The following is a 111601-nucleotide window of genomic DNA, read 5'->3' on the forward strand; positions in this document are numbered from 1 at the left end:
ACACGCAGCCGACGGGCGGCAAGTACGACGGCGTGCTGGGCGTCTTGGGTGCGCTCGAGGCGGTGCGCACGATGAACGACCTCGGCATCAAGACGAAACACCCGATCGTGGTCACCAACTGGGCCAACGAGGAGGGCGCGCGCTTTGCCCCCGCCATGCTGGCCTCGGGCGTCTTTGCCGGGGTGCATGACCTGGAATACGCCTACGGGCGCAAGGATCTCGAGGGCAAGAGCTACGGCGACGAGCTGAAGCGTATCGGCTGGAAGGGTGAGGAAGAGGTCGGCGCGCGCAAGATGCACGCCTATTACGAGCTGCACATCGAGCAGGGCCCGATCCTCGAGGCCGAGGGCAAGGACATCGGCGTGGTCACCCATTGCCAGGGGCTCTGGTGGCTCGAGTTCACCCTGACCGGCCGCGCCGCGCACACCGGCTCGACCCCGATGAACATGCGGGTGAACGCGGGTCTCGCCATGAGCCGGATCTTCGAGATGGTGCAGGAGGTGGCCATGGCCGCCCAGCCCGGTGCCGTCGGCGGCGTGGGGCAGGTGACCTTCTCGCCCAACTCGCGCAACGTGCTGCCGGGCAGCGTGGTCTTCACCGTCGACATCCGCTCACCCGACCAGTCCAAGCTCGACGCGATGCGCGCCGAGATCGAGCGCCGCGCGCCTCAGATCTGCGCCGAGCTCGGTGTCGGCTGCGCGGTCGAGCCGGTGGGCCATTTCGACCCGGTCACCTTCGCCCCCGAGCTGGTCGAGAACGTGCGCAAGGCCGCCGAGCGGCTGGGGTATTCGCTCCTCGACATCATCTCGGGCGCGGGCCACGACGCGTGCTGGGCCGCCAAGGTGGCGCCTGCGACCATGGTCATGTGCCCCTGCGTGAACGGCATCTCGCACAACGAGGACGAGGAGATCTCGAAGGAGTGGGCCGCCGCAGGCACCGACGTGCTCTTCCATGCGGTGCTCGAGACCGCGGAGATCGTCGCCTGAGGCGAGGACCAGATAAGGGGCCTTGCCCCGCCCGCGGCCCCCGGGCCGCGGACCTGCCGGGACGTTTTCTCGCAGAAGAAACCCCGGGCACAGAGTTCCAAGGGAGGAAACCATGTCCACAGTGATCAAGGGCGGCACCATCGTCACCGCCGATCTGAGCTACGAGGCCGACGTGCTGATCGAGGGCGGCCGCATCGTGGAGATCGGCCAGAACCTCAAGGGCGACGAGGTGCTGGATGCCTCGGGCTGCTACGTGATGCCGGGCGGGATCGACCCGCACACCCACCTCGAGATGCCCTTCATGGGCACCTATTCGGCCGACGACTTCGACAGCGGCACCCGCGCGGCGCTGGCCGGGGGCACCACCATGGTGGTCGACTTCGCGCTGCCCTCGCCGGGGCAGGGGCTGCTCGACGCGCTGCAGATGTGGGACAACAAGTCGACCCGCGCGCATTGCGACTACTCCTTCCACATGGCGGTGACCTGGTGGAGCGAGCAGGTGTTCAACGAGATGAAGGAGGTGGTGGACCGCGGCATCACCACCTTCAAGCACTTCATGGCCTACAAGGGCGCGCTGATGGTGAACGACGACGAGCTCTTCGCCTCGTTCCAGCGCTGCGCCGAGCTGGGGGCGATCCCGCTGGTCCATGCCGAGAACGGCGACGTGGTGGCCGAGCTCTCGGCGCGGCTGCTCGCCGCCGGCAACAACGGCCCCGAGGCGCATGCCTATTCGCGCCCGCCGCAGGTCGAGGGCGAGGCCACCAACCGCGCCATCATGATCGCCGACATGGCGGGCGTGCCGCTCTACGTGGTCCACGTCAGCTGCGAGGAAAGCCACGAGGCGATCCGCCGCGCGCGGCAGGCGGGCAAGCGGGTCTGGGGCGAGCCGCTGATCCAGCACCTGACGCTGGACGAGAGCGAATACGCCAACGCCGACTGGGATCACGCCGCGCGCCGGGTGATGTCGCCACCCTTCCGCAACAAGACGCACCAGGACAGCCTCTGGGCCGGGCTCGCCTCGGGCTCGCTCTCCTGCGTGGCGACGGATCACTGCGCTTTCACCACCGCGCAGAAGCGCTTCGGCGTCGGCGATTTCACCAAGATCCCCAATGGCACCGGCGGGCTGGAGGACCGGCTGCCGATGCTCTGGACGCAGGGCGTCGTCACCGGCCGGCTGACCCCGCAGGAATTCGTCGCGGTGACCTCGACCAACATCGCCAAGATCCTCAACATCTACCCGCGCAAGGGGGCGATCCTCGTCGGCGCCGATGCCGACATCGTCGTGCTCGATCCCAAGCGCGAGAAGGTGATCTCGGCCAAGGCGCAGCAGTCGGCCATCGACTACAACGTCTTCGAGGGCATGACGGTGAAGGGCCTGCCGCGCTTCGTGCTGAGCCGGGGCAAGGTCTCGGTGACCGAGGGCGCGATGAGCTCGCAGGAGGGCCACGGCCAGTTCGTCGCCCGCCCGCCCGCCGGGCCGGTGAGCCGCGCGCTCAGCTCGTGGAAGGAACTGACCGCGCCGCGGAAGGTCGAGCGCACGGGCATCCCGGCCTCCGGGGTGTGATATAGACATTGCACGACCGGGGCAGGGGGCCAGAAGACGCCCCCGCCCCGCACAGGGAAGACGAAGATGATGACACAGAAAGCGGTCGCCCCGGCGGCGGGTGCCATGCCGGCACAGACGGTGATCTCGGCCGAGGGGCTGAACCTCGTCTACGAGACGAACGACGGCCCGGTACAGGCGCTGAAGGACGTGGACCTGAAGATCGGCAAGGGCGACTTCGTCTCCTTCATCGGTCCCTCGGGCTGCGGCAAGACCACCTTCCTGCGGGTGATGGCCGACCTCGAGACGCCGACCTCCGGCACGGTGCTGGTCAACGGCGTGAGCCCCGAGGCGGCGCGCAAGGCACGCGCCTATGGCTACGTCTTCCAGGCGGCTGGCCTCTACCCCTGGCGCACCATCGGCGGCAACATCCGCCTGCCGCTCGAGATCATGGGCTATCCCAAGGCCGAGCAGGCCGAGCGGGTGAAGCGCGTGCTCGATATGGTCGAGCTTTCGGGCTTCGAGAAGAAATACCCCTGGCAGCTCTCGGGCGGCATGCAGCAGCGCGCCTCGATCGCTCGCGCGCTGGCCTTCGACGCCGACATCCTGCTGATGGACGAGCCCTTCGGGGCGCTCGACGAGATCGTGCGCGACCACCTCAACCAGCAGCTGCTCGAGCTCTGGGCGCGGACCGAGAAGACCATCTGCTTCGTCACCCACTCGATCCCCGAGGCGGTGTATCTCTCGACCCGGATCGTGGTCATGTCGCCGCGCCCGGGCCGGATCACCGACATCATCGAAAGCCCGCTGCCGAGGGAGCGCCCGCTGGAGATCCGCGACACGCCGGAATTCCTCGAGATCGCCCACCGCGTGCGCGAGGGGCTGCGGGCGGGGCACGCCTATGACTGACTATTGGGAGCGGAGCGCGCAATGAACCTTGTGAGAAGTGATCTGGTGGCCATTGTTGAAGCGGTGCTTAAGCACTTGGGTGGACAAGGCACAGTACCAGAGGTTGCCAAAGAGATTTGGTCCAGACACGAACAGCAGCTGAGGGCTTCGGGCGACCTCTTTTATACTTGGCAATACGACATGCGCTGGGCGGCGCAGCGGCTAGCTCACCGAGGAAAATTGACCAAGGTCGATCCAAGGGGCATTTGGCGCCTGCTATGACTTATGGCGAACGAACAGTGAGGCGCGCCACCGAGGCCGACATTCCCGCCTGCGCGGCGGTGGTGAACGGCTGGATCGACGCCACGGCGTGGTTCCCGCGCGTGCACAGCGCCGAGGAGGTCGAGGGCTTCCTGCGCGAGGCCTTCCCCGAGCGCGAGATCTGGGTGATCGGCGATCCGGTCGAAGGGTATCTTTCGGTCGACCCCGGGGCGGGCAAGGTCGGGGCGCTCTACTGCGCGCGCAGCGGCGCGGGGCTGGGCAAGGCGCTGATGGACAAGGCAAAGGAAGGGCGCGACCGGCTCTTCCTGCACACGCATGTGGCCAACGAGGCGGCGCGGCGCTTCTACGCGCGCGAGGGCTTCGTCGAGGCGGGCGCGGTCGATCCCGAGCCGCCGCATGAGTCGCCCGAGCTGCGGATGGAGTGGGCGCGATGAGGAAGGTCCTTCCCGTCCTGACCGTCGTGCTGGCCATCCTGGTGATCTGGTACGGCGCCGCGGTGATGCTCAACCGGCAATGGGTGCTCGACCAGGCGGCGCGGCAGGACCGCGTGCTGACCACCTCTGAGCTGATCGCCGAGACCTGGGCGCAGGACAAGCCCAAGCTGCCCGCGCCGCACCAGGTGGCGGCCGAGCTCTGGGACACGGTGGTGATGAAGAAGCCCACTTCGAAACGCAGCCTCGTCTACCACGCCTGGGTGACGATGAGCGCGACGGTGCTAGGCTTCGGCCTCGGCACGCTGCTCGGCTTCGCGCTGGCGGTGGGCATCGTCTACAACCGGGTGATGGACCGCTCGGTGATGCCTTGGGTGATCGCCAGCCAGACCATCCCGATCCTTGCCATCGCGCCGATGATCATCGTGGTGCTGAACGCCATGGGCATCTCGGGCCTGCTGCCGAAGGCGATGATCTCGATGTACCTGTCGTTCTTCCCGGTGGTCGTCGGCATGGTGAAGGGGCTGCGCAGCCCGGACGCCATGCAGCTCGACCAGATGCGCACCTGGAGCGCCACGCGCGCGCAGGAGTTCCGGCGGCTGCGGCTGCCGGCCTCGATGCCCTATCTCTTCGCCTCGATGAAGATCGCCATGGCGGCGAGCCTCGTCGGTGCCATCGTCGGCGAGCTGCCGACCGGCGCAGTGGCCGGGCTCGGCGCGCGGCTTCTCGCGGGCAGCTACTACGGCCAGACCATCCAGATCTGGTCGGCGCTGCTGATGGCGGCGGCGCTGGCGGCGGCGCTGGTGGGGCTGATCGGGCTCATCCAGCGCATCACCCTCAAGCGGATGGGCATGGCATGAGCTGGATACTCGCAGGGCTGGCCGTCTGGGCGCTGGGGCTCGCGGCGAACATCCGGCTGTCGAAGAGCAGGAGCCGCGCCGCGGCGCTGGCGGTGCCGGTGATCTTCGGCCTGACGCTGGTCTTCGTCTGGGAGGCGGTGGTGCGCGGCTTCGGCATCTCGCCGGTGCTGCTGCCCGCGCCCTCGGTGATCGCGGCGCGTTTCGCCCAGTCGGGCGCGGTGCTCTGGCAGGACTTCGTGCAGACCGTGCTGAAGGGCGCGCTCACCGGCTACGTGCTCGGCTGCGGCGCGGCGCTGCTGACCGCGGTCGTGGTGGACCGCTTCGACTTCCTCCGCCGCGGCCTCTTGCCGGTGGGCAACTTCGTCGCGGCGCTGCCGATCATCGGCATCGCGCCGATCCTCGTCATGTGGTTCGGTTTCGACTGGCAGTCGAAGGCGGCGGTCGTGGTGGTGATGGTGTTCTTCCCGGTGCTGGTCAACGCGGTCGAGGGGCTGGGGGACACCAGCGCCATGCAGCGCGACCTCATGCGCACCTATGCCGCGGGCTACTGGACGAGCCTGTGGAAGCTGCGCCTGCCGGCGGCGCTGCCCTTCATCTTCAACGGGCTGAAGATCGCCTCCACCCTCGCGCTGATCGGCGCCATCGTGGCCGAGTTCTTCGGCTCGCCGATCACCGGCATGGGCTTTCGGATTTCCACCAGCGTCGGGCTCCTGCAGCTCGACCTCGTGTGGGCAGAGATCGTGGTGGCCGCGCTTGCGGGCTCGGCCTTCTACGGCGGCGTGGCGCTGATCGAACGCGCCGCGACCTTCTGGCACCCGTCGCAGCGGGGCCGGTGAAACAGCAACCTGCGGTGCAAAGACAAAGAAACGCGCAATGCAACAGGAGAGACTGATGACCAAGTTTACCGGATGGGGGATCGCCTCGGCGATGCTGCTCGCGGCGGGCGGTGCCCAGGCGGCGGACGAGCTGACGCTGCAGCTCAAGTGGGTGACCCAGGCCCAGTTCGCCGGCTACTACGTGGCCGCCGAGAAGGGCTTCTACGAGGAAGAGAACCTCGACGTGACGATCAAGCCGGGCGGGCCGGACATCGCCCCGGTGCAGGTGCTGCTGGGCGGCGGCGCCGACGTGATGGTCGACTGGCTGCCCTCGGCCCTCGCCGCCCGCGAGAACGGCGCGCCGATCGTCAACATCGCGCAGCCCTTCAAGTCCTCGGGGCTGATGCTGACCTGCCTCAAGGAGCACGGCATCGAGAGCCCGGCCGACTTCCCCGGCCACACGCTCGGCACCTGGTTCTTCGGCAACGAGCTGCCGCTCTATTCCTGGATGTCCAAGCTCGGCTACAAGACCGACGGCTCCGAGGGCGGCGTGACCATCCAGAAGATCAACTTCAACGTCGATCCGCTGCTGCAGAAGCAGGTCGAATGCGCCACCACCATGACCTACAACGAGTACTGGCAGGTGATCGACGCGGGGCTGAAGCCCGAGGACCTCGTGGTCTTCAAGTACCAGGACGAGGGCATCGCGACGCTCGAGGACGGGCTCTACACCACCGAGGCGAACCTTGCCGACCCGGCGATGACCGACAAGCTGGTGCGTTTCGTGCGCGCCTCGATGAAGGGCTGGAAATACGCCGAGGAGAACCCGGACGAGGCGGCCGACATCGTGCTCGAGAACGACGAGACCGGAGCGCAGACCGAAGAGCACCAGAAACGCATGATGGGCGAGATCGCCAAGCTGACCGCCGGCTCGAACGGCGCGCTGGACCCGGCCGATTTCACCCGCACCGTCGAGGTGCTGCTGAGCGCCGGCGCGGACCCGGTGATCACCAAGGACCCGGGCGAGGCCGCCTGGACCCATGCGATCACCGACGAGGCGCTGAAGTAAGCGCGACCCGAGGTCTTGAAACAAATAAGGGGTGGCGCCAGCGCCACCCCTTTCTTCATGAAAACACTTGTCGTTCTGACCGGGGGGAAAACGGGGAAAACCCGCAAGGCAACCGCGGTACTCGTCAAGGACACCCGAGTCCTAGTGTTCCCATGTGACGGGCCCATGACAGGGCCCGCGTCCTGGTGCCGGGGGTCAGGCCGGGCGCGCGCGGCTCAGCGTGCGCAAGAGCTCGGCGCTGTTGAACGGGCGCTGCAGCACCTCGTAGGCGCAATGCTCGCCCTGCTGTTCCGCAGCGTCCCCGGCCAGCGCGATCCGGGTGCCCGCGGCGTGCAGGAGCTGGCCGAGCGGGCTGCGCGGAACCTCGTCCGGCGCCATCTGCAGCAGCGCGACGCCGATATGCCCCTCGGACTGGACGAGCAGCAGCGCCGCCTCCGCGGACTGCGCGCAGACCACGCGCGCGCTCGGGTCATGTTCGGAGATGCTGCGCGCCACGTCCTCGGCGACGAAGGGGTCATTGAGCAGCACGAGAAAACCCGGCGGGGTCCCGGGCAGGTCATCGGGAATCATTCGCGGTCTCCTCTCGAAGCGTCCAATCTGGAACCAATCGGCCGGGGGCGCATTAATCTGCGACATAGGAGGCCGAGATGCGTCAGATTTCCTGCAAGAGCTGCCCGCTGCGTCGCAAGGCGCTGTTCCGGTCCTTCGAGGAGGACGAGCTGGCCTTCATGGAAAGGTTCAAGGTCGGGGAACTGAGCGTCGATCCGGGCACGCACCTGCTGATCGAGGGGGCGAACTCGCCGCAGATCTACACCGTGCTCGAGGGCATGGGGCTACGTTACAAGACGCTCGAGAACGGCCGCAGGCAGGTGATCAACTTCCTGCTGCCGGGCGATCTGACCGGGCTGCAGGCGGGCTTGCTGGGCGAGATGAAACACTCGGTGCAGGCGACGAGCGCGATGCGGCTCTGCGTGTTCAACCGGGCCGATCTCTGGACCCTCTACCGCAAGCAGCCGTCGCTCGCCTACGACGTGACCTGGATCGCCGCGTCCGAGGAGCATTTCCTAGGCGAGACGCTTGCCTCCGTCGGCCAGCGCGACGCGGCGGAGCGGGTGGCCTGGGCGCTGCTCAAGATCTACCGGCGGCTGACGGAGCTGGGGATCGGGCAGGGGGAGCGGGTGCCGCTGCCCTACCGCCAGCAGGATCTGGCGGACGCGCTCGGCCTGTCGCTGGTGCACACCAACAAGACGCTGGCGCGGCTGCGGAAGCGGGGCCTCGCCGAATGGACCGAGGGCGAGCTGCATGTCAGCGACGCCGAGGGCATGGCAGAGCTTGCCATGGCCGATGTCGAGGAACCCGCGCTGCGCCCCCTGCTCTGAGCGTCAGCGGCGCAGCGTGTCGCCGTAGGCGATCTTGGGGGTCAGCTCGACGATGCGCTCGTACTCGGCATCGGGGTTCTCGACGCGCGAGGCGATGATCTCGGCGGCCTTGCGTCCGATCTCGGCCCGGTGCGCATCCATGGTCGCCAGCTGTTTCGGAAGGCCCTGCAGCAGCTCGACGCCGTTGAACCCGGCGAGCCCGATCTCGGCGGGAATCTTGCGCCCCTGCTCCATCAGGTAGAGCAGCCCGCCAGCACCGATCATGTCATTGGAATAGTAGAGGAAATCAATCTCCGGCTCGCGCTCGAGGATGGCCTGCGTCATCTCGCGGCCCTTCTTCAGCGCGGAGCCGCCCGAGTAGAACTCCTGGTCCACCACCTCGACGCCGCTCTTCGCCAGCGCCTCGGTGAAGCCTTCGAAGCGTTTCCGCGCGCGGTGGTCGAGCGGCATCTTGGTGCCGAGGAAGCCGATCTTCTGGTAGCCGGCGCGCAGGATCGCCTTGGCCATCTCGCGCCCGGCGCGGCGGTGCGAGATGCCGACGGCGCAATCCACCGGCGTGCCGTCGATGTCCATGATCTCGACCACGGGAATGCCGCTGGCCTTCAGCATCGCCTTGGCCGCCTCGGTGTGCTCGAGCCCGGCGATGATCACCCCGGAGGGCCGCCACGACAGCATCTCGTAGAGCACGCGCTCTTCCTTCTCGGGAAGGTAGTCGGTGATGCCGACGACCGGCTGCAGCTCGGTGTCCTCGAGCACCGAGGCGATGCCGGCCATCACCTCGGGGAAGACCATGTTGCGCATCGAGGGGATGATAACCGCGACGAGGTTCACCCGCTGGCTGGCGAGCGCGCCCGCGATCTTGTTGGGCACGTAGCCGAGCGCCTTGGCCGCCTCGAGCACCTTGGCCCGGGTTGCCTCGGACACGTCCCCGCGGTTGCGCAGCACCCGGCTCACGGTCATCTCGGACACACCGGAGGCTTCGGAGACGTCTCTGAGGGTGAGGGGACGGGGATCGGTATCGGCCACGGGCGGCTCCTCCAAAGCTCTAAATGCCTGAATGTTAGCCTTTCTGCCGGGGCTTACAAGCACAAGCCGCGACGCGGAGGAATTTCCGCTTGGTGGGTGACAACGCCGTACTCCCGCGCTAATGGAGGGCGGACGGTCCCGTGGCTCAACTGGATAGAGCAGCCCCCTCCTAAGGGGCAGGTTACAGGTTCGAATCCTGTCGGGATCACCACCCTTCCGCGAATTTGTCCCGCCGGTGCCGCGCTGTCGTTGCGCGTGAAAGCACGATAGGTGATCCTGATCGAAATCAGACATCTCGATCGGTCCGCATGATTGCCAAGCTTGAAATGTTCATCGCGCTCGCCCGGGAAAAGCACTTCGGCCGGGCTGCGCTCAGCCTCGGCATCACCCAGCCGACCCTGTCCACGGGCATCCGCCAGCTCGAGGAACAGCTCGGGGTCAAGCTGGTGCAGCGGGGCTCGCGCTTTGGCGGGCTGACCCCCGAAGGACAGCGCGCGCTGGTCTGGGCGCGGCAGATTGTCGGCGACACGCGCCGCCTGCGCGACGAGATGCGCGCCTCGCGCGAGGGGCTGGCGGGGCACCTGCGGCTGGCGGTGATCCCCACCGCGCTGACCTGGGCCTCGACGCTGGCTGCGCGGTTCAACGAGCGCCACCCGCGGGTGACCTTCACCGTGCTCTCGCGCGCCTCGGCCGACATCCTCGCGATGCTCGACGACCTCGAGATCGACGCCGGCATCTCCTATCTCGACAACGAGCCGCTGGGCCGGGTCACGACGCGCCCGCTCTACCGCGAGGCCTATCACCTCGTCTGCCGCGAGGATCACCCGCTGGCCCGGCGCAAGGCGCTCGACTGGCGGGAGCTGGACGGGCTGAAGCTGTGCCTGCTGACCCCGGAGATGCAGAACCGCCGGATCATCAACCGCCAGTTCATGGAGGCCGGGGTCGAGCCGGTCTCGCCGATCGAGTCGAACTCCACCGTGGTGCTCGTGAGCAACGTGCTGACCGGCGACTGGGTGACGATCCTGCCGACCGACCTCGCGCGCTTCCTCGCCGAGGGCAAGCCGCTGTCGCTGGTGCCGCTGGCCGCCGACAGCCGGGCGCACGAGGTCGGGCTGATCGCGCCGTGGCAGGAGCCCTACACGCCGGTGCTGCAGGCGCTGCTCGACGAGGCGAAGGCGCTGGCGCGGCCCGGCTGAGGGCGAAGCATTTGATCCGGCTCAAGACAACGGGCGCGGACCTGCCCTAGGGTGGCGGCAGAGGAGGGCCGCGCGTGCCGAAGCAGCTGCCGATCTACCGGGCCGAGGGGCTGACCCGCGTCTATGGCGAGGGCGCGTCCGCCGTACATGCGCTGCGCGGCGTCGACCTCGAGCTGCCGCCGGGCGAGATCACCGTGCTGCTCGGCCCCTCGGGCAGCGGCAAGTCGACGCTGCTCAACATCCTCGGCGGGCTCGACCGCCCCAGCGCGGGCAGGGCGTGGTTCCGCGGCGAGGAGCTGACCGCCATGCCGGACCGGGCGCTCACCCGCTACCGGCGCGACCACCTGGGCTTCGTCTTCCAGTTCTACAACCTCATGCCCTCGCTCACCGCCGCGGAGAACGTGGCGCTGGTGACCGAGATCGCGCGCGATCCGATGACGCCGGAGGAGGCGCTGACGCTGGTCGGGCTCGGCACGCGCAAGGACCATTTTCCGAGCCAGCTTTCGGGCGGCGAGCAGCAGCGCGTCGCCATCGCCCGCGCGGTCGCCAAGCGGCCGGAGGTGCTGCTCTGCGACGAGCCGACCGGGGCGCTCGACAGCGCGACGGGGCGTGAGGTGCTGGCGGTGCTGCAGCTGCTCAACCGCAGCCTCGGCACCACGGTGATGATCGTCACCCATGCCGCCGCCACCGCCGGGATGGCCCACCGGGTGATCCGCTTCGCCGACGGGGCGATCCGCTCGGTCGAGCGCAACGACGCGCCGCGCGCCGCGGCCGAGATCGAGTGGTGAGGCGATGAGCACGCTCGACCGCAAGCTCTCGCGCGACCTCTGGCGGATGAAGGGGCAGGCGACGGCGATCGCGGTGGTCATGGCGCTCGGCGTGATGATGCAGGTGATGATGGCGGGGCTGGTGGTCACGCTCGACGAGACCCGCCGCGGCTATTACGAGCGCTACCGCTTCGCCGAGGTCTTCGCGCCGGTGACCCGCGCGCCCGCCCACGTCCTGCATCAGGTCGCGGCGATCCCCGGCGTGGCGCGGGCCGAGGGCCGCGTCCCTGGCATGGCGCGGGTCGAACTGCCGGGCAGGGCGGTGCCGGTGTCGGCGCGGGCGCTGTCGCTGCCCGATCACGCGGAGCCGGCGCTCAACGCCATCCGCCTGCAGCAGGGGCGGCTCTTCGAGCCCGGCGCGCCCGAAGAGGTGGTGCTGCTCGACACCTTCGCGGCGGCGCATGGGCTGAGGCCGGGGGACCGGCTGCAGGTGGTGATGAACGGCGTGCGCCGCGGGCTCAGGATCACCGGGCTCGCCCGGTCGCCCGAATTCCTCTACGCCGCCGCGCCGGGAGAGATGGTGCCGGATGACGCGCGCTTCGCCGTGCTGTGGATGTCGCAGACCTCGCTCGCCGCCGCCTTCGACATGAAGGGCGCCTATTCCGAGTTCCTCGTCACGCTCACCCGGGGCACCGAGCCGCGCGGGGTGATCGCGGCGCTCGACCGGGTGCTGAAGCCCTGGGGCGCGGCGGGGGCCTACGACCGCGAGGACCAGTTCTCGCACCGCTTCGTGTCGGAGGAGATCAGCGGGCTGCGCGACACGGCGGCGGCGATCCCGCCTGTCTTCCTCGGCATCGCGGCCTTCCTGCTCAACATCGTCATCGCCCGCATGGTGCAGGCCGAACGCGAGGAGATCGGGCTGCTGAAGGCCTTCGGCTACCGCGGGACCGAGATCGGCGCGCATTACCTCAAGCTGGTGCTGGCGATCGCGGTCGCCGGGGCGCTGCTGGGGGCGCTGCTGGGCATCCTCGGCGGGCGGGCAATGGTGCAGCTCTACCTGCATTTCTACAAGTTCCCCTTCCTCGTCTTCCGGCTCGATCCCGGCGCGCTGGCGCTGGGGTTGGTGGTAAGCGTGCTGGCCGCCGCGGCGGGCGGCGCGGTGGTGCTGCGCCGCATCTTCGCGCTGCAGCCGGCCGAGGCGATGCGCCCTCCGACCCCCGCCGACTATCGCCGCGCCGGAAGGTGGGCGCGGGCGGTCAGCCGGCTCGACCAGCCGACGCGCATGGTGCTGCGCCGCTTCACCCGGACCCCGTTCCGCATGCTGGGGGCGGTGGTCGGGATCACCTTCGGCATGGGGCTCTCGGTCGGGATGCTGACCATCCACGCGGGCTTCAACCAGGCGGTGGCGCTCAGCTTCGACGTGCTCGACCGGTCGGAGGCGAGCGTGACCTTCACCCATGCCGTGTCGCAGAAGACCCTGCTGGAGCTCGCGCGGCATCCGGGCGTGCTGCGCGTCGAGGGCACGCGCTCGGTGCCGGTGGTGCTGCGCAATGGCCGCCTGACCCATCGCGGCGCGATCACCGGACTGCCGCCCGAGCCCGAGCTTGTCCGCGCGCTGACGCCGGACTTTGCGCCGATCGCGCTGGACGGGCCGGGGCTGGTGCTGAGCTCGGCTCTGGCGCGGAAGCTGAAGGCACGGGCGGGGGACGTGCTGACGGTGGAGGTGCGCGAGGGCGCGCAGCCGGTGCTGCGCCTGCCGGTCACCGGCGTCTCGGAGACAGTGCTCGGCGCGCCCGCCTACATGGCGCTCGAGGCGCTGGACCGCGCCCTGTTCGAGCCGGGCCGCATCTCGACCGCCGCGCTGCGTCTCGACCCGGCGCAAGCCGAGGCAGTGCAGGCGTGGCTGCGCGACCTGCCGGTGGTGGCCGGGGTGAGCCTCAAGTCCGAGGCGCGCGAGGCCTTTGAGCGGGTGATGAACCAGGGCACCGGGGCGACGCGCTTCGTCATGGCGGCGGTGGCCTTCACCATCACCTTCGGCATCATCTACAACGCCGCCCGCATCGCGCTGGCCGAGCGGGCGCATGACCTCGCCAGCCTGCGGGTGATCGGCTTTTCCAGAGGCGAGGCGGCCTACGTGCTGCTGGGCGAGCTCGGGCTGGTGACGCTGCTCGCGCTGCCCTGCGGCGCGCTTCTCGGCTGGGGCATCGCGCACATGCTCGCCGCCGCCTATTCCTCGGACCTCTACACCATCTCGGTGGTCTTCCGGCCCGCCGCCTTCGGATTCGCCGCGCTGGTGGTGATCTCGGGCGCGGTGCTGTCGGGGCTGCTGGTGAAACGCGACGTGGACCGCGCCGACCTCGTCGCGGCACTCAAGGCACGGGACTGACCTCATGGCATCGAACCGCCCCCGCAACCGAACGCGCCTGTTCCTCGGCCTCGGCCTTGCGCTTCTGCTCGGGCTGGCGTTGGCCGCCGCCTTCTGGCCGCGCCCCGAGCTGGTGGACATCGGCAGGGTCACGCGCGGCCCGCTGGTGGTGACCATCGACGAGGAGGGCAAGACCGAGGTGCGCGACGTCTACGTGGTGACGACCCCGGTCGCCGGGCGGCTGCTGCGGGTGCAGGGAGTGGACGGCGACGCGGTGAAGCAGGGTGACGTCGTGGCGCACATGCGGCCCGCCGCGCCCTCGGTGCTGGACCTGCGCACCCGCGAGCAGGCGCGGGCGGCAGTGGCCGCGGCGCAGGCGGCGCTGCTGCAGGCCAAGGCCGAGGTGAACGCGGCGCAGGCGGACGTGGAGCTGTCGGTCTCGGACCACGACCGGGCCAAGGCGCTGGCGGCGCGCGGCACGATCTCGACCGCGGCGCTCGATCAGGCGCGCACCGCGGCGCTGGCGGCGCAGGCGCGGCTCGAGACCTCGCGCGCCGCGGTGGCGATGCGCGAGGCGGAACTGGCCAACGCGCAGGCGCAGCTCATCGGCTTCGACGACCAAGGGCTGGCCGAGGCGCTGGTCGAGGTTGGATCCTCGGACATTCCGCTGCGCGCGCCGGTCGATGGCCGCATCCTGCGCGTCGTCGAGGAATCCGAGACCACGCTCGGGGCCGGCGCGCCGGTGCTCGAGATCGGCAATATCGAAGAGGACCTGCAGGTCGCGGTGGACCTCCTGTCGTCGGACGCGGTGCAGGTGGTGCCCGGCGCGCGGGTGATGCTCGACGACTGGGGCGGGCTGGGCACGCTCGACGCCGTGGTCGAGCGCATCGCGCCGTTGGGAAGCACCGAGGTCTCGGCGCTGGGGGTCGAGGAGCAGCGCGTGCGGGTGATCCTGCGCTTCACCGCCCCGCCCGAGACGCGCGCGGCGCTGGGGCACGGCTACCGGGTGCTGGCGCGGATCGTCACATGGGAGGCGCAGGACACGCTGCAGATTCCCCAAAGCGCCGCCTTCCGCGAGGGCGGGGAGTGGGCGGTGTTCCGGGTCGAGGGCGGGCGCGCCGAGCAGGTGCCGGTCACGCTCGGGCAGGGCAACGGCGCGCAGGTGCAGGTGCTGGACGGGCTGGGGGAGGGGGACGAGATCGTGCTCTACCCGCCGGCGGATCTGGCGGATGGCGATCTCGTGGCGCAGCGGCAGGCGGGGTGAGCCGCGCGGGCTGCGACCCGGGGCAAAGCGCCCCGGGGCAAAGATTCAGACAGGGCGGGCTGCCCGGCGCGGGTCAGGCCTGACCCTTCTCCAGCGCGTCGAGCCGCGCCTTGAGTGCCTCGTTCTCCTCGCGGGCCTTCTGCGCCATGGCGCGGACCGCGTCGAACTCCTCGCGGGTCACGAAGTCGCGATCCGCCAGCCAGCGGTCGATCACCGACTTCACGGCCGTTTCTGCCTCTTCCTTCGCGCCCTGTGCCACGCCCATCGCGTTGGTCATGAGCTGCGAGAGATCCTCGAATACCTTGTTGCGCGTCTGCATTGGGCTCTCCGTCATATGCTTGCCCTCTATATGGGCCGGGAACCCCGCCGTCACAAGGTTGACTTCCCGCGGAAACTCCCGGCACACATCGCGCATGAGAGCCGCCATTCCCTTTCCGCCCCTGTCCTCCGAGGTCTTCTCGATCTCGGTCTTCGGCATGGAATTCGCCCTGCGCTGGTACGCGCTTGCCTATATCGCGGGCATCATCATCGGCTGGCGCATCGCCGTCGCCGCGGTGAAACGCGTCCGGCTCTGGCCGGGCGACACGCCCCCCATGACCCCCGCGCAGGTCGAGCAGCTGCTGACCTGGGTGATTCTGGGCATCATCCTCGGCGGGCGGCTCGGCTTCGTGCTGTTCTACCAGCCCGCCTACTACCTGACCCACCCGGCCGAGATCCTGATGGTCTGGCACGGCGGCATGTCCTTCCACGGCGGCTTCCTCGGCGTGCTGATCGGTTTCCTCGGCTTCTGCCTGAAGAACCGCATCCCGCTTGGCTCCACCGCCGACATGCTGGCGATTTCCGTGCCGCCGGGCCTGCTGCTGGGGCGCATCGCCAACTTCGTCAACGCCGAACTCTGGGGCCGCCCGACCGAGCTGCCCTGGGGGGTGATCTTCCCCGGCGAGGCGGCGCAGTCCTGCGGGCAGGCGCTCGGCGAGATGTGCGCGCGGCATCCCTCGCAGATCTACGAGGCGCTGCTGGAGGGCGTGCTGCTCGGCGGGCTGCTGCTCTGGCTGGCGCTGCGCAAAGGCGGGCTGAAGACGCCGTGGCAGCTGGCCGGGGTCTTCCTCGCGGGCTACGGCATCGCGCGCTTCCTCGTCGAGTTCGTGCGCCAGCCCGATGCGCAGTTCGTCTCGCCCGGCAACCCGCTCGGCCTTGCGTGGCACGTCGGCGGCTACGGGCTGACCATGGGCCAGATGCTGTCGCTGCCGATGCTCCTCGTGGGCGTCGGCCTCATCCTCTGGGCGCGGCGGCGCGCATGAGCGCGCTGCTGCCGCTGCTTCAGGCGCGGATCGCGGCCGAGGGGCCGATGACCGTCGCCGAATACATGACCTGGTGCCTGCTGCACCCGCTGCACGGCTATTACACCACCCGCGATCCGCTGGGCGCGCAGGGCGATTTCACCACCGCCCCCGAGATCAGCCAGATGTTCGGCGAGCTGCTCGGCCTCGCGCTGGCGCAGAGCTGGATGGACCAGCGCTGCCCCTCTCGGATCATCCTCGCCGAGCTGGGGCCGGGGCGCGGCACGCTGATGGCCGATGCACTGCGCGCCATGCGGGCGGTGCCGGGGCTGATCGAGGCGGCGGAGCTGCACCTCGTCGAGGCCTCGCCGACGCTGCGCGCCGAGCAGGCCAAGCGGCTCGGAGGCTTTGCGCCGCGCTGGCACGACAGCCTTGCCGACCTGCCCGAGGGGCCGCTCTTCCTGATTGCCAACGAATTCTTCGACGCCCTGCCGATCCGTCAGTTCCTGCGCGACGGCGATGGCTGGCGCGAGCGCGTGGTGGGCTGGCACGAGGGGCGCCTGTCCTTCGGCCTCACCGACATCGCGCCGCAAGCCATGCTCGAGCACCGGCTGGCGGACACCCGGCAGGGCGATCTGGTCGAGACCTGCGCCCCGGCCGAGGCCATCGTGCAGGAGGTCGGGCGGCGGGTTGCGGGTCATGGCGGGGTTGCGCTCATCGTCGACTACGGTGACTGGGGCAGCCTTGGCGATACGCTGCAGGCGGTGCGGGCGCACCGCAAGACCGATCCGCTCGACGCGCCCGGCGAGGCGGACCTGACCGCCCACGTGGATTTCCGGGCGCTTGCAGGGGCCGCGGACCCGGCCTGCCATGCGCCGCTGACCGCGCAGGGCGTGGTCCTCGAGCGGCTCGGCATCACCGAGCGGGCGCGTGCGCTTGCCACACGGCTCTCCGGCGCTGCGCTCGACAGCCACGTCAGCGCACATCGCCGGTTGACGCACCCCGGTGAAATGGGAAGTTTGTTCAAGGTTCTGGCGCTGCATGCGCCGGACGCACCGACGCCGCCCGGATTGGATACATGACGCTCGAAATCATCACCGCAGACTCGCTCGCGCCGCTCAGACACGGGTTCTTCACCCGCAAGGGAGGTGCGTCCTCCGGGGTGTTCGCCGGGCTCAACTGCGGACCGGGCTCGTCCGACCAGCGCGAGATCGTGGCGATCAACCGATCCCGCGTGGCGCAGGCCATGGAGGTGCCGGTCGAGGCGCTGGTGACCGTGAGCCAGGTGCATTCGCCGCGGGTGGTTACCGTGACCGGCCCGCTGGCCGAGCCGCGCCCCGAGGCCGACGGGCTGGTGACCAACCAGCCGGGCATCGCGCTTGCCGTGCTCACCGCCGACTGCCAGCCGGTGCTCTTTGCCGATGCCGAGGCCGGGGTGATCGGCGCCGCCCACGCGGGCTGGCGCGGGGCGCAGGCCGGAGTTCTGGAAGAGACGGTCGATGCGATGATCGCCCTCGGCGCGACGCGCGACGGCATCCGTGCGGTGATTGGGCCGACGATCAGCCAGCGCGCCTACGAGGTCGGGCCCGAGTTCTTCGACGAGTTCATGCTCGAGGATCCGCAGAACGGACGGTTCTTCGCGGGCGGGAAGGGGGATCGCGTGTTGTTCGACCTTCCGGCCTATGGCCTGCACCGGCTGCGCGCCGCCGGGGTCGAGGCGGAATGGACCCGCCACTGCACCTATACCGACGCCGAGCGCTTCTTCTCGTTCCGCCGGGCGACGCATCTGCGCGAGGCCGATTACGGCCGGCTGATCTCTGCTATCCGCCTCTGAGGCGCGGGCGGCTCCGGTCCGTCCCGGATCCTTTGCCACGATTCGTCCGGGCCTCCGGCGAATTGTGGCGGCGAGGTTCTCGATTTCCCTACAATCGCATTCCCGCTGCGGCATTGGCTCCTGCAGACCGATGAAATTCCACTAAATTTTGACAGAAATGCCAGAATGCGGCCTGATCAAGGCCAGTCGATTAGACGTCCTTCTGTCGTTGTTGGTGGGGGCCAGCACGGATGTGACAGCCTCTGCCAAGGGATGTTGATATGACCAGTGTTCATCACGCGGCCCGGCGCCGCGAAGATGATTTTTCGCCAGTTTCTCGCAATCCGGTTTCTCTCCGGACCGGGCGGCCTCGTCGCGCAGGCTCTCTCATGCGCAAGTACGAGGTCGCCGCCTTGCTGCCCGACCTGTCGCTCTCGATGAAGCAGCAGGTGGCCCCGGCGCTGCCGCTCTTCGAAGACGCCTGCTCGGCCTTTGCCCGCGGAACGCTGATCCAGACAGTGCGCGGCCCCGTCGCCATCGAGGACCTGCTTCCGGGCGACTATATCGAAACCAGCCGCGGGGTGCAGTCGATCACCTGGATCGGCTCGACCACCTACGTGCCCGGCGTGGCGAGCGAGGACAGCGGCCTCGACTCGCTCACGCGGATCACCGCAGAGGCCTTCGGGCTCGGCCGTCCCGGCGTCGACCTGCTGCTGGGCCCGGCCGCGCGGATGGTGGTGAGCCGCCCGCGGTTCAAGGCGCTGCTTGGCCAGGACAGCGTGCTGGTGCCCGTCGCCGGCGAGGCGGACTGGGACCGCATCGTGCCGGTGACCCCCGTCGGGGGCGTGCAGCTCTATCACCTGATGGTGCAGCGCCATGCGACGATCCGGGTCGGCGGGCTCGAGATGGAGACCTACCATCCGGGCACGGCGCTTCACGGCATGACCAGCCAGAACCTGCGCGCCCTTTTCCTGTCGATGTTCGACAACCTGCACGAGGTCCAGGATTTCGGCGAGCTGTCGATGACCCGCTCCTCGCGCGAGGCGGTCGACCGTCTGCTGGCGAGCTGATCCGAACTTTCCGGGAGATTTGGGGCCGGTCCGCCGTCAGGCGGTCCGGCTCAGCCGTTCCTCGAGCACGTCGAAGGGCACGCCCGGCTCGTCCTTGGCGCCGCGGATGACCAGCGAGGTCTTGACCGAGGCGACGTTCGGCGCGGTCAGCAGCTTCTCGGTCAGGAAGGCCTGGAAGGTGGAAAGATCCGGCGCCACGCATTTCAGGATGAAATCCACCTCGCCGTTCAGCATGTGGCACTCACGCACGAGCGGCCAACTGCGGCAGCGGTCCTCGAAGGCGCGCAGGTCGGCCTCGGCCTGGCTCTGCAACCCGACGCTGGCGAACACCTGCACCTCGAAGCCGAGTTCGCGGGAATCGACCTCGGCGTGGTAGCCCCTGATGAACCCCTGCTCCTCGAGCGTGCGCACGCGGCGCAGGCAGGGCGGCGCCGAAATGCCGACCCGTCGGGCAAGTTCGACGTTGGTCATGCGGCCATCGGCCTGCAGTTCTGCCAGAATCTTCCGGTCGATGGGATCAAGCCTGTGGGCGGGCATGCGTCTTCCTTGAGCTTTTCGCGAATATTATACCAGATGGGATATCGCCGCAATAATCTTTCATAATCTTGAAAGATTCTTAACGAGACGACATTCCGGGGGAGAAGCGGGGCGCGCGGGGTTTGCGTCGCCGCCGCGCGTGGCTATATGCAATTCCCAAACCGAATGCCATAGCTCGCGAGAGGCTCCCCATGTCCGACACCCGCCACACACGGCTCCTCATCATCGGCTCCGGCCCGGCCGGCTATACCGCCGGCGTCTATGCGTCGCGCGCGATGCTGTCGCCGCTGCTGGTGCAGGGTCTGGAACCCGGTGGCCAGCTGACCACCACCACCGAGGTCGAGAACTGGCCCGGCGAGACCGAGATCCAGGGCCCCGACCTGATGGTGAAGATGGAGGCGCATGCGCGTGCCATGGGCTGCGAGATCATCGGCGACATCATCAGCTCGCTCGACCTCGGCCAGCGTCCCTTCGTGGCGCAGAGCGACAGCGGCACCACCTACACCGCCGACGCGGTGATCCTCGCCACCGGCGCGCGGGCGAAATGGCTGGGCCTGCCGACCGAGGACGCGTTCAAGGGCTTCGGCGTCTCGGCCTGCGCCACCTGTGACGGCTTCTTCTACCGCGGGCAGGAGATCGTGGTGATCGGCGGCGGCAACACCGCCGTGGAAGAGGCGCTGTTCCTCACCAACTTCGCCAGCAAGGTCACGCTGGTGCACCGCCGCGACGAGCTGCGCGCCGAGAAGATCCTGCAGGAGCGCCTGTTCAACCACCCCAAGATCGAGACGCTCTGGCATCACCAGCTCGAGGAAGTGGTTGGCGACGACATGCCCAAGGGTGTGACCGGCGTGAAGGTGAAACACGTGAAGACCGGCGAGATCAGGGAGATCCCCGCCAAGGGCGTGTTCATCGCCATCGGCCACGCGCCGGCGTCGGAACTGGTGAAGGACCAGCTCGAGACGCACATGGGCGGTTACGTGGTGACCAAGCCCGGCACCACCGAGACCTCGATCCCCGGCGTCTTCGCCGCGGGCGACCTGACCGACCACAAGTACCGGCAGGCCGTGACCTCGGCGGGCATGGGCTGCATGGCCGCGCTCGAGGCCGAGCGCTGGCTGGCCGAGCAGGGGCTCGATGCGGGCAAGGACACCACCGAGCCGCTCGGCTACGGCGCGCCGGTGGAGCAGGCCTCCTGAGCCATCGCGACGGCTGACAGGATCAGGGGCGCGGCGCCGCGGGACGGTGCCGCGCCCTTTGCATTTCCGCGCGCCATATGGATGCGACGCGCGACTGTCTTGCGAATGTCGCGAGAGGGAATTCGATGTGGTGCGATTGGCGCACCTTTCGGAATTCCTTGAAATTCCATTGATCTAATTTCTTGCCGTCGTTTGACAGATTTTTAAGTATCCCGCCTGTATTGCTTTGCGATCGAAAAGGGGGGCTGTTCGAAAATGAATGAGGTTGGCTCCCCGAGTGAAATGGGGAGAGGATAAATGGTGAATGTCAGGAATTTCGGGTCTACCGCTTCGGGCCGTCAATCGGAGAGCGAGTCGCATCCGGGGCATGCCAACGGGATGAATTTCAACCAGTTCGCGAACCTGTTGCCGAGGATCGGCGATGGCGCGCACCATGGCCGGGGGCCCTTCTGGAGTGACTGGCTCGACGGGCTGGATCCGCACCGCTTCCAGTTGAATCTGCGGGGGATCGATTTCGTCGATGCGGATGCGGAGGGTGCCGAGACGACGCGCAATATCGACGCATTCCTGCAAAAGGCGCTGGAGCAGACCGACGCCGGCACGCTTGCCTCCCTCCTGACGGTCGACGGATCGAAGGAAAAGGCATTCCTCGTGATCTGGGAATATCTCGACGACGGTTATGTCGGCGAGGGGTATTACGCGCCGGTGAACGAGAATTTCATCCGCCTCGGCGTCGAATATGCCTCCTACCTCGCGGAGGGCGGCGCTTCGCTCACTGACGCGATCGCCAAATTCACGCCGGACGATGGGGATGCAAATGACACGCCCGAGCGCCTGCAATCGGTGCATGACAACCTGCTCGGGAACCTGTCGCTCTCGGCGATTGAGTCGCGTTTCGGTGCCGGCACCGCCGAGGCGATCGCGCTGATCGCGCTGGTCGAGGAGGTGAACCCGGACCTGCTGGAGCGGCCCTACTATTCCGGCAACGAGGGAGCGGGGGCTGCCCATGACGCCGTGCGCGCCTTCGACTACGATCAGGGCTACGCGCGCAGCGACTACATCGAGACGCATTTCGGCGCGGTGGATGCCCGCGCCACCGAGGGCGGTCTCGGCACCGAGATGATCTTCGGCGATGGCAACTCGGCGGATGGCTACGCGGTCACCCGCCACGAGGGGGCGGGGGTCGAGCTTGCGCTGAAGGTGAAGCTGCGCGGCGTCGGGGACTACGACGACAGCCACGTGTCCTATGCCGAGGATGGCAGCGCCACCTTCACCGTCGAGGCCGGGCCCGCCTCGACCGACCGCATGGCCTGGAACGTCGACTGGGCCGCGACGGTCACCGAGGCCGGTGATGACGACAGCTTCGAGTTCCGGTTGCTGCTCGACGTGGACGGGAGCGAGGCGGAGCAGTTCGTCGATCTCGCCGCCGCGACGGGCAACGAATACGGCACCGCGCCGAGCCTGCAGAACTCGTGGAACTACGGGTTCTTCGACGACGCGCTCTTCGACACCACCGAGGCGGAAGGCCACTACACGGTCCGCCTCGAGGCCTGGGACGACGGCGCGCTGATCGCCTCGCAGACCATCTACATCGACGCGGTCTGACGCGTCGAATGGGGGCGGCGGGCAGGGTCCGCCGCCCCACGCTGCCGCCCGCGGCGCAAGCCCTGCGGTAACGCTGCGTCTCTCTCGCAGAATTGAGCCTCCCGACAACCCAAGGGGGTTTGATGGACCGGCGCGCGGCGCATAGGTTTTCAGGAAACAAACCACGAGGTTCGACACCTTCGCCCCGGCGCCGCTACGCGGCGGTTCCCGGTCCCGACACTGACGCCCTGAGCGATGTCTCCCTGACCCCTCTTTGCGGAGGTAGCCATGAAGACCGCACGCCTGATGCGCATGTTCGCGCTCCTGTCCTGTCTGCTGCCCGCGGCCGTGCCGCTGGCAGCGGACGAGCTGCGCTCGGCCTATCGCAGCAGCGTGGCGACCACGCTCAGCGCCTCGGTCGGGGCCTTCGACAGCGTGCTTGGGCAGGCGCTGAGCGGCTACGGCAAGGTGCGGCTCAACGGCAAGGGCGTGTTCCTGGCGACCAAGGCCTCGGCGGGGGCGCCGCGCATGTGGTGGGCGCTCGAGGCGCGCGAGTACCACGGCAGCGTCGAGGGCCGGAAATTCGACATGCTGCTCGGCATCGAGCGGCCCCTGGGCGAGCGATCGCGGCTCGGCTTCGCCACCGGCTACGGGGTTGCGGACCTCGACACCGGGCGGGACATCCGCACGCAGACCTTCAGCTTCGCCCCCTACATGGAGACCCCGCTGACCGAGAATATCGGGCTCAAGGCCTGGGCGGCGCTGGCGCGGCCGGACTACCGGCTCGGCGACTCGCCGCGTTCGGCCTGGCGCACGGCGGCGGGGCTCAATGCCAGCGGCGCCTACGAGCTGCGCAGGATGAATCTCTCGGGGGCGGCGGGGCTCTCGATGTCGCAGCAGACCAGCAGCGGCGTCGGCGATCTGTCGAGCTGGCAGGTGGGCAAGCTCACAGCGACGCTGCGCACCCGCGCGACGCTCCGGCTCGAGCGCAATTTCCGGCCCTATTTCGAGCTCGGCTACAGCTACGGCGCCTGGGTCAACGCAGGAAGTTCCGGCGATTACGAGACGCCGAGCCTGAAGACCGGGCTCAGCTGGACGCACAAGAAGCGCAGCTTCACCCTCTCGCTCAACGGCACGCAGGTGTTCGACCCGGTGCAGCCGCTGGTGCTCAGCACCAATTACAGCATCCGTTTCTGAGCGATGGCCGCAGGGGGCTCAGAGCAGGATGTCGCCCGAGATCAGCACATGCGCCTGGCCCGCGACGCGTACGCCGGTGATCGCCTCGGGCGGGCCGAGGACCTCGACCTGCGCCTGCCCGGGGCGGCCCATGCCGTGGCCCTGCTCGGCGGTGAAGGCGGGGCGGTCGATCAGCCCCTTCGACCAGAGGTAGGCGGCCATGGCACCCGTGGCCGAGCCGGTGAAGGGATCCTCGGGCGGGTTCGGCGGCGGCAGCAGGAGGCGGGCAAAGGTGTCGCCCGCGGCGGTCGCGCCCTCGAGCGTGACGAGGAAGGGCTCGGCCAGCATCGCATCGCCCTTGCCGAGCGCGGCGTGCAGGCGGCTCAGCGCCTCGGGGTCGAGCTGGGCGCGCTCCAGCGCCGCCCGGTCCTTCAGCACGGTGACGCAGCAGGGCAGGCCGGTCGAGACGAGCTGCGGCTGGCCAAGAATGTCGGAGGGCGCGAGCGAGACCGCATCGGCCACCAGCGCCTTGTCCGGGCAGGTGCCGAACTCGGGGGCCTTCTGCGTCATCACGATGCGCGGCGGGCTCACCGAGCGGTCGATCTCGATGGGAACGATCCCGGCCAGCGTCTCCAGCGTCAGGTGATCCCCGCTGACCAGCCCGCGGTGCAGCAGGGCGGCGACGGTGGCGACGGTGGGGTGTCCGGCAAAGGGGATCTCGCGGCTGGCGAGGAAGTAGCGCACCCGCAGGTCGGCGACCTCGGAGGGGCCGGTGAAGGTGCATTCGACCAGCGAGGTCTCGCGCACGACGCGCAGGCAGGTCTGATCGTCCAGCGCCGCGCCGCCGTGCAGGACGGCGCAGCCGTTGCCGCCGAAGGGCCGGTCGGTGAAGGCGTCGACCCAGTCGAGCGGCAGCGAGGTCACGGCGCGCCCCTAGTGGACGGTCACGGGGGCGAGGTCGTTCTGCCGGGCCAGCGCGAAGGCAAGCCCGCGGTCACGCACCAGCGCGAGCCGCTCGCCGTCGGCGCGGTGCACCGCGTAGAGGCGCGTCTGGCCGCCGACCTGGTCCTGCACGTCCTTCGGAAGGTCGCTCACCTCGACCGAACGGACATAGACGATGCGCTCGGCGTCGAACTCGGGGAAATCGTACTTCGTGTTCATGGCTCAACCCTTTCTGATGTTGATGGTCTGCACCACCGTCTCGGGACGGGACATGGTCAGGTCCACGTGCAGCAGACCGTTCTCCATGACCGCTTCCCCCACCTCGACCCCATCGGCCAGCACGAAGCTGCGCTGGAACTGCCGCGCCGCGATGCCGCGGTGCAGGAAGATCCGGTCGGACCCGTCGTCGCGCTGCCGGCCGCGGATCACCAGCTGGCGGTCCTCGACGGTGATGGCGAGATCGTCCTCCGAGAAGCCGGCCACGGCGAGCGTGATCCGGTAGGAGTGATCCGACGTCTGTTCGATGTTGAAGGGGGGGTATCCCTCGCTCGACTTGGCGGTGCGCTCGAGCAGGCGCTCGAGCTGCTCGAAGCCGAGCATGTGCGGATAGGAACCCAGGGTCAGTTTGCTCATGACATGTCCTTGACAGGGAAGCGACCGTCCGCCGGGCCCCGGAAGCGGCAGCCCGACAAGGGGGAATATGGGAAGGCCGGAGAGGCAGCGCAAGGGCTTTGCGGGCGCGGCAAGAGTTGATATCCTGATGCTTCCCGTGAGGCCTGAGGACATAAACCCATGAATGCGCCACAAGACATCTCGATGAAGACGGAAGAGGTGTTGCGTGTGGAGCTCGAGGTCTTCAAGCGCGAGCACCGCGATCTCGACGAGGCGATCCGCGCCCTGCAGGACCGCGGGACCGCCGACCAGCTGACCCTGCAGCGGCTGAAGAAGAAGAAGCTCTTCCTCAAGGACAAGATCGCGATGATCGAGGATCGGCTGACCCCGGACATCATCGCCTGACACGGCGCGCAGCCGCGCCCGGCGGAGGCTCTCTCCGGCGGGTCCGGGCTGCCCGGCTGTCCGGCTTTCGATCGGTCCATGCGGCCCTTGGGTCAACCGTCCGTGCTCCAGCCTGCGAAACCGGCCTTCCGCGGGAAATCGTCCTTGCAATGAGGAAGAAGCGTTCCGCTTTTCCGTCGATCGGCGCGGGCCGTTGCACGATCCGGATCGCGCGCGTATCACTGCCGCGACGTCGACAGGAGGGATCGTCATGAAGGACGGTGAGCTGGCGCAGCGCGGCCTCGTGCTGCTGGGATGCGGGAAGATGGGATCGGCCATGCTGGAGGGCTGGCTGGGACGGGGGCTGCCGCCTGCCTCGGTCTGGGTCAACGACCCGCACCCCTCGGAGTGGCTGAAGGCGCAGGGCGTGCACCTCAACGAGGTCCTCCCCGAGAGCCCGGCGATCGTGCTCATCGCGGTGAAGCCGCAGATGATGGCCGATGCGCTGCCGGTGCTGGCAAGCTACGGCAATGCCGACACGCTCTTCCTGTCGGTGGCCGCAGGCGTGACCATCGCCACCTACGAGCAGATGCTGGGCGAGCGGACCCCGATCATCCGCGCCATGCCCAACACCCCCGCCGCGGTGGGGCAGGGCATCACCGCCGTCATCGGCAACGCGAACGCCGGCGAGGCCAACCTCGCGATGGCCGAGGAACTGCTCTCGGCAGTCGGCCAGGTCGTGCGGCTCGAGGCCGAGGCCCAGATGGACGCGGTGACCGGGCTCAGCGGCTCGGGCCCGGCCTATGTCTTCCACCTGATCGAATGCCTTGCGAAGGCGGGCGAGGCCGAGGGGCTGGCGCCCGAGCTTGCCATGCAGCTGGCCAAGGCCACCGTCGCGGGTGCCGGCGCGCTGGCGATGCAGGCCGCCGAGGACCCGGCGCAGCTGCGCCGGAACGTCACCTCTCCCAACGGCACGACGCAGGCCGGGCTCGAGGTGCTGATGGACGAGGACAAGGGCCTGCCGCCGCTGGTCCGCGCCACCGTCGCCGCTGCCGTGCGCCGCTCGGAAGAACTGGCGAATGGCTGAGATCAGCTACGACGACTTCCTGAAGGTCGACATCCGCGCGGGTCGCGTGACCCGCGCGGAGCCTTTCCCCGAGGCGCGCAAGCCCGCCATCAAGCTCTGGATCGATTTCGGCCCCGAGCTCGGCGAGAAGCGCAGCTCGGCGCAGATCACCGTGCATTACGCGCCCGAGGCGCTGGTCGGTCAACAGGTCATGGCGGTGGTCAATTTCCCGCCGCGGCAGATCGGCCCCTTCATGTCCGAGGTCCTCGTTCTAGGTTTCTCCGACGAGACCGGGGCGATCGTGCTCGCGACGCCCGACAAGACCGTGCCGCTGGGAGGACGCCTGCATTGACCAAGATCCTGATCGCCCGAAACCTGCCCGAGAGCGTCGTCGCCGAGGCGCGCGCCGCCTTCGACGTCACCTACCGCGACCGTCCCGACCCGATGAGCCGCGAGGAGATGCTTGCCTCGCTGTCGGACTATGACGGCGTGCTGATGACGCTGGGCGACCAGTACAACGCCGAGCTCTTTGCCGCCGCGGGCGTGCCGCGCGCGCGGATCCTCGCCAACTTCGGGGTGGGGTTCAATCACATCGACGTCGAGGTGGCGCGGCATGCCGGGCTCACCGTCACCAACACGCCGGGGGCCGTCACCGACGCCACCGCCGACATCGCCATGACGCTGATCCTGATGTCCTGCCGCCGCGCCGGCGAGGGCGAGCGCCTTGTCCGCGCCGGCAGCTGGCAGGGCTGGCACCCGGTGCAGATGCTGGGCCTGCATGTCACCGGCAAGACCGTCGGCATCCTCGGCATGGGCCGCATCGGGCAGGCCATCGCGCGGCGCTGCCATTACGGCTTCGGCATGGACGTGGCCTACATGAGCCGGTCCGAGAAGGCGCTGGATCACCCGGCGACGCGCTACGACACACCCGAGGAACTCGCGGCCAATGTCGACATCCTCGTCACCGCGCTGCCGGGCGGGGCGGTCACGCGCCACACGGTGAACGCAGGCGTGCTGGCGGCGATGCGGCCGCACGCGCATTTCGTCAACATCGCCCGCGGCGACGTGGTCGACGAGGCGGCGCTGATCGAAGCACTGCAGGAGCGGCGCATCGCCGGGGCCGGGCTCGACGTCTACGAGCACGAGCCGGTGGTCCCCGAGGCGCTTCGCCTGCTCGACAACGTGGTGCTGCTGCCGCATCTCGGCACCGCGGCGCTGGAAGTGCGCGAGGACATGGGCCGCATGGCGGTGGCGAACCTGCGCGCCTTCTTCGCCGGCGAGCCGGTGCCGAACCCGGTCTGACCTGCTGGCCCCGGGCGCGCGCCGCCCGGGCTCAGCCTTCGGCGGGCGTGTCGCCGGTCGCCGCGCGCCAGTGCTTGCGGCAGAGCGAGACATAGGTCTCGTTGCCGCCGATCTGCACCTGCGCGCCGTCGGTCAGCGCCTTGCCCGAGCCATCCTGCCGGATCACCATCGTCGCCTTGCGACCGCAGTGGCAGATGGTGCGCACTTCGCGCAGCGAATCCGCCAGCGCCAGCAGCGCCGCCGAGCCGGGGAAGAGCTGGCCGCGGAAATCCACCCGCAGCCCGTAGGCCATGACCGGCAGGCCAAGGTCGTCCACCACCCGCGCCAGCTGCCAGACCTGCGCCTCGGTGAGGAACTGCGCCTCGTCGATGAAGACGCAGGCGAGCGTAGTCTTCGCATGGGCCGCGGCGAGGATCGCGAAGAGATCGTCCTCGGCGCCGAAGGTCTCGGCCTCCTGCCCGAGCCCGATGCGCGAGCCGATGCGGCCGAGCCCGGCGCGCGTGTCGAGCCGCGCGGTCAGCAGGAAGACCTCCATGCCCCGTTCGCGATAGTTGTGCGCCGCCTGCAGCAGCAGGGTCGATTTGCCGGCGTTCATGGTGGAGTAGTGGAAATGCAGCTTGGCCATGCCGCTGTCCTGCCGCAGCCGCGCCCGGCGTGCAAGCCTGACCCGGCGGGGGGCCGGGTATCTGAATCAAATTTGCCAAATCACGGATCCTGACCGATCATGGGGCGGTGTCCTGTGTCTGGAACGGGAGGGGGAGCGATGAGGCGGGCGGAACGACAAGGCCGCGCGCGGCAAGGCCGGGGACGCCGCGCCGGGAGCCAGAGGGGGGAACGCCCTGTCTGATCCGTCGCAGGTCCGCCGCGCCCCGCAGATCGCGGCGACGCGCCACGTGCCGGAGCTGCTGCAATGGTTCCTTGCCGAGCTCGAGGCGACGCGCGCCTCGGAAGAGGTGTGGCGCCTGCTGGTCCGGCTCGGGCGCAGGCTCGAGTTGCCCTGCGTCGATTTCGTCATCGCCAGCGGCCCCGAGGGGCCCCAGCGCGCGCTGATCCAGCGGGCCTCCTACGACACCGGCTGGCTCGCCGCGCTCGATCCTTCGCTGGCGACCGGACGCTGGAGCTACCTGCGCGGCCATTCCGCCGGGCACCTCACGCCGATCGCCGTGGGGATCGAATTCCTCGACGAGTACCATCCGCTTCCCGAGGGCCGCGTCGAGCTTCTGCGCGAAGCGGCCCGGCACGGCCTGCGCGCGGGCTTCTCGATCCCGCTGCGCCAGACCGCGCCGCCGCGGTTTGGACAGCTGAGCTTTGCCGGCGACCATGGCCGGCGCGAGATGCTGGCGATCATCCATGCTCATGGCTGGGTGCTGAACGTGGCGGCGCTGACCGGGCACCAGCGCTTCCTCGGCTTCTACGCGCAGGAATTCCCCGACCGGCAACAGATCACCGGCAAGCAGCGCGAACTGCTGGCGATGATCGGCGCGGGGCTGAAGGACAAGCAGATCGCCGAGCGCCTCGGCATCTCGGTCTCGGCGGTGCGCCAGCGGCTGCAGGCGCTCTGCGAGCGGACGGGGAAGGTCTCGCGCGCGGAACTCGCGGCGCTGGCCATGTCGCTGGGGGTGCTGCCGGACCCGCTGCTGCCGCACGGTCCCGCGGCGCGGGCGGAGGCCGCGAAGGGCGCGCCCGGGCAATCGCTGTTCTGAGCGGCGGTGCCGCCGGGCTGGACCGGGCAGGACCGGGCAAAGCCGGGCAAAAAAAGATGCTCCCGGACGTCCGGGAGCATCGATGCGATTAGAAATCCACAGGCAGAGTCACTTTCTCCGAAGAGCCAAGGATCTTATGCGCATGTCAGGTGAATTTCCGTTCGGCGAAATATGCCTTCCCCCTCTGCGCGGCGATGCCGCTGGAACTCGAAACAGGCTGAGCCCCCTCCGCATCGGCCCAATGTCGCGAGTATAGCACGGATCACCCCGCCGCGCGCCGGAGCCGTGGCGTCGCCGCGCCCCGCGCTGCGGCGCAGCGGATCTCGTTTGTGTCAGAACCTGTCAGAATCGACAGTCTCCCCGCGGGCCGCGCGGCGATGCGCGCGACTCGCGGCGGGACTTGACGGGCAGCGGTCAGGCCTTGTCGACCAGCCGCCCCCAGAGGTCGTACTCGCCGGCCTCGTCCACTTCGACCGTGACCATGTCTCCGGGCTTCAGGTGCTCGAAACCCTCGTCGATGAAGAGGTTGCCGTCGATTTCGGGCGCGTCGGCCTTGGTGCGGCAGGTGGCGGCTTCGCCATCGACCTCGTCGACCAGCACCTGCATGCGGGTGCCGACCTTGGCCTCGAGCTTGGCCTCGGAGATGGCCTGCGCCTTCTCCATGAACCGCTCCCAGCGCTCCTGCTTCACCTCTTCCGGCACGTGGTCCGGCAGGGCGTTCGAGCGGGCGCCGTCGACGTTCTCGTACTTGAAGCAGCCGACCCGGTCGAGCTGCGCCTCGTCCATCCAGTCGAGCAGCGTCTGGAATTCTTCCTCGGTCTCGCCGGGATAGCCGACGATGAAGGTCGAGCGCAGCACGATCTCGGGGCAGTCGGCGCGCCAGGCGGCGATCTCGTCGAGCGTGCGGGCGGCGGCGGCGGGGCGCGCCATGCGCTTCAGCGTCTCGGGATGGGCGTGCTGGAAGGGGATGTCGAGATAGGGCAGGACCAGCCCCTCGGCCATCATCGGGATCATCTCGCGCACGTGCGGGTAGGGGTAGACATAATGCATCCGCACCCAGGCGCCGAGCTGGCCGAGCTCGCGCGACAGCGACAGGATCGGGAACTTCTCGTCCCGGTCCTTCCAGTCGGTGCCATAGGCCGAGGTGTCCTGCGAGATCACCAGGAGCTCCTTCACTCCCGCCTCGACCAGCTTCTCGGCCTCGCGGAGGACCGCGCGCTGCGGGCGCGAGCTCAGCAACCCGCGCATGTCGGGGATGATGCAGAACTTGCACTTGTGGTTACAGCCCTCGGAGATCTTGAGGTAGCTGTAATGGCGCGGCGTGAGCTTGACGCCCGAGGCCGGCAGCAGGTCTACGAAGGGATCGGGCGACGGCGGCACGGCGCCATGCACCGCGTCGAGCACCTGCTCGTACTGGTGCGGGCCGGTGACCGCGAGCACCTTGGGGTGCACGCCGGTGATGTACTCGGGCTCGGCGCCGAGGCAGCCGGTGACGATGACCCGGCCGTTCTCCTTCAGCGCCTCGCCGATCGCCTCGAGGCTCTCGGCCTTGGCGCTGTCGAGGAAACCGCAGGTGTTGACGATCACCGCGTCGGCGCCGGAATAGTCGGCGGAGATGCCGTAGCCCTCGGCGCGCAGCCGGGTGAGGATGCGCTCGCTGTCGACCAGCGCCTTCGGGCAGCCAAGCGAGACCATGCCGATGGTCGGCTGGCCGTCGCGGCGGGTTTCCGTGACGCGGGCGCGGGCAAGGTCGGGGCGAAGATCGGGCGGATTCTGCATGGGCGGCATATACGCGCTCTGCCCGGCTGCGAAAAGGGCGCTTGCGCGGGGTGCGTCAATCGGGGCCGCCGCGCCCGTGGCACCGGTCCGGCAGGCGTATTTGGAAAGAGAAGAAGCCGCCGGGCGCGCATGGAACTTCTTCTCTTTTCAAATACGCAGGGGGTGAGGCGCGCAGCGCCGAGGGGGCATCGCCCCCTCTTTCTTGGCGTCGCCTCAGCCGAAAAGCCAGAGGATCCCCGCGCAGGCGGCCAGCGCCGCCACGAGGTTCATCGCGAGGCCGATCTTCAGGAAGTCGGAGAATCGGTAGTTCCCGGCGCCGTAGACCAGCGTGTTGGTCTGGTAGCCGATCGGCGTCGCGAAACTTGCCGAGGCGCCGAACATCACCGCCATGGTCAGCGCGCGCGGATCGAGCCCGGTGCCCTCGGCGAGGCCTATGGCGATCGGGGTGAAGACCACGGCCACGGCGTTGTTGGTCACCGTCTCGGTCAGCGCCGAGGCCAGCAGGTAGACCGACAGCAGCGCGAGGAAGGGCGGCAGCCCCGAGATCGGCGGCGAGAGCCAGCTTACGAGGAGGTCCATCGCGCCGGTGTTCTGCAGCCCGAGTCCGACCACCAGCATGGCGAAGATCAGCACCAGCACCGAGCCGTCGACCGCGCCCCAGGCCTCGTCCGCGTCGATGCAGCGCAGCACGAGGATCACCGCCACCGCGAGGATCGAGAGCGTGGCGATGTCCATCAGCCCGAAGGCGGCCAGCGCGACCACCGCCGCCAGCGCGGCGAGCACCAGCGGCGCGCGGCCGCGGCGGAAGGCGCGGCCGGTGGGGCGGCTCACCGAGACCAGCTGCGCCTCGTCCTCGAGCGTCTGGAAGGCGGAGGCGGGCCCCTCGAGCAGGAGCTTGTCCGCGGGGCGCAGCCGTACCGAGCCGAGGTCGGGGCCGGGGTTGTGCTCGTGCCGGTGGGCGCCCAGCACCCGCACGCCATAGCGGCGCCCGAGCGACATGCTGCGCAGGCTGCGCCCGAGCGAGGACTTGCGCGGCGAGACCACCACCTCGACCGTCACCAGCTCTCCCTCGGGCGGCTCGCCGCGGCGCAGCCCGATCTTCAGCCCCGGGTCGTCGTGCAGGGTCAGCAGTTCGGAGGTGGGGGCGCGCAGGATCACCGTGTCGCCCTTTTCCAGCACCTGCTCGTCGAAGGGTGCGGGCAGGGCGCTGCCCTTGCGCCGGAGCCCGGTCACCCGCAGCCCGCTGCGGTTCAGCGGCGCGACCTCGGCGAGCGGTTTGCCGGCGTGGGTGTCGTCGGCCAGCATCGCCTCCGACAGGAAGGTGGTCTCGCCCAGCATCTGCGCGGGGTCGCTGGCCTCGCGGTCGGGCAGCAGCAGCGGTCCGAGCAGGGCCAGCGTCGCGCCCCCCGCCAGCGCGACCAGCAGGCCGACCGGGGTGATCTCGAAGATGCCGAACGGGTCCAGCCCCTGGTCGCGGGCGACACCGTCGACCAGCAGGTTGGTCGAGGTGCCGATGAGCGTGCAGGTGCCGCCGAGGATGGCGACGTAGCTGAGCGGGATCAGCAGCCGCGTCGGCGCCATGCCGAGCGCGGCGGCGAGGCGGATCACCACCGGGATCAGCACCAGCACCACCGGCGTGTTGTTGACGAAGCCCGAGGCCAGCAGGGTCACCCCCATGATCACCGCGAGCGCGATGCCCGGCCGCGCCTGCGCCTGGCCGATCACCAGGTCCGAAACCGCCTCGAGCACCCCGGTGCGCACCAGCGCGCCCGAGAGCACGAACATCGCGGCGATGGTCAGCGGCGCGGGGTTGGAGAAGACCGACAGCAGCTCGTCCGGGCCGACGTAGCCGAGCGCCACGAAGAGCGCGGCAAGCCCGGCGGCGGGCACCTCGGGCGGGTAGAGCTCGAGCATGAAGAGCACGAAGAGGCCGACGATCAGCCCGAGCGCGATCAGCGCGTCATGCTCCGCGACCAGGGAGAGGAAGTCTGTCATGGCGCCCCACTCTTGCGTCGGTCCCAACGCTGGAGGGCGGGGGCGGGTTGCGCAACCCTCTGCATTTTCCGCGCAAAATCGGCTGGCGGCATCCCGCGCAACGAAAAACCGCCCGGGCCGGGGGCGCGGGCGGTTCGATCCTTCGGTGGGCCGGGCTCAGCGGCGGCGGTCGCGGCGCGAGGACATCGGCTGGAAGGCCACGCCCACATGCGCCTCGCAATAGGGTTTGCCCTGCTGCACCGGCAGGCCGCAGAACCAGAAGTCCTCGGTCGCCGGGTCGCCCACCGGCCACTTGCAGGTGCGCTCGGTGAGATCCATCAGCGTCAGCTTCTTGGCCTTCTTCTCGATCTCGGAGACCTTGGCCAGCGCCTCGGGGCTGATCTCGTTGGCCGAGGGCTGCGGCGGCAGCGGCTGGCCGGCCGGCACGATCGGCTTGCGCGACGGCCCGAGCGGGGCGGGGCGCGTCTCGACCGATGTGGCGGCCTCGCGCACGGGCTCGGGGGTGGCCGCCGGCTCTGCCTTGGGCGCGGGCTTGGCCTTGGCCTCCTTCGCGGCGGGCTTGGCTTCCTTGACCGGGGCCGCCGGGGCGGCAGGGGCCGCGCCGCCCGCCGGGGCGGTGCGGTTCGACAGGCCGAGCCGGTGGACCTTGCCAATCACCGCGTTGCGGGTGACGCCGCCAAGTTCCTTGGCGATCTGGCTGGCCGACTGGCCCTCGGCCCACATCTTCTTGAGAAGCTCGACGCGCTCATCCGTCCAGGACATGTCCGATCCTTGCTTGAGAAAAAGCGGCCCGAGATGCGGGGCCGCCTGAAAATTCCATCAGGGGGCCTATTGTAGTCATCAGTGGCCGAGTTACAAGCCGGACCCAGACGGAAAGGAGCCCATATGGACCGCCAACTACGCTTTGAGCCCGGTGCGCGACGCTTCGGCGCGGTGAACTGGCTTGGCCTCGCGACGCTTTGCCGGCGCGAAACGCAGCGGTTTCTCGCCGTATGGACCCAGACGCTGCTGGCGCCGCTGGTCACCGCGGGGCTCTTCCTCGTGATCTTCACCATTGCGATAGGCCCGAGCCGGGGCGACGTAATGGGCGTGCCCTTCACCCGCTTCATCGCGCCGGGCATCCTGATGATGACGGTGATCCAGAACGCCTTTGCCAACACCTCCTCGTCGATCGTCATCTCGAAAGTGCAGGGCAACATCGTCGACACGCTGATGCCGCCGCTGGCACCCTTCGAGCTGGTGATCGGCTACCTCGCCGGCGGGATTGCGCGCGGGCTGGTCGTGGCCTGCGCGATCCTTTTGGGGCTCTGGGCGACCACCGGGCTCGTGCCGGCGCATCCGCTGATCGTACTGGGCTTCGTCTTCCTCGGCGGTGCCTTCCTGTCGGCGGTGGGCATCGTCGCGGGGCTTTTCGCCAACAAGTTCGACCAGATGGCGGCGATCACCAATTTCATCGTGACGCCGCTCGCCTTCCTGTCGGGCACCTTCTACTCGGTCGAGGCGCTGCCGCGCGGGCTCTACGAGGTCACCCATTTCAACCCGGTCTTCTACCTGATCGACGGGGCGCGCTACGGCGTTCTGGGGGTGTCGGACGCAAGCCCGGTGCTGGGGGCGGCCGTGGCGATCTTCGCGACGCTGGTGGTCTCGCTGATGGCCTGGGGCCTCTTCCGCACTGGCTGGCGGCTCAAGGCCTGAGACGGCGGAGGAGGGGGCCTTGCGCCCCCTCGGAATGTCTGGGCCGGGAAGTCGCGCTCAGGCGCGCCGGGGGAAGACCTGCGGGAACATCTGCTGCGCGATACCGGCGAAGAGCAGGTAGAGCGAGGTCAGCACGAGACCCCAGTGCGCCCAGCTCTGCGGGTGGAAATCGACCCAGGCCGCCCAGCCGGCGAAGAAGGTCCAGGCCAGCGCGATCGGCAGCGACAGCACCCGCCAGCGCTCGGTGCGCACCGGGTGGATGAATTTCAGCGGCAGGAACATCGCCACGGCGAGCAGCGTCACCAGCGTCAGGATCACCCAGAAGTTCGGCTGCAGCGCGAAGAGAACCAGCACCAGCATGTTCCAGCAGCCCGGGAAGCCGTGGAAGGAATTGTCCGAGGTCTTCATCCGGCTGTCGGCGAAATACATCGCCGAGGCGAAGGTGATGATGATGATCGCGATCCAGCCGGTCCAGCCGGGCAGCAACCCCGAGTGGAAGAGCGCGAAGGCCGGGATGAACACGTAGGTCAGGTAGTCGATGATCAGGTCGAGCAGCACCCCGTCGAAGCGCGGCGCGTTGGACTTCACGTCGTACTTGCGGGCGAGCGGGCCGTCGACGCCATCGACGAAGAAGGCCACGACGAGCCAGAGGAACATGATCGACCACTCTTCCTGCGCGGCGGCAAGCATGGCGAGCATGGCGAAGACCGCGCCGGTGGCGGTCAGCAGGTGAACGATGAGAGCGCGGGTTTTCAGGGTCATGCAGCGTGACATGACGGATCTGCGCGCGCCTTGCAATCGTCACGCCCCGTCGCGCGGCGGATCCTTCATGAGCGTGGCGAGCATGTCGAGCTCCTGGCCGAAGCCGGTCCCAAGTTCCGCCGCGGCGGCGGTGCGCATCTCGTCCGTCTTGTTCTGCGAGAGCTTCCAGGTGCTGTCGATCTCGTCGATGTGCAGGCGGAAGGGCAGGATCATGCGCTGCAGCTTCGCGCGCACCTCCGGGTCCATCTTCTCCATGGTCCAGGGGTGCTTGGGCGCGAGCCGGGCCTCGAAGGCGGCGCTCTGCGCGGCGAGGAGCGGGTCGATCTCTTCGGGCGGCAGCGGCTCGAGCCTGCCGATCAGATGCACGGCGACGTAGTTCCACGTCGGCACCTGGCCGGGATCGCCGTACCAGTCGGGCGAGACGTAGCCGTCGGGGCCGCTCACCGCGAGCCTTGCCGCGATTCCCTCGCGCGCGGCGCGGCAGATCGGGTTCGAGCGCACGAGGTGCAGGTCCGCGTGTGAGGCATCCTGCGACAGCAGGAACGGCACGTGCGACAGGAGCGGCGCGCCCTCGGTGCTGATCGCCAGCGTGCCGAAGGCCCGGTCGCGCACCAGCGCGAGGCTCTGCGCCTCCTCTGTGCGGCGGAAGATCGGGTTCGGGTGCACCGGGTCAGGCCGCCGTCAGCTGCGTGCCGCGGATGCCGGTGATCGTCGCGGTGACGATCGCACCTTCCGTCTGCGGCGCGTCGAAGAGCACCTCGGTGAACTGCTCGGTGCGGCCCATCTCGGGGCTTTCCATCAGGATCTGGTGCGTGCGGCCCGGCTGCGCGGCGAGGTGGCGCGCGACGGCGGCATCCCCGGCGGCACGGAGCCGCGCGGCGCGTTCCTTGATGACGTTGCCGTTCACCTTGCTCGGGATGCGCGCGGCGGGGGTGCCGGGGCGCGACGAGTAGGGGAAGACGTGCAGCCAGGTGAGGTCGCACTCCTCGACCAGCTTCAGCGAGTTGGCGAAATGCTCCTCGGTCTCGGTCGGGAAGCCGGCGATGATGTCGGCGCCGAAGGTCATCTCGGGGCGCAGGCGGCGCGCCTCTTCGCAGAAGCGGATGGCGTCGTCGCGCAGGTGGCGGCGCTTCATCCGCTTGAGGATGAGATCATCGCCGTGCTGCAGCGACAGGTGCAGGTGCGGCATGAGGCGCGGCTCGGTGGCGATGGCCTGCATCAGGTTCTCGTCCGCCTCGATGGAATCGATCGACGAGATGCGCAGGCGCGGCAGGTCGGGGATCAGGCGCAGGATGCGCATGACGAGATCGCCGAGCCGCGGCGTGCCGGGCAGGTCGGCACCCCAGGAGGTGAGGTCCACCCCGGTCAGCACCACCTCGTTGTAGCCCTGCTGCACCAGCCGCTTGATCTGGTCGACGACCACGCCGGCGGGAACCGAGCGCGAGTTGCCGCGGCCGTAGGGGATGATGCAGAAGGTGCAGCGGTGATCGCAGCCGTTCTGCACCTGCACGTAGGCGCGGCTGCGGGTGCCGAAGCCGTCGATCAGGTGGCCCGCGGTCTCGGTCACCGACATGATGTCGTTGACCATGACGCGCTCGGTCTCGCCGATGAAATCGGTCGAGAGGCGGGACCAGGTCTCGGGCGCCATCTTCTCGGTGTTGCCGACGACGGCGTCGACCTCGGCCATCTGGGCAAAGCTCTCGGGGTCGATCTGCGCGGCGCAGCCGGTGACGATGACCTTGGCGTCGGGGTTCTCGCGGCGCAGGCGGCGGATTTCCTGCCGCGCCTTGCGCACGGCCTCGGAGGTCACGGCGCAGGTGTTCACGATCACCGCGTTTTCCATGCCGGCCTGCGCGGCGAGATCCTTCATCGCCTCGGTTTCGTAGGCGTTGAGGCGGCAGCCGAGCGTGGTGAACTTGGGCGGGTTGGTCATGACACCAGCTCCAGCCAGTCATGGGTGAAATGCCCGTCGAAGACATGGGCGGTGGGGCCGGTCATCCAGACGCCATCCTCGCGCCAGTCGACCTGCAGCGTGCCGCCGTCGAGCTCGATGGTGACCTTGCGCCCGGTGAGGCCGCGGCGCGCCGCGGCGACGGCGGTGGCGCAGGACGACGAGCCCGAGGCCAGCGTGAGCCCTGCACCGCGCTCCCAGACGCGCATCCGCAGGCGGTCGGGGCCGATGAGGCTCGCCACCTGCACGTTGGTGCGCTGCGGGTAGAGCGGGTGATGCTCGTGCGCCGGGCCGAAGGTCAGGATGTCCACCGCCTCGGCATCCTCGACGAAGAAGGTGCAATGCGGGTTGCCCATGCCGGTGGCGGTGGGCGCGCCCGGGATCGGCAGTTCCAGCGTGTCCAACTCGGAGGCGAGCGGGATCTCGTGCCACGCGAGCTGCGGCTCGCCCATGTTGACCGAGGTGAGCCCGTCCCCGGCGTCGCGCGCCAGCAGCGTGCCGCGCTCGGTGGTGAGGGTCAGGTCGGTCCTGCCGGTCTCGTCCATCAGGAAGCGCGCGATGCAGCGCGTGGCGTTGCCGCAGGCGCCGGCGGTCGAGCCGTCGGCGTTGTAGAAGGTCAGGTGCGCATCGCCGCTGCCCTGCTCGATGATCGCCAGCTGGTCGAATCCGACGCCGCGGTGGCGGTCGGCGATGGCCATGGCAAGGGCAGGGGTCATGGCGATGGAGCGCGCACGCGCGTCCAGCACGACGAAGTCGTTTCCGAGCCCGTGCATCTTCATGAAGGGCAGAGTGTTTGTGCGCGCGTGTTTCATCCGGGCGCATATACGCCTGTTGACGGGACGTTTCCAGCCTGTGCAGCGGAGGGCTGCCTTGCCTCCGGCGCATGCGTTGCGGGAGCGGCGGGAAAGCGGCGGCAGACAAGTTCCCGGATTTTTCATTTTTCCGCTTGACCCCCCCCGCCACAATTCCTAGAAGCCGCCCACACACAGTGGGCCGTTAGCTCAGTTGGTAGAGCAACTGACTTTTAATCAGTGGGTCGCAGGTTCGAATCCTGCACGGCTCACCACTGTGTTAAAGTCCCGATAGAGTGGGCCGTTAGCTCAGTTGGTAGAGCAACTGACTTTTAATCAGTGGGTCGCAGGTTCGAATCCTGCACGGCTCACCACTCTGGCAGATTTCCACGACATACCAGTGCCTTGGCGCCCAGGCGGCACCGCCTCACGGCGGGCTGTCGCGTGGCCGATGGCCTTGCGCCTAAGGCGATTCCCCGGCTGCAGGGCCGGGCGTCCCGGCAGTGGGACGGGTGGCGACTCGAAATGGACGGGATTGCACATTGCACGCGCCCGCGCGGCGGATGGGCCGTGCGGGGCGCGCCTTCGCGGGTCGCGGAGCTGCGGGAGAATCGGTCAGTCCGGCTCGGGCGGAAGCGGCTCGCCCGCGCGGCTCGACCGGAACTGCAGGACAGGGTGATCGGCGTAGATGCAGCGCGTGATCATGTAGGCCTCGCTGGCGAGGGACACCACGTACCACAGGAATCGGGGAATCGAATCCTGCAGGAAGGTCATCGCGGCGAGGTAGCCGACGAAGGCGCCGCAGAAGGCCACCAATCGCCTTGCCATCAGGTCATCCCCGACGCTGCGCGCGACCGCCGCCCCCCTCAGGAAGCTCACCGCGCCAAAGGCCGCCATGCCGAGGAAGATCAGCAGTCCGAAGAGCCCCTGCTCGGTGAGGAACTCGAGGTAGAGACTGTGAGTCGCGCGCCCCTCGCCGCGGAAGATCAGCCCGTCCTCCAGCGCGCCGTTCTGGTAATACGCCTTGAAGTTGCCAAGCCCGACCCCGAACCAGGGATTGTCGTTGAAGAGGTTGTAGGCGACGGTCCAGCTCGCCAGCCGGCCCTCGGTGCTGGTGTCCTGCGCCTCGCCGGCGGCGGCGGTGCTGAAGATGCTGCTGAACCGGTCGATCAGCTTGTCGCTGGCAAAGGCGCCGGCCAGCACGACCACGATCGCGCCGATCGCGGCGGCGGCGAGGAACTGCTTGCGGGTGAAGCTCGTGCTGAGCACGACCAGCCCCAGCGCCAGCCCGATCAGCGCGCCGCGCGACTGCGTGGCGAGCAGACCGGCGATGAGCGCGCCCGAGACGAGGGTCCAGAGCGCGATCTTCAGCGGCCCCTGCGCGTTCAGAAGGTGGAAGAGCCCCAGCGGCACGGTGAACACCACGATGGCGGCGAAGAAGTTCGGGTCGAGTAGCATCCCCGAGAAGCGGTTCGAGCTCTCGGTGAGGCGCGAGAAGCCGTAGAAGCCGCTCGGCGAGGGGCCGACGACAAGCTGGTAGAGCCCGAGCGCGCATATGAGCGCGATCGGCAGGATGGCCGCCAGCGCGACCGTCTCGAAGCCGCGCTTGTGATTCATGAAGGCCAGCGCGAGAATCGCCACGGCGGCCTCCTTCAGGAAGTCGATCGAAAGCTCGACGCTGGTCTCCCAGCGCAGCGCGTAGGTGGCGCTGAACAGCTTGATCGCGAACATGATCGACAGGCAGCAGATCGCGACGCGGGGCACGTAGGGCAGCTCGCGGTAGATCGCGTAGCGCGCGGTGATCAGCACGAAGAGCCCCGGCGCGGTGATCTTGGCCAGCGAGGGCAGGTCGAAGAACTCGATCAGGTTGTCCGAGGTGTTCGACATGATCATTGCGATGAGCCCGGCCAGCGCGATCATCGGGAAACGGATGCCGACGGCGAAGATGAGCAGGGCGACGGGCGCGATCATCATCAGCGTGAGCGAGCGATCCGCGAGGATGACGGTGAGCCCGAGCGCCAGCAGCCCGCCCAGCACCACGCCGAGCCAGCCGCGCCAGTCGAAGCCCTTGGAGGGGGAGACTGCGACGTCGCTCATTCCGGCCTCCGCGCTCTGCCGCGGTCGGCGCCGCGGTCCGCAACGAAGGCGCCGCGCAGCCGGCGGGCCCCGCTGACAAGGTCATGCGTCGCCTTGTGCAGCGGCACCCAGCCGGTCTGGTCGCGGCGGGAGCTGCCGGGACGCGTGCTGGCGAAGGCGGGCGGCGCCTGCACCGCGGCGGCGGGGTCTCTGGGCGGGGTCATGCGCGCCTCCGCTTCAGGATGAACTTCTGCCCGGCGCTGAAGGCCTGCGGCAGCACCAGGCGCAGGGCGATGAGATAGACCGAGGTGAAGGTCGCCGCGCCGGAAAGCAGGCGCATCAGTTCCGAGCCGGTGTGCCAGTGCAGGATCAGCAGGGTGGCGAGCGAGGCGGCCCCGGCGCAGATCAGCGCCGGGCGCAGCGCCTCGAACACCTTGCCGGCGCTGACGTCCATCACCCGCTTGGTGGCGAGGTAGGTCGGGAAGAACCGCACGAAGCCCAGCACCAGCTGCGCCGCCGCGACGGCGGTGATGCCGAAGGGGATCGCCGCGGCCAGCAGGATCACGAAGACCGGCAGGTTGAACAGCGCGACGCGGAACATCAGGTCGGTGCGGCTCACCGCCTTGAGCAGTCCGCCCGGCACCATGTTGAGCGTGCTGACGGCGAGGGCGGCGGCGATGAACTGCATCGGCGCGACCATGTCGTACCACTTCTCGGTGTAGAGCACGTGCACCGTCGGCTCGGCGAGCACGGCAATGGCGGCACCGACGCCGAACATCAGCAGCGCGCAGTAGCGCAGCGACTGGTAGTAGTATTTCGCAAGCTGCGAGGGGTCGGTCTGCATCTTCGACATCACCGGGTGCAGCACCGTGCCCGCCACCGAGGTGAAGCTCTTGATCGCGAGTTCGGGGATTCGGTAGGCGATGGCGTAGATCCCCAGCGCCGCCGGCCCGAGGAACTTGCCGACGAGCAGGTTGTCGAGCAGCCGGGGCGTCGAGTTGATCGTCTCGGCGCCGATCAGGAACGACCCGTAGCCCATCACGTAGCGCACTGTCGGCCAGTCGGGCAGCGCGCTGGGCTTCCAGGGGCGCATCCAGAAGGTCGTCAGCGTCGCCACGGCGGTGCCGGCGACATAGCCGATGACCAGCGCCCAGACCCCGTAGCCCATCATCGCGAGGACGATCGACACGACGCCCTTGACGATGCCCTGCGCCACGTCGGGGATGAGCTTCTTGCGCAGGCTGAGCTCGCGGTAGAGCAGGCTGATGTGCACCGAACTTGCCGCCCGGATCACCAGCACGAGGCAGACCGTGCCGAGAAGCGGCGTCAGCTCGGGCGACTCGAAGATCCGCGATATGGTGCCTGCCGACAGCCAGAGCAGCAGGGCCATCAGCCCCGAGCTCAGCATGGCGCAGAAGAAGACGGCGTTGGCCGTTTCCTCCTGCCGGTCCTTTACCGAGATCAGCGCGGCACCGAGCCCGAACTTCGAGACGATCTCGAAATAGCCCATGATCGCGAGGCAGATCGCCATCAGGCCGAACTCGCCGGGATCGACGTAGCGCGTGATGATGATGACGGCGACGAAGTTGAGAAGCTTGGTGGAGGTGAAGGAGAGGTAGGCCCAGAAGAGGTTCTTGGACGTAGCCTTGCCGGGGGAGAATGCCATGCAGCGAATCCTCGGAAACATGAGGAGCGGAAAAGAAAAATCCAGCCGTAAAAATGCGGGGCCGGGTGCGAGAATCGTGGTCAGTCTACGGGTATCGGGCCCCGGCACAAAGCCTTAAACCGCTTCGGACGGGGGCTGTGCCCAAGATTGCCGCGTTCGCATCCGCCGCGTGCTCACTTCCCCGCGAGTTCCCGCGGAGCGCGCCGGAATTGTTGCCGCAGGGCAGCGTGGGTGCTACAGTTCCCCTTCGAAAGCATAAGAATTCGAACTTTTTCAATTTCTTTTTTTACCGACGCCTCATGGTGTCCATGGATTGGTTAGACCGTGAAACGCATCATTCTTGCTATTGTCGTGTTCGGCGCTGTTCTCACGCCCATGCTCTTCGCCATCAAGCAGTCGCATCCCGTATACGAAGCGCGGTCGCTGGTCTCCTTCGCGCTCGGGCGCGAATATGTCTACGTGCCCGATCCGAGCCTTACCGACATCCGCGCGCCCAACGCCGGGGATTTCCAGGGCTTCGTGAACGCCGAGATGCTGCTTCTGGACAACCCCAAGCTGGTGCGCCGCGCGATCGAGAAGGTCGGGCTCGGGCGGGTCTATCCCGACATGCCCGACACCGAGGATGGCCTGATCGGCGCCACGATCCGGCTGGACGAGAACACCATGGTCGAGCTGATCACCGGATCCTACGTGGTGAAGATCTCGGTCTTCCACACCAACCCGGTGATCGCGGCGGAACTGGTCAACGCGCTGGTCGAGGCCTTCCTCGACAACCGGCGCGTCATGTACACCGAGCGCGAGATCACCACGATCACCGCGCGCCTCGACAAGGCGCAGCAGGAGGCCGAGGAGATCGACGCGTCGCTCACCCAGCTGCTCGGCGGGCCGGATGCCACCGGGCTGCAGATCGAGTACGAGAACGCGGTGCGTGACGAGGTGGCGCTCGCCGCCGAGCTGCGCGAGGCGCGGCTGAACCTGATCTCGCTTCAACAGCGCAAGGTGTCCTTCGAAAGCCGGCTCGGCTTCGAGACCGAGGCGCAGGCCACCGGCGCCGACATCGAGGAGGCGCAGTCCCGCATCGGCTATCTCGAGGAAGAGCAGAGCGCGACCCACGCCCATATCTCCGACCTTTCCGAGGTCATGCCGCGGGCCCGCCTGCTGCAGGCGCGCCAGCAGGCGCAGACCGAGCGCATCGCCGAGCTCGACCTGCGGCTGCGGGATGCGCGGGCGGTCGAGGTCTCGGGCTTCGACAACGTGCGGGTGATCGAGGAGGGCACGCCGCCGATCGACCCGGTGAGCATGTCGCGGCGCACGCAATTCGCCATCGCCATCATCGTGGCCGCCATTGCCGCCTTCGCCGCCTTCATGATCGCGGTCCTGCTGGGATCGCGGCCGAGACGGGCTCGGGACGAGGACCTGCTTGCGCCCGGCGTGACGGTGATGAAGCAGACGCCGCGCGGCGACGATCGTCAGGCGCATCTGGCGCGCTGAACAGGATGCGCGCGGCTTGCGGGCCGCGCGCATGGCGTTCGCAAATTACGACGGATTGTGCCATGAAGGCTGCCAAGATCGACCTCCCCGGGGCTGCGCCAGCTATGGAAGACCCCACCCCCCTGCGGCTCGGATACCTCATCGACACCCTGCTGACAGGCGGGGCCGAGCGCCTCGTGCTCACCTTTGCCGAGGCCGTGCGCGACCGCGCCGACCTTGCGCTCACCGTCTTCGTGCTGAGCGACCTCGACACGCCCTTCCTGCAGCGGCTGCGGGCCTCCGGCACGGAGGTGGTGCTGCTGCCGGGCCGCAACCTTGCCGATGTCGGGCGGTTCCGGCGGCTTGTGGCGGCGCTGCGCGAGAAGCGCATCGAGTACCTGCACGCGCACCTCGCCTCGTCGAGCACGCTCGGCGCCTATGCCTCGCGGCTGCTGGGGATTCCCTTCGTCACCACCATCCACAACGTGAAACCCTCGGTGCGGCGCATCCGTCCCGGGCGGCGCGTGCTGCAGGGGCTCGCCATGCGGCTGCCGGGGGTGAACAAGATCGCGGTTGGCGAGGCCGTCGCCGTGGCGGCGCAGAAGGAGATCGGGCGCTCTGGCTGCCGGGTGGTTCCGAACGCGGTTTCCGAGACCGTGGTGGCCCCGGCCGGCGCGCGCGAACGGCTGCGCCGCGAGCTCGGCCTTGCCGAAGAGCAGGTGGCGCTGGTCTGCGTCGGCGCGATCATCGGGCAGAAGGCGCACGAGGTGCTGCTCGACGCCTTCGCGGTGATCCGGGCGCGGGTGCCGCAGGCGGTCCTGCTGCTGGTCGGAGACGCCCGCGATGCCGCGCGCCACGAGGCGCTGCTGGAACAGGCGGCGCAGCTCGGGCTGGGCGACGAGGTGCGCTTCCTCGGGATGCGCAGCGACATTCCCGAGGTGCTGGCCGCCAGCGACATCTTCGTCAGCTCCTCGCATTGGGAGGGGGCGCCGGTCTCGCTGCTCGAGGCCATGGCGAACGGGCTGCCACCGGTGGTGACGGACGTGGGCGAGAACGCCCTGGTGCTTGACGGCACCGGCGCGATCCTCGTGCGGCCTCGCGACCCCGAGGCGCTGGCGCAGGGCGTGATCGAGATGATCGAGACGCCGGGGCTGCGCGCGCGCACCGGGGACGCGGTGCGCGAACGGGCGCTCGGCAGCTACGGCGTGACGACCTGGGTCGAGCGGCTGCTGGCGATCTACGCCGAGACCGGGCGGCGCCGCGGCTGGCACCGGCCCCGCGCCGACGTGACGGTGCCGCGGCTGGAATCCGGGCGAGCGCCGCGGTGACGGGCACAACTGTCACGGTTGCGGCAATGACCCGTTTCGCGGGGCATAATTCCTTGACGCCTCTTCCGGCGGGTGGGTATCGTCGGGACATAGCATCGCGAGGCGGGGCCGCCCGAGTTTTCAGTACAGGTCCTGATTTTTGGAATTTGTCCCAAATGTTTAGGGGGACTGAGTGTCAGTCATCGAAGCCAACCCGACTAGCACGCTTACGGATTTCGTCCGCATGGTCAGGATTGGAAGATGCCGTTCAACACGCTAGAAAGGAGGCTTCGCGTCCGGCGCGGTCAAGGAACGTCCGACCGATCGCAAACGCCGCCAGTGGACAAGCGGGCTGACCGCCCGCCGCGGCGGGACCGCAAGATCGTCCGGCAGGCGATCCTCATGGTTTCTTGTGCACTTACCGCAGTATTTTACGCTTGGCTTATTTCATTCGTCGTCGGTTTCAGCCTGGGGACGGTTGCTTGGATTGGAATTGCAGTTTTTGGCGCGCTGGCCGGGTTCGCTCTGGCGATCATCCTGTGATCGACTGACCCGGACACGGTAGCGACCTTTCGGTCCGGAAAATCTTGCCGGAACGCATCCAGGTTTCCCTTTCGAATTTCCGCGCGGCACGCATGTGTCGCGGCCCAGACGCCCGGCGACGCAGCAGGAGACGCTGTTGTGTCCACGCATACCCTCCCGTCCGACCCGGCCCCCGTCCAGGGGGCAGATCTGTTTCCGCCGGCCGCCTACCTGATCGGCGCACCCAAGTGCGGGACGACGGCCCTGGGACACTATCTCTCGGAGCATCCGGGCGTGAGCTTCAGCAATCCCAAGGAGCCGCATTACTTCTCGCGCGACCTGCAGGGCCTCTGCCGCTGCGCCGACCTGCGCGGCTACCGCGCTTGCTTCACGCCGGGCGAGCGGGCGGAGCTGATGATTGAGGGCTCGGTCTGGTATCTCTATTCCGAGACGGCGATCAGCGAGATCCTCAAGGCCCGGCCCGACGCGAAGTTCATCGTCATGCTGCGCAACCCGGTCAAGATGCTGGCCTCGCTGCACCGGCAGCTGATCCACGCGCTCGACGAGACCGAGGAGGATTTCCGCACCGCCTGGGGGCTGTCCGCGGCGCGCGCGGCGGGCGAGCGGATCCCGCGCAGCTGCCGGGCACCCTCGACGCTGGTCTACACCCGGACCGCCGCCTATGGCGAGATGCTGTCCCGGCTCTACGCCCGCGTGCCGCGCGAGCGGGTGATGCTGCTCTTCCAGGAAGACATGCTGGCCGACACGCGCGCGACCTACCGCCGCGCGCTGGAGTTCCTCGGGCTCGAGGATGACGGCCGCACGTATTTCCCGCCGATCAACGAGGCCAAGCGCGCGCGCTCCAAGCTGGTGCGCTTCGTGGTCTCGCGCGCCGGCCCCGCCCGCGAGATGGTGTCGCGCCCGATCAAGCGCGCGCTCGGGGTCGAGTCGCTGGGGCTGATCAAGAAGATGGACGCGCTCAACAACCGCAAGCTCGGCAAGGTCCCGGTTCCGGCCGACCTCGCCGAGGCGATCGCGCGTCACTACGCCGATGACATGCTGCGCCTGCAGGCGCTGGTCGGGCGTGACCTTGCCGCACTGGGCTGGCCGATGCCGGCCTCGATGCCGCCGAAATCCGCCGCGGGGCGCTGAGCCCCGGGGCACGAGTGTTTTTCACCTAAATGATTTTTTGAAAAGGAAACAACATGTTGAAGCGCAATTACAACAGCCGGAAGCGCATCCTCGTGACGGGTGGCGCGGGGTTCCTCGGCTCCCACCTGTGCGACCGCCTGCTGGAGGGCGGGGCCGAGGTGCTGTGCGTCGACAACCTCTTCACCGGGACCAAGCGCAACATCGAGCACCTGCTCGCAAATCCGCGCTTCGAGTTCCTGCGGCATGACGTGACCATCCCGCTCTACGTGGAGGTGGACGAGATCTACAACCTCGCGTGCCCGGCCTCGCCGATCCACTACCAGCACGACCCGGTGCAGACGACCAAGACCTCGGTCCACGGCGCGATCAACATGCTGGGGCTGGCGCGGCGGCTGAAATGCCCGATCCTGCAGGCCTCGACCTCCGAGGTCTACGGCGACGCGCTGGTCAGCCCGCAGGCCGAGGGCTACTGGGGCAACGTGAACCCGATCGGCGTGCGCTCCTGCTACGACGAGGGCAAGCGCTGCGCCGAGACGCTGTTCTTCGACTACAATCGCCAGCACGGGCTGCCGATCAAGGTCGTGCGCATCTTCAACACCTACGGGCCGCGCATGCATCCGCAGGACGGGCGGGTCGTGTCGAACTTCATCCGGCAGGCGCTGTTCGACGAGGACATCACCATCTACGGCGACGGAAGCCAGACGCGCTCCTTCTGCTACGTGGACGAGCTGATCGACGGCTTCCTGAGGATGATGGCGACCGACGAGGCGGTGACCGGCCCGATCAACCTCGGCAACCCGCAGGAATGCACCGTCAAGCAGCTGGCCGAGATGATCGTGCAGCAGACCGGGTCGCGCTCGAAGCTGGTCTCGCGCGAGCTGCCCAGCGACGATCCGGTGCAGCGCCGGCCCGACATCACCCTCGCGCGCGAGCACCTCGGGTGGAACCCGTCGGTCGAGCTGTCGCAGGGGATCGCCCGGACCATCACCTATTTCGAGGACCTGCTGGGCAAGAAGTCCCGGCAGATGCAGGCGACGTCCTGATACACGACGCGGTGCCCGCGGGTCGGGCAGCCGCCAAGTTCCGGTAACCCCGGGCGCGGAAGCGCCCGGGCCATGTTCTTTTTCAGGGGGAGAAGGTGATGGCCCTCATCAAGTGTCTCGGGCGTGTCGCGTCCCGCGCGATGCCCGTGCTTTTCGGTACCATCCTGTTCACGGCCCTGCCGCCGGACCGCCCGGCCCTCGCGCAGCAGCCTCCGGCAGCCGCGGCCCCGGTCGGCTTCGGGGCGCAGACGCGCGGGGGAGGGGACGGGCGGGTGATCATCGTGACCACGCTTGCCGATGACGGGCCCGGCAGCCTTCGCTGGGCGGTGGAAGGGCAGAGCGGCCCGCGGACCATCCACTTCGAGGTCGGGGGCTCCATCGCCCTGTCGCACCAGATCGAGATCGGCCCGGACGTCACCATCGACGGCACCACCGCGCCCGAGACGTTGACGATCACCGGCGGCCGCCTGCGGGTGATCGGCAGCAACGTGATCCTGCGCGGGCTGCGGCTGCGCCCCGGCGACGGGCCGGGCGACGATCCCGAGAACCGCGACGGGATCTCGATCGGCGAGGGCAGGAAGCCCATCCGCAACGTGGTCATCGACGGCAATTCGATCAGCTGGTCGGTGGACGAGGCCATGTCGGTCTGGGGCAATGTCGCGGACGTCACGATCTCGAACAACATCATCGCCGAGGCGCTGGACGAGTCGATCCATTCCAAGGGGCGGCACAGCATGGGCCTGCTGATCGGCGGCGGCGCGGCGAAGCGGATCACGGTGATCGGCAACCTGCTGGCCCACAACCGGCACCGCAACCCCAACATCAAGGACGCCAGCCAGCAGATCGAGTTCCTCAACAACCTCGTCTACAACTGGGGTGCAAGCGGCTTCCAGGGCACCGGCTCGACCGTCAACATCATCGGCAACGTCTACATTCCCGGGCCGAACAGCGTGGACCGGCCGCCGCTGCACCTGCAGGACGGCGACACGCCGGGGCCGAACTTCTTCGTCGAGGACACGATCGGCGCGATCCGCAGCGACGCGGTGGTGACGCTTTCGGACCGTCCGGTCTTCGAGGGCAGCGGGGCGCCCGTGCTGCCCTCGGCCGCGGTCGAGGAGGCGGTGCTCGAGAACGCGGGTGCGCGGTTTCCTGCACGCGACTCGGTTGATCAACGGCTGATTGCAGAAGTGCGCGGGCGCGGCGGCTACATCATCGATTCGCCAGAGCAGGTGATCCGGGGCAGAGTGCCCCCGAAACCTCGCGCGCCCGACGGTGGCGACGGACAAAATTCACGTCCGGCAAGGGCTTGTTCTGGGCAGGACTGTGGCGAGGGTGTGGTGTTGCAGCCTGGAGTGGCAAATGGAGGCTGAGATCATTGTTGCCGCCGACTGCACAGTGTGCGTGCAACCTGCGCGCGACAAGTGCAGCCATCGCTTTGTTTTCCCGGGTTTGCGGCCATGTTCCCAAAAAACAGCTTTGCACCGTCCGCCCATAAAGTTACTATTTTCTCAAGACAGATGTTGATTGATTAACTTACAGATTTAGCTGCTCCGATATTCCGAAGGAGCTGATTGAGGCGGTTTTTAGCCTGAAGTCTGACCACCACTGACGTTTTCATGATCGCCGCGCGTTCATGCGGCTGTTTTTTGCTTTTGCATTATGCCCCTAGGGGTTTTCCCTCCTGGGTTCCTTGAGTTTGCCGAGGATATTTATGATGAATTTTTCGTCCCACAATGAAATCGAAAAAGCTAAAAGTTACATCTCTCTAGATGAAACTTCGTCCTCCCGGTTCAACAGTTTCACGACCTCTCGTTACCGCGCCGATGTCCCTCCCCATGCCGCGCGCGGCGTTGTTTTCACCAGCCAGGCCGCCACGTGGCCTTCCGCTGGTCGCCGGGCCGCGTGGACCCGTTTTTCCGTAGGGTTCCAGCCGCGCTCCCGCTTTCTCTACCGTGCCTACAACTTCTCCATCGGCATGACGCTGTTCCTCCTCGTGCTCCCGCTCTTTCTGGTGATCACCGCGCTCCTGGCCCTCACGCAGGGTGCGCCGATCTTCTACCGCGGGCCCCGCATCGGCGAGAACGGCGAGCTCTTCGACGTCCTGAAGTTCCGTACACTCGACGGGGCCAAGGCGGCGCAGCTCACCAAGGACAAGGTCCTGCCGAAGGGCTCGGGCATCGAGACCCCGATGGGCCTGTTCCTGCGTGAAACCAGGCTCGACGAGATCCCGCAGCTGCTGAACGTGATCAAGGGCGACATGAACATGTGCGGCCCGCGTCCCGTCCGGCCGGAGATCGCCGCGCAATATGCCGCGACGATCCCGGGTTACGAGCGGCGCTTCAAGGTCAAGCCGGGCATGATCGGCCCGGCCCAGGCCTACATGAGCCACGGCACGTCCAAGGCGATCCGGTCCCGGCTGAACAACAAGCTGTGCCGGACCGAGGTTTCCTATCTCGGGGAGGTGTCGCTGGTGTTCATCGTCGGCGCCTGTGTGCTTGCGCGGACCGTGGCCCGCGTCGGCGCCTCGATCGCCGGGGGCAAGACGGAGCGCGTCGAGGTGACGCGCGCCCGGGTCTATGACATGCGGTTCGTGTCTGACGACGGTCAGTCGCGCGCCGTGTTCTGGGTGGACGAGGAGCAGCTCATCCTCGACCAGGGCAACGTGTTGAACGTGCCCCTGACCGGACGTCTCGTGATGCACCTGCCCGACGGGCAGAGCCGCAGCGCGACCGTCGAACTGAGCTCGGTACAGGCGACCGCCCCGAACGGGCGTGTCCAGGTTGCCTATACCGCCAAGAGCGAGTTCAGCGAGCACATCCTGAGCCGCTACCTGTTCCAGTCGGTCGTCGTGCCGCACCGTTCCGAGTTTCTGTCTGCACGGCTTCGCCGGGCGCTCACCCGCTCGCGCGCAGCCTGAGACCGGGCAGGCCAGGGCCTGCCCGGATCACGTCCATGTATCATGACCAGTGCAAGGAATTCGGCCCATCACAGCATTCATGGCCTGAAAAAGACTGAACAAAATTTGATTTTATTATTGATTTTCCCTCTCCGTAGAGGATTTCGCACATGCCCGAAGACATTACTTTCGGTGTCACTGACCTGACCGCAGCGCAGAGCACCAACCCCACCGCGCTTGATTTCAGCGAGACGGGGAACCCGGTGCTTTTCGTCGCCCAGCAGAACGGCACGATCTACCGCTACGAGATAGAGCGGCAGCCGGATGGTCCCGATGCCGACACGAGTCCGGACTTCGTCGTCACCTCTACCGTCCTGATCAACGTGATCGCGAAGGACACGCAGAACTTCAACGATGACGGCACGCTGAACTCGACCGAAAAGCGCCAGATGACCGGCCTTGTCGCCACCACCGACGAGGACGGGAACGACGTGCTTTACGTCACCTCCTCGGATTGGCGCATCGCGGTCGGCGAGGACAGCGGGCTCGACACCAACTCGAGCCAGATCCACCGGATCGTGCTGGATCCCGACACCGGAGAGGTACTGTCCAACGTCGCGATCGTGCGCGGCCTGCCGCGCTCGGAAGAGAACCATGCGATCAACGGGCTCGACCTTTCGGTCGATCCGGACACCGGTGACACCTACCTTTGGGTGGCCATAGGGGGCAATACGAACAAGGGGGCGCCCGGCAACAACTTCGCCGGGACGGTGGACTTTGCCTATTCGGCCTCGGTCATCAAGATCAACCTGACCGACCTGGAGAGCTACGACATCCGTACGGATGCCAACGGTAACCTCTACGTCCTCGACCTGCCGACGCTGGACGACCCGTCGCGGCCGAACGTCGACCTTTCCACGCTCGACATCCAGAACCTGGGCCTCGATCCCAATTTCACGCTCGACGACAACGGCAGCATCGGCGGCGTGCTCCAACCCGACTGGGCCGGCGGCAACAACGGCCTGAACATGGCCAAGATCACCGACTACGTGCTGGTGAGCGAGGACGGCCAGCTGAAGCTCGTCGACAACCCGCTGACCATCCACTCCCCGGGTTTCCGCAACCCCTATGACGTGCTGGTGACCGAGGACGGCAGCGTCTACACGTGGGACAACGGGCCGAACGGCGGCTGGGGCGGCCAGCCGCTCTCCTACACCGACGGCGCCGTGGTCAACGACTGGACCTCGGAATTCGCCACCAACGAGTTCAGCGAACTCAGCAGCAGCGGCTTCGGCGACCAGCTGCACTATCTTGGCGAGATCACCGACGAATACGGCCCCTATGGCGGCCACGCGAACCCGATCCGCGCCGCGGCCGAGGCGCTCTCGCTCGCCTTCAACAGTGACGGCACCTACGCGGGCGCAACCTCCGGCTCGCCGATCATGGCCTATGGCGAGGTGCTCTTCGCCAACGAGGCCGAGGCGCGCGACTTCCTGTCGGAACTGCTGATCATCTACGCGCAGGATTCCGCGGGAAGCTGGATCGACGCGACCTCGCTGACCGGGCTGCCCGCCGACTTCTTCGACGTGGTCTCGGGCTATGACTGGGAATACCCGGGCAGCTCGATCGCCAACGTGCTGGCGCATTTCGACGGCACATCGGTGATGGACGGTACGGCCTATTCGCCGGAATCGCAGCTGCTCAACCAGTTCCAGGACGGCTCGCTGCTGACGCTGCCCGAATCCACCAACGGGCTCGAGGAATACACCGCGTCCTTCTTCGGCGGCGCGCTGCAGGGCACCATCATCGCGGCCAGCTTCGACGGCACGCTCTACTTCACCCGCGTCGTGGACACCGACGGGGACGGGCGCGCGGATTCCGCGTCGGTGGTCTACGAGCTGAGCAACTTCGGCTCGCAGCCGCTGGCCGTCACCGCGCTCGGCGACGACGGGCTCGGGGTCTTCATCGACAATGACGGCGACGGTCTGGACGATTTTGCCGGGCTCATCGTCAGCGGCGTCTACGGCAAGGACAATATCGCGATCTTCATCCCGGGCGGCGCGCCGCTCGATCCCAGCGACGATCTCGACCTCGACGGGGTGGACAACATCCTCGACAGCCACGTGGGCGATCCGACCGATGGCACCGGCGTGGTGGTCGGCGCGAATTCCACCGCGCGCTGGGACTTCGAGCTGAACAACCCAGCCTCGACCCCGCCCGGCGCGGTGCCGAGCGGCGACAGCATCGCCGGCGGCATCGGCGTCAACGCGGTATGGCGCAACAACGTGCTGCCGCAGGTCGACAACGGCGGTGACCCGACGCAGGGGCTCTATTACGGCGGGGTGTTCAACCTCGGCGGCGCCTCGAGCTTCGTCAGCATCGACGAGGCCTATGCCGGCACGGCCGAGGGCACGGCGAACTCGCAGCAGAACGTGCTCGGCGTCGGCTTCATGTCCTCGGGGGCGCAGCAGCTCTCGATCACCAGCGAGATGGTCAACATCTTCACCTACTCGCTCAACAACGACGCCCCGGCCAAGACCTGGGACGGCGGCGAGAAGGTCGGCCTGATGGTCGGGCCGGGGGATCAGGACAACTTCGCCGAGGCCACCATCGCGGTGATCGATGACGGCGGCACGATCAAGTCCGGCGTGCAGCTCCTCGTCGAGACCAACAACAGCTTCGTCACCAGCTTCGTCGAGGTGCCGGGCATCCAGGCCCCGGACATCCTCGGGGTCGGCGATCCCAACTTCGAGGTGGCGATCGACCTCGACATGACCGCCGGGACCGCCACCGCACGGGCGCGCTACGTCGACAACGGCGTCTACACCGACTGGGTGTCCACCGGCACCCTGACGCTGCCGAGCGCGGTGATCGACGCGGTCAAGGGCGAGTACAACAACCTTGGCAACATCACCGGGGCGGTCGTCGGCATGGTCGCCTCGACCACCACGGGCGACGACAGCTTCGCGGCCTCGTGGGACTGGATCGAGGTCACCAACACCTCGGCCGGCGAGGTCGTGCACCGCTGGGTCGCCGGCAACGCCGACGTGGCGGCCACCGACGGCGGCATGGACTGGAGCAGCAGCACCTCGGTGATCGCGGCCGGCACCACCACCGTCTCGACCTTCAACATCGCCACGCTCGACAGCTCGGTGCCCGCCACCACCCCGATCGGCGTCTTCACGCAGGAACGCTGGGCGCGCCCGACCGGCGACGGCATGCAGTTCGAGTTCGCGGTCGATCCCGGCAGCTACGCGATCCGGCTCTACATGGGTGACGGCTATGCCGGCACCGACCAGCCCGGCGAGCGGCTCTTCGACGTGACGATCGAGGGCCAGCTCTTCCTGAACGACTTCGACATCACCGGCACATTCGGCGCCGGGGTCGGCGGCATGATGCAATGGACCGGGGTGATCGACGACGGCATCGCCGACATCGACTTCGCCGCGGTACTGCAGAACCCGCTGATCAACGGCATCGAGATCGTCGCCATCGACAGCGTCGAGGAGGGTCCGGCGATCTCGGTCGCCGATGCCATCGTCAACGAGAACGGCGGCTCGGTGACCGTCGCGATCTCGGCCAGCAACTACGTGCCGACCGAAAGCAGCGTGCTCGTGCAGTTCGAGGTGCGCCCGGTCACCGCCACACCGGGCAGCGACTACACCGTCGCGGGCGCGACGCTCAACACCGCCACCGGCGTCTACAGCGGCACGCGCCAGATCGCCGGGGGGTCGGCCGATGCCAGCGTGCTCGTCAACATCCTCGACGATGCGCTGGCCGAGGGGACCGAGAGCTTCCAGGTGGTGATCACCGGGGTCAGCGGCGCCAATGCCAGCATAGGAGACGACACCGCCGTGGTGACCATCCTCGACAATGACAGCGGCTCGACGGGCGGCGGCGCGGTGACCCTCGCGATCACCGCCAACTCCGACGACGTGCAGAAGTCGAACTACGACAGCGGCTCCTTCGTGCTCAGCAACGTCGGCACCAAGGTGGTGACCAAGGTCGAGATCGACGTCTCGGGCGCGGTGCTGAAGGATGCGGTCTTCGACCCGTTCGGCCTTGCCGGGGACACGATCGCCAAGGTGCTCACCATCAACAGCGCCGGCGGCACCGGCGTGGTGGCCCCGAACAACAACGCGAGCGACCCGAACAACCAGACCTATGTCGGCGCCGGCGGCACCGCGGGCTACGAGGGCATCGTGCTCACCTTCGACCCGGCCAGCAGCGGCGGCTTCCAGTCGGGCGAGACGGTGACCTTCTCGGTCGACATGGATCCCAACTCGGTCGCCGGGGCCAAGAAGTCGGTGCTCGACGCGGGCACCGACCCGGACTGGGACGTGGGCGGCATCTCGGGGGCCGAGCTGATCGGCTCGCGCTTCACCGTGACCTACGCGGACGGCACCACCAGCACCGGCTACCTGCAGGGCACCGGCACACAGGCCGGGTCGAAGGGCCTGTCGTCGCAGAGCTCGCCGGGCCTCGAGGCCAACATCGTGGTCAACGGCCTGGTCGAGGGCGGCGTCGGCACCTACAGCGGCGACGACTTCAGCATGATGGTCAGCGGACCCGCGGGCGCGGTGATGCGCGTGGTGCTGATGAAGGGAATGATCCAGCCGACCACCAACGCCTTCGCCACCGGCACCACCACGCAGCAGGCCTACGCGCCGCAGCTCGACGCGCAGCTTGCCGCGCTCGCGGCTTCGGACTTCCCGGCCAACAACGCGGTCGAGATCCAGACCGTCGACATCACCCTGACCGGGGGCCTGCAGAACATCGCCTCGATGTTCGACCTCTCGGGCGTGGCGGCCTATGACTTCGACGGCGAGGACCAGCTGCCGCTGGGCATCGTCGCGGCGATCATCGACCCGTCCAACCAGAACCTGCCGCTCGGGCCGACCTCGGACCCGATCTACCTCACCTACGACCCCGACAGCTCGAGCGGTGGCGGCGGTGGCACGCCCACGGGTGATCCGTTCCGGGTCGAGGCCGAGGACCTGACGCTGGTGCAGGGCTTCGGGATCAAGAACAACGCCCATGCCTCGGGAGGCCAGCTCATCGAGGCGACCAACTCGGGCACGCAGATCGCCAACTACACGGTCACGCAGGCGGGCACCTTCGACATCACGCTCGGCTACTACGACGAGTCCGACGGGCAATCGACGCTGAACGTGCTGCTGAACGGGACGGTGATCGACAGCTTCACCTGGAACCTCGATGCGGGGGGCGCCACGGTGAACGCCAGCTCCTTCGCCCAGCACACGCTCTCGGACATCACGCTGGCCGTGGGCGACACGCTGCAGCTTTCGGGCGTTTCCGGGGGCGGCGAGCCGCTGCGCATCGACTTCGCCGACTTCACCCCGGTGGAGGGCGGCGGCACGGGCGGCGGGGGCACGGGTGGCGGCGGTGGCACGCCCACGGGTGATCCGTTCCGGGTCGAGGCCGAGGACCTGACGCTGGTGCAGGGCTTCGGGATCAAGAACAACGCCCATGCCTCGGGAGGCCAGCTCATCGAGGCGACCAACTCGGGCACGCAGATCGCCAACTACACCGTCATGCAGGCGGGCACCTTCGACATCACCCTCGGCTACTACGACGAGTCCGACGGGCAATCGACGCTGAACGTGCTGCTGAACGGCTCGGTGATCGACAGCTTCACCTGGAACCTCGACGCGGGGGATGCGACGGTAAACGCCACCTCCTTCGCCCAGCACACGCTGTCGAACGTCACGCTGTCCGCGGGCGACACGCTGCAGCTCTCGGGCGTCTCCGGGGGCGGCGAGCCGCTGCGCATCGACTTCCTCGACTTCACGCCGCAGAGCGCCTCGACCCCGTCCGGCGAGCTTGTCCGCGTCGAGGCCGAGACCTTCACGATCTCGCAGGGGTTCATCGTTTCGAACAATGGACATGCCTCCGGCGGCAAGATGCTGCAGGCGGGCAACTCGGGCATCCAGAGCGCCAGCTTCGTCTTTGCCGACCAGGCAGGGGTCTACGACCTGACGCTCGGCCACTTCGACGAGTCCGACGGCCAGTCGCAGCTCGACATCCTGGTCAACGGCGTGGTCGTCGACAGCTTCGTGTGGAACCAGGATGCCGGCGACGCGACCGTCAACAAGACCTCCTTCGCCGAGCATGACGTGCTCGACGTGGAACTGCAGGCCGGCGACGTCCTGACCTTCACCGGCATCTCGGACGGCGGGGAACCGCTGAGGATCGACTATCTCGAATATATCTATGTGGATGGGATCATTGGGTGAGATGAAGGACTTTTCAATGGTGAAACCCGCGCGTTTGCGGGGATTGTATGTGACCCGCGGGAGCTTCTCGCACATCAACGCTCAACTCGAGGCGGCCCTGCGCAGGGTCCGCCCCGAGATCGATCTCGACGTGATCGACGTTGCCAAGGTGTTCAAGGACGACATGCTGGGACAGCTGCGCTGCCTGCTCGGGGTGCAGCGGGAATACGGGCTGTCCAGCTGGAGCTCCAAGGACATGCTGCGCTACCGCCTGTCCCGGTCGCAGGCCTACTACCAGGCGGTCAGCGGCGTCGTCCGCGACCGCTTCGACCCCGGCGACTACGACTTCACCCTGCAGACCCAGTCGCTGGTCAATGCCGCGCTGCCGGGGGTTCCCAACTTCGTCTACACCGACCACGTGGCACGCGCCGGCATGTCGAGCCTGCAGGGCCAGTTCGGCGCGCCGAGCCGCGGCTGGTTCGACTGCGAGGGGGAGATCTACGCCCAGGCACGGCATGTCTTCACCTTCGGGCCGAAGATCCGCCGCATGCTGATCGAGCAATACGGGCTCGCCCCCGAGAAGGCCACGGCGATCGGGGCGGGCGCGTCGGTGCTGCCGAGCACGCCCGTGGAGATGACCGCGGCGCGCTTCGCCCGGCGCCGCATCCTCTTTGTCGGGGTCGACTGGGAGCGCAAGGGCGGGCCGGAACTGGTCGAGGCCTTCAAGCTGCTGCGCGAGCGCCTTGCCGACGCGACGCTGACGATCATCGGCTGCAGCCCCGATGTGCAGGTCGAGGGGGTCGAGGTGCTCGGTCGCCTGCCGCTCGACCAGGTGGCGCGGCATTTCCACGAGGCCTCCTGCTTCTGCATGCCCTCGCGGCTCGAGCCCTTCGGCGTGGTCTTCGTCGAGGCGATGCAGTTCGGCCTGCCCGTGGTCTCGACCGACGTGGGCGACATCGGCTCGATCGTGGTCGAGGGCAAGACCGGCCACGTCGTGCCCGCGCGCAACGCGGCGGCGCTCTCCGAGGCGCTGTTCCAGACCCTCGCCATCCCCGACCGCGCCCTCCGCCTCGGCATCGCGGCCAAGGACCGGGCGGCGCAGTTCACCTGGGATGCGGTCGCCCGGCGCATCGCGTCGCATTTCCCCGGCGAGCCCGCCTCGGCCGCCGCGGAGCTGGAGGTGACCTGGTGAGCAAGCGCATCCTCTACGTGATCGACAGCCTGAAGATCGGCGGCGCCGAGATGCTGCTGCTGGGGCTGCTCGACGCGGTGCTCGAGCGCGGCGGCGCTGCCCACGTGGCCTATTTCACCCCCGGCCCGCTGGCGGCACGCGTCGCCGAGCGCGGCGTCGGCATGACCCGCCTCAGCAAGAAGGGCCTGCGCGATCCGCGAGCGCTCGGCCGTTGCCTGCGGCTGATCCGCGACTGGCAGCCCGACATCCTGCACAGCCACCTGGTCAAGAGCGACCTTGTCGGCCAGATGGCGGCGCGGCTGAGCTCGGTGCCGCGGATCATCACCCTGCACAACACCGACCCCTGGCGCGAAAAGAAGGCGATGAGCCTGATGTACCGCGCCGCCACCGCCGGGGCCGACGCCTGCATCGGCGTCTCGGCGCGGGTCTCGGACCACGTGGCCCGCACCGGCGGCTTCCGCGCCGATGGCATCGAGACCATCGTCAACGGCATCGACCTCGACCATTTCGACCCGGCGCGGACCGAGCCGCTCGACCTTGCGCCCTACGGCGTGCGCCCCGGCGCGAAGGTGGTGGCGGTGGTCGGCAGCCTGACCCCGCAGAAGGACCACGAGACCTTCCTGCGCTCGGCCGCCACGCTGTCGCAGCGGATGCCCGGCACGGTTTTCCTGGTGGTGGGCGAGGGGCCCCTCGCGGCGCAGATCGAGGCGCAGGCGCGCGGGCTCGGGCTCGGGCCCGAGCGGCTCATCCTGACCGGCGCAATCACCCGGATGCGCGAGCTCCTCGCGGCGCTCGACGTGCTGGTGATCTCCTCGGCATGGGAGGGGCTGCCGATGGTCCTGCTCGAGGGCATGGCCATGCAGCGCGCCATCTGCTCGACCGCGGTCGGCGGCATTCCCGACGTGCTCGAGGACGGGGTCAGCGGCCGTCTCGTCCCGGCGCGTGACCCCGAGGCGCTGGCGCAGGGCGTGGCCGCGCTTCTCGCCGATCCGGGGACCGCGGCGCGCCTCGGGACAGCCGCGCGCGACACCGTGGCCGCGCGCTTCAGCGCCGACGTCATGCGCGAGCGCATCTTCGCCCTTTACGACAGCAAGCACAGGCCGCGCCCCGGCGCGCGCCGACAGCCGGGCGAACCCCGCCTGGACAGTCCAAACTGAGGAGTAGCGAGAATGGTAGTTTTCCTTCGTCAAGTTTCCGCCGGCCTGGCGCCTGTCCTGGCTCTCCTTGCCGGCCTCACGCTCGCCGTCGGTCCCGCCCGGGCCGAGTCCCAGGACTACCTGGTCGGCGTCGGTGACCGGCTCACGGTCTCGGTCTACGGCAAGCCCGAGATGTCCGGCACGTTCCAGGTCCGCGCGGACGGTGACATCGCGCTGCACCTGCTGGGGCCGATCGAGGTCGCCGGGCTTACGATGCGCGAGATCGAGGAACGCATCGAGGCCGAGGCGCGCGAGCGGTTCTCGAGCCGCGAGTCGGTGCTGGTCGACATGCAGGAATACCGCGACGTCTTCGTGCTGGGCGCGGTGGACACGCCCGGCTCCTACCAGTACCGCCCCGGTCTCACGGTGATGAAGGCCGTCGCCATGGCGGGCGGGTTCGAGCGCCTGCAGGAAGAGATGACCAACGATCGCCAGATCGAGGACGCCCGCAACAGCCTTGCCGAAGCGCAGAGCCGGCTCAAGTTCGCGCAGTCCGAGCGCGACGCGCTGGCCCGCGAGCTGGCGCGGCTCGACGGTGCCGAGGTGGTCGAGGACACCGGCACCGACGAGCTCGACCTGCAGCAGGAGCAGCTCGTCGGGCTGCGCCGGTCGCTGATGCTGGACCTGAAGGACGGCGCCACGCTGCGCGGCTCGCTCGCCGACGAGGAGGCCGGGATGCTCGACCAGCGTCGGGTCCTGGTCAACGAGCGGCTCGACGCCACGCAGGAACAGCTCGACGGCATGATGGAACTCGAGTCCCGCGGCCTGGCGCGCAAGGAACAGACGCTGGGGCTGAAGATCGACCTGTCCGAGTACAACGCCGACCTGCTCGAGATCGCCGCCTTCATCTCGCGCGCGAAGCAGACCCGCGCCGCCGCCGAAAGCGACGTGCAGGAGGCGCAGACCGAGTATCGGCTGAACCTTCTGCAGGACAAGCTCGAGGCGGACCAGCGCGTCGCGTCGGAGCAGACCAACCTCGAGATGGCGCTGGACTTCCTGCGCCGTGCCAGCCCGGCCGCCGCGGCCGATCTCGGCGGGGCGGTCGAGACGGTCTACGAGGTCTACCGCAACGGCTCGGACAAGCCCGAGCGGGTGCCGCCCACGGCGCTGCTCTCGCCCGAGGACGTGCTGGAGGTCAGCTTCCAGGCGGTGATGCAGTAAGGCAGGGCGGCGCGGCTCAGGCCGCGCTCACCTGCGCCTCGGCCTCGGTCACGGCCAGCGCGGCCATCTGGAGGATCGCGTCGCGGCTTCCGGCGACGGCGATGAAACGGCCGTTGTGGCAGAACTTCGCGCCCGCGACGCCGCTCGCCTCCTCGAGTGCCGCGTCGGTCAGCCCGGCCCAGGCGGCGGGCAGGTCGGCGCGCAGCTCGAAGCCGTCGGCGTGCTTGCGGATGCCGTTCAGCGCCCAGTCGGTCCCGCGCGGATGCACGACGAAGAGCAGGTGATCGGCGCCCGCCTCCACCACGGCCGAGCGGAAGGGCATGCCCTGCGGCAGTTCCAGCACGCGGCCGGCTCCGGCGGTCTCGATCGCCGCTTTCACCTGCGCCTCGGCGCGGCGCTTCGCGGCCTTGCGGCGGACCTGCGCCTCGACGAAGGCCCGGGCGATCTGCAGCGCGGCGGCAAAGGCGGCGTCCTCGGCCTCGGGCGCGGTGTCGTCATAGACCGGCTTCAGGCTTTCCAGCAGCATCGGCAGCGTGAGGTCCGACAGCATCGGCCCGGCCTCGGAGGGGCTGAGCGCGCCGTTGTCCATCAGGTCCACCGGCAGCACGAACCCCGCGTCGAAGCTGGCGTGGATGCCCTCGAGATCCGCCTCGGGCACGGCCATCGCGCGCAGGTAGTCCATGCCGAAATGCGTCCAGATCAGCCCGAAGGAGCTGTAGGGCTGGCCGTCCTCGCGCAGCGGCGCGTCCTTCTGGTGGTGGTCGTAGATGCCCTGCGCGTGGACGTAGTCGCGACCGACGTCGTAGATGATCCTGCCCTCGCCGGGGGTGATCCACGCCTCGTCGCGGGTGCGCAGGAGCGCGGCCGCGGGGAAGAGCCGGGTGAGGATCACCGAGGAGAGCAGCTCGTCGGCGTGGAAACCACCCGAATGGGTGACAAGATGGGTGATCTGCATGGCCGCGCCTCCGGGTTGCCTGCCGCCCCCTTAGCGCGGGAGCGGCGTGCTGCCAAGGCGGCGCAGCGCGCGGTCCCTCCGCTTCAGCCCGCCGCCAGACGCAGCCGGATCGCCCGGGCCAGCAGCGCCGCGGTCTCCTCCGCAAAGCCATGCGCCTCGGCGCGGGGGTCGGCACTGGCGGCGAGCGCGGTGGCGCGGGCCCGCCATGCTTCGGAGGCAGCAAGCACGCCCGGCTCGTCGCCCGCCAGCCGCGCCACCAGCGCCGCGAACTGCCCGATCGCCGCGCCGCCCTCGAGCTTCAGCCCGCGCGTCGCCAGCGTCAGCGCGTGGATACCGTTCGCGCCTTCGTAGATCGAGGTGATCCGCGCGTCGCGCCAGACCTGCGCCACGCCGTATTCCTCGAGATAGCCGTAACCTCCGAGGATCTGGATCCCGAGATCGGCCGAGCGGATCCCCGCCTCGGTGGCGTAGATCTTGCAGAGCGGCGTGAGGAATTCGACGAGGGCAGGGGCCGTGCCCTTCTCCAGCTCGGCCAGCGCCACATGGCACATGCCGCGGGCAGTGCGTGCGAGGTCCTGCTGCGCGGACAGCATCCGCGTCACGTCGGGATGGTCGGTCAGCAGCGCCGCCGCGCCCTCGGGCGTGCGGCCCTGCCGGCGCTCGGCGGCATAGGCGGCGGCGATGGCAAAAGCGCGGGTGGCATGGGCGACGCCCTGCAGCGCCACGTCGAGCCGCGCGTGGTTCATCATGGTGAACATCGCCGCCAGCCCGCGCCCCTCGGTGCCGATAAGTTCGGCGGTGGCACCGTCGAACTCCATCTGGCAGGTGGGCGAGGCGTGCAGGCCGAGCTTCTCCTCGATCCGCGTCACGATGATGGCGTTGCGCGCGCCGTCGGCGTGCGACGGGCAGAGGAAGAGCGACAGCCCCTTCACCCCGTCCTCGGGCGCGCCGGTCCGGGCGAGAACGAGGTGCAGGATGCCCTGCGACATGTCCTGATCGCCGCCCGAGATGAAGATCTTCTGCCCCTCGATCTTCCAGCCGTCGCCGTCGCGCGTGGCCTTGCAGCGGATGCGCGAGAGGTCAGACCCCGCGCCCGCCTCGGTCAGGCACATGGTCGAGAGCCACTCGCCCGAGGTGAGGCGCGGGATGCAGGTCGTCTGCTGCTCCGGCGTGCCATGGGCGAGCAGGGTCGAGATCGCGCCGGGCACCAGCCCGGTCACCATCTGCAGCGCATGGTTGGCGCCCGAGAAGATCTCGGACACCGCCGCGGCGGTCAGGTGGTCGAGCGCCTGCCCGCCGAATTCCTCGGGCGCGGTGAGCCCCTGCCAGCCGCTCTCGGCAAGCTCGGCATAGGCCGCGCCGAAGCCCTCGGGCATCCGCACCCGGCCATTCTCGAGCGCGCAGCCCTGCCGGTCGCCGGGCCCGTTGAGCGGGGCCAGCACGCCCTCGGCGAAGGCGGCGAAATGGCCGGTGATCTCCTGCGTCAGATCGGCGTCCCAGCCGGGGGTGTCCCCGGCAAAGAGGCGCAGGCTGGCGAGGATCTCGTCGGTGGGGGCCTGGAAGGGGATCATCTGTGCCTCACTCGCAGCGGAAGCTGTCTGCGGACTTGGGATCGCCGCCCTGGTAGCGCGCCACCTGCGGCGCGGGGCAGAGCGGGCGGCTTGCCCCCGCCAGTGCCTGCGGCAGGTCGGCGTTGTCGTCCCGCGCCATGGCGGTGACCGCCTCGGGCGCCGTGCCGTGCTCGACCCAGTCGACCAGCGGGGTGAAGAGGTCGTAGGCGTCGGTGGCCGGGCCACCGTGGCAGTGGTTCATGCCGGGCACCGGGTAGAAGCGGGCAAACTCCCCGGCCTTGCCGCCGTTGTTGGCGTCGAGCGCGGCATACCAGCGGGCGGTGTCGTTGACCGAGAAGACCGGGTCCGCCACGCCGTGCGTCACGATGATCTTCGCGCCCGCGTCGCGGAAGGCGGCAAGCTCGGGATCGTCCGCGCCCGGCGGGGTCATCACCTGCATGGGGGATTCGGGGAAGGCGTCCGAGGTCGCGTCGATCTCGGCGGCCTGCGCGGGGATGTCGAACTGCAGCAGGAACTCCGACAGCGCCATCGGTGCGCCCTCGACCTCGGTCGGCGGCACGGTGAACACCTGCGCCAGCGAGGCCGCGCCCATCACGCCGATGATCGGCATCTTTTCCCAGGGCGGGATCGAGCTCTCGACCTTCCAGGTGCGCCAGTTGCCGCCTTCGATGCCCGCGTCCCAGCTCCAGTCGGAATAGAGCTGCCCGCCGTCCGCGCCGCGCGGCCCGGCATGGATGCGCTGAAGCGCCGAGACCTGCGCCTCGGACAGGCAGCCGGAGTTCTGGCCCTCGGTGCATTGCAGCGCGGTCACGTCGAAGGCGGACTGGCAGGCGGCGGTGTCCATCACCAGCCCGTCCTCGAACCCGTCGAGCGCGTCGCAGCTGGCGCGGATGCCTTGCGCCAGCAGCCCGAGGTCGTCCTTCGAGAAGGCGGTGCGCAGATCGCCGGTGATCGGGGTCATCGCCTGCACGTCGAGCGCGTGCTGGAGCGCGGCGCGGGGCAGGTTGAAGCCGGGGGCGGCGACCAGCAGCCCGTCGAAGGCACCGGGCATCCGTTCCGCCGCGACCATGGCGTGCCGCCCGCCGTTCGAGCAGCCGATGCCGTAGGCGTGGCCGACGGGTTTTTCGTAATAGGCCTCGACCATCTGCCGGGCGAGGGGCTGGAGGATCTCCACCGCCTTGTAGCCGTACATCTGCCGCGCCTCGAAATCGAAGCCGAAGGCCGCGCCACCCGCCAGCCCCTTGTCCGGGTTGGCCTTGCCGTCATGGCCCGCGTCGCTCGAGACCACGGCATAGCCGCGCGCGAGCGGCGAGGTGTCGCCCGTGCCGCTCTGCAGCGCGCCGGTGGCGGGTTTCACCTCGCCATCATTGCCGCCGTTGAACTGGTGGACGAAATCGCCGTTCCAGTCGTCCGGCAGCGCAAGCTCGAAACTCAGAGCGTAGTCCTTGCCGTCGCTGCCCGTGCGCTCGGCGGTGCGGGCGCGGATGCGGCACTGGGCCACCGGGCTCTCCTCTCCGGGCGCCACCGCGGCGACCTCGGTGAAGGTGACGCCGGTGATCCCGAGCGCCTCGGGGGTGAGCCCCTCGCAGTCGAGGGCAAGGGTGGGGGCGGCAAGGCAGACGAGGGCCGTGCTGGCCAGAAGCGATTTCATGGGGGTCCTCCGGTGGATCAGGGTCCCGCGCGCCTCCTCCGCGCGCGGGCAGGGGTCAGGCGCTGATGCCCAAGAGGCGCATCGCGTTTTCCTTGAGGATGAGCGGGCGCACCTCGTCCTTGAACTCGGCCTTGTCGAAGGCGTCGAGCCACTTCTCAGGGGCGATCATCGGCCAGTCCGAGCCGAAGAGCATCTTCTTCTTCAGGATCGAGTTGGCGTATTGCACGAGGATCTTCGGGAAGTACTTCGGCGACCAGCCCGAGAGGTCGATGTAGACGTTGGGCTTGTGCTGCGCGACCGAGAGCGCCTCTTCCTGCCAGGGGAAGGAGGGATGCGCGAGGATGATCGGCATGTCGGGGAAATCCACCGCGAGATCATCCATGTACATCGGGTTCGAGTATTTGAGCCGCATGCCGTTGCCGCCGCGCATCCCCGATCCGACGCCGGTCTGCCCGGTGTGGAAGAGCGCCGGAACGCCCGCCTCGGCAATCGCCTCGTAGAGCGGGTAGGCCATGCGGTCGTTGGGGTAGAAGCCCTGCATCGTGGGGTGGAACTTGAAGCCCTTGATGCCGTGGTTCTGCACGAGGTCCCGCGCCTCGCGCGCGCCGAGCTTGCCCTTGGCGGGGTCGATCGAGGCGAAGGGGATGAGGATGTCGTCGTTCTTCGCGCAGGCGTCGGCGACCTCGTAGTTGTCGTAGCGCCGGTAGCCGGTCTCGCGCTCGCTGTCGACGGGGAAGATCACCGCGGCGATGTTCATCTGCCGGTAATGCGCGGCGGTCTCGTCGATGGTCGGCGGATGCGACCACGGCGCGCCGAAGTACTTGGCCATCGTGGACTGCAGCTCGTCGTAGCCGTCATCGGTGTGACAGCCGCAGGCCTCCTCGGCGTGGGTGTGGAAATCGATCGCGCGGATCTTGGCGAAGTCGATCATGGGGATGCCTCCTCAGACGCGGATCAGGCCCGGGTCTTCGTTGTCGTAGAGCCGCTCGAGCAGGTCGGCGCGGCGGGTCAGGATCTTCTTGATGTTGAGCGAGCCCTTGTCGGTGATCTCGTGGTGCTCCAGCGAGGGCGGCTCGGCCAGCACCAGCGCGCGGGTGATGCGCTTGGCCGAGCCGGTGACATGGGCGTTCATCTCGCGCAGGCGCAGCTCGACCTTGGTCATCAGCTCGGTGTCGGTGACGGCGCCCTGCGTGACCTCGCCCGCCCGGGCGGCGCCGGGCAGGGGGAAGATGAAGAGCCCCACCTCGCCACGGTCATGGCCGCAGATCACCACGTCCTGCGCAAGCCCGGCGAGTTCCTTCAGCGCGGCCATGCGCAAGTTGCCCGCCTGCACCCAGGTGCCGGTGTCGAGCTTGAAGTCCTCCGAGACGCGTCCGTCGAAGACGAGGCCACGGTTGGCGTCGTCGGGGTTCACGAAGCGCACCGCGTCGCCGGTGATGAAGAAGCCCTCCTCGTCGAAGGCCTCGGCGGTCTTGGCGGGGTCGTTGAAGTAGCCGTCCATCACGTTGGGGCCCTTCACCCGGACCTCGCAGCGCATGTCCTCGTCAGGGATCAGCTTCACCTCGACGCCGGGCAGCGGCACGCCGATCACGCCCGAGCGGCCGATGGGCTCGTGCACCATGAGGCAGGCGGGGGCGGTCTCGGTCAGGCCCCAGCTCGAGATCATCATCGGCAGCCCGCCACGGGCGTGGATGCAGAACTGCTCGAGCGCCTCCCAGACGTCCTGCGGCAGCGAGGCGCCCGCGTAGAAGAGCAGCTGCTGGTCCTTGAAGAGGTGCTGCTGCAGCGCCGGGTTGTCCTTGACCGCGCCGACCAGCATGTTCCAGCCCACGGGCACGTTGAAGGCCAGCGTGCCGGGGCGGTCGGTGCGGTTCCTGAGCGTGGTCTCGAAGCCCTTGCCGGTCGGCTTGCCGCTGTCGATGGTCAGCGTGCCGCCGTGCGCGAGCATCATGTTCACGTTGTGCGAGCCGCCGAAGACGTGGTTCCACGGCAGCCAGTCGGTGATCCGCGGCGCGTGGTCCATGAGGAAGGGCAGGGCGACCTGCATCTGCACCTGGTTCACGCACATCATCCGGTGCGTGGTCAGCACCCCCTTGGGATCGGAGCTGGACCCCGAGGTGAAGAGAATCTTCGCCAGCGTGTCCTGGCCGACGGTTGCGTGGACGGCGTCGAGATCGGGGCTCTCCTCGGTGGCCAGAAGCTGCGCCATCGGGCTGACCGGGCGCCCGGCCTCGCCGCGCGCCGCGACCACCTCGACATCGGCGAGCTGCGGCAGGGCGAGGGCAGAGGCGTAACGGGTGGCGTCATCGACGAAGGCGAGCTTCGGCTTCACCTTGTCGAGCACGAAGATCAGCCGGCCATGCGCCTCGGGGATCAGCGAATACTGCTCGGCCAGCGGCACCACCGGCACACCGATGTATTGCGCGGCGAGCGAAAGCAGCAGGTGGTCGAGCCCGTTGCCCGACAGGACGGCGATGGTGTCGCCCTGTCCCAGCCCCCGTGCCAGCAGCGCCGAGGCAATCGCGCGGACCTGCTGCAGCAGTTCGAGATAGGTCACGTTGCGCCAGCCGGGGCCCTCGGTGGGGCGCTCCGAGACGGCGACGCGGTAGGGGGCCTCCACCGCCCAGCGGTGCAGCCAGGCGCCGGTGTTCGCCACCGGCTCGGGCAGGTCGTAGCCCGAGCGCAGCAGGATGGTTCCGTCGGCGCGGTCCTCGCGGATGACCTTGTGCGGCACGTAGCGGGTCAGCGTGTGGCGGCGGGCCCAGTCGGCGCGGGCCTCGTGGCCGGTGGGCGCCGGTTCGATGATGCTCATATCCATTCCTCCTCCCTCCGTCCGGTTCAGCGGAACACGGGGGCGCGCTTCTCGAGGAAGGCGTTCAGCCCCTCCTCGGCGTCCGGCGTGGTCTGCACCAGCGCGGCGCAGAGGCTCTCGGTAAAGAGCCCGTCGCTGCGCGACATGTCGTTGATCCGGCTCAGCGCCTGCACCATGAAGTAGTTCGACATGGGCGCGTTCCCGGCGATCTGCTCGGCCAGCTTGCGCGCCAGCGGCAGCGCCTCGCCCGCGCCGACGCTGTAGTGTGTCAGACCCAGACGCAGCCCCTCCTCGGCATCATACTTGCGACCCGTGAGCATCATCTCGACCATCCGGTCGGCGCCGAGGATGCGGCCGACCCGCACCGAGGCGCCGCCGCCGACGAAGATGCCGCGCCGCCCCTCGGGAAGCTGGAAGATCACCGAGGGCTCGGCGATGCGCACATGGGTCGAGGCTGCCAGTTCCAGCCCGCCGCCGATCACCGCACCTTCCATGGCCGAGACCGTGACCTTGCCGCCGAACTGGATCATCTCCATCACCCGGTGCCAGTTGCGCGAATGGTAGACGCCGTCCTCGGCGCTGCGCGAGACGTGTTCCGACAGGTCGAGCCCCGAGCAGAAGTGCCCGCCCGCGCCGGTCAGGATCACCACGCGGACCTCTTTCGGCAGGGTCACATAGGCATTCTCCAGCGCCGCGATCAGCCCGTCGCTCATGGCATTGCGCTTGTCGGTGCGGATCATGGTGAGGGTGGCAATCTGGCCGTCCACCTCGGTGGTCAGATACTTGGCGTGGTCGGACATGGCTGTCTCCTTCGGGAAGTTTGGGCGGGCGGTCATTTCGGGGCGAGGCGCACGGCGCTGTCGAGGCGGATCACCTCGCCATTCAGCAGCGGGTTCTCGATGATCTGCTGCACCAGCAGGGCAAACTCGTCGGGCCTGCCCATGCGCGAGGGGAAGGGCAGGCCGGCCTCCAGCGCGGCGCGGGCATCGGGGGGGAGTCCGGCGCTCATCGCGGTCTCGAAGAGGCCGGGGGCGATGGTCATGACGCGGATGCCGAAGCGGGCAAGCTCGCGCGCGGCGGGCAGGGTGAGCGAGGCGATCCCGCCCTTCGAGGCGGCATAGGCGGCCTGGCCGATCTGCCCGTCCTGATAGGCCACAGAGGCGGTGTTGAGGATGATCCCGCGCGCGCCGTCCGCGTCCAGCGGATCCAGCGCCGACATGGCGCGGGCGGCGTGGCTCAGCACGATGTAGCTGCCGAGGAGGTTGATCCTCAGCGTGCGCTCGAAGGCCTCGATGGGCAGAGCGCCGTCGCGGGGCAGGATGCGGGCGGCGGTGCCGATCCCGGCGCAGTTGACCGCGATGCGGGGCGTGCCGAGCTTGTCGGTGACCTCGGCGAAGGCGGCCTCAACGGCGGCGGCGTCCGAGACGTCGACCGCCACGGCAAGCCCGCCGATCTCGTCCGCGACCCGCTGGGCGGCCTCGGCCGAGAGGTCCAGCACCGCGACCTTCGCGCCAGCCGCCGCCAGCCGCCGCGCGGTGGCCTCGCCGAGGCCGCTTCCGGCGCCGGTGACGAGGGCGATGGTTCCTTTGATGTCCATGGCAGGGGTCCTCAGAAGAAGCCGCGGATGGCGAGCATGCCGCCGACCAGCACGAGGTCGGCGAGGATGAAGGGGACGATCCCCGCGAACACCTGCTCGAGCCGCACGTAGTCGCGGGCGACCGAGTGGATGACGAAGACGTTGAGCCCCACCGGCGGCGTGATCATCCCGATCTCGAGCAGCTTGGCGACCAGGAGGCCGAACCACAGCTTGTCGACGCCGTGCTGCGCGAGGATCGGCAGGAACAGCGGCAGGGTCAGCAGCAGCGCGCCGATCGGCTCGAGGAACATGCCGAGCACGAGGTAGATCAGCACGATCACGCAGAGCAGCGCGAAGGTCCCGAGGCCCAGCCCCTCGACGAACATGCCCATCTGCATCGACAGGCCGGACATGGCGACGAGCCGGGTGAAGAGGTTGGCGCCGATGGCGATGATGAAGAGCGCGCCGGACGAGAGCAACGTGTCGACGATGCTTTCCTTGAAGTCGGCCCAGCTCAGCGAGCGGCGGGCGATGCCGAGCAGCAGCGCGACGAAGCTGCCGAAGGCGCCCGCCTCGGTGGCGGTGAAGAAGCCCGAGAAGAGCCCGCCGAACACCGCGCCGATCAGCAGCAGCACCGGCCAGATCTCGGCGGTCTTCTTCCAGCGGTCGCCCATCGTGTAGGGCTCGGCGCGGGGCAGGCTCTCGGGGCTGCGCCACCAGACGATCAGCACGGCGCAGATGTAGAAGGCCAGCGAGGCGAGGCCGACGAAGAGCCCGCCAAGGAAGAGATCGTTGATCGAGGTCTCGGCCTGGATGCCGAAGAGGATGAGGATGATCGACGGCGGGATCAGCGCGCCGATGGTGCCGCCCGCGGCGACGGCGCCGGTGGCGATGCGCAGGTCGTATTTCTGCCGCGCCATCTCGGGCACCGCGATGCGGCCGATGGCGGCCGAGCAGGCGACCGACGATCCCGACACAGCGGCAAAGCCCGAGGCCCCCGCCAGCGACGCGATGGCCAGCCCGCCGGGCAGCCAGCCCCACCAGACCCGCGCCGCCTCGAAGAGGCCGCGGGTGAGGCCCGAGTGATAGGCGATGTAGCCCATCAGCAGGAACATCGGGATCGAGCTCAGCGTCCAGCTGGCCGAGGTGGTGTAGGGGATGGTCGAGATCATCGAGAGCGCCGGGCGGATGCCCGCGACGGCCCAGATGCCGAGGAACGACACGACGATCAGGCTCGCCGCGATCGGTACGCGCAGGCCGATCAGGATCAGCAGCGCGGCAAGGGCGAGAATGCCGATGGTGACGGGATCCATCAGATCTCCTCCCCGGAATTTGACATGGTTTCGAGCGCGCCGACGGGATCGTGCTCATGCTCGCCGAAGCGGCCGGTCAGTACCTCGTAGATGCGGATGAGCATGATCAGCAGCGCGAGGGTGAACGAGACCGGCAGGATCCAGTAGCTCGGCCAGGTGACGAAGCGCAGCGTGCCGGCCTCGATGTAGGCGCCGCGCGCCATCTGCCGCAGCGCCTCGCCGCCCGAACCCCAGGCCAGCACCGCCAGCACGGCGGCGAAGGTGCCGAAGCCGAGCAGCTGCACCAGCTTCAGCGGGGTGCCGGTGAGGGTCTGGGTGAAGACGGTCGCCTCGATGTGGCGGCGTTTGAGCTCGGTCAGGGCCAGCGGCAGGACGCTGACGGCGACCATGTAGTACTTGCCGACGAGATCGGCGGTGGCGGGGAATCCGGCGCCGAGAAAGGCGCGCATGAACACGTCCACGACGACCTGCAGCATCATCGCCAGCAGCACGAGGCCGCCCAATACCATGCTGATCCGCGCCACGGCGGTCTCAATCGGAGCAAGCATCCGATCCTCCGGGAAATGAGAGGGGAAAGTCGGGGAGGCGCGCGCCGGGGGAGCGCCGGCGCGCGCCGGTCAGGCTCAGCCGCCGTAGGTGTTCAGGTCGATCTTCGACCAGATTTCCTCGGCCCGCAGTGCGCCCAGCTCTTCGGGGGTCATGCCGGGGGTGACCAGCTCTTCCCACTTGTCGATCAGCGCCTTGTAGCGGTCGATCTTGGCCTGCGCATCGCTCACGCCGCGGCCCTCGAGGATCGAGGCGGCATTGGCGAGGCGGTCGGCGTTGAACGTGTCGCGGGCGTCGATCAGGCCCTGGTCGGGCGCGATGAACTCGACCATGTCGCCGGCGCGGACCTCTTCGATCTGCGTGTCGAAGGCGGCCATGCCGGTGGCGATGCCGTATTGCGCGGCGGTGGCCAGCGCCATGCGGTCGGCCCCGTCCATGCGATCCCAGAGCATCTTGCTCGCGGTGGTGATCGCGGCGCCGTTGAACACGCCTTCCTCGATCTCGGTCACGTAGTCCACCACGTCGCCGAGACGGTTGGCGATGATCTCGTGCGGCGAGGAGAAGGTGGCGTCGATCACGCCCTGGCTCAGGCTCTCGAAGAGCTCGGAGGAGGGCATCTGCACCGGCGCGCCGCCGACGCTTTCGACGAAGGCCGCGTAGAAGGGCGAGCCCGAGCGGACCTTGAGGCCCTTCATGTCGTCGAGCGTCTTCACCGGCTTGGTCGACAGCAGGTCATAGAGCGGCGTGGTGTCCGAGCCGAGGTAGACCTGGCCGTTGCGGGTGAACTCGGCCTGGCAGGGCGCGCAGGTGGCGATGTACTCGGTCACCGCCGAGCTGACCACCGCGGCGCTCGAGCCCAGCATCGACAGTTCCGACACCAGCACGCTGTCCGGGTACTCGGCGACGAAATAGGGCATCAGCAGCGCGCCGAACTCGGTCACCCCGTCGCGGAGGCCGGTCGACATCTCGTTCGGGGCGACGAGGCCCGAGGGCGTGTCCTGCCCGGTCCAGCGCCCGTCCGTCAGCTCCTCGAGCTTCTTGAACAGCGTCGGGTAGACGTCCTTGGCGATGGCGTGGTTGGGGCCGAAGCCGCTGGTGGCGCGGATCGTGTCGGCCGAAGCGCTGACGGCCAGCGCGGAAATCGAGCACGCGAGCAGGCTCGCGGCAATGCGCGTTTTCATGGTTATCCTCCCTGTGACAGTTCGCGGCCGGCCTCCTCTGCCGCCCGCGTCGGTGTTTCAGCGCGTCTTGTCTTCGAGCCGTTCGAGCACGGCCATGAGATGCGCGCGGTCCTTGTCGTCGAGCCGGCCGATGATCTCGTCCTCGGCCGTCCTCACCTTCTCTGCGGCGCGGTCGCGCAGGCGGCGTCCGCGCAGCGTGGCCGCGAGCGCGTAGCGCCGGCGGTCGGTCGGAACCTTCTTGCGGGTGATGAGGCCGCGCTGTTCCAGCTCGTCGATGATCACGACGAGGTTCGAGCGCTCCATCTTCAGGGCATCCGCAAGCTCCGACTGCACGATCCCGGCGTTGTCGGCGATGATCGAAAGGCAGGAGAAGCTGACCACCCGCAGGTCGTCCTCGGCGAGCACGCGCTGCGCCTCGGGCTGGATCTGCATGTAGGCGCGCTTCAGCCGGTATCCGATCAGGTTGCCAAGCACCGTGTCCTCCACACTCGGCCCGCCACGGTCTTCCGGAATGTCGTCAGTCTGCGGCATCGGGGTCCTCCTGAGGAAAACGGTATGTAGGATAATGGTTATAGTCAATAACTATTTCCGGGCGGCTTTTCGGGCCGCCCCGGGGAGAGGCGGCCCGAGGGCTTCCATGGGACTACGCTGGGAGCAGGAAGCCGTTGAGAAATTTCAATATTTCGTCGGTCGAGCCGAGCGGAAGCACCTGCGCGACGAACTGGTCGGGGCGCAGAACGAGCAGCGCGCCGCGCGCCCTGTTGATGCCGCGCAGGTCGAAAATGTCGGGGCCGTTCGGGGCCGGGCAGAAGGCCTTCTCGTAGTCGGTGAGCCCGTATCTCCCCTTCCTCGGCAGGAGCGCGGCGGGCAGGTCCCCGAGTCGCATCTCGCGGTGCGGGGTCTGGAAGACCGCGCGCAGGTCGATCACGCTGTCGGGGTCCGCGCCCTCGGGCGTGACGCCCGCGATCACCGGCTCCAATTCCGCGCAGAGCCGCGCGATGGCGCCGCCCGGCTGCCCGCCGTCGCCCGCCGGGGCGAAGGCCAGAACCCGCCAGCGCCCGTCCGCCTTGAAGGCATGGCCAAGCTGCATCGGTTTCGCATCCGCCAGCCGCACCACCGGGGCGGAGTGGAAGCGCTTGCCGACGATCTGCCCCGCCGCCAGCGCCTGATGCCCGGTGCCGCCGGTGATCAGCGAGGGGTCGTAGCGCGTCTCGACCCCGGCGGTGTAGCGGCCGTGCTGCTTGAAGTAGCGCTGGAACTGCGCGGCCTCGGCGGCGTCCTTCGGCTTGGCGCTGAAGAGGCGGGCCATGTCGCGGTCGAAGTCGATCAGCTCCTTGGCCTTGGCGCGGCGCTCCTCGGAATAGGTGTCGAGCAGGGCGGGGGCGGCCCGCCCGCGCAGCACGGCGGCGAGCTTCCAGCCGAGATTGAACGTGTCGGCCATGCTGACGTTCATGCCTTGCCCGGCCTTGGGGCTGTGGGTGTGGCAGGCGTCGCCGGCGATGAAGACGCGCGGGCTTCGGCTGCCGCGCTCGCGCTCGGGCACGTCGTCGAAGGCGTCGCAGACCCGCTGGCCGATCTCGTAGGCCGACCACCAGGCGACCTCCTTCACCTCGAGACTGTAGGGCGAGAGGATCGCCTGCGCCTTGGCGATCAGCAGCTCGGCGCTGACAGCGCGGTCGGCAGCGCGCTCATCCCCGTGCAGCTCGCCGAGTTCGATGTACATGCGCACCATGTAGCCGCCCTCGCGCGGGATGATCAGCACGCTGCCCTGGTCCGCCGACTGGATCGCCGCCTTGAGGCGGATGTCGGGGAAATCGGTCACCGGCAGCACGTCCATCACGCCCCAGAGCTGGCGCGCCGACTCGCCCTTCAGCGCGTGGCCCATCGAGGCGCGCACGGTGCTGCGCGCGCCGTCGCAGCCGACGACATAGCGGGCGCGGAGGGTCTCGGTCCCCGCCCCGTCGAGGCACCGGAAGGTGGCCTGCATCGGGTATTCCGGGTCTTCGGTCCGCGTCAGCTCGACCAGCTCGCGGTTGTAGTCGGGCGTCAGGCGGCGCGGGGAATTGCGCATGATCTCGAGGTAGAAGTCATGCACCCGCGCCTGGTTGAGGATCACGTGCGGCATTTCCGAGAGGTCGTCCTCGACGTCCATGATGCGGTCGGCGCGGTGCAGCGCACCGTCCGCGCCGGGCCGCCAGAAGGCCACCTCGTTGACCCAGTAGGCTTCCTTCATCACCTTCTCGGCGAAGCCGAAGGCCTCGAACATCTCGACCGAGCGGCAGGCGATGCCGTCGGCCTGTCCGACCTCGAGCGGGCCGGGCTTGCGCTCGGTGATGCGGACCGAGATCTCGGGGAAGGCCGAAAGCTGCGCGGCGAGCGTCAGCCCGGCCGGGCCGCAGCCGACGATCAGCACATCGACCTTCTGCGCCACGTCGCCCGCCTTCGGAAGGGCCTCGGCGACGGCGGGATCCCCGCTGCGAAATCCGTTCAGGTGAAATTGCACGACTCAACCCTCCCAGTTGGTAAGTACACATATTATATTCCGCTGGCCCGGCCGCCTGTCAATATGGTAAGTGTACATATCATCTTTCGGAGCCCAACAGCATGACCGCACGCGACGATCTCTCGCAGATGCCCGGCCACCTGATCCGCCGACTCAACCAGCGCTCGACCGCGGTCTTCTCGGAGCGGATGAAATCGGCCCCGGTGGAACTGACCTCGGTGCAATACGCCGCGCTCGACGTGCTGGCGCGCGAGCCGGGGATCGACCAGGCGCGGCTGGCGGCGCTCATCGCCTATGACCGGGCGACGATCGGCGAGGTGGTGAAGCGGCTGGTCCAGAAGGGGCTGGTGGCGCGGCAGGTGAACGAGGACGACCGCCGCGCGCGCAGCCTGCGCCTGACCGGCGAGGGGGAGGCGGCGCTGGCACAGGTCGCCCCGCTGGTGGCGGCGCTGCAGGCCGATATCCTCGAGACCCTCACCGAGGCCGAGCGGGCGCAATTCCTTGCCCTCGCGCGCAAGGCGGTGGAGTCCTGACGGAAAATTCCGCCGCCGGGGGTGACTTCGCGATCCGGCGAAATATATTCTGCATAGAGAATATGATTGGGCCATCCGGGCCCGACGCACCGAGCGCAAGGAGACAGCGATGACCCCGAGCCCCGTCGTGAAGACATTCTGGGACGAACCCACCGGCAGCTGGCAATACGTCTTCCACGACCCTGCGACGATGATGGGCGCGATCGTCGATCCGGTGCTGGACTTCGATCCGCTGGCCGGGGCGACGCGCACGCGGAACGCCGACGCGATCATCGCCTACGTGCAGGAGGCCGGGATCGAGATCACCCATATCCTCGACACCCATCCCCATGCCGACCACTTCTCGGCCGCGCCCTATATCCAGTCGCGGATCGGTGGCATCACGGCGATCGGCGAGCACGTGCGGAAGGTGCAGAAGCTCTGGCAGGGCATCTACAACCTGCCGGACCTGCCCACCGACGGGGCACAATGGGACCTGCTGCTCGCCGACGGCGATGAGTTCATGGTCGGGGCCATCCCGGTCAGGGTGATCTTCAGCCCCGGGCACACGCTGGCCTCGATCACCTATGTCGCGGGGGATGCCGCCTTCGTGCATGACACGCTGATGATGCCCGACAGCGGCACCTCGCGGGCGGATTTCCCGGGGGGCAGTTCGGCGGACCTCTATGCCAGCCTGATGCGGATCCTCGCACTGCCGCAGGAGACCCGGCTCTACGTCGGCCACGACTATGCGCCGGAGGGGCGCGCGGCGCAGTGCTGCGCCACGGTGGCCGAGCACAGGGCGACGAACATCCACCTGAGGGACGCGCCCTCCGAGGCCGAGTTCCGCGCCGTTCGCGACGCGCGCGATGCCACGCTGCCGCTGCCGAAGCTCATGCTGGCGGCGCTGCAGGTGAACATCCGGGGCGGACGGTTGCCGGAGGCGGAAGAGAACGGCCGCAGCTACCTCAAGATCCCGCTGAACGTCTTCGAGACGAGATAAGGCACTGACGCCGCCTCACCGGGCCGCGGAGATCCCGCCGCCCAGCTTGGCGAAGTGCGCGAGACATGCCTCCATGCCGATCACGTCGGCGTATTTCGCGTTCATGTCGAAGAGGTTGGCCTCGTGCGGGGCCGCGTGGCGGTCGCCGCAGGCCTCGCGCACCACCAGCGTGCGGAAGCCGTGGCTCATGGCATCGACGCAGGAGGCGCGCACGCAGCCCGAGGTGGTGAGCCCGGTCAGGATCACGCTGTCACAGCCCATGGCTGTGAGGGTCGAGGCGAGCGACGTGCCGAAGAAGGCCGAGGGGTACTGCTTCGAGACCACCAGCTCGTCGGCCTCGGGCACCAGCCCTTTGGCGAATTCGGCGGTGGCGCGGCCGGGCAGGAAGGCCCCGAGCGGCGCGGCCTTCTCGAAGAAGCGCCCGCCGTCGATGCCGCTCGGGTGCAGCGCGATGCGGGTGTGGATGACCGGCACGCCCGCCGCCCGCGCCGCCGCCCGCAGCTGCAGCGCGGCGGCGAGCGCGGTCACCGCGCCCTCGCCGGCGAAGAGCGGGCAGGCCGCGTCGTAATAGGCGTGGGCGAAGTCGATCAGCAGCAGCGCCGGGCGGGCCCCGAAGCCGACCGAGCGGTCGTAGACCCCCGCGTAATTCTCCGCCGCGCCAGTCATCTCAGGCCTTTTCCGTGCGGGTCAGGCTCTCGAACTTGCCCTCGTGGTAGAGCAGCGGGTCCGAGGGGCTGCCCCAGTCGGTGACCGCGACCACCTCGCCGATGAAGATCGTGTGCGTGCCGAAGCTGCTCTTCTGCGCCGGGCGGCAGTCGAAGCTCACCTGCGCGCCACGGAGGGCAGGGGCGCCGGTCTCCAGCTCGGACCAGTCGCCCATCTCGAAGCGGGTCTCGCGGTCCTTCGGCATGGCGAAGCGCGTCGCGATGTCCTGCTGCCCGCGCGAGAGCACGTTGACGCAGAAGGCCCGCGCCTCGCTCAGGTGCTCGTGGATCGAGGCCGAGGCGTTGACGCAGATCAGCAGGCTCGGCGGCTCGGCGCTGAGCGAGGTCACCGCGGTGGCGATCAGGCCGTGCCGCACGCCGTCGCACTCGCAGGTGATCAGCGAGACGCCGGCGGCAAGGCGCCGCATGCCGGATTTGAAGTCGTTGGGGTCCATTCAGTCGTCCTTTCCTTCCTTCTCGGCGGGCCGGGAGGGGGCCAGCGCCGGGGCAATCTGGGCGGCGAGCCGGATCAGCCGGCTGTCCTGCGCCCGGGCCGCCACGAGCTGCACGCCGAGCGGCAGCGGATCCGCGCGCGCTGGAACATGAATGCAGGGCAGTTGCATCGCCGTCCAGAGCGCATTGAACTTCGGCTTGCCGGCGCCGCGTCCGGGCGGGGCGAAACCGGGGGCGGCGGGGGCGATCACCGCGTCATAGGGGGCGGCCAGCGCCTCGAAGGCGCGGCGGTGATCGGCGAGCCGGTCGTAGGCCTCGAACATCTGCCGGGCGCTATGACCCTCGCTGCGGGCCGCGCGGTTCAGGAAATCGCGGTGCACCAGCGGCCCCTTGTGCATGAGGTTGCGCATGGCGGCGGCGCCCTCGCTCATCTGCACGCAGCGGTGCAGCGCGTCGAGGTCCGCCATCTCGGCGGGAAGCTGCAGCCATTCGGTGTCCGCCACGGCGTCGAGCCGTCCGGGCAGGCTCTGCATGAGGTCCATCATCTCGGGCGCCAGCTCGTCGGCGTAGGGGGTGAGGCAGAGCGCCAGCCTCGGCCGGGCAGCGGGCGTTCCGGTCTCGGGGAAGCCGTAGAGATCGCCGAGCAGCGCGAGGTCGTCGTAGGAGCGCGCGTAGAGCCCCACCGTGTCGAGGCTGGCGGCGTAGAGCTTCACCCCCTCGGTCGAGATCAGCCCCCAGCTCGGCTTCATCGCCGGGGTGCCGCAGAACGAGGCCGGGCGGATGGTCGAGCCGCCGGTCTGGGTGCCGAGCGCCAGCGGCACGTGGAAATCGGCCACGGCGGCGGCCGAGCCCGCCGAGGAGCCGCCGGAGCTGCGCGCGGGATCGGCCGGGCAGCCGGTCATTGCGTTGCGCCCGGCGGCGGCGAACTCGGTGGTGTCGGTCTTGCCGAGGATGATCGCCCCCGCCGCCCGCAGGATCTCGACGCAGGGCGCGTCGTCGCTCGGGCGGCGGGAGCCGTAGAGAGGGGAGTTGTGCGTGGTCGGCAGCTCCGCCGTGTCGATCACGTCCTTGATGCCGACGGGAATGCCGGCCAGCGGGCGCGGGTCCGAGGCGGCGATCGCCGACGCCTCGGCCTCGGCGCGCGGGTTGAGGCTCAGCCAGGCGCGGATCTCGCCGTCGCGCGCGGCGATGCGGGAAAGGCAGGCGCGCACGAGGTCGCGCGGCGTGAGCCGCCCCTCGCGCATCAGCCTGCGGGCGGTGGTGGCGTCGAGCCGGCTGGGGTCTGTCATCGGAGGGGTCTTGATCGTCCGTGCGGGTCGTGTTGGCGCGGCCGCCCCGACAGGGAGCGTCGGGCAGGCCGCGCCGGGGCAGGCCCGGGCGGGCCGCCGGTCAGGCGGCCTTGAGCTTGTGGCTGCGCGAGTCCATCAGCGGCTGGATCTTCTGGCCGAAGGCATCCATGCCGAGCAGGAAGTCGTCGAAGGTCAGCATGATGCCCTTCACGCCCTCGATCTCGGCGGCCTCGTCCAGCATCCGCGCGACGGTGGCATAGGAGCCGACCAGCGTGCCCATGTTGAAGTTCACCGCGCCCTCGGGCACCGCCATGTGCTTGGCGGTCGAGGTGCCGTCGGCGCTCTGGTCCATGTTCGACTGGTCGATCAGCCACTTCAGCGCGCCCATGTCGGCCATGTCGTGGTACTTGTGCCACTTGGCCATGGCGGCCTCGTCGGTCTCGTCGGCGATGACCATGAACAGCACGTAGGCGCCCACGTCCCGGCCCGAGACCTTGGCCGCCTCGACCAGCTGCGCGACGTTGGGCGCAAAGGCGGTCGGGGTGTTGATGCCGGCGCCGAGGATGAAGTTGTAGTCGGCGTAGTCGGCGGCGAACTTCATGCCCTTGGCGCTCTGCCCGGCGGCGACGATCTCGACCTTGCCCTCGGGGGCGGGGGAGAGCTTGCAGTCGGTCATGGTGAAGTGCTCGCCCTTGAGGTCCGAGCTGCCGTTCTCCCAGAGATCCTTCATCACCGAGACGTATTCGGTGGCATAGTCGTAGCGGTAGCCGAACCACTCGTTGCCCGGCCAGAGGCCCATCTGGCTGTATTCGCCCTCGGCCCAGCCGGTGACGATGTTGATGCCGAAGCGGCCCGGGGCGATCGAGCTGATGGTCGAGGCCATGCGCGCCACGATCGCCGGCGGCAGGGTCAGGATCGCGGTCGAGGCGAAGAGCTTGATCTCGGAGGTGACGGCGGCGAGCCCGGCCATCAGCGTGAAGCTTTCCAGCGCGTGGTCCCAGAACTCGGTCTTGCCGCCGAAGCCGCGGAACTTGACCATCGAGAGCGCGAACTCGAGCCCGTAGCTCTCGGCCTTCTGCACCACCTGCTTGTTGAGATCGAAACTCGCCATGTACTGCGGCGAGCCCTCCGAGATCAGCCACCCGTTGTTGGCGATCGGGATGAAGACACCCATATCCATGTGAACTCTCCTGCTGGACGTATCGTTTTTCTATGTCCGAACTTGGTCGGGCCTAGCCTCACTTGGCCGGGGCAACCCTGTTCAGGTCCAGCGGATGTTCATGGGAAAGTCCGGACTTTTGCGAAAGTCCGGATCCCTGATGATTTTCTGTGCAGCGCCGCCCGGCACTGATCCCTGCTTGGGCAGCCTTTGGGCGCCGCGCCGCGGCTCACTCGGCGGAAAGATTCGTCCGGTAGGCGAAGCTGTCGTCGGGCGAGGTCTGGATCGCATATTCCAGCAGCCGCCCACCCGAGGCGAGGTAGCGCCGGGTGATGCGCAGCCCGATGGTGCCTTCGGGCCGGTTCAGCTCGGCGCAGACCTCGGGGCAGATCGCGACGGCGCGGATCTCCTGCTGGATCTCCTCGATCCGCTCGCCGGTGCGCTGCTCGATGAGCTGGAAGAGCGACGAGCGCAGCACCGTCATGTCCGCCACCACGTCCTGCGCGATCGGGTCGAGATAGACCTCGTTCCAGCAGAACGGCGTCGGCTCGCCGATGAAATGCCGCGGTCCGGCCATGTAGATCAGGCGTTTTCCGGGGCGGCAGCCGATCTCGGCCGCGGTCTTGCCGCGCACCTCGCGCCGTTCCTTCTGCCGGATGAAGAACTCGCTCTGGCTGGCGAACTCGAAGAGGTCGTCGCGCGAATCGTTGCGGAAACGGTCGCGCCAGTCGGGTTTCGACGCCTCGACGCGGGTGCCGACGCCCTTGCGCGCCGCCAGCATGCCGCGCTTGCGCAGCTGCGCGATGGCCTGGCGCACGGTGTGGCGGCTGACGCCCAGCTGCACGGCGAGCTCGGCCTCGGGCGGAAGCAGGCTGCCGACCGCACGCTCGCCCGAAACGATCTGGCGTTCGAGCCGGTGCGCCACCTGCAGGTAGAGCGGTGTCGAGGTCCCGGCGCCCTGCAGCTCCTCCGGCGCCGTGTCCTGATCGCTCTCATGGCCTGTCATCTTCGCTCCTCCCCCCTGCTTGCCGTGGACGATATTCTTGCCAATAAGTACGGACTTATTTAAGGGTTCTCCGCACCGCCCACCCACTGGCCCACTCAAGTCCGGACATTACGCGAATGCGCGAGAGCTTGTCGACCCAAGGCGCCCCGGCCGCGTCCTGCCTCTGGATCAGGCCGCTGGCGGTCATGACGCTGGTCCAGGTGGCGGCCACCTGCAGCATCCTCGCGCTGACCGCCCTCGCGCCCGAGGTCGCTGCCTCGCTCGGCGTCGGCGCGCACTGGATCGGCTACCAGATCAGCCTCATCTACTTCTCGGGCATCTTCGCCTCGGCGTTCGCCGGCGCGGTGGTCGAGACGCTGCGGGCCGAGCGGGTGATCCGCCTCGAGCTGGCGATCTTCGTGCTCGGCCTGCTGATGCTCGCAAGCGGACAGCCGGTGCTGATGGTGCTGGCCTCGCTGCTCTTCGGCATCGGCTACGGGCTCAACAACCCCGCCTCCTCCGAGATCCTGCACCGCCACACGCCGCGGCGGCAGCAGAGCCTCGTCTTCTCGATCAAGCAGAGCGGCGTGCCGCTGGGCGCGGTGCTGGCGAACGTGATGATGCCGGCGCTGCTGGTCGCGCTCGGGGTCGGCTGGCAGGGGGCGCTGGCGCTGGCCGCGCTGCTGCCCGCGGGGCTGCTGCTCTGGTCGCTGGGGACGGACAGCCCGGAACCGGCGCAGCGCGGCGCCGCCTCGGAGGGCATCTGGCGCCGGATGCTGGGCGAGCAGCGGGCGATCCTGTCGAGCCCGCGCCTGCGCACGCTGGCGATCCTCGGCTGCCTCTACTCGGCGCTGCAGCTGATCGCCACCGCCTTCATCGTCGTCATGCTGGTCGAGCACGGCTGGACGCTGGTCGCGGCGGGCAGCGTCGCGGCGGCCTCGCAGCTGCTGGGCGCGGTGGGGCGCGTGGCCTGGGGTGTGGCGGCGGACCGGCTGGGCGGGTTCCGGACGCTGGCGCTGATCGGCCTCATCGCGGGTGGCATCCTGCTGTCGCTCAACTGGGTCGGCAGTTTCCCGGCGGCGCTGCAGGCGGTGCTCCTCGCCGGCCTCGGCGGCGTGGCCTCGGGCTGGAACGGCGTCTTTCTCGCCGCCGCCGCGCGCACCGCGCCCGAGGGCAAGGTCGGCGCCAACACCGGCGCGCTGCTGGTCTACACCTTCCTCGGGGTGATTATCGGCCCGAGCTGCTTTGCCTTCATCTACGGCATCGTCGGCGACTATGGCCTCGGCTTCGCGCTGTTCTCCTCCGTGGGCTTCCTCGGGGCGGCTCTGTCGTGGCGGCAGATGCGCGCGCAGGCCCGAGAGACCCGCGCCGCATAGGTCCGCTTCGGCCGGGCGCGGCCCGGTTGCTGACTATCCGGGCACTTGGCGCCCGACGCGCGCATTCCGCCCGTCATCGCGTCGCGACTCGTTGACTTGGCTCTGCATAAGTCCGGACAATGTTCCCCAGCTCCCGACCTCCCCGGGGGCAGTGAACAGGGCATGGCCACCGGAACGCTGCAGATGCTGACCCTCCTCGAGACCGGGCCGACGAGCCGGACGCGTATCCCCCTCCGCTCCGGGCGGCGCCTGATTTCGCGGCACGACCCCCGCGCCGGAGATCACCTCGCGGGCAGTTCCCGCCGCCGCGCCGCATTTCTCCCCCGGCCGTCTGGCGCTCGCCGCCCTGCCGGATCAGCAGTTAGCCGAGACAGCCGCATCGGAGCGGCTGGGAAAGGACCTCTCACATGGAACAGGAGCTGACCGCCCTGCTGGGCCGCGCCCCGTCGGAGGGCGAGCTTGCCATCGCGCGGGACCAGCGGAAGCGCGTCGAGGCGGGCATCTTCGCGAGCCCGCTGCTGGCGCTGCCGGGTGACGGCCCGCTGCGCCCCTCGGGCCGCTGCGGCGCGCTCGCGGCGACCGATCCCTTCGCGGAGGGCGGCGCATGAGCCTCGTGACCATCTCCGGCATCCTGGGCCGGCTCGCCACGGGCGAGACCACCGCGACCGCGCTGCTTGCCGAGCTGCAGTCCCGCATCGCCGCCCGCGGCACGCTCTCGCCCTTCCAGCGGCTCGAATGGGAACGCGCATACGAGCAGGCCGACCTGTCCGACCGCGCCCGCCGCGAGGGCAAGCCGCAGGGACCGCTCGCCGGGGTGCCGATGGCGCACAAGGACATGTTCGACCGCAGAGGCTCGACCGTCGGCTTCGGCGCGCACCCCTCCGCGCGCAAGACCGCGACCGCCACCGCGCCGGTGCTCGATCGCCTCGACCGCGCCGGGGCGGTGGACTTCGGCCGGCTGCAGATGTCCGAGTTCGCCATGGGCCCCACCGGGCAGAACCACCACCACGGCATGCCCGAGAACCCGGCGGTCGCGGGCGGCGTGCCCGGCGGCTCGTCGAGCGGCTCGGGCGTCGCCGTCGGCATGGGGCTGGTGCCCGCGGCGCTCGGCTCGGACACCGGCGGCTCGATCCGCGTGCCCGCCGCCTGCAACGGCGTCGTCGGCTTCAAGCCCGGGCTCGGCGTGGTGCCGCTCGAGGGCGCCATGCCGCTCAGCTGGACGCAGGACACGATCGGCCCGCTTGCCGCCTCGGTGGACTGCGCGCGGCGGGTGCTCTCGGTGATCTCGGGCGGCAAGGTCCGCGCCCATGCCGAGACCCCGCGCAAGCTGCGCCTCGCCTTCGACCGCGGCGGTTTCGTCGAGGGCATCTCGGACCGGATGCGCGCCGCGCTGGCCGAGACCCGCGGCGCGCTGGCGGGGCAGGGGCATGACCTCGTCTCGCTCGACATGGGCTTCTTCGCCGATCTCACCGAGCCCGCCAACGTCATCGCCATCGCCGAGGCCGCGACGGTCCACGCCGACCGGCTGCGCGACTGCCCCGAGACCTACGGCACCCAGGTGCGCGCGCGCCTCGCGCAGGCCGCCGGCATCTCCGCCCAGGCCTACCTGCGCGCCCGGCAGATCCGCGAGATCGCCCTTGCCCGCACCGAAGCCGAGATCTTCGCCGCCGCCGACCTGGTGATCCTGCCCGGCCTCGCCGACGTGGCGCCCCAGGCCGAGGCACTCGTCCATGCCGAGGGCGCCGAGATCGCCCGGATGATCTCGGGCATGACCGGCTTCACCCGCCCCGGCTCGATCCTCGGCCTGCCGGTGCTCTCGCTGCCCGTGGCCTGGACATCGGACGGCCCGCTCAGCCTCCAGATCATGGGGCCGCGCGGATCGGAGGATCTCATCGCCGATCTCGCGCAGACCCTTGAAACCACGCGCCAGCCGGTGGATGCCGTACTGGCGGAACTTGCATGACGACCGAAAGGCACGACAGATGAAAGACCTCCTCCCCACCGGAGCGCTGGACCAGGACGCGCTCGACACGCTCTTCCTCGAGGCGCGCAGCCAGAACGGCTGGCAGGACAAGGACATCCCCGAAGAGGTGCTCGAGCAGCTCTACGACCTGGTGAAGATGGGCCCGACCTCGGCCAACTGCTCGCCCGCGCGCTTCGTCTTCATCCGCAGCAAGGACGCCAAGGAAAAGCTCTCCCCCGCCATGTCGAGCGGCAACCGCGACAAGACCATGGCCGCGCCGGTCACCGTCATCGTCTGCCAGGACATGGAGTTCTACGACAAGCTCGGCGAGCTCTTCCCGCATGTCGACGCCAAGCCCTGGTTCACCGGCTCCGAGACGATGATCACCGAGACCGCCTTCCGCAATTCCTCGCTGCAGGGCGGCTACCTGATCATGGCGGCGCGCGCCCTCGGCCTCGACTGCGGCCCGATGTCGGGCTTCGACGCGAAACTCGTCGAGGAGACCTTCCTCGCCGGCACCAGCTGGAAGGTGAACTTCATGGTCAACCTCGGCTACGGCGAGCCCTCCAAGGTCTTCGGCCGCCTGCCGCGCCTCGCGATGGAAGACGCCTGCAAGGTGCTCTGAGCCGTCCCCATGCCAAGACCCGCGCCGCCGCCGCCGTCCCCCGCGCGGCGGCGCGCCACCTCCCGGCCCGCGGGCTTCCACATGGTCCAAATATCCCGGGGTGAATTGGCCGCAGGCCAAGAGGGGCAGCGCCCCTGCCTTGCTTCCCCGCCGGGACCACCGCCACCCCGGCCAACCCCCTTTCCCCTCCCGCTTCATTCCGCTAAGGACCGGACCCAAGCGAAACCAAGCCGGGCCGAGAGATGAAATTCACGCTTTCCTGGTTGAAAGACCACCTCGACACCTCCGCCACGGTGGACGAGATCACCGAGGCGCTCACCGATCTGGGGCTGGAAGTCGAAGGGGTCGAGAACCCCGGCGACCGCCTGTCGGCCTTTACCATCGGCAAGGTCCTCAAGGCAGAGAAGCACCCGGACGCCGACAAGCTGCGCGTCTGCACGGTGATGACGGACGAGGGCGAGAGCCAGATCATCTGCGGCGCGCCCAACGCGCGCGAGGGGATCACCGTCGTCGTGGCCAAGCCCGGCACCTACGTGCCCGGCATCGATACCACCATCCAGGTCGGCAAGATCCGCGGCATCGAGAGCTTCGGCATGATGTGCTCCGAGCGCGAGATGGAGCTGTCGGAAGAGCACGACGGCATCATCGAGCTGCCCTCGGGCGAGGTCGGCGAGCGCTTCATCGACTGGCTGGCGGCGCATGATCCCGCCAAGGTCGATCCGGTGATCGAGATCGCCATCACCCCGAACCGCCCCGACGCGCTCGGCGTGCACGGCATCGCCCGCGACCTCGCGGCGCGCGGTCTCGGCACGCTGAAGCCGCTGCCCGAGGTCACCGTACCCGGCACCTTCGCCTCGCCGATCAACGTCACCATCGACGAAGATACGCTCGACGACTGCCCGGTGTTCTACGGCCGCGTCATCCGCGGCGTGAAGAACGGCCCCTCGCCGAAATGGCTGCAGGAGCGGCTGAAGGCCATCGGCCTGCGCCCGATCAGCTTCCTCGTCGACGTGACCAACTACTTCACCTTCGACCGCAACCGCCCGCTGCACGTCTTCGACGCGGCCAAGGTCACCGGCGACCTGCGCGTGCACCGTGCCAAGGGGGGCGAGACGCTGGAGGCGCTCGACGAGCGCACCTACACGCTCGAGCCCGGCATGGTGGTGATCTCGGCCGGTGACACGGTGGAAAGCCTCGGCGGCGTGATGGGCGGCGAGCCCACCGGCGTGTCGGACGAGACCGTGGATGTCTTCCTCGAGGCCGCCTATTTCCAGACCGTCCGCACCGCCTACACGGGCCGCGCGCTGAAGATCAATTCCGACGCCCGCTACCGGTTCGAGCGCGGCATCGACCCCGCGTCGGTGGCCCCGGGCATCGAGGCGGCGACCGCGATGATCCTCGACATCGCCGGCGGCGAGTCCTCGGAGGTGATCGTCGCAGGCGCCATCCCCGACGTGAGCCGCGCCTACAAGCTCGACACCGACCGGGTGATCAGCCTCGTCGGCATGGAGATCCCCGCGGACACGCAGCGCGCCACCCTGACCGCGCTCGGCTTCACCTTCGACGGCGACATGGCCAACGTGCCGAGCTGGCGCCCGGACGTGATGGGCGAGGCGGATCTGGTGGAAGAGGTCGCACGCATCGCCTCGCTCACCAAGCTGCAGGGCCAGCCGATGCGCCGCGCCCAGCCGGGCGTGCCGAAGCCGATCCTGTCGCCGATGCAGAAGCGCGAGCAGGTGGCCCGCCGCACCACGGCGGAACTCGGCTACAACGAGTGCGTGACCTACAGCTTCATCGACAAGGCGGCGGCCGAGCTCTTCGGCGGCGGCACCGATGCGACCATGCTGGCCAACCCGATCAGCTCGGAGATGAGCCACATGCGCCCGTCGCTGCTGCCGGGCCTGCTGCAGGCGGCAGCCCGCAACCAGGCGCGCGGCTTTGCCGACATGGCGCTCTTCGAATGCGGTCCCGCCTTCGCTGGCGGTGAGCCGGGCGAGCAGGCGACGCAGGTCACCGGCATCCTCGTCGGCCGCACCGGTCCCAAGGACGTGCACGGCGCGGCGCGCGCCGTCGACATCTTCGACGCCAAGGCCGATGCCGAGGCGATCCTCGCGGCCATTGGCGCGCCCGCCAAGATGCAGATCCTGCGCGGCGCCGAGGAATGGTGGCACCCGGGCCGTCACGGCAAGCTCTGCCTCGGCCCGAAGAAGGTGCTGGGCGTCTTCGGCGAGCTGCACCCCAAGGTGCTGCAGGCGATGGACGTGAAGGGGCCGGTCGTGGCCTTCACCCTCTATCCGCAGGAAATCCCGCTGCCGCGCAGCACCGGCTCGGCGCGCCCCGCGCTCAAGCTGAACGACCTGCAGGCCGTCGAGCGTGACTTCGCCTTCGTGGTCGACTCGAATGTCGCCGCGCTGGACCTCGTGAACGCCGCGGCCGGTGCCGACAAGGCGCTGATCGAGGACGTGCGGGTGTTCGACGAGTTCATCGGCGGCAGCCTCGGGGCCGGCAAGAAGTCGGTCGCCATCACCGTGCGCCTGCAGCCGAGCGAGGCGACGCTGAAGGAGAAGGACATCGAGGACGTGGCGGCCAAGATCGTCGCCAAGGTCGAGAAGGCCACCGGCGGCACGCTGCGCGGCTGATCCGCTTCCAATGACAGGAAAGGCCCCGGCAGATCGCTCTGCCGGGGCCTTTTTCATTGTCGGGTCCCGCGGTGGGGCCGTGGCGGGGAGTCACCCCCGCCAGAACCTCAGCACCTCGATCCGCGCCACCCGCAGCACGAGGCGCCAGACCGAGGCGAGGGTCGGGCGCGTGTCCGTGCGCGGGCCGGGCGCCGAGGGGGTGATGACGCGGGGCAGGGTCAGTTCCCCGGCCGCTTCGGCGGGGTCAGCTCGGCGCCGCTCAGCACGCCGTCGCCGTTGCGGTCCATGCGGGTGAACATCTCGTGCGCGCCGGCCTTGAACTCGGCCTTGGTGATCTTGCCATCGCCGTTGCTATCGAGCTTCGGCCCGCCGGGCTGTCCGCCCTTTGCCGGGGCTTGCCCCCGCGCATCCTTGCCGGCCGCGGCACCCGGGCCACCCTGCGGGCGCGCCTCGGCCTCCGAGAGCACGCCGTCGCGGTTGCTGTCGAGCCGGGTGAACATCTCGGCGTTCTGCGCCTCGGCCTCGGCCAGCGTGACCTTGCCGTCGCCGTTCCGGTCCATCTGCTTGAGCATGTCGCCGGGGTTACCCTGCGGCTGCGCCGCGAGGGCAGTGGCCGAGAGGAGGAGGGCGGTTGCTGCTGCGATGAGGGGCTTCATGGGGCGTCCTTTCTTGCCTGTGTCGCCCTGATACGCAGCCCGCGCGCGCCTCCGTCGCGGGATCAGCCCTCGGACACGAATTCGTCATAGGCGGCCAGCGCCTTGGCCGCGTACATCAGGCCCGGCCCGCCGCCCATCTGCACCGCCACGCCGCAGACCTCGGCGATCTCCTCGCGGGTGACGCCAAGGCGGACCAGCGCGTTCACGTGGCTCAGGATGCAGGCATCGCAGCGGATCGCGATGCCGATCCCGAGCGCCACGAATTCCTTTTCCTTGTGGTTCAGCGCGCCCTCGGCCGAGGCGGCCTTTTCCATCTCGACGAAGCCGGCGAAGGTCTCGGGGATGGCCTTGCGCAGCTCGCGCAGTTCGCTGCGTTTGCCGGCGAGTTGTTCCTTGAACGACATATCGCTCTCCCTGCATGTGACTGCGTCCTGATGACCATGCGCGCCGGGCGGCGGCCTTGATCCAGATCAGACAAGGGGAGGGTAGCGGGTTTGCGTGTCCCGCAGAATGCGAAAGGCCCCGCTGGGGGCCTCTGCATCGGTCGGACCTGTGCGCGGAGGCAATCAGCCCAGCAACCGCCGCGCGATCACCTGCGCCTGGATCTCGGCGGCACCCTCGAAGATGTTGAGGATGCGCGCGTCGCAAAGGATGCGGCTGATCGTGTATTCCAGCGCAAACCCGTTGCCGCCGTGGATCTGCAGCGCGTTGTCGGCATTGGCCCAGGCGACGCGGGCGCCGAGCAGCTTGGCCATCCCGGCCTCGAGATCGCAGCGGATGCCCTCGTCCTTCTCGCGCGCCGAGAAATAGGTGAGCTGGCGGGCGATCATGATCTCGACCGCCATCATCGCCAGCTTGCCCGAGACACGCGGGAAAGCGATCAGCGACTTGCCGAACTGCTTGCGCTCCTGCGCGTAGCGCATGCCGACGTCGAGCGCCGATTGCGCCACGCCGATGGCGCGGGCGGCGGTCTGGATGCGGGCGCTCTCGAAGGTCTCCATCAGTTGCTTGAAGCCCTTGCCCTCCTCGCCGCCCAGCAGGTTCCCGCCCTTCACCCTGAAGCCGTCGAAGCCGAGTTCGAACTCCTTCATGCCGCGATAGCCCAGCACCTCGATCTCGCCGCCGGTCATGCCGGGGGTGGGGAAGGGGGTCTCGTCGTCGCCGGGGGTCTTCTCGGCGAGGAACATCGACAGGCCCTTGTAGTCGGAGCTGCCGGGATCGGTGCGGGCGAGCAGGGTCATCACGTGGGCGCGGGCGGCGTGGGTGATCCAGGTCTTGTTGCCGGTGATGATGTAGTCGCCGCTCTCGTCCTTCACCGCGCGGGTGCGCAGCGAGCCGAGGTCGGAGCCGGTGTTGGGCTCGGTGAAGACCGCCGTCGGGAGCTTCTCGCCGCTGGCGATCTGCGGCAGCCACGTTTCCTTCTGCTCTTCGGTGCCGCCCGCGAGGATCAGCTCGGCGGCGATCTCGGAGCGGGTGCCGAGGCTGCCCACGCCGATGTATCCGCGCGACAGTTCCTCGGAGACGACGCACATGGACGCTTTCGACAGGCCGAAGCCGCCGTATTCCTCGGGGATGGTCAGGCCGAAGACACCCATCTCGGCGAGCTCCTCGATCACCTCCATCGGGATGTAATCGTCCTTGAGGTGCCACTCGTGGGCGAAGGGCTCGACCTTCTCGACGGCGTAGCGGCGGAACTGCTCGCGGATCATCTCGAGCTCGTCGTCGAGCCCGGTGCGGCCGACGGTGATCTCGGCGGCGCGCTCCTCCATCAGCTGCACGAGGCGGGTGCGGGCGGCCTGGCTGTTGCCTTTGGCGGCCAGCGCCCCGGCGGCCCCCTCGCGCAGCGGCGTGGCGGCGGTGGCGGGCAGGCCGAGATCGGTGAGGCGCACCATCTCGCCCTGGTTCATCTGGATGCCGCCGGCGATCTGGCTGAGGTACTCGCCGAAGGCGATCTGCAGGAGCAGTTGCTCGACCTCGGAGAACGTGCCCTCGGCCACAAGCCGCTCGGCCCAGCCGTGCATCTGGCGCAGCGACTCGGCGTAGGTGGCGAGCCAGGCAAGGCCATGGGCGGCGAACTGGTGCTCTTCGATCAGGCGGCCCGAGACGCGGCCCTCCTCCTCGATCAGCGCGCGGACCGAGGCGCGGGCCTGTTCGAAGACCTGCGCGACCGGAGCCAGCGCCGCGCCGGTCAGTTCCAGAAGATCGTCCAGCACCGTTCCCTCTTCCAGCATGCCACCCTGTCCGTCATGAGCCATGAATCATCTCCTCTCGTGCCACGGATGCAGATAGCGATTTTGCAGTCGCAGCGCAACAAAAATACCCAATGATGACATATAATGTTGCGATTATTGCTTGACCAATAGGGGCTGCCGGGCGGTTCCGCCCGTGATATGAGCAGCTTATGGACGCGCTCTTCACCCTCGTATCGCCGCCGATGCTGGCGCTCGCCTTCGCCGTTGCAGCACTGGCGGGGCTGGTCAAGGGCATGGTCGGCTTTGCCATGCCGATGATCATGATCTCGGGGCTGGGATCGGTGGTCTCGCCCGAGCTGGCGCTGGCCGGGTTGATCCTGCCGACGCTGGCGACCAACGCCTTCCAGGCCTTCGGCGAGGGGCCGCGCGCGGCCTGGGAGACGGTGAAGCGCTTCCGCGTGCTGCTGATCGTGGCCTTCGTGATGCTGGTGCTCTCGGCGCAGTTGGTGCGCGTGCTGCCGGTGCAGGTGCTGCTGGCGATGATCGGCGGGCCGGTCCTCGTCTTCTGCCTGCTGCAGCTCGCCGGCTGGAAGCCGAACCTGCCGAACGGATCGACCCTGCGGATCGAGGCGACCGTGGGCGGCGTGGCCGGGTTCATCGGCGGCATGTCCGGGGTCTGGGGCCCGCCCTTCGTGGCCTATCTCACGGCCATCGGCACGGAAAAGCGCGACCAGGTCCGGGTGCAGGGCGTGGCCTACGGGCTGGGGGCGATCTCGCTGACCGCGGCGCACAGCGTCTCGGGCGTGTTCAATGCCCAGAGCGCGCCCTTCTCGGCGGCGCTGCTGGTGCCGGCGATGGTCGGCATGTGGCTCGGGCGGCGCATCCACGACCGCATCGACCAGGCGATGTTCCGCAGGCTGACACTGATCGTGCTGACGGTGGCGGCGCTGAACCTGCTGCGGCGGGCCTTCTTCGGCTGAAGCCCCCTCACTCGAAGAGCAGTTCCGGGTAGCCGGTACGCGGATCGAGCGCGCGGCGGAAATGCACCGGCGCGAGGCCGAGGATGACCTCGGCCGTGGTGCGGACGATCGAGCCCTCGAGCAGGTGTCCGCCGAGCATCGCGCCCTTCGAATCCGAGACCGCGATGTGAAGGTGCGGGCCCTGTTCCGAGAAGGTGCCCGAGAGCGAGACGATCTCCAGCGTCACCTGCAGCGACAGCGCGCTGTCGAGCCCGGCCGGGCGCAGGCAGACGGTCGAGAGGCTGCCGACGCAGGCGACGACAAAGCCCGCGTGTTCGCGCTCGGCGACGAAGGCGGCATCGAGCGCGGCGCGCAGGTCGTCCCCCGGCAGAAGGCGCAGGGCGAGAAGCCGCGTTGCGGCCCCGGGCCAGGTGGATTTGAGATCGGCGCTCATAGTCCAAGAATGCCACAGCTCGGGCGGATTCCCTAAGCCCTTCGCGGCGCCGGTCGTGCTTCGGCGTCAGGCTGCGTGGCGCTTCAATCTTGCCGGGGCAAGGTTGAGGTCGGCCCGGTTGTCGCCGGTGCCGTGCAGCAGCAGGAGCGCGGTGCCGTCGGGCGGGGCGGCGCGCTGCAGGTGATGCGCAAGGCGCGCGGCCCCGGGCTCCGGGGCGGGGGACGTTCGCGGGCGCATAGCCCGGCGGGGCCGACTTCGGGGGTGCCCCGGCGCGCGGCTTGCTGCTAGGAACGGCACAGGCCGAGGCAGGAGATCCGCGTGTTCGACTTTTCCCATCCGTTCTTTCGCCCGCTCTGGCGGCGCGTGGTGATCACGCTGGTCTGCCTTGGCTGGGGCGTGGTCGAGACGCGCACCGGCTCGCCCGGCTGGGCGGTGATCTTCCTCGGGCTGGGGGCGATCTGCGGCTACAAGCTGCTGCTGGCCTACGAGCCCCCGGCGGGCGGCGAGTGAGGCAAGGGTGCTGCGCCGCGGGAGGGATAGGCGCTCTTCGCAACGGAAGCCGATTTTCGCGCCGATACCCTGTTGACCACGCCTGCAGAACCTTCTAGAGACCGCCGTATACAGGGGTATAGCTCAGCTGGTAGAGCGACGGTCTCCAAAACCGTAGGTCGCGGGTTCGAACCCTGCTGCCCCTGCCACGCACCGCAAGGCGGTGCACCCTCTCCCGCACATCTCCAGATCGCCTCACGCGCCATCCGCGTCTGGTTGCGTTCGGCCAGACGGCGCCTGCCATCTCCGGTCCGCCTCTCGCGTGGTCATGTTTCCGCCGGGGCAAACATATACGCGGAAAAGTTGTTTCTTCCCTAGGGTAAATTAGCCTAGTCTTTGCAGAGACATGTTCCCGAAGATTTTTCCCACACGATGCATTTCGGAGCGCTCCCATGACATACCTTTCCAGAACCGTTGCGGCCGGCGCCGCAGCGGCGCTTCTCGCGAGTCCGGTGCTGGCGCAGGACAGTTCCAGCGCGGAGTTGCAGAAGCAGCTTTCGAACCCGGTGGCCTCGCTGATCAGCGTGCCGTTCCAGTTCAACTTCGACGACAACATCGGCCCGAAGGGCAAGGGCGAGCGCTGGACGATGAACATCCAGCCGGTGATCCCCATCGACCTCGGCGGTGGCTGGAACCTCATCTCGCGCACGATCGTGCCGGTGGTGTCGCAATACAACCTGCCCGCGCGCGGCGAGGACAGCTGGGGCCTCGGCGACACCACGCAGAGCTTCTTCTTCTCGCCGGCGCCGACCGCGGGCGGGCTGATCTGGGGGGTCGGCCCGGCCTTCCTCTTCCCCACGGCGACCGACGATGACCTCGGGCTCGACACCTTCGCGGCGGGCGTGACCGGCGTGGTGCTGAAGCAGAGCGGGCCGTGGACGCTGGGCGTGCTGGCCAACCACCTCTGGGACTGGGACGGTCCCGCCGAGATCGACGCGACCTTCACCCAGCCCTTCCTCGCCTATGCCTACGACAACGGCTGGACCGCGACGCTGCAGGCGGAATGGACGCATGACTGGGCGAACGACACCGATTCCGCGCCGATCGGTCTCATCGCCTCGAAACTGGGCAATATCGGCGGCACGCCGGTCAGCTGGATGGGCGGGGTGCGCTACTACGCCGATTCCGCGCCGAACGGGCCCGAGGGCTGGGGCGCGCGCTTCGGCGTGACGCTGCTCTTCCCGAAGTGAGTCGGGGCCCGGGCCGAGCGGCTCGCGACCGGGCCTGACAGCCCGGCCGCAGCGCTCCCGGACGGGCGGGGAAGGAGGTACTGGGGGAGGGAACCCGTTGCGCTCAGGCGCGTTTCTGCACCTGCAGCGTCACACTGACGATACATCGATTCGCCATAAGGCGGGCGAACAGTGAAGGAACAAGCCCGGATGCCGAGATCTTCCGAGAACCGGAACGCCCGCACCCCTTACCGCAGCCTGTTCATCTCCGACCTGCACCTCGGGGCGCGTGCCTGCCGCGCCGGTCCGATCCTCGACTTCCTGCGCGGGGTGGAGGCCGAGACCATCTACCTCGTCGGCGACATCTTCGACCTCTGGCACGGCGGGCGGCTGCACTGGGCGGCGGCGCATGACGCGATCATGGCCGAGCTGAGGGCGCGGGCGAAGACGGGCACGCGGGTCGTCTACCTGCCCGGCAACCACGATGCCCGGATGCGCGCGCCGGGCGCCGCGATCGAGGGCTGGGAGCTGCGCGAGGCGGTGATCCACCGGGCGGCGGACGGGCGGCGCTACCTCGTGCTGCACGGCGACCAGTGCGACCCGCGCATCCTGCGCTGGCACTTCATGACCCGGCTCGGCAGCCGCGCGGATGCACTTCTGCGGCAGCTCGACGCCTACCTGCGCCGCCGCGCCGGGCTGACCGAGTGGGAGCAGAGCTTCGTCGACCGGGTGCTCTCGGCGGCGAACAGCGTGCTGGCCATGGGCGACGGCTTCGAGCGCAAGCTGACCCGGCTGGCGGGGGCGGCGGGCGCCATGGGGGTGATCTGCGGCCATTCCCACAAGCCCGGCGTGCGCAGCCACGGCGGGCTCGTCTATGCCAACTGCGGCGACTGGGTCGACAGCCTGACCGCTCTGGCCGAGGATTTCGACGGGCGCATGCGCCTGCTGAGCTACGAGCGCGCGCCGCTGCCCGCGGCGCTGCCGCGTCCGGCGGCCCCGGCACGCCCGGCAGAGGGCAAGACCGACGGCGCGCTGGCGGAAGGGGTGATGTGATGATCCTGGTCCTTGCGCTGCTCATCCTCGTGCCGCTGGCGCTCCACCTTGCCAGCGCGGCGCTTGCCGGCTGGCGCTACGTCGTGCCGGAACCGCGCGGCGCGGCGGGGCCGAGGCCCTTCCTGTCGCTGATCCGGCCGGTCTGCGGGCTCGACGCCTTCGACGAGGAGACGCTGCGCTCGTCCTTCCGGCAGGCCTATCCCGCCTACGAGGTGATCTTCTGCGCCGCGCGCGAGGAGGATGCCGCCGTGCCGCTGGTGCGCCGGCTCATCGCCGAGCACCCGCACGTTCCGGCGCGGCTGCTGATCGGCGAGACGCGGCTGACCGGCAACCCGAAGCTCAACAACCTGCTGAAGGGCGTCGAGGCGGCGCAGAGCGACGGGCTGGTGATGACCGACAGCAACCTGCTGCTCGACCGCGACTACCTGGGCCGGCTGGTGCAGACCTGGCGCGACGACACCGGGCTTGTCTCGGCGCCGCCCGTGGGCAGCCGTCCGGGGAACTTCTGGGGGGCGGTGGAATGCGCCTTCCTCAACGGCTCGCAGGGGCGCTGGCAGCTGGCGGCGGACAGCGTCGGGCTCGGCTTCGCGCAGGGCAAGACGCTGTTCTGGAAACGCGCGGTGCTCGAGGCCGGAGGCGGGCTCGAGGCGCTCGGGCGCAACCTTGCCGAGGACGTGGCCTCGACCAAGTTGGTGCGCGAGCAGGGGCTGAAGGTGCGGCTGGCGCGGCGGCTCTTCGCGCAGCCGATCGGCCGCCGCGGGGCGCGGGCGGTCTGGGACCGGCAGCTGCGCTGGTCGCGGGTGCGGCGCGATGGGTTCCCGGCGCTCTTCGTCGGCGAGATCGCGCAGGGCCCGCTGCTGCCGATGATCGGGCTGGCGGGGCTGGTGTCGGCAGGCGTGCTCGGCGGCTGGCTGCTGCCGTTGCTGCCGCTCGCATGGTACGGCGCGGAATGGGCGCTCTGCCGCGTCGCGGGCTGGCCCGCCGGGCCGCGGGATATTGGCGCCATGCTGGTGCGCGACCTCTTGCTCCCGGCGATCTGGGTGGCCACATGGGCAGGGCGCGGCATCTCCTGGCGCGGAACGGACATGGCTCCGGGCAGCACATCGAAGGCGGCTGCGGGGCCCGCGGAGTAGGACCTTGATCGGACTGGAAACGGTAACCGCCCTCATCGCCAAGGAAGGCCTGGCGATCCTCGCCCCCATCGCCATGCTCGAGGGGCCGATCGTCACGGTGATCGCCGCCTGGCTGGCGAGCCGTGGCCTGCTCGACATCCTCAGCGTGACGATCGTGGTGATCGCCGCCGACGTGGTGGGGGACATGCTCTACTACGCCATCGGCCGCTGGGGGCTGAACCGGCTGCCGCAGCCCTGGCTGATGAAGATGGGGCTGAACCGGGCGCGGCTCGCGGCGCTGGCGGGGCATTTCCACCACAAGGGCGGGCGCACGCTGGTGATCGGCAAGATCACCCACAGCGCCGGGGCGCCGATCCTCGTGGCGGCCGGGCTGGCAAAGATGCCGATCTGGCGCTTCTTCTGGGTCAACACGCTGGCCACCATCCCCAAGAGCCTGTTCTTCGTCGCGCTCGGCTACACGCTTGGCTCGGCCTACAGCCAGATCGACAACTGGATCGCCCGCGCCTCGCTGGTTCTGCTGGGCGGGCTGGTGCTTTTCGGCGCGGCCTGGGTGCTGCGCCGGGGGATGAAGGGCGGGCTGAAGACGGGCCTGAAGCTGGGAGGCAAGCCGTGAGCCCGAGCACGCTCAGCTGCATCATACCCGCCTACAACGAGGCGCCGCGCATCGCCGCGGTGCTGGCGGCAGTGCTCGATCATCCGCTGATCGCCGAGGTGGTGGTGGTGGACGACGGGTCGTCCGACGGCACCGCCGGCGTGGCCGAGGCCGCGGGGCAGGGCCACCCGAAGCTGCGCGTGCTGCGCCAGCCGGTGAACGGCGGCAAGACCCGCGCCGTTGCCCGCGGCATCGCCGAGGCGCGCGGGGCGCATGTGCTGCTGCTCGACAGCGATCTCATCGGGCTGGACGCCGGGCACCTCTCGGCGCTGGCGGCGCCGGTGCTCGAGGGGCGCGCCGATGCCGCGATGAGCCTGCGCCGCAATGCGCCGCTGCTCTGGCGGCTGATCGGGATCGACTACATTTCGGGCGAGCGGGTGATGCCGCGCGCGGTGCTCGCCGCGCAGATGGAGGCGCTGGAGGCGCTGCCGCGCTTCGGGCTCGAGGTCTTCATGAACCGGCTCTGGATCGAGGCCGGGCTGCGCGTCGCCGTGGTGCGCTGGCCCGAGGTCGAAAGCCCGTGGAAGCACGACAAGCGCGGCGGCCGGATCGCCGGGCTGCGCGCCGACCTTGCGATGATGGGCGACATCTTCCGCACCGTGCCGCCGGCCGAGACGCTCCGGCAGGTGCTGACCCTGCGCGCGCGGCGGGTTTCCTGACCCGCGCGGCTTGATCGCCGCGCGGCGCCGGTCCAAGACTTGCCGCCATGATCGACGCATATCTTCTGCCGCTGCAGCGCCGCCTTCTGCACCCCGCCGCCGCCGCGCTGCACCGCGCCGGGGTCCGGGCCGACCACGTGACGCTGGCGGGCTTCGCCTGCGGGCTGGCGGCGGCGGCCGCCGCGGCCTGCGGGGCTTACGGGCTGGCGCTGGCGGGGTTGGCCGCGAACCGGCTGGCCGACGGGCTCGACGGCGAGATCGCGCGGCGGGCGGGGCCGACGGACCGCGGCGCCTTCCTCGACATCGCGCTCGACTTCCTCTTCTACGCGCTCTTCCCGCTCGGCTTCGCACTGGCCGACCCGGGAGCGAATGCGCTGCCGGCGGCGGCGCTGATCGCCAGCTTCATCGGCACGGGCTCGTCCTTCCTTGCCTTCTCGCTGATCGCCGAGCGGCGCGGCATGACGGCGGCGGACTACCCGAGCAAGGGCATCTACTACCTTGGCGGGCTGACCGAAGGGGCGGAGACCATCGCGCTCTTCGCGGCCTTCTGCCTCTTCCCCGGGGCCTTCGCGCCGCTCGCGTGGCTCTTTGCCGGGGCCTGCGCGCTGACCACGGCGACGCGCCTGATGGCGGGCTGGCGGCTGTTCCGCTGACCGGCGCGGCCCTGCCTCCGGCCAAGCAAAAGGGGCGGTCCCGTTCGGGCCGCCCCTTCGCGTTGCGGGGGGTGTCCCCCGCGAATTCCGGTGCTCAGGCGAGCTGGATGTTCACGGCGCTTTCGCGGCCGTCACGGCCAGCCTGCAGCTCGTAGGTCACCTTCTGGTTGTCGGCGAGGCCGGTGAGGCCCGAACGCTCGACTGCAGAGATGTGGACGAAAACGTCCTTGGAGCCGCCATCGGGAGCGATGAAGCCATAACCCTTGGTGGTGTTGAACCACTTCACGGTGCCAGTTGCCATGGGATAAACCCCTTCCTGTCTGTGCGCTGCCCACGGAACTGTGGCAGCCCGGCGTAGAAACGTCTGTATCGATAGACTGCGTGCCGGGAAGGAACTGGGTCGTCGAATAGAAGCCTAGGCGGAAGGTAAAATGGCACGAATTGCCCCGAAATTCAAGGCGATTCGCGGAAAGGGCGGTGGGGCGCCCTCACCACCCACACAAAATAGTCGCTATTGGCGTCAAGGGCTTGGCCGAGAATCGCGGGCGACTCGCGGGGGCGGCGGGCCCGGATCGGCGCGTTCGGCGGCATCCCGGGGCCGGTGCGGTGTGCCAGCAGCCTCATGAACTGCAGGGCAGGAGGCCCGCGCGAGACGGGGCACCCGGCAGGCCCGGCTTGGCCCAACGCGCTGCGCTCTTGCGAACCGCCCGACCTTTCGGCAACCCTGTCGCGGGAACAGGGAGAAACGTGATGCAGCAGGTACTTGTCGGGATCGCCATGGGGCTCGGGGGAACCATCGCCATGGACCTGTGGCAGCTCTTGCTGCACCTCGTGCTGGGCTATCCGAAACCCGCCTGGCGCAACCAGGGACGCTGGGTGGTGCGGGCGCTGGGGGGCAAGGTCTTTCACGACGACATCACCGCGACCCCGCCGATCCCGAACGAGAGCGCCATAGGCTGGAGCTTCCACTACGCGGTGGGCATCGCCTACGGGGTGATCTTCATGCTGCTGGCCGGGCCGGGCTGGCTGGCGGAGCCGCGCTTCGCCCCGCTCTGGGCCTTCGCGCTGGTCACCATCGCGGCGGGATGGTTCCTGATGCAGCCGGGCATGGGGCTGGGCCGGGCCCTGTCGAAAACGCCCACCCCCTGGAAGGGGCGGGCGCTGGGTCTGATTGCCCACACCGTCTTCGGTCTCGGCATGTGGGCGGTGGCGATGCTCGCCACCTGAGCGTCAGATCATCGCCCAGTCGGTGAAGCGGAAGTCGGGCTTCTGCTCGGGCTCCGGCTGCTTGCCGGCCGTCTGGCGGGATTTCTGTGCGGACTGCATGCTCATTTCGAACTCTTCAGAATTTGCTGTTCACGCGGGCGGCGCGACATGACGTGCCCCCGCGGCGGGGCAGGTAATCCCGCCGCGCCGGAAACGAAAGACCCCACGCACGGTCAAGTGCGTGGGGCTGATCGCTTCGTGAACGAAGAGCGGCGGAAACCGGCTCAGCGCGTGAATTTCTTGAACTTCACGCGGGTCGGCTCGAGCGCCGCGGCGCCGAGGCGGCGCTTCTTGTCTTCCTCGTAATCCTCGAAGTTGCCTTCGAACCACTCCACGTGCGCCTCGCCCTCGAAGGCGAGGATGTGGGTGCAGATACGGTCGAGGAAGAAGCGGTCGTGCGAGATGACCACGGCGCAGCCGGCGAAATCGACCAGCGCGTCCTCGAGGGCGCGGAGCGTTTCCACGTCGAGGTCGTTGGTCGGTTCGTCGAGAAGCAGGACGTTGCCGCCCTCCTTCAGCAGGCGCGCCATGTGCACGCGGTTGCGCTCACCACCCGAGAGCAGGCCGACCTTCTTCTGCTGGTCGCCGCCCTTGAAGTTGAACGCGCCGCAATAGGCGCGGGAGTTGATCTGCGCGTCGCCGAGCTGGATGATCTCGGCACCGCCGGAGATCGCTTCCCAGACGGTGGCCCCTGCGTCGAGGTCGTCGCGCGACTGGTCGACGTAGGACAGCTTCACCGTGTCGCCGTAGGTGACCGTGCCGGCGTCGGGCTGTTCTTGGCCGGTGAGCATCTTGAACAGGGTCGACTTGCCGGCGCCGTTCGGGCCGATCACGCCGACGATGCCGCCCGGCGGCAGCGAGAAGTCGAGATCCTCGATCAGGAGCTTGTCGCCCATGGCCTTCTTCAGCCCCTCGACCTCGATCACCTTGCTGCCAAGGCGCGGGCCGTTCGGGATGATGATCTGGGCCTTGCCGACCTTCTCGCGCTCGGACTGGCCTGCCAGTTCCTCGTAGGCCGCGATACGGGCCTTGGACTTGGCCTGGCGGGCCTTGGCGCCCTGGCGCATCCACTCGAGTTCGCGCTCGAGGGTCTTCTGCTTGGCCTTGTCCTCGCGGGCCTCGTGCTCGAGACGCTTGGCCTTCTGTTCCAGCCAGCTCGAGTAGTTGCCCTCGTAGGGGATGCCGCGGCCGCGGTCGAGCTCGAGGATCCAGCCGGTGATGTCATCGAGGAAGTAGCGGTCGTGCGTGACGCAGAGGATCGTGCCCTTGTAGTCGATGAGGTGGTTCTGCAGCCAGGCGATGGTCTCGGCGTCGAGGTGGTTGGTCGGTTCGTCGAGCAGCAGCATCTCCGGCGCTTCGAGCAGCAGCTTGCAGAGCGCCACGCGGCGCTTCTCGCCGCCCGAGAGCTTGGTCACGTCCGCGTCGTCCGGCGGGCAGCGCAGGGCTTCCAGGGCGATGTCGATCTGGCTGTCGAGATCCCACAGGTTCTGCGAATCGATCTCGTCCTGCAGCTGCGCCATCTCGTCGGCGGTCTCGTCGCTGTAGTTCATCGCCAGTTCGTTGAACCGGTCGAGCTTGGCCTTCTTGCCCGCGACGCCGAGCATGACGTTGCCGCGCACGTCGAGCGAGGCGTCGAGCTCGGGCTCCTGCGGCAGGTAGCCCACGCGGGCACCCTCGGCCGCCCAGGCCTCGCCGGTGAAGTCCTTGTCGATGCCCGCCATGATGCGGAGCAGGGTCGATTTGCCGGCGCCGTTGACGCCGACGACACCGATTTTCACCCCGGGCAGAAAGCTGAGACGGATGTTCTCGAAGCATTTCTTGCCGCCGGGATAGGTCTTGGAGACGCCGTCCATGTGGTAGACGTACTGATAGCTGGCCATCGGTTCCTCCGGTGAAAAAGCTTTGCGGGCGTGTATGGCACCGCGAGGGGGGAAAGCAAATGCCTTGTTTTCCGGGATCCCGCGTGCCCCGCGGACAGCCGCGGACGGGGCCGGGAAAATTGCGGTTGAACCCCGCGCGAAATCCTGTGCCTTAGTGCAGACATTCCTGAAGGAAGGGGCGCAATGCTCTGGAATGCGTACGAGACCGGGTTTCATCTGGCGCCCGGACAGAGGATCGGATTGCTCGGCGGATCGTTCGACCCGCCGCACGAAGGCCATGTCCGCATCACGCTCGAGGCGCTGAAACGCTTCCGGCTCGACCGCGTCATCTGGCTGGTCAGTCCCGGCAATCCGCTGAAGGTCCAGGGCCCCGCGCCGCTGGAGGAGCGCATCGCCGCCGCGCGCGCGCTGATGCGCCATCCGCGGGTGATGGTCAGCGGCTTCGAGGCGCTGGCGGGCACCCGCCACACCGCCCGCACGCTGGCGCTGCTGCAGAAGCGTCACCCCGGCGTGCGCTTCGTGTGGCTGATGGGGGCCGACAACCTTGCGCAACTGCACCGCTGGGAGGACTGGCAGGAGATCATGCACCGCGTGCCCGTGGGCGTGCTGGCCCGGCCCGGCAGCCGCCTCGCGGCGCGCGAGTCGGTCGCGGCCTCGGTCTTCCGCCACGCGCGCTTGCCGAGCAGCGCCGCGCCGCTGCTGCCGCAGAGCGCGCCGCCAAGCTGGTGCTTCGTCAACCTGCCCATGTCGGACCTCAGCTCGACCGAGCTGCGGGCACGGGCCGGCCGGCGGACCGGCGGAAATGTGAAGTAGCCAATCATTCTGGGTGCTTGCTGCCCCTTGTCCGCATGGGTTAAATCGACATCATGAACCGCGGTCAGTCTCGTCGTCACTTCCTGCTCTCCCTTGCTGCATCGGGGCTTGCCTCGGCTGCTGCCCCGGCCTTTGCGGAGGCGCTGCAAAGCTCGCCGAGGCCGCGCGCGCGGGGCGATACCACCGTCAAGGCGCGCGGCGCGCAGGACACGCCCGAGGACCTGATCGCCAAGGCGCGGCTCGGCGACGGGGTGGTCGGCTACGCGGTGCTCAGCGCCGCCACCGGCAAGCTGCTGGAAAGCCATCGCGGCACGCTGGGCCTGCCGCCCGCGAGCGTCGCCAAGTCGCTGACCGCCGCCTACGGGCTCGACACGCTGGGGCCCGACTACCGCTTCTCGACCGAGCTCTGGACCACCGGCGCCATCGTCGGCGGCGAGCTCAACGGCGACCTTGTGCTGGTCGGCGGCGGCGATCCGACGCTGGACACCGACGGTCTCGCCAAGCTGGCGCGCAACCTCGAGGAGGTCGGCATCAAGTCGATCACCGGGCGCTTCATCGTCGATGGCGGCGTGCTCCCCTTCTCGCCGGTGATCGACACCGAGCAGCCGGTGCACGTGGCCTACAACCCCGCCGTCTCGGGCATCAACCTGAACTACAACCGCGTCAGCTTCGAATGGGAGCGCAAGGGCGAGGGTTACGATGTCAGCATGCACGCGCCCTCGATGGCGGGGCGGCAGGCCGTGCGCATGGCGCACATGGAGATCGCCGACCGCGCCGGGCCGATCTACACCTATGCCGACCTCAACAGCCGCGACGAGTGGAGCGTGGCCAAGGGCGCGCTCGGCAAGGACGGCTCGCGCTGGCTGCCGGTGCGCAAGCCCGAGCTCTACGTGGGCGAGGTGTTCCAGGCGCTGGCCGGATCGCGCGGGCTGCAGCTGCCCGAGCCGGTGATCGAGCACGGCGTCGAGACGGTGGACTTCATCGGCCGGGTCGAGAGCGAGCCGCTGCACGCGGTGCTCAAGGAGATGCTGAAATACTCGACCAACATCACCGCCGAGCTGGTCGGGCTCACCGCGACGCGCAAGCGGCTCGGTCATGCCCTGTCGATCCGGCAGTCGGCCGAGGAGATGAACCGCTGGGCGCGCGACACGATGGGGCTGACCCACGTCGCGATGGTCGACCACTCCGGGCTTGGCGGTGACAGCCGCGTCGCGGCGGCGGACGTGGCCATGGCGGTGCTGCAGGCCGAGCGCCGGCTGCAGCTGAAGCCGCTGATGAAGTCGATCACCGTGCTCGACAACCGCGGCCGCCCGGTGAAGGGCAATCCGCTCGAGGTCCATGCCAAGACCGGCACGCTCAACTTCGTCAGCGGGCTCGCGGGCTACGTCGACATGCCGAGCGGGCAGGGGCTGGTCTTCGCGATCTTCTGTGGCGACGTGCCCCGGCGCGACGCCATCCCCATCGAGGAGCGCGAGCGCCCGCCGGGGATGATGGAGTGGAACACCCGCGCCAAGATGCTGCAGCAGGACCTGATCCGGCGCTGGAGCGACCTCTTCCCCGATGGCACCGGCCCCGAGGCGGTGGCGGCGTCGAGCGTGACGCCCGCCGCGCAGACCTCGACGGGCGCCATGGCCTTCACGGAAACCGCGGAGCCCTGACGCCCGAAAGGCGCGTCAGGCGCGCAGGTGACGGGCGCGGGCACCGCGCTCGATTGCGGCGGCGTGCAGGCGGTCGATGTTCAGCTCGTAGCGGATTTCCTCGAGCAGGCGCAGCTCCTCGTCGCGCAGCGTGCCGTCGGCGGCGGCCACGTCGCAGGCCAGCGCATAGGCGGTCTCGTTCAGCCGCTCGGGCAGGTTGTCGCGCAGCAGGCCGAAGAGCGCGTCGAGCCCGTCCTCCTGTTCGAAGAGGTCGAAGACGAGATCGGTGATCACGCGCATCCGGTCGATGTCATAGTCGCTGAAGATCGGCAGCATGTTGACTGCGGATTCGATCTTCACCAGCTCGGCGGTGCGCATGTTCTCGTCCGAGGCCGAGACGGCGATCATCAGCGCGACGAGGCAATCTTGCGGCGTCAGCGGGTGCGGGGCGGCTTCGGACACTGGAACACTCCGGAAAAATCATGCTACCGGCAATTTATTGACCCCGTGCCCCGCCTGCAATAGGACGCGGGCGCACTGCCCCGTGAACAGGGGCGTTTCTTCCCTAAGGAGTGTTTCCTCATGTCCGAACTGCGCGATGCAGCAATGAGCTCGAAGGCCTGGCCCTTTGAAGAGGCTCGCCGGGTGCTGAAACGCTACGAGAAGAAACCGCCCGAGAAGGGATACGTGCTGTTCGAGACCGGCTACGGCCCGTCGGGCCTGCCGCACATCGGCACCTTCGGCGAAGTTGCGCGCACGACGATGATCCGCCGCGCCTTCGAGGTGATCTCGGACATCCCGACCCGGCTCATCTGCTTCTCGGACGACATGGACGGCATGCGCAAGGTGCCCGAGAACGTGCCGAACCAGGAGCTGCTGCACGAGAACCTGCAGCGCCCGCTGACCTCGGTGCCGGACCCGTTCGAGGAGTTCGAAAGCTTCGGCCACCACAACAACGCCATGCTGCGCCGGTTCCTCGACACCTTCGGCTTCGAGTACGAGTTCTACTCGGCCACCGATTTCTACAAGTCGGGCCAGTTCGACGAGATCCTGCTGCGCTGCTGCGAGCGCTACGATGATCTGATGAAGATCATGCTGAAGTCGCTGCGTGACGAGCGCGCCTCGACCTACTCGATCTTCCTGCCGATCCACCCCGAGACCGGCCGCGTGCTCTACGTGCCGGTCAAGCATGTGAACGCCGCCGAGGGCACGATCACCTTCGACGACGATGACGGCAAGGAATGGACCCTGCCGGTCACCGGCGGCAACGTGAAGCTGCAGTGGAAGCCCGACTTCGGCGCCCGCTGGGCCGCGCTCGGCGTCGATTTCGAGATGTACGGCAAGGACCACTCGACCAACACGCCGATCTACGACGGCATCTGCCGCACGCTCGGCGTGCCGGCGCCCGAGCACTTCACCTACGAGCTCTTCCTCGACGAGAACGGCGAGAAGATCTCGAAGTCCAAGGGCAACGGCCTGTCGATCGACGAGTGGCTGACCTACGCCTCGACCGAGTCGCTGTCCTACTTCATGTTCCAGAAGCCGAAGACCGCGAAGCGCCTGTGGTGGGACGTGATCCCCAAGGCGATGGACGAGTACCACCAGCAGCTCCGCGCCTACCCGGCGCAGGACGCGGCGGCACAGCTCGCCAACCCGGTCTGGCACATCCACGGCGGCGACGTGCCCGAGTCGAAGATGGTCGTGCCCTTCTCGATGCTGCTCAATCTCGCCTCGGCTGCCGGTGCCGAGGACAAGGAGGCGATGTGGGGCTTCATCCGTCGCTACGCGCCCGAGGCTGCGCCGAAGACCCACCCGGATCTCGACGCCGCCGCCGGCTACGCGGTGCGCTACTACAACGACTTCGTGAAGCCGACCAAGAAGTTCCGCGCCCCGACCGAGCAGGAGCGGGCGGCGATGGAGGATCTGGCGGCCAAGCTCGAGGGCTACGACGGCGCGGTCGACGACGAGGCGCTGCAGACGCTGGTCTTCGCGGTCGGCAAGGAGCACGGGTTCGAGAACCTGCGCGAGTGGTTCCAGGCGCTCTACGAGGTGCTGCTGGGCCAGAGCCAAGGGCCGCGCTTCGGCGGCTTCATCGCGCTCTACGGCGTGGCCGAAACCGCCGCGCTGATCCGCAAGGGCCTTGCCGGCGAGCTCGGCTGACCCTCCGGAAAGACAAGCTTTACAGGGCCTTCCCGAGCGATCTGGGAGGCCTTTTGCTTGTCCGGTCCGTTGCCGTTGCGCGCCGCCGGGACGGTGCTGCCGGGGCGCGTTAACCTTCTCCCTCTAGCTCTGTCAGCCGTGGGGCCGGCGCGAACCCGCGAGGCGTTTCAGAGCAGAGGTGCAAGCATGAATATTGCGGTGACCGACGGGGTGGTGCTGACCCCCACGCCATTTTCCGAGGGGCTGGATGTCTGGTCGCGGAGCGACGGGCGGCCGGGCTCCGACACCTACGACGGCTCGGCCACGGCGGCCTATGTCCCGGCCGACGCGGATTTCGCCGGCTGCCTCGAGCTGCTCAAGACCGATGCCACGCAGACGCTGCGCTACATGGGCCAGACCCCGATCCTGCCCGGCGTCTACCTGCGCATCACCGCGCGGGTGAAGGCGATCTCGGGCAACCTGCCCGCGGTGCGCATCGCGGGCTGGGCGGGCAAGGGCTCGGACGTGGCGGTGAGCGGGGTGCCGATGCAGGGCGCTTCGGTGGCGCTGACAAGCTACGGCGAGGTGGTCGAGGTCTCGGCCATCGTCGGCGTGGGATCCCGCCCGGGGGTCGATCTCGTCTGGGGGATGGAGCCCACCTACGGCCATTTCGGCATCGACCTCACCGGGCTCACCGGCGGCGTGGTGCGCATCGACGACCTGCGGATCGAGGACGTGACCGAGGTCTTCCTGCGCAAGATGATGGCAAGCGTGGACGTGCGCGACTACGGCGCGCTCGGCGACGGCACGACGGATGACAGCGCCGCCTTCGAGGCCGCCGATGCTGCGGCCGACGGGCGGCTGATCATCGTGCCGGCGGGGACCTATCACCTTGCCGCCTCGGTCACGCTCGAGAACCCGGTGCGCTTCGAGGGCCACGTGACCATGCCCGCCGCGGCGATCCTGTCGCTGACGCAGGATTTCCACCTGCCGGCCTATGCCGCGGCCTTCGGCGGCGACGAGGAACTGGCGCTGGCCAAGGGGCTGCAGTCGCTGCTCAACAATGCCGACCACGAGAGCTTCGACCTCTGCGGCAGGCGGGTGTCGCTGACCGGGCCGCTCGACGTGCGCGCGGCGGTGGACAACCGCGACACCTATTCCCAGCGCCGCGTGCTGCGCAACGGCCAGCTGCGGGCCGAGGAGAGCGGCGACTGGGCCTCGGCCAGCGTGACCAGCACCGCGACCTATTCGGCCTCGAACCAGTGGCGGCTGACGGCGGTCGCCAACGTCGCCAACATCGAGGTCGGCAGCCTTGTCACCGGGGCCGGGGTGGGGCGCGAGATCTACGTCAAGTCGAAGAATGTCGGCGCGCAGGAGATCACCCTGTCGCAGCCGCTGTCCGACGCGGTGGGCACGCAGAGCTACACCTTCACCCGCTTCCGCTACCTGCTCGATTTCTCCGGCTTCACCAAGCTCGAGAAGTTCGAGATCGAGAACGTGGAATTCCAGTGCTCGGAGCTGGCGAGCGGGGTCATGCTGCCGCCCTCGGGCACGGTCAACGTGATCCGCAGCTGCGTGTTCAACCGCCCCGCCAACCGTGGCATCACCTCGATCGGCGAGGGCTGCCAGGGGATGATGATCGATGGTAGCCAGTTCCTCAGCGCCGAGGGCGGGCTTGCCACCCAGAACCGGCAGTCGGTGGCGATCAACACCAACGCCAACGACGTGAAGATCCGCAACAACCGCGCCTCGCAGTTCCGCCATTTCGCGGTGATCTCGGGGGCGCAGGCGGTGATCTCGGGCAACCATTTCTTCCAGGGCGACGAGACCGGCAGCGGCATCCGCTCGGCGGGGATCGTGCTGTGCCTGCGCGCCTGCAGTACGACCATCTCGAGCAACTATATCGACAACTGCTTCATCGAGTGGACCAACGAGCGCGAGCCCGAGCCGGATTTCACCGGCGGCTTCGGCTTTGCCGGCCTGTCGGTGACCAACAACGTGATGCTCTGCTCGAACGTGGCGGACTGGTTCTCCTTCCTCGTGGTGAAGCCATATGGCACCGGGCACATGGTCAACGGGATCAATGTCTCGGGCAATCTCTTCCGCTCGGTCGGCGGCACGATCACCCGGGTCGACCGGGTCGACACCTCCTTCGCCGGGCTGAACCTCGGTGCGATGCGGCGGGTCTTCGTGCACGAGAACACCTTCCACAACATCGACCTGCAGACCGAGAACCCGCTGCAGGTGAGCCACGACCAGAACAGCCACGCCAGCACCTGGGTGGTCGAGACCGGCAACCGGCTGCCCTTCGGCGGGCAGGCCAAGGCGGTCGAGGGCCTGGTGCTGACCTCGCGCCCGCGCGATGCGGCCAACGTCAGCAAGTTCGCCATGCCCTATACCTCGGCGGGGCAGGGCAGCGGCCAGGACCAGGTCCACGTGATCTGGCCCGAGCCGATGCTGGGCGATCTGTCGTTGTCGGTCCGCATGGACAGCTGAGGCCCGCGCGGCTCAGAACTCGGTCCAGAGCCCCAGCAGCAGGCCGGCACTGGTGTCGCCGGCCATCCCCCAGCTGAGGCCGAGCTCGGTCTGCAGGCTCCGGCGCAGCGGAAGCACCACCGAGGGGGCGAAGCGCGCGAAGGGCGCATCCCCCGCCTGCACGCCGCTCTGGATCTGCAGGATCAGCTTCGCCTCGCGCGGCAGCGCGGCGCCGAGCGTGAGGTCGAGCTTGAGGTCGGTCTCGCCGGTGCCGCGCATCTCGGCCAGCAGGTCGGCATTGAGCCAGCCGCGCGCATGGCCGAGCCCGACCGAAAGCCCGGGCCGCAGCGCCGCCGTGCCCGCGATCCGGCCCAGCCCCATCTCCGCGGCAACACGCAGGGGGCCGGTTCCGAGCAGCGGCCAGCGCAGGAACACCAGCGCCTTGCCGCCGCCCGAGATCGACCGCCCGAGATCGGCGCCAAGCGCCAGGTGATCCCCCAGCCCGTAGTCGAGGAAAAGCGTGTCGTAGCGGCCCTGCGGCGCCTGCCAGCCCTGCAGCGCCACGTCCTGCGACCAGGTGAGCCGCGTCGTCGTGCTGGCAAAGCCGGTGCCGCGCGGCGGCAGCCAGGCCCCGGCCCGGCAGGGCGGCGGCGCGAGGCCCAGCAGGACGCAGGCCAGTGCTATCCATGGCAAGTGCCGCATCGGAGGCCTCCTGCCCGCAGACTGTCCGAAACGTGGTTAAGGGCGGGTGAACGGCGGTGCTGTCGAACGCCCGGCCCTTGCGTCACATGGCCACTGGACGGCTTGCCCGGTTCGGTTATGCTGCAGGTGCGAAGGGCCTCGCCACGGGGCCGGAAGGGGGCTTCATGACCGGATCGGTGATCACCGTCGCGCAGCAGAAGGGGGGCTCGGGCAAGACCACGCTCTCGGCCAATCTCGCCATCGGCTTCCTCGCGCAGGGCAAGTCCGTCGCGCTGGTCGACATCGACCCGCAGGGCAGCCTCGGGCGCTGGTTCATGACCCGGCTCGAGCGCGACCCCGAGGGCGCCGGCGGGCTCGAGTTCGCCACCTCCTCGGCCTGGGGCGTGACCTACGAATGCCGCAAGCTCGCCGCAAGCCACGACGTGGTGATCGTCGACACCCCGCCCAAGGCCGACAGCGACCTGCGCCCGGCGCTGCGCGCCGCCGACCTCGTGGTGGTGCCGGTCTCGATGAGCCATCTCGACCTCTGGGCCACCGAGGGCGTGCTCGACCTCGCCCGGCGCGAGAATCGCTCGGCCCTCGTGGTGCTCAACCGCACGCGCCCCGGCACCCGGCTCTCGGGCGAGATCGCCGAGGCGGTGCAGGCCATGGACGTGCCGATCGCCGCGGCGCAGCTCGCCAACCGGGTCGGCTATGCCGAGGCCTTCGGCCGCGGACAGAGCGCCGCCGAGGGCCGCCGGACCCCGGCCCGCGACGAGATCGCCGCGCTGACCGCAGAGGTGGCGGAGGCGCTGGCAAACGGGTAAAGCGGGCGGCAACAGGAGATTTGTCATGACCGACCACGCCGCGCTTGCCGAGACGATCCGCCGCCACCAGCAGGGCCAGGGCCAGCCGATCTCGCGCCTCGGCTATTTCTGCGCGCCCTTCCGCCCGGTGGATGGGCCCTTCGCCGACAAGGTGGTCAAGGTCTACCGCGGGCTGCCCGACGGCGCGGCGCTGGAGCGGCTGGCGCGGGCGCATGACGCCTATGTCGCGGCGCTGCAGCAGACCGGCGTGCCGCTGCCGCAGACCGAGTTCCTGCTGATGCAGACCGGGCAGGGCCGCGTGCCGGTGATCCTGCAGGAGGCATTGCCTGAAAGCGCGCTGATGCGCCCGCGGATGCAGCGCGAGGATCTCGCCTCGACGCTGGCGATGATGGAAAGCGCCGGGCAGGTGATCGCGCAGTTCTGGAACAACGCGGACCGGATCGAGGGCCGCGTCGGCTTCCACCCCTCGATCCGCAACTTCGCCGTGGTCGACGGGCAGGCGATCTTCTTCGACACCTTCCCGCCGCTGATCGGCTATTCCCGCGAGGAAATGGGCGAGCTCTTGCTGCAATTCTCGGAAAAGCGCCTGATGCGCTGGGTCGGGCCGTTCCTGAAGTCCAAGGTCACCGGCATCCAGGACGAGTGGTACTCGGCCCCCGAGACGCTGGTCGGCCTCGTCGGCTCGGCCTGCCGGCTGCGCCCCGAACACGCCGACGCCTATCTCGACTGGGGCCGCGACTTCGCGCCGCGCGCCATGCCGCGCTTTGCCGAGGAGGCGCTCGAGGGGCTCTCGCAGCCGCCGCGCCTGCCGGGTTACTGGACCGGCTTCCGCAAGCTGCTGGGCCTGCAGGGCGAGCCCAACCTCTGACGCCTGCGCGGGCCCCGAGGGCGGGCCTGCGTATTTGAAAAGAGAAGAAGATGCGGGCGCGGCGCGAATTTCCGCGTTTGGTAACCTTGGGTTAACCGCTTCTGCGGCAGTCTGGGGATGCGGTACAGGCTGGCGAGCCGATGACCGCAAGAGGAGAAGCCCCGCGCCCCGGCCTGCCGAAGTCCCTCCAAGATCACGGTCGCCGGGGGCGGGGTGGACTTTCCCACCCGTCTTTCTTCTCTTTCAAAATACGCAAGGCGCGCCGCGGACACCGGGCGCGGCGCCAGAAAAGCAAAGGCCCGCCTCCTTGCCGGAGGCGGGCCTTGTCGTTCCCGCGGGGCGCTTGCGGCCCCGGGTCGCGCGATCAGACGATCTTGATGCCGGCCTTCTCGGCGTCGGCGAGGAAGGCGGCGAGGCCCTTGTCGGTCAGCACGTGGTTCGCCATCGCCTTGATCACCGACGGCGGCGCGGTGCAGACATCGGCGCCGATCTTGGCGCAGTCCGACATGTGGTTGGCCGAACGGATCGAGGCCGCCAGCACCTGGGTCTCGTAGCCGTAGTTGTCGTAGATCTGGCGGATGTCGGCGATCAGCTGCAGCCCGTCGAGGTTCAGGTCATCGAGGCGGCCGATGAACGGCGAGATGAAGGTCGCGCCGGCCTTGGCGGCGAGCAGTGCCTGGTTGGCCGAGAAGCAGAGCGTCACGTTGACCATGTTGCCCTCTTCCGAGAGCACCTTGCAGGCCTTGAGCCCGTCCCAGGTCAGCGGCACCTTCACGGCGATGTTCGGCGCGATCTCGGCCAGCTTGCGGCCCTCGGCGATCATCGCCTCGGCTTCGGTCGCGACCACTTCGGCGGACACGGGGCCGGGCACCATGTCGCAGATTTCCTTGGTGACCTCGAGGATGTCGCGACCGGACTTGGCGATCAGCGACGGGTTGGTGGTGACGCCATCCACCATGCCGAGCTCGTGAAGCTCGCGGATTGCGTCCACGTCGGCGGTGTCGACAAAGAATTTCATCTCAGTAAGCCCTCCAGGCTTGGCTTGGCATTCGCTCGCGCCTGTCTTACCTCATGCAGGGAAGGGCTGAAACCCTTGACGACACGCTCAGGGACCGGCCCCGCATGGATGATTTCTACGACGAAGGCACGCTCATCTCGGTGCTGACCACGCAGCCGCTGGACCGGCTGCTGGACTACAAGGCACCGGCGGGCGGCTGTCCGCAGGGGGCCTATGTCGAGGTGCCGCTCGGGCCGCGCAAGGTGCTGGGCGTGGTCTGGGGACCGGGGCAGGGCGGCTTCGATCCCGCCAAGGTGCGCGCCGCCTTCCGCGTGCTCGACGCGCCGACGATGCGCGCCGAGCTGCGCGATTTCCTCGAACGCTCGGCCGATTACACGCTGACCCCGCGCACCGCCATGCTGCGCCTTGCCACCCGCGCGCCGGGGCTGGGCGAGCCGCCCTCGATGCGCAAGATCTACCGCAAGGGCGACAGCGAGCCCGACCGGATGACCGACGCCCGCCGCCGGGTGCTCGAGGTGCTGGACGAGATGGGCGGGCTCTCGCTGACCCTCAAGGAACTGGCCGAGGCTGCCGGGGTCACCACCTCGGTGGTCAAGGGGCTGGCCAAGCAGGGCGCGGTGCGCGAG

General features: G+C 68.8%; 105 protein-coding genes and 4 tRNA genes (2 of these 109 only partly in view). 64 read left to right on the forward strand and 45 right to left on the reverse strand.

Going from position 1 to position 111601, the window contains the following annotated elements; translation table 11 throughout:
• The 8 genes from PVT71_RS07745 to PVT71_RS07780 all read left to right on the forward strand — a co-directional run.
• Positions 1–986 carry the 3' portion of a Zn-dependent hydrolase gene (locus PVT71_RS07745; protein WP_353471222.1) on the forward strand. It extends 265 nt beyond the left edge of the window, so the window shows 986 of its 1251 coding nt (coding positions 266–1251); the start codon falls outside the window, past its left edge; its stop codon occupies positions 984–986.
• Between the two features lie 112 nt (positions 987–1098).
• On the forward strand, positions 1099–2550 hold the full coding sequence (hydA, locus tag PVT71_RS07750) for a dihydropyrimidinase (protein ID WP_353471223.1): 1452 nt from the start codon (positions 1099–1101) through the stop codon (positions 2548–2550).
• A 69-nt stretch (positions 2551–2619) separates the two neighbouring features.
• Complete coding sequence (locus tag PVT71_RS07755; RefSeq protein ID WP_353473853.1) at positions 2620–3438, forward strand: ABC transporter ATP-binding protein; 819 nt, start codon at positions 2620–2622, stop codon at positions 3436–3438.
• Positions 3439–3459: 21 nt separating this feature from the next.
• The gene (locus PVT71_RS07760) at positions 3460–3699 is read left to right on the forward strand and encodes a hypothetical protein (RefSeq protein ID WP_353471224.1); all 240 of its coding nucleotides are present in this window, start codon (positions 3460–3462) and stop codon (positions 3697–3699) included.
• 17 nt (positions 3700–3716) lie between these two features.
• Positions 3717–4133 (forward strand): GNAT family N-acetyltransferase, encoded by a 417-nt coding sequence (locus PVT71_RS07765; protein ID WP_353471225.1) that lies wholly within the window; start codon positions 3717–3719, stop codon positions 4131–4133.
• Positions 4130–4990, forward strand: coding sequence for an ABC transporter permease subunit (locus PVT71_RS07770; RefSeq protein ID WP_353471226.1), 861 nt, complete (start codon positions 4130–4132; stop codon positions 4988–4990). Before PVT71_RS07765 ends, PVT71_RS07770 begins: the two co-directional genes overlap by 4 nt.
• Positions 4987–5826 (forward strand): ABC transporter permease, encoded by an 840-nt coding sequence (locus tag PVT71_RS07775; RefSeq protein WP_353471227.1) that lies wholly within the window; start codon positions 4987–4989, stop codon positions 5824–5826. Before PVT71_RS07770 ends, PVT71_RS07775 begins: the two co-directional genes overlap by 4 nt.
• A 55-nt stretch (positions 5827–5881) precedes the next feature.
• Positions 5882–6874, forward strand: coding sequence for an ABC transporter substrate-binding protein (locus tag PVT71_RS07780; protein ID WP_353471228.1), 993 nt, complete (start codon positions 5882–5884; stop codon positions 6872–6874).
• A 195-nt stretch (positions 6875–7069) separates the two neighbouring features.
• On the opposite strand, the gene PVT71_RS07785 is transcribed toward PVT71_RS07780, so the two are convergent.
• Positions 7070–7444, reverse strand: a complete 375-nt coding sequence (locus PVT71_RS07785) for a hypothetical protein (protein ID WP_353471229.1) — start codon at positions 7442–7444, stop codon at positions 7070–7072.
• Between the two features lie 77 nt (positions 7445–7521).
• Between PVT71_RS07785 and PVT71_RS07790 the strand changes: the two genes are divergently transcribed.
• On the forward strand, positions 7522–8253 hold the full coding sequence (locus PVT71_RS07790) for a Crp/Fnr family transcriptional regulator (protein WP_353471230.1): 732 nt from the start codon (positions 7522–7524) through the stop codon (positions 8251–8253).
• 3 nt (positions 8254–8256) lie between these two features.
• Here PVT71_RS07790 and PVT71_RS07795 read toward each other — a convergent pair whose 3' ends face one another.
• On the reverse strand, positions 8257–9279 hold the full coding sequence (locus PVT71_RS07795; protein ID WP_353471231.1) for a LacI family DNA-binding transcriptional regulator: 1023 nt from the start codon (positions 9277–9279) through the stop codon (positions 8257–8259).
• A gap of 134 nt (positions 9280–9413) precedes the next feature.
• Here PVT71_RS07795 and PVT71_RS07800 point away from each other — a divergent pair.
• From PVT71_RS07800 to PVT71_RS07820, 5 genes are all read left to right on the forward strand, one after another.
• Positions 9414–9490: transfer RNA gene (locus PVT71_RS07800), tRNA-Arg, on the forward strand.
• 97 nt (positions 9491–9587) lie between these two features.
• Positions 9588–10475, forward strand: a complete 888-nt coding sequence (locus PVT71_RS07805; RefSeq protein WP_353471232.1) for a LysR family transcriptional regulator — start codon at positions 9588–9590, stop codon at positions 10473–10475.
• Between the two features lie 74 nt (positions 10476–10549).
• Complete coding sequence (locus PVT71_RS07810; RefSeq protein ID WP_353471233.1) at positions 10550–11263, forward strand: ABC transporter ATP-binding protein; 714 nt, start codon at positions 10550–10552, stop codon at positions 11261–11263.
• 4 nt (positions 11264–11267) lie between these two features.
• On the forward strand, positions 11268–13628 hold the full coding sequence (locus PVT71_RS07815) for an FtsX-like permease family protein (protein ID WP_353471234.1): 2361 nt from the start codon (positions 11268–11270) through the stop codon (positions 13626–13628).
• A 4-nt stretch (positions 13629–13632) separates the two neighbouring features.
• Positions 13633–14871, forward strand: a complete 1239-nt coding sequence (locus tag PVT71_RS07820) for an HlyD family efflux transporter periplasmic adaptor subunit (protein ID WP_353471235.1) — start codon at positions 13633–13635, stop codon at positions 14869–14871.
• Positions 14872–14944: 73 nt separating this feature from the next.
• On the opposite strand, the gene PVT71_RS07825 is transcribed toward PVT71_RS07820, so the two are convergent.
• Positions 14945–15190, reverse strand: coding sequence for an accessory factor UbiK family protein (locus tag PVT71_RS07825; protein WP_353471236.1), 246 nt, complete (start codon positions 15188–15190; stop codon positions 14945–14947).
• Between the two features lie 94 nt (positions 15191–15284).
• On the opposite strand from PVT71_RS07825, the gene lgt reads away from it, so the two are divergent.
• From lgt to PVT71_RS07845, 4 genes are all read left to right on the forward strand, one after another.
• A complete protein-coding gene (gene lgt / locus PVT71_RS07830; protein ID WP_353471237.1) occupies positions 15285–16172 on the forward strand; it encodes a prolipoprotein diacylglyceryl transferase in 888 nt (295 codons plus the stop codon).
• Positions 16169–17233 (forward strand): SAM-dependent methyltransferase, encoded by a 1065-nt coding sequence (locus PVT71_RS07835; RefSeq protein ID WP_353471238.1) that lies wholly within the window; start codon positions 16169–16171, stop codon positions 17231–17233. The genes lgt and PVT71_RS07835 overlap by 4 nt, the downstream gene beginning before the upstream one ends.
• Positions 17230–17985 (forward strand): peptidoglycan editing factor PgeF, encoded by a 756-nt coding sequence (pgeF, locus tag PVT71_RS07840; RefSeq protein ID WP_353471239.1) that lies wholly within the window; start codon positions 17230–17232, stop codon positions 17983–17985. The genes PVT71_RS07835 and pgeF overlap by 4 nt, the downstream gene beginning before the upstream one ends.
• Before the next feature lie 368 nt (positions 17986–18353).
• Positions 18354–19034 carry a Hint domain-containing protein gene (locus PVT71_RS07845; RefSeq protein ID WP_353471240.1) on the forward strand — a complete coding sequence of 227 codons (681 nt, stop codon included), beginning with the start codon at positions 18354–18356 and terminating at the stop codon, positions 19032–19034.
• Between the two features lie 36 nt (positions 19035–19070).
• On the opposite strand, the gene PVT71_RS07850 is transcribed toward PVT71_RS07845, so the two are convergent.
• Complete coding sequence (locus PVT71_RS07850; RefSeq protein WP_194134003.1) at positions 19071–19571, reverse strand: Lrp/AsnC family transcriptional regulator; 501 nt, start codon at positions 19569–19571, stop codon at positions 19071–19073.
• 191 nt (positions 19572–19762) lie between these two features.
• On the opposite strand from PVT71_RS07850, the gene trxB reads away from it, so the two are divergent.
• From trxB to PVT71_RS07865, 3 genes are all read left to right on the forward strand, one after another.
• A complete protein-coding gene (trxB, locus tag PVT71_RS07855; protein ID WP_353471241.1) occupies positions 19763–20767 on the forward strand; it encodes a thioredoxin-disulfide reductase in 1005 nt (334 codons plus the stop codon).
• 378 nt (positions 20768–21145) lie between these two features.
• Entirely contained in the window at positions 21146–22372 is a 1227-nt protein-coding gene (locus tag PVT71_RS07860) for a hypothetical protein (RefSeq protein WP_353471242.1), read from the forward strand.
• Positions 22373–22639: 267 nt separating this feature from the next.
• Complete coding sequence (locus tag PVT71_RS07865) at positions 22640–23548, forward strand: autotransporter domain-containing protein (protein WP_353471243.1); 909 nt, start codon at positions 22640–22642, stop codon at positions 23546–23548.
• Between the two features lie 18 nt (positions 23549–23566).
• On the opposite strand, the gene PVT71_RS07870 is transcribed toward PVT71_RS07865, so the two are convergent.
• The 3 genes from PVT71_RS07870 to PVT71_RS07880 are packed head-to-tail and all read right to left on the reverse strand — an operon-like array spanning position 23567 to position 25102.
• Positions 23567–24451: a PhzF family phenazine biosynthesis protein gene (locus tag PVT71_RS07870; protein ID WP_353471244.1), complete on the reverse strand. Its 885-nt coding sequence runs from the start codon at positions 24449–24451 to the stop codon at positions 23567–23569.
• Between the two features lie 9 nt (positions 24452–24460).
• On the reverse strand, positions 24461–24688 hold the full coding sequence (locus tag PVT71_RS07875; protein WP_353471245.1) for a DUF1150 family protein: 228 nt from the start codon (positions 24686–24688) through the stop codon (positions 24461–24463).
• 3 nt (positions 24689–24691) lie between these two features.
• On the reverse strand, positions 24692–25102 hold the full coding sequence (locus PVT71_RS07880; protein ID WP_353471246.1) for an Hsp20 family protein: 411 nt from the start codon (positions 25100–25102) through the stop codon (positions 24692–24694).
• Between the two features lie 159 nt (positions 25103–25261).
• Between PVT71_RS07880 and PVT71_RS07885 the strand changes: the two genes are divergently transcribed.
• The 4 genes from PVT71_RS07885 to PVT71_RS07900 all read left to right on the forward strand — a co-directional run bounded on the left by PVT71_RS07885 (position 25262) and on the right by PVT71_RS07900 (position 27833).
• Positions 25262–25486 carry a DUF465 domain-containing protein gene (locus PVT71_RS07885; protein WP_353471247.1) on the forward strand — a complete coding sequence of 75 codons (225 nt, stop codon included), beginning with the start codon at positions 25262–25264 and terminating at the stop codon, positions 25484–25486.
• Positions 25487–25736: 250 nt separating this feature from the next.
• Positions 25737–26552: a pyrroline-5-carboxylate reductase gene (proC, locus tag PVT71_RS07890; protein ID WP_353471248.1), complete on the forward strand. Its 816-nt coding sequence runs from the start codon at positions 25737–25739 to the stop codon at positions 26550–26552.
• A complete protein-coding gene (locus PVT71_RS07895; RefSeq protein ID WP_353471249.1) occupies positions 26545–26883 on the forward strand; it encodes a tRNA-binding protein in 339 nt (112 codons plus the stop codon). Before proC ends, PVT71_RS07895 begins: the two co-directional genes overlap by 8 nt.
• Positions 26880–27833 (forward strand): D-glycerate dehydrogenase, encoded by a 954-nt coding sequence (locus tag PVT71_RS07900; RefSeq protein WP_353471250.1) that lies wholly within the window; start codon positions 26880–26882, stop codon positions 27831–27833. The genes PVT71_RS07895 and PVT71_RS07900 overlap by 4 nt, the downstream gene beginning before the upstream one ends.
• 31 nt (positions 27834–27864) lie before the next feature.
• Here PVT71_RS07900 and PVT71_RS07905 read toward each other — a convergent pair whose 3' ends face one another.
• Positions 27865–28458: a thymidine kinase gene (locus tag PVT71_RS07905; RefSeq protein WP_353471251.1), complete on the reverse strand. Its 594-nt coding sequence runs from the start codon at positions 28456–28458 to the stop codon at positions 27865–27867.
• A gap of 268 nt (positions 28459–28726) precedes the next feature.
• Between PVT71_RS07905 and PVT71_RS07910 the strand changes: the two genes are divergently transcribed.
• A complete protein-coding gene (locus PVT71_RS07910; protein ID WP_353471252.1) occupies positions 28727–29536 on the forward strand; it encodes an autoinducer binding domain-containing protein in 810 nt (269 codons plus the stop codon).
• Between the two features lie 414 nt (positions 29537–29950).
• Here PVT71_RS07910 and rimO read toward each other — a convergent pair whose 3' ends face one another.
• The 3 genes from rimO to PVT71_RS07925 form a co-directional block, all read right to left on the reverse strand.
• Entirely contained in the window at positions 29951–31324 is a 1374-nt protein-coding gene (gene rimO, locus PVT71_RS07915; RefSeq protein ID WP_353471253.1) for a 30S ribosomal protein S12 methylthiotransferase RimO, read from the reverse strand.
• A 204-nt stretch (positions 31325–31528) separates the two neighbouring features.
• A complete protein-coding gene (locus tag PVT71_RS07920) occupies positions 31529–33310 on the reverse strand; it encodes an SLC13 family permease (RefSeq protein ID WP_353471254.1) in 1782 nt (593 codons plus the stop codon).
• 156 nt (positions 33311–33466) lie between these two features.
• Entirely contained in the window at positions 33467–34072 is a 606-nt protein-coding gene (locus tag PVT71_RS07925; protein WP_353471255.1) for a GcrA family cell cycle regulator, read from the reverse strand.
• 123 nt (positions 34073–34195) lie between these two features.
• Between PVT71_RS07925 and PVT71_RS07930 the strand changes: the two genes are divergently transcribed.
• Positions 34196–35005 carry an ABC transporter permease gene (locus PVT71_RS07930; RefSeq protein ID WP_353471256.1) on the forward strand — a complete coding sequence of 270 codons (810 nt, stop codon included), beginning with the start codon at positions 34196–34198 and terminating at the stop codon, positions 35003–35005.
• Between the two features lie 57 nt (positions 35006–35062).
• Here PVT71_RS07930 and PVT71_RS07935 read toward each other — a convergent pair whose 3' ends face one another.
• Genes PVT71_RS07935 through dapF form a run of 4 tightly spaced genes read right to left on the reverse strand, consistent with a single transcriptional unit; the run spans position 35063 to position 38497 of the window.
• The gene (locus PVT71_RS07935) at positions 35063–35767 is read right to left on the reverse strand and encodes a CDP-alcohol phosphatidyltransferase family protein (protein WP_353471257.1); all 705 of its coding nucleotides are present in this window, start codon (positions 35765–35767) and stop codon (positions 35063–35065) included.
• Between the two features lie 39 nt (positions 35768–35806).
• Complete coding sequence (locus PVT71_RS07940; protein WP_353471258.1) at positions 35807–36433, reverse strand: FMN-binding negative transcriptional regulator; 627 nt, start codon at positions 36431–36433, stop codon at positions 35807–35809.
• Positions 36434–36437: 4 nt separating this feature from the next.
• Entirely contained in the window at positions 36438–37700 is a 1263-nt protein-coding gene (gene mtaB, locus PVT71_RS07945) for a tRNA (N(6)-L-threonylcarbamoyladenosine(37)-C(2))-methylthiotransferase MtaB (RefSeq protein WP_353471259.1), read from the reverse strand.
• Positions 37697–38497, reverse strand: coding sequence for a diaminopimelate epimerase (dapF, locus tag PVT71_RS07950; protein WP_353471260.1), 801 nt, complete (start codon positions 38495–38497; stop codon positions 37697–37699). The genes mtaB and dapF overlap by 4 nt, the downstream gene beginning before the upstream one ends.
• 211 nt (positions 38498–38708) lie before the next feature.
• Here dapF and PVT71_RS07955 point away from each other — a divergent pair.
• Together PVT71_RS07955 and PVT71_RS07960 are read left to right on the forward strand one after the other, a co-directional pair.
• Positions 38709–38784, forward strand: a tRNA-Lys gene (locus PVT71_RS07955).
• A 23-nt stretch (positions 38785–38807) separates the two neighbouring features.
• Positions 38808–38883 (forward strand) — tRNA-Lys (locus PVT71_RS07960).
• 241 nt (positions 38884–39124) lie between these two features.
• Here PVT71_RS07960 and PVT71_RS07965 read toward each other — a convergent pair.
• The 3 genes from PVT71_RS07965 to PVT71_RS07975 are packed head-to-tail and all read right to left on the reverse strand — an operon-like array spanning position 39125 to position 42251.
• A complete protein-coding gene (locus PVT71_RS07965; protein ID WP_353471261.1) occupies positions 39125–40606 on the reverse strand; it encodes an O-antigen ligase family protein in 1482 nt (493 codons plus the stop codon).
• The gene (locus PVT71_RS07970) at positions 40603–40809 is read right to left on the reverse strand and encodes a hypothetical protein (RefSeq protein ID WP_353471262.1); all 207 of its coding nucleotides are present in this window, start codon (positions 40807–40809) and stop codon (positions 40603–40605) included. Before PVT71_RS07970 ends, PVT71_RS07965 begins: the two co-directional genes overlap by 4 nt.
• The gene (locus PVT71_RS07975; RefSeq protein ID WP_353471263.1) at positions 40806–42251 is read right to left on the reverse strand and encodes a lipopolysaccharide biosynthesis protein; all 1446 of its coding nucleotides are present in this window, start codon (positions 42249–42251) and stop codon (positions 40806–40808) included. The genes PVT71_RS07970 and PVT71_RS07975 overlap by 4 nt, the downstream gene beginning before the upstream one ends.
• 324 nt (positions 42252–42575) lie before the next feature.
• On the opposite strand from PVT71_RS07975, the gene PVT71_RS07980 reads away from it, so the two are divergent.
• The 11 genes from PVT71_RS07980 (at position 42576) to PVT71_RS08030 (ending at position 60426) form a co-directional block, all read left to right on the forward strand.
• Positions 42576–43742 (forward strand): hypothetical protein, encoded by a 1167-nt coding sequence (locus PVT71_RS07980; protein WP_353471264.1) that lies wholly within the window; start codon positions 42576–42578, stop codon positions 43740–43742.
• Between the two features lie 104 nt (positions 43743–43846).
• Positions 43847–45049: a glycosyltransferase gene (locus PVT71_RS07985; RefSeq protein ID WP_353471265.1), complete on the forward strand. Its 1203-nt coding sequence runs from the start codon at positions 43847–43849 to the stop codon at positions 45047–45049.
• A 240-nt stretch (positions 45050–45289) separates the two neighbouring features.
• The gene (locus tag PVT71_RS07990) at positions 45290–45571 is read left to right on the forward strand and encodes a hypothetical protein (RefSeq protein WP_353471266.1); all 282 of its coding nucleotides are present in this window, start codon (positions 45290–45292) and stop codon (positions 45569–45571) included.
• A gap of 138 nt (positions 45572–45709) precedes the next feature.
• Entirely contained in the window at positions 45710–46702 is a 993-nt protein-coding gene (locus tag PVT71_RS07995) for a sulfotransferase (protein WP_353471267.1), read from the forward strand.
• 53 nt (positions 46703–46755) lie between these two features.
• Positions 46756–47745, forward strand: coding sequence for a UDP-glucuronic acid decarboxylase family protein (locus tag PVT71_RS08000; protein WP_353471268.1), 990 nt, complete (start codon positions 46756–46758; stop codon positions 47743–47745).
• Between the two features lie 98 nt (positions 47746–47843).
• Complete coding sequence (locus PVT71_RS08005; protein ID WP_353471269.1) at positions 47844–49115, forward strand: right-handed parallel beta-helix repeat-containing protein; 1272 nt, start codon at positions 47844–47846, stop codon at positions 49113–49115.
• Positions 49116–49459: 344 nt separating this feature from the next.
• Positions 49460–50662 carry a sugar transferase gene (locus PVT71_RS08010; RefSeq protein ID WP_353471270.1) on the forward strand — a complete coding sequence of 401 codons (1203 nt, stop codon included), beginning with the start codon at positions 49460–49462 and terminating at the stop codon, positions 50660–50662.
• A gap of 149 nt (positions 50663–50811) precedes the next feature.
• A complete protein-coding gene (locus PVT71_RS08015) occupies positions 50812–56898 on the forward strand; it encodes a malectin domain-containing carbohydrate-binding protein (protein WP_353471271.1) in 6087 nt (2028 codons plus the stop codon).
• A 49-nt stretch (positions 56899–56947) separates the two neighbouring features.
• Positions 56948–58069: a glycosyltransferase gene (locus PVT71_RS08020; RefSeq protein WP_353471272.1), complete on the forward strand. Its 1122-nt coding sequence runs from the start codon at positions 56948–56950 to the stop codon at positions 58067–58069.
• Complete coding sequence (locus PVT71_RS08025) at positions 58066–59226, forward strand: glycosyltransferase (RefSeq protein WP_353471273.1); 1161 nt, start codon at positions 58066–58068, stop codon at positions 59224–59226. The genes PVT71_RS08020 and PVT71_RS08025 overlap by 4 nt, the downstream gene beginning before the upstream one ends.
• 12 nt (positions 59227–59238) lie before the next feature.
• Positions 59239–60426, forward strand: coding sequence for a polysaccharide biosynthesis/export family protein (locus tag PVT71_RS08030; protein WP_353471275.1), 1188 nt, complete (start codon positions 59239–59241; stop codon positions 60424–60426).
• 16 nt (positions 60427–60442) lie between these two features.
• On the opposite strand, the gene PVT71_RS08035 is transcribed toward PVT71_RS08030, so the two are convergent.
• From PVT71_RS08035 to PVT71_RS08090, 12 genes are all read right to left on the reverse strand, one after another.
• Positions 60443–61381 carry an MYG1 family protein gene (locus tag PVT71_RS08035; RefSeq protein WP_353471276.1) on the reverse strand — a complete coding sequence of 313 codons (939 nt, stop codon included), beginning with the start codon at positions 61379–61381 and terminating at the stop codon, positions 60443–60445.
• 83 nt (positions 61382–61464) lie between these two features.
• Positions 61465–62952 carry an acyl-CoA dehydrogenase family protein gene (locus tag PVT71_RS08040; protein ID WP_353471277.1) on the reverse strand — a complete coding sequence of 496 codons (1488 nt, stop codon included), beginning with the start codon at positions 62950–62952 and terminating at the stop codon, positions 61465–61467.
• Between the two features lie 7 nt (positions 62953–62959).
• Positions 62960–64603 carry a tannase/feruloyl esterase family alpha/beta hydrolase gene (locus PVT71_RS08045; protein WP_353471278.1) on the reverse strand — a complete coding sequence of 548 codons (1644 nt, stop codon included), beginning with the start codon at positions 64601–64603 and terminating at the stop codon, positions 62960–62962.
• A 55-nt stretch (positions 64604–64658) separates the two neighbouring features.
• On the reverse strand, positions 64659–65534 hold the full coding sequence (locus PVT71_RS08050) for an amidohydrolase family protein (RefSeq protein WP_353471279.1): 876 nt from the start codon (positions 65532–65534) through the stop codon (positions 64659–64661).
• 12 nt (positions 65535–65546) lie between these two features.
• Positions 65547–67415 (reverse strand): feruloyl-CoA synthase, encoded by a 1869-nt coding sequence (locus PVT71_RS08055; protein WP_353471280.1) that lies wholly within the window; start codon positions 67413–67415, stop codon positions 65547–65549.
• A 26-nt stretch (positions 67416–67441) separates the two neighbouring features.
• On the reverse strand, positions 67442–68215 hold the full coding sequence (locus PVT71_RS08060) for a crotonase/enoyl-CoA hydratase family protein (protein WP_353471281.1): 774 nt from the start codon (positions 68213–68215) through the stop codon (positions 67442–67444).
• 32 nt (positions 68216–68247) lie between these two features.
• Entirely contained in the window at positions 68248–69012 is a 765-nt protein-coding gene (locus PVT71_RS08065; RefSeq protein WP_353471282.1) for an SDR family NAD(P)-dependent oxidoreductase, read from the reverse strand.
• Between the two features lie 11 nt (positions 69013–69023).
• A complete protein-coding gene (locus tag PVT71_RS08070; RefSeq protein ID WP_353471283.1) occupies positions 69024–70304 on the reverse strand; it encodes a TRAP transporter large permease subunit in 1281 nt (426 codons plus the stop codon).
• The gene (locus PVT71_RS08075; protein WP_353471284.1) at positions 70304–70852 is read right to left on the reverse strand and encodes a TRAP transporter small permease; all 549 of its coding nucleotides are present in this window, start codon (positions 70850–70852) and stop codon (positions 70304–70306) included. Before PVT71_RS08075 ends, PVT71_RS08070 begins: the two co-directional genes overlap by 1 nt.
• A gap of 75 nt (positions 70853–70927) precedes the next feature.
• Positions 70928–72031, reverse strand: coding sequence for a C4-dicarboxylate TRAP transporter substrate-binding protein (locus PVT71_RS08080; protein ID WP_353471285.1), 1104 nt, complete (start codon positions 72029–72031; stop codon positions 70928–70930).
• Between the two features lie 57 nt (positions 72032–72088).
• A complete protein-coding gene (locus tag PVT71_RS08085) occupies positions 72089–72562 on the reverse strand; it encodes a MarR family transcriptional regulator (RefSeq protein WP_353471286.1) in 474 nt (157 codons plus the stop codon).
• Between the two features lie 112 nt (positions 72563–72674).
• Positions 72675–74534 carry an FAD-dependent monooxygenase gene (locus tag PVT71_RS08090; RefSeq protein WP_353471287.1) on the reverse strand — a complete coding sequence of 620 codons (1860 nt, stop codon included), beginning with the start codon at positions 74532–74534 and terminating at the stop codon, positions 72675–72677.
• Positions 74535–74635: 101 nt separating this feature from the next.
• Here PVT71_RS08090 and PVT71_RS08095 point away from each other — a divergent pair, with 101 nt between their 5' ends.
• Positions 74636–75067, forward strand: a complete 432-nt coding sequence (locus tag PVT71_RS08095; protein ID WP_353471288.1) for a MarR family transcriptional regulator — start codon at positions 74636–74638, stop codon at positions 75065–75067.
• A gap of 109 nt (positions 75068–75176) precedes the next feature.
• Positions 75177–76049, forward strand: a complete 873-nt coding sequence (locus PVT71_RS08100; protein WP_353471289.1) for an MBL fold metallo-hydrolase — start codon at positions 75177–75179, stop codon at positions 76047–76049.
• Between the two features lie 15 nt (positions 76050–76064).
• Here PVT71_RS08100 and PVT71_RS08105 read toward each other — a convergent pair whose 3' ends face one another.
• The 5 genes from PVT71_RS08105 to PVT71_RS08125 form a co-directional block, all read right to left on the reverse strand.
• Entirely contained in the window at positions 76065–76715 is a 651-nt protein-coding gene (locus tag PVT71_RS08105) for an isochorismatase family protein (protein WP_353471290.1), read from the reverse strand.
• Between the two features lies 1 nt (position 76716).
• Entirely contained in the window at positions 76717–77208 is a 492-nt protein-coding gene (locus PVT71_RS08110; protein ID WP_353471291.1) for a flavin reductase family protein, read from the reverse strand.
• Positions 77209–78495 (reverse strand): amidase, encoded by a 1287-nt coding sequence (locus PVT71_RS08115; RefSeq protein ID WP_353471292.1) that lies wholly within the window; start codon positions 78493–78495, stop codon positions 77209–77211.
• 100 nt (positions 78496–78595) lie between these two features.
• Positions 78596–79675, reverse strand: coding sequence for a pyrimidine utilization protein A (gene rutA / locus PVT71_RS08120; protein WP_353471293.1), 1080 nt, complete (start codon positions 79673–79675; stop codon positions 78596–78598).
• A 208-nt stretch (positions 79676–79883) separates the two neighbouring features.
• Positions 79884–80660 (reverse strand): GntR family transcriptional regulator, encoded by a 777-nt coding sequence (locus tag PVT71_RS08125; protein ID WP_353471294.1) that lies wholly within the window; start codon positions 80658–80660, stop codon positions 79884–79886.
• A 116-nt stretch (positions 80661–80776) separates the two neighbouring features.
• Between PVT71_RS08125 and PVT71_RS08130 the strand changes: the two genes are divergently transcribed.
• The 5 genes from PVT71_RS08130 to pheT all read left to right on the forward strand — a co-directional run bounded on the left by PVT71_RS08130 (position 80777) and on the right by pheT (position 87242).
• A complete protein-coding gene (locus tag PVT71_RS08130) occupies positions 80777–82015 on the forward strand; it encodes an MFS transporter (RefSeq protein WP_353471295.1) in 1239 nt (412 codons plus the stop codon).
• Between the two features lie 407 nt (positions 82016–82422).
• A complete protein-coding gene (locus tag PVT71_RS08135) occupies positions 82423–82623 on the forward strand; it encodes a hypothetical protein (protein WP_353471296.1) in 201 nt (66 codons plus the stop codon).
• The gene (locus tag PVT71_RS08140) at positions 82620–83978 is read left to right on the forward strand and encodes an amidase (RefSeq protein ID WP_353471297.1); all 1359 of its coding nucleotides are present in this window, start codon (positions 82620–82622) and stop codon (positions 83976–83978) included. The genes PVT71_RS08135 and PVT71_RS08140 overlap by 4 nt, the downstream gene beginning before the upstream one ends.
• A 19-nt stretch (positions 83979–83997) precedes the next feature.
• On the forward strand, positions 83998–84603 hold the full coding sequence (locus PVT71_RS08145; protein ID WP_353471298.1) for a malonic semialdehyde reductase: 606 nt from the start codon (positions 83998–84000) through the stop codon (positions 84601–84603).
• A 242-nt stretch (positions 84604–84845) separates the two neighbouring features.
• Positions 84846–87242, forward strand: a complete 2397-nt coding sequence (gene pheT / locus PVT71_RS08150; RefSeq protein ID WP_353471299.1) for a phenylalanine--tRNA ligase subunit beta — start codon at positions 84846–84848, stop codon at positions 87240–87242.
• Between the two features lie 218 nt (positions 87243–87460).
• Here pheT and PVT71_RS08155 read toward each other — a convergent pair whose 3' ends face one another.
• The 3 genes from PVT71_RS08155 to PVT71_RS08165 all read right to left on the reverse strand — a co-directional run bounded on the left by PVT71_RS08155 (position 87461) and on the right by PVT71_RS08165 (position 90153).
• A complete protein-coding gene (locus PVT71_RS08155) occupies positions 87461–87898 on the reverse strand; it encodes a hypothetical protein (RefSeq protein ID WP_353471300.1) in 438 nt (145 codons plus the stop codon).
• Positions 87899–87960: 62 nt separating this feature from the next.
• Positions 87961–88302: a carboxymuconolactone decarboxylase family protein gene (locus PVT71_RS08160; protein WP_353471301.1), complete on the reverse strand. Its 342-nt coding sequence runs from the start codon at positions 88300–88302 to the stop codon at positions 87961–87963.
• A gap of 162 nt (positions 88303–88464) precedes the next feature.
• Entirely contained in the window at positions 88465–90153 is a 1689-nt protein-coding gene (locus PVT71_RS08165; protein WP_353471302.1) for an acyl-CoA dehydrogenase family protein, read from the reverse strand.
• 146 nt (positions 90154–90299) lie between these two features.
• Between PVT71_RS08165 and PVT71_RS08170 the strand changes: the two genes are divergently transcribed.
• Entirely contained in the window at positions 90300–91070 is a 771-nt protein-coding gene (locus PVT71_RS08170) for a sulfite exporter TauE/SafE family protein (RefSeq protein WP_353471303.1), read from the forward strand.
• 7 nt (positions 91071–91077) lie between these two features.
• Here PVT71_RS08170 and PVT71_RS08175 read toward each other — a convergent pair whose 3' ends face one another.
• Complete coding sequence (locus PVT71_RS08175; RefSeq protein ID WP_353471304.1) at positions 91078–91503, reverse strand: PPC domain-containing DNA-binding protein; 426 nt, start codon at positions 91501–91503, stop codon at positions 91078–91080.
• Positions 91504–91569: 66 nt separating this feature from the next.
• Positions 91570–91740, reverse strand: a complete 171-nt coding sequence (locus tag PVT71_RS08180) for a hypothetical protein (RefSeq protein WP_353471305.1) — start codon at positions 91738–91740, stop codon at positions 91570–91572.
• A gap of 81 nt (positions 91741–91821) precedes the next feature.
• Between PVT71_RS08180 and PVT71_RS08185 the strand changes: the two genes are divergently transcribed.
• The 8 genes from PVT71_RS08185 (at position 91822) to PVT71_RS08220 (ending at position 97371) form a co-directional block, all read left to right on the forward strand.
• Positions 91822–92013, forward strand: a complete 192-nt coding sequence (locus PVT71_RS08185; protein ID WP_353471306.1) for a hypothetical protein — start codon at positions 91822–91824, stop codon at positions 92011–92013.
• A 112-nt stretch (positions 92014–92125) separates the two neighbouring features.
• Positions 92126–92201: transfer RNA gene (locus PVT71_RS08190), tRNA-Trp, on the forward strand.
• Between the two features lie 243 nt (positions 92202–92444).
• Positions 92445–93242 (forward strand): transporter, encoded by a 798-nt coding sequence (locus PVT71_RS08195; protein WP_353471307.1) that lies wholly within the window; start codon positions 92445–92447, stop codon positions 93240–93242.
• A gap of 189 nt (positions 93243–93431) precedes the next feature.
• The gene (locus PVT71_RS08200) at positions 93432–94274 is read left to right on the forward strand and encodes a UDP-2,3-diacylglucosamine diphosphatase (RefSeq protein ID WP_353471308.1); all 843 of its coding nucleotides are present in this window, start codon (positions 93432–93434) and stop codon (positions 94272–94274) included.
• Positions 94274–95407, forward strand: a complete 1134-nt coding sequence (locus PVT71_RS08205) for a ceramide glucosyltransferase (protein ID WP_353471309.1) — start codon at positions 94274–94276, stop codon at positions 95405–95407. The genes PVT71_RS08200 and PVT71_RS08205 overlap by 1 nt, the downstream gene beginning before the upstream one ends.
• Positions 95408–95411: 4 nt before the next feature.
• Complete coding sequence (locus PVT71_RS08210) at positions 95412–96020, forward strand: VTT domain-containing protein (protein ID WP_353471310.1); 609 nt, start codon at positions 95412–95414, stop codon at positions 96018–96020.
• The gene (locus PVT71_RS08215; RefSeq protein WP_353471311.1) at positions 96017–96718 is read left to right on the forward strand and encodes a glycosyltransferase family 2 protein; all 702 of its coding nucleotides are present in this window, start codon (positions 96017–96019) and stop codon (positions 96716–96718) included. The genes PVT71_RS08210 and PVT71_RS08215 overlap by 4 nt, the downstream gene beginning before the upstream one ends.
• Positions 96719–96765: 47 nt before the next feature.
• Positions 96766–97371, forward strand: coding sequence for a CDP-alcohol phosphatidyltransferase family protein (locus PVT71_RS08220; protein ID WP_353471312.1), 606 nt, complete (start codon positions 96766–96768; stop codon positions 97369–97371).
• Positions 97372–97465: 94 nt separating this feature from the next.
• Here PVT71_RS08220 and PVT71_RS08225 read toward each other — a convergent pair whose 3' ends face one another.
• Entirely contained in the window at positions 97466–97672 is a 207-nt protein-coding gene (locus PVT71_RS08225; protein WP_066104551.1) for a cold-shock protein, read from the reverse strand.
• Between the two features lie 449 nt (positions 97673–98121).
• On the opposite strand from PVT71_RS08225, the gene PVT71_RS08230 reads away from it, so the two are divergent.
• On the forward strand, positions 98122–98598 hold the full coding sequence (locus PVT71_RS08230; protein WP_353471313.1) for a DUF2938 domain-containing protein: 477 nt from the start codon (positions 98122–98124) through the stop codon (positions 98596–98598).
• 263 nt (positions 98599–98861) lie between these two features.
• Here the strand turns inward: PVT71_RS08230 and ettA are convergent, their stop codons facing one another.
• Positions 98862–100517 (reverse strand): energy-dependent translational throttle protein EttA, encoded by a 1656-nt coding sequence (gene ettA / locus PVT71_RS08235; protein ID WP_353471314.1) that lies wholly within the window; start codon positions 100515–100517, stop codon positions 98862–98864.
• A gap of 183 nt (positions 100518–100700) precedes the next feature.
• Between ettA and PVT71_RS08240 the strand changes: the two genes are divergently transcribed.
• Complete coding sequence (locus PVT71_RS08240) at positions 100701–101330, forward strand: nicotinate-nucleotide adenylyltransferase (protein ID WP_353471315.1); 630 nt, start codon at positions 100701–100703, stop codon at positions 101328–101330.
• A gap of 53 nt (positions 101331–101383) precedes the next feature.
• Positions 101384–102988 (forward strand): D-alanyl-D-alanine carboxypeptidase/D-alanyl-D-alanine-endopeptidase, encoded by a 1605-nt coding sequence (gene dacB, locus PVT71_RS08245; protein WP_353471316.1) that lies wholly within the window; start codon positions 101384–101386, stop codon positions 102986–102988.
• Between the two features lie 15 nt (positions 102989–103003).
• Here dacB and PVT71_RS08250 read toward each other — a convergent pair whose 3' ends face one another.
• Positions 103004–103429, reverse strand: a complete 426-nt coding sequence (locus PVT71_RS08250; protein ID WP_353471317.1) for a tellurite resistance TerB family protein — start codon at positions 103427–103429, stop codon at positions 103004–103006.
• A 120-nt stretch (positions 103430–103549) separates the two neighbouring features.
• Between PVT71_RS08250 and PVT71_RS08255 the strand changes: the two genes are divergently transcribed.
• Both PVT71_RS08255 and PVT71_RS08260 read left to right on the forward strand, forming a co-directional pair.
• Positions 103550–105127 carry a lysine--tRNA ligase gene (locus PVT71_RS08255; RefSeq protein ID WP_353471318.1) on the forward strand — a complete coding sequence of 526 codons (1578 nt, stop codon included), beginning with the start codon at positions 103550–103552 and terminating at the stop codon, positions 105125–105127.
• 186 nt (positions 105128–105313) lie between these two features.
• Positions 105314–107602: a glycosyl hydrolase family 28-related protein gene (locus PVT71_RS08260; RefSeq protein ID WP_353471319.1), complete on the forward strand. Its 2289-nt coding sequence runs from the start codon at positions 105314–105316 to the stop codon at positions 107600–107602.
• A gap of 12 nt (positions 107603–107614) precedes the next feature.
• Here the strand turns inward: PVT71_RS08260 and PVT71_RS08265 are convergent, their stop codons facing one another.
• Positions 107615–108283: a hypothetical protein gene (locus PVT71_RS08265; RefSeq protein WP_353471320.1), complete on the reverse strand. Its 669-nt coding sequence runs from the start codon at positions 108281–108283 to the stop codon at positions 107615–107617.
• A gap of 164 nt (positions 108284–108447) precedes the next feature.
• On the opposite strand from PVT71_RS08265, the gene parA reads away from it, so the two are divergent.
• A complete protein-coding gene (gene parA / locus PVT71_RS08270) occupies positions 108448–109089 on the forward strand; it encodes a ParA family partition ATPase (protein WP_353471321.1) in 642 nt (213 codons plus the stop codon).
• A 25-nt stretch (positions 109090–109114) separates the two neighbouring features.
• Positions 109115–109957: a DUF6206 family protein gene (locus tag PVT71_RS08275; protein WP_353471322.1), complete on the forward strand. Its 843-nt coding sequence runs from the start codon at positions 109115–109117 to the stop codon at positions 109955–109957.
• A 364-nt stretch (positions 109958–110321) separates the two neighbouring features.
• Here the strand turns inward: PVT71_RS08275 and fsa are convergent, their stop codons facing one another.
• Positions 110322–110975 (reverse strand): fructose-6-phosphate aldolase, encoded by a 654-nt coding sequence (fsa, locus tag PVT71_RS08280; protein ID WP_353471323.1) that lies wholly within the window; start codon positions 110973–110975, stop codon positions 110322–110324.
• A gap of 104 nt (positions 110976–111079) precedes the next feature.
• Between fsa and PVT71_RS08285 the strand changes: the two genes are divergently transcribed.
• On the forward strand, positions 111080–111601 hold the 5' portion of the coding sequence (locus tag PVT71_RS08285) for a primosomal protein N' (RefSeq protein ID WP_353471324.1). 1668 nt of this gene lie beyond the right edge of the window; only the first 522 of its 2190 coding nucleotides appear in the window; its start codon is at positions 111080–111082; its stop codon lies off the right edge, out of view.

It is taken from the genome of Salipiger sp. H15 (assembly GCF_040409955.1).
Taxonomy (GTDB): domain Bacteria; phylum Pseudomonadota; class Alphaproteobacteria; order Rhodobacterales; family Rhodobacteraceae; genus Salipiger.

What these genes read in the sequence shown, in the direction of transcription:
- PVT71_RS08175 (WP_353471304.1), bottom strand. Translation starts at nt 91,503, where the DNA reads ATGAGCGCCGATCTCAAATCCACCTGGCCCGGGGCCGCAACGCGGCTT.
- PVT71_RS08220 (WP_353471312.1), top strand. Translation starts at nt 96,766, where the DNA reads ATGATCGACGCATATCTTCTGCCGCTGCAGCGCCGCCTTCTGCACCCC.
- PVT71_RS07985 (WP_353471265.1), top strand. Translation starts at nt 43,847, where the DNA reads ATGGAAGACCCCACCCCCCTGCGGCTCGGATACCTCATCGACACCCTG.
- PVT71_RS07935 (WP_353471257.1), bottom strand. Translation starts at nt 35,767, where the DNA reads ATGACCCTGAAAACCCGCGCTCTCATCGTTCACCTGCTGACCGCCACC.
- PVT71_RS08135 (WP_353471296.1), top strand. Translation starts at nt 82,423, where the DNA reads ATGGAACAGGAGCTGACCGCCCTGCTGGGCCGCGCCCCGTCGGAGGGC.
- PVT71_RS07755 (WP_353473853.1), top strand. Translation starts at nt 2,620, where the DNA reads ATGACACAGAAAGCGGTCGCCCCGGCGGCGGGTGCCATGCCGGCACAG.
- PVT71_RS08040 (WP_353471277.1), bottom strand. Translation starts at nt 62,952, where the DNA reads ATGATCCCCTTCCAGGCCCCCACCGACGAGATCCTCGCCAGCCTGCGC.
- PVT71_RS07920 (WP_353471254.1), bottom strand. Translation starts at nt 33,310, where the DNA reads ATGACAGACTTCCTCTCCCTGGTCGCGGAGCATGACGCGCTGATCGCG.
- PVT71_RS08265 (WP_353471320.1), bottom strand. Translation starts at nt 108,283, where the DNA reads ATGCGGCACTTGCCATGGATAGCACTGGCCTGCGTCCTGCTGGGCCTC.
- PVT71_RS08230 (WP_353471313.1), top strand. Translation starts at nt 98,122, where the DNA reads ATGCAGCAGGTACTTGTCGGGATCGCCATGGGGCTCGGGGGAACCATC.
- PVT71_RS07880 (WP_353471246.1), bottom strand. Translation starts at nt 25,102, where the DNA reads ATGAGCAAACTGACCCTGGGTTCCTATCCGCACATGCTCGGCTTCGAG.
- PVT71_RS07790 (WP_353471230.1), top strand. Translation starts at nt 7,522, where the DNA reads ATGCGTCAGATTTCCTGCAAGAGCTGCCCGCTGCGTCGCAAGGCGCTG.
- PVT71_RS08075 (WP_353471284.1), bottom strand. Translation starts at nt 70,852, where the DNA reads ATGCTTGCTCCGATTGAGACCGCCGTGGCGCGGATCAGCATGGTATTG.
- PVT71_RS07825 (WP_353471236.1), bottom strand. Translation starts at nt 15,190, where the DNA reads ATGCAGACGCGCAACAAGGTATTCGAGGATCTCTCGCAGCTCATGACC.
- PVT71_RS07975 (WP_353471263.1), bottom strand. Translation starts at nt 42,251, where the DNA reads ATGGCATTCTCCCCCGGCAAGGCTACGTCCAAGAACCTCTTCTGGGCC.
- PVT71_RS07875 (WP_353471245.1), bottom strand. Translation starts at nt 24,688, where the DNA reads ATGAACACGAAGTACGATTTCCCCGAGTTCGACGCCGAGCGCATCGTC.
- ettA (WP_353471314.1), bottom strand. Translation starts at nt 100,517, where the DNA reads ATGGCCAGCTATCAGTACGTCTACCACATGGACGGCGTCTCCAAGACC.
- PVT71_RS07835 (WP_353471238.1), top strand. Translation starts at nt 16,169, where the DNA reads ATGAGCGCGCTGCTGCCGCTGCTTCAGGCGCGGATCGCGGCCGAGGGG.
- PVT71_RS08100 (WP_353471289.1), top strand. Translation starts at nt 75,177, where the DNA reads ATGACCCCGAGCCCCGTCGTGAAGACATTCTGGGACGAACCCACCGGC.
- parA (WP_353471321.1), top strand. Translation starts at nt 108,448, where the DNA reads ATGACCGGATCGGTGATCACCGTCGCGCAGCAGAAGGGGGGCTCGGGC.
- dacB (WP_353471316.1), top strand. Translation starts at nt 101,384, where the DNA reads ATGAACCGCGGTCAGTCTCGTCGTCACTTCCTGCTCTCCCTTGCTGCA.
- PVT71_RS08200 (WP_353471308.1), top strand. Translation starts at nt 93,432, where the DNA reads ATGCCGAGATCTTCCGAGAACCGGAACGCCCGCACCCCTTACCGCAGC.
- PVT71_RS08045 (WP_353471278.1), bottom strand. Translation starts at nt 64,603, where the DNA reads ATGAAATCGCTTCTGGCCAGCACGGCCCTCGTCTGCCTTGCCGCCCCC.
- pgeF (WP_353471239.1), top strand. Translation starts at nt 17,230, where the DNA reads ATGACGCTCGAAATCATCACCGCAGACTCGCTCGCGCCGCTCAGACAC.
- PVT71_RS07780 (WP_353471228.1), top strand. Translation starts at nt 5,882, where the DNA reads ATGACCAAGTTTACCGGATGGGGGATCGCCTCGGCGATGCTGCTCGCG.
- PVT71_RS08080 (WP_353471285.1), bottom strand. Translation starts at nt 72,031, where the DNA reads ATGAAAACGCGCATTGCCGCGAGCCTGCTCGCGTGCTCGATTTCCGCG.
- PVT71_RS07905 (WP_353471251.1), bottom strand. Translation starts at nt 28,458, where the DNA reads ATGGCCAAGCTGCATTTCCACTACTCCACCATGAACGCCGGCAAATCG.
- PVT71_RS07815 (WP_353471234.1), top strand. Translation starts at nt 11,268, where the DNA reads ATGAGCACGCTCGACCGCAAGCTCTCGCGCGACCTCTGGCGGATGAAG.
- fsa (WP_353471323.1), bottom strand. Translation starts at nt 110,975, where the DNA reads ATGAAATTCTTTGTCGACACCGCCGACGTGGACGCAATCCGCGAGCTT.
- PVT71_RS08125 (WP_353471294.1), bottom strand. Translation starts at nt 80,660, where the DNA reads ATGACAGGCCATGAGAGCGATCAGGACACGGCGCCGGAGGAGCTGCAG.
- PVT71_RS08000 (WP_353471268.1), top strand. Translation starts at nt 46,756, where the DNA reads ATGTTGAAGCGCAATTACAACAGCCGGAAGCGCATCCTCGTGACGGGT.
- PVT71_RS08005 (WP_353471269.1), top strand. Translation starts at nt 47,844, where the DNA reads ATGGCCCTCATCAAGTGTCTCGGGCGTGTCGCGTCCCGCGCGATGCCC.
- PVT71_RS08225 (WP_066104551.1), bottom strand. Translation starts at nt 97,672, where the DNA reads ATGGCAACTGGCACCGTGAAGTGGTTCAACACCACCAAGGGTTATGGC.
- PVT71_RS08065 (WP_353471282.1), bottom strand. Translation starts at nt 69,012, where the DNA reads ATGGACATCAAAGGAACCATCGCCCTCGTCACCGGCGCCGGAAGCGGC.
- PVT71_RS08140 (WP_353471297.1), top strand. Translation starts at nt 82,620, where the DNA reads ATGAGCCTCGTGACCATCTCCGGCATCCTGGGCCGGCTCGCCACGGGC.
- PVT71_RS08070 (WP_353471283.1), bottom strand. Translation starts at nt 70,304, where the DNA reads ATGGATCCCGTCACCATCGGCATTCTCGCCCTTGCCGCGCTGCTGATC.
- PVT71_RS08115 (WP_353471292.1), bottom strand. Translation starts at nt 78,495, where the DNA reads ATGACAGACCCCAGCCGGCTCGACGCCACCACCGCCCGCAGGCTGATG.
- PVT71_RS08160 (WP_353471301.1), bottom strand. Translation starts at nt 88,302, where the DNA reads ATGTCGTTCAAGGAACAACTCGCCGGCAAACGCAGCGAACTGCGCGAG.
- rimO (WP_353471253.1), bottom strand. Translation starts at nt 31,324, where the DNA reads ATGCCGCCCATGCAGAATCCGCCCGATCTTCGCCCCGACCTTGCCCGC.
- proC (WP_353471248.1), top strand. Translation starts at nt 25,737, where the DNA reads ATGAAGGACGGTGAGCTGGCGCAGCGCGGCCTCGTGCTGCTGGGATGC.
- PVT71_RS07970 (WP_353471262.1), bottom strand. Translation starts at nt 40,809, where the DNA reads ATGACCCCGCCCAGAGACCCCGCCGCCGCGGTGCAGGCGCCGCCCGCC.
- PVT71_RS08035 (WP_353471276.1), bottom strand. Translation starts at nt 61,381, where the DNA reads ATGCAGATCACCCATCTTGTCACCCATTCGGGTGGTTTCCACGCCGAC.
- PVT71_RS07990 (WP_353471266.1), top strand. Translation starts at nt 45,290, where the DNA reads ATGCCGTTCAACACGCTAGAAAGGAGGCTTCGCGTCCGGCGCGGTCAA.
- PVT71_RS08055 (WP_353471280.1), bottom strand. Translation starts at nt 67,415, where the DNA reads ATGAGCATCATCGAACCGGCGCCCACCGGCCACGAGGCCCGCGCCGAC.
- PVT71_RS08170 (WP_353471303.1), top strand. Translation starts at nt 90,300, where the DNA reads ATGGACGCGCTCTTCACCCTCGTATCGCCGCCGATGCTGGCGCTCGCC.
- PVT71_RS08050 (WP_353471279.1), bottom strand. Translation starts at nt 65,534, where the DNA reads ATGATCGACTTCGCCAAGATCCGCGCGATCGATTTCCACACCCACGCC.
- PVT71_RS08145 (WP_353471298.1), top strand. Translation starts at nt 83,998, where the DNA reads ATGAAAGACCTCCTCCCCACCGGAGCGCTGGACCAGGACGCGCTCGAC.
- PVT71_RS08255 (WP_353471318.1), top strand. Translation starts at nt 103,550, where the DNA reads ATGTCCGAACTGCGCGATGCAGCAATGAGCTCGAAGGCCTGGCCCTTT.
- PVT71_RS07770 (WP_353471226.1), top strand. Translation starts at nt 4,130, where the DNA reads ATGAGGAAGGTCCTTCCCGTCCTGACCGTCGTGCTGGCCATCCTGGTG.
- PVT71_RS07895 (WP_353471249.1), top strand. Translation starts at nt 26,545, where the DNA reads ATGGCTGAGATCAGCTACGACGACTTCCTGAAGGTCGACATCCGCGCG.
- PVT71_RS07865 (WP_353471243.1), top strand. Translation starts at nt 22,640, where the DNA reads ATGAAGACCGCACGCCTGATGCGCATGTTCGCGCTCCTGTCCTGTCTG.
- hydA (WP_353471223.1), top strand. Translation starts at nt 1,099, where the DNA reads ATGTCCACAGTGATCAAGGGCGGCACCATCGTCACCGCCGATCTGAGC.
- PVT71_RS07845 (WP_353471240.1), top strand. Translation starts at nt 18,354, where the DNA reads ATGCGCAAGTACGAGGTCGCCGCCTTGCTGCCCGACCTGTCGCTCTCG.
- PVT71_RS08130 (WP_353471295.1), top strand. Translation starts at nt 80,777, where the DNA reads ATGCGCGAGAGCTTGTCGACCCAAGGCGCCCCGGCCGCGTCCTGCCTC.
- PVT71_RS07885 (WP_353471247.1), top strand. Translation starts at nt 25,262, where the DNA reads ATGAATGCGCCACAAGACATCTCGATGAAGACGGAAGAGGTGTTGCGT.
- PVT71_RS08060 (WP_353471281.1), bottom strand. Translation starts at nt 68,215, where the DNA reads ATGTCCGACCACGCCAAGTATCTGACCACCGAGGTGGACGGCCAGATT.
- PVT71_RS08110 (WP_353471291.1), bottom strand. Translation starts at nt 77,208, where the DNA reads ATGGACCCCAACGACTTCAAATCCGGCATGCGGCGCCTTGCCGCCGGC.
- mtaB (WP_353471259.1), bottom strand. Translation starts at nt 37,700, where the DNA reads ATGACCAACCCGCCCAAGTTCACCACGCTCGGCTGCCGCCTCAACGCC.
- rutA (WP_353471293.1), bottom strand. Translation starts at nt 79,675, where the DNA reads ATGGATATGGGTGTCTTCATCCCGATCGCCAACAACGGGTGGCTGATC.
- PVT71_RS08205 (WP_353471309.1), top strand. Translation starts at nt 94,274, where the DNA reads ATGATCCTGGTCCTTGCGCTGCTCATCCTCGTGCCGCTGGCGCTCCAC.
- PVT71_RS08195 (WP_353471307.1), top strand. Translation starts at nt 92,445, where the DNA reads ATGACATACCTTTCCAGAACCGTTGCGGCCGGCGCCGCAGCGGCGCTT.
- trxB (WP_353471241.1), top strand. Translation starts at nt 19,763, where the DNA reads ATGTCCGACACCCGCCACACACGGCTCCTCATCATCGGCTCCGGCCCG.
- PVT71_RS07785 (WP_353471229.1), bottom strand. Translation starts at nt 7,444, where the DNA reads ATGATTCCCGATGACCTGCCCGGGACCCCGCCGGGTTTTCTCGTGCTG.
- PVT71_RS07775 (WP_353471227.1), top strand. Translation starts at nt 4,987, where the DNA reads ATGAGCTGGATACTCGCAGGGCTGGCCGTCTGGGCGCTGGGGCTCGCG.
- PVT71_RS08275 (WP_353471322.1), top strand. Translation starts at nt 109,115, where the DNA reads ATGACCGACCACGCCGCGCTTGCCGAGACGATCCGCCGCCACCAGCAG.
- PVT71_RS08095 (WP_353471288.1), top strand. Translation starts at nt 74,636, where the DNA reads ATGACCGCACGCGACGATCTCTCGCAGATGCCCGGCCACCTGATCCGC.
- lgt (WP_353471237.1), top strand. Translation starts at nt 15,285, where the DNA reads ATGAGAGCCGCCATTCCCTTTCCGCCCCTGTCCTCCGAGGTCTTCTCG.
- PVT71_RS08030 (WP_353471275.1), top strand. Translation starts at nt 59,239, where the DNA reads ATGGTAGTTTTCCTTCGTCAAGTTTCCGCCGGCCTGGCGCCTGTCCTG.
- PVT71_RS08155 (WP_353471300.1), bottom strand. Translation starts at nt 87,898, where the DNA reads ATGAAGCCCCTCATCGCAGCAGCAACCGCCCTCCTCCTCTCGGCCACT.
- PVT71_RS07860 (WP_353471242.1), top strand. Translation starts at nt 21,146, where the DNA reads ATGAATTTCAACCAGTTCGCGAACCTGTTGCCGAGGATCGGCGATGGC.
- dapF (WP_353471260.1), bottom strand. Translation starts at nt 38,497, where the DNA reads ATGAAGATGCACGGGCTCGGAAACGACTTCGTCGTGCTGGACGCGCGT.
- PVT71_RS07850 (WP_194134003.1), bottom strand. Translation starts at nt 19,571, where the DNA reads ATGCCCGCCCACAGGCTTGATCCCATCGACCGGAAGATTCTGGCAGAA.
- PVT71_RS08180 (WP_353471305.1), bottom strand. Translation starts at nt 91,740, where the DNA reads ATGCGCCCGCGAACGTCCCCCGCCCCGGAGCCCGGGGCCGCGCGCCTT.
- PVT71_RS08085 (WP_353471286.1), bottom strand. Translation starts at nt 72,562, where the DNA reads ATGCCGCAGACTGACGACATTCCGGAAGACCGTGGCGGGCCGAGTGTG.
- PVT71_RS08105 (WP_353471290.1), bottom strand. Translation starts at nt 76,715, where the DNA reads ATGACTGGCGCGGCGGAGAATTACGCGGGGGTCTACGACCGCTCGGTC.
- PVT71_RS07760 (WP_353471224.1), top strand. Translation starts at nt 3,460, where the DNA reads ATGAACCTTGTGAGAAGTGATCTGGTGGCCATTGTTGAAGCGGTGCTT.
- PVT71_RS07925 (WP_353471255.1), bottom strand. Translation starts at nt 34,072, where the DNA reads ATGTCCTGGACGGATGAGCGCGTCGAGCTTCTCAAGAAGATGTGGGCC.
- PVT71_RS07805 (WP_353471232.1), top strand. Translation starts at nt 9,588, where the DNA reads ATGATTGCCAAGCTTGAAATGTTCATCGCGCTCGCCCGGGAAAAGCAC.
- PVT71_RS08165 (WP_353471302.1), bottom strand. Translation starts at nt 90,153, where the DNA reads ATGGCTCATGACGGACAGGGTGGCATGCTGGAAGAGGGAACGGTGCTG.
- PVT71_RS07820 (WP_353471235.1), top strand. Translation starts at nt 13,633, where the DNA reads ATGGCATCGAACCGCCCCCGCAACCGAACGCGCCTGTTCCTCGGCCTC.
- PVT71_RS08015 (WP_353471271.1), top strand. Translation starts at nt 50,812, where the DNA reads ATGCCCGAAGACATTACTTTCGGTGTCACTGACCTGACCGCAGCGCAG.
- pheT (WP_353471299.1), top strand. Translation starts at nt 84,846, where the DNA reads ATGAAATTCACGCTTTCCTGGTTGAAAGACCACCTCGACACCTCCGCC.
- PVT71_RS07930 (WP_353471256.1), top strand. Translation starts at nt 34,196, where the DNA reads ATGGACCGCCAACTACGCTTTGAGCCCGGTGCGCGACGCTTCGGCGCG.
- PVT71_RS07965 (WP_353471261.1), bottom strand. Translation starts at nt 40,606, where the DNA reads ATGAGCGACGTCGCAGTCTCCCCCTCCAAGGGCTTCGACTGGCGCGGC.
- PVT71_RS08240 (WP_353471315.1), top strand. Translation starts at nt 100,701, where the DNA reads ATGCTCTGGAATGCGTACGAGACCGGGTTTCATCTGGCGCCCGGACAG.
- PVT71_RS08260 (WP_353471319.1), top strand. Translation starts at nt 105,314, where the DNA reads ATGAATATTGCGGTGACCGACGGGGTGGTGCTGACCCCCACGCCATTT.
- PVT71_RS08010 (WP_353471270.1), top strand. Translation starts at nt 49,460, where the DNA reads ATGAATTTTTCGTCCCACAATGAAATCGAAAAAGCTAAAAGTTACATC.